Origin of the sequence: Kitasatospora sp. NPDC058184, assembly GCF_042883725.1 — a bacterium.
Taxonomy (GTDB): Bacteria; Actinomycetota; Actinomycetes; order Streptomycetales; family Streptomycetaceae; genus Kitasatospora.
On sequence record NZ_JBHVVE010000004.1, the window covers coordinates 1 to 113,186 of the forward strand.

Sequence of the window (113,186 nt, forward strand, 5' to 3'; positions counted from 1 at the left end):
CAACACGACCCACCCCCACAGACAGTCAACCCGCCCCGACCGGCAGACACTTACTGTCCCACGCCCAACCCAACCGACTTCGCCAGCAGAGTCGCCGGGTCGACTTCCTGTGCCCGTGCGGGCGGGGTGGGGACAGCGGGGTGGTGGCTTCCCGGCCCGGCCCGGGGCGGGGGTGCGGGGGTAGGTTCGGGGGGTGACGACGAATGCTGTGCCGACGGAGACTCCGGGCGCGAAGTTGATCCTGCTGACCACCACCCACCGGGTGGCTCCCGGCCTGCTGGCGTGGCCGGCGTGGGAGGCGTTGCGGTCGGCGGGGCGGGTGCTGGTGGGGGACGAGGGGCATCCGCAGGTGGCGGCGGTGCGGCAGGCCGGGGTGGTCGTGGAGGCGGTGCCGGCCGGGTCGGCGCCCGCGTTGGCGCGGCTGCTGACGGGGCAGCCCGCGGGGGCCGGGCCGACGGTGTGGCTGGGCAGCCCGGACGGGGACCCGGGGCTGACCGACGCGCTGGCGCGGCTGGCGGTGGAGCACGCCGGCGAGGTGCCGGAGATCGAGGTGCTGCCCGGCTCGTACGACCTGCCGGGGTCGCGGCTGCTGGACCTGGTGACGGTGATGGACCGGCTGCGCTCCCCGGGCGGTTGCCCCTGGGACGCCGAGCAGACGCACGAGAGTCTGGTGAAGTACCTGGTCGAGGAGGCGTACGAGCTGGTCGAGGCGATCGAGGCGGGGGACCGGGAGACGCTGCGCGAGGAGCTGGGCGACGTCCTGTTCCAGGTGTTCTTCCACTCCCGGATCGCCGAGGACCACCCGACGGAGCCGTTCACCGTCGACGACGTGGCCGGGGACATCGTCGAGAAGCTGATGTACCGGCACCCGCACGTGTTCGGGAACGTCGAGGTCGAGGGCGCCACCGAGGCGGAGGCGAACTGGGAGCAGCTGAAGGCGGCCGAGAAGGCGGACCGCGAGTCGGTGCTGGACGGCGTGCCGGCCGGGCTGCCCTCGCTGGCGTACGCGGCGAAGCTGGTGTCGCGGGTGCGCCGGGCGGGTTTCACGGGGGTGCCGGACGAGGCGTACGGGCTGCCGGCCGAGCTGACGGCCGATTCGGCGGGCCGGCTGCTGCTCGCGGTGGTGCAGCGGGCGCACGACGCGGGGGTGGACGTGGACGCCGCGCTGCGGTCGGCCGCGCGCGGTTACCGGGACGCGGTGCGCGCGGCCGAGGGCCTCGGTCCGGTCGGGGAGTAGGCGCTCAGGCCGCCGTGGCGGTGCGCTCGGGGCGCCGCTGCGGCGGGACGAGTTCGCCGATGGCCTCGCCGACGAGGAGGACGAGTTCGGCGAGCCGCTCCAGGTCGAGGTGGTCGGGCAGGTCCGCCAGCGAGATGATCCGCTCGCCGTCGGGGCCGGCCACGGCGAACAGGTCGATCGGCCCGAGGTGCTTCTCGGCGGTGTCCACGAGGGCGGCGACGTCGCTGGGGCGGCGGATGTCGCCGCAGACGCCGACGACGGGGCAGCCCGGCCGGTCGAGTTCGGCGGCGAGGTCCTCGGCGATGCCGGCGTACTGGTCGGCGATGAGCATTCCGGCGGTGCCGGCGGCGGCGAACCGGCGGGCGAGGCCCGCGCCCGACCCGCCGTCGAGGACCGCGATGACGACGACTGACCCGCTGACCCGCATGGTCTGCTCCTCCCTGTGGGCGACACCGCACCGGCGCCCACGCGTACTGCGGAGGATCGTAGGCACGTCCTGACCCTCCGCAACAGGGATTACCCCTCAGGTGACCAGGCTCACGCCCGCCCCGCGGCCAAGAGTCGGCCAAGAGCTGTCCACGGACCGGCCACGGACCGGCCATGGAGTGTTGGCGCGCCCGACGCGTCCGGTCGCGGAAGCGCGGCGGAGGAGTGGCGGGGAAGCGGCGCCCCGCCGGAGGGAGGGCGGGCCCGTCGCACCGGATACGGTCGGTCCATGCCAGCTCAGCCCGTCCCCGCCCGGCCCGCCGCCCCGTCGTCCGACGCCCCCGCCCCGCAGCTGTTCACCTGGGAGTTCGCCGCCGACCCGTACCCCGCCTACGCCTGGTTGCGCGAGCACTCCCCGGTGCACCGCACCACCCTGCCGAGCGGGGTGGAGGCCTGGCTGGTGACCAGGTACGCGGACGCCCGGCAGGCGCTCGCGGACAGCCGGCTGTCGAAGAACCCGGCGCACCACAGCGGGCAGGCGCACCGCACCGGCCGGGTGGGCATCCCGGGCGAGCGGCAGGCGGACCTGATGACCCACCTGCTGAACATCGACCCGCCGGACCACACCCGGTTGCGCCGGCTGGTGTCGAAGGCGTTCACCCCGCGCCGGGTGGCCGAGTTCGAGCCGCGGGTGCAGCAGCTCACCGACCGGCTGATCGACGGCTTCGCGCAGCGCGGTTCGGCGGACCTGATCCACGAGTTCGCCTTCCCGCTCCCCATCTACGCGATCTGCGACATGCTCGGGGTGCCGGCCGAGGACCAGGACGACTTCCGCGACTGGGCAGGGATGATGATCCGCCACGGCGGGGGCCAACGCGGCGGCGTGGGGCGGGCGGTGAAGCGGATGCGGGCGTACCTGCTGGAGCTGATCCACCGCAAGCGGGCGGACCTCGGGGACGACCTGATCTCGGGCCTGATCCGGGCCGGCGACCACGGTGAGCACCTGACCGAGAACGAGGCCGCGGCGATGGCCTTCATCCTCCTGTTCGCGGGTTTCGAGACCACCGTGAACCTGATCGGCAACGGCACCTACGCGCTGCTGCGCAATCCGGAGCAGCGCCGGCTGCTGCAGGAGTCGGTGGTGCGCGGGGAGAGCGCGCTGCTGGAGACCGGGATCGAGGAACTCCTGCGCTACGACGGGCCGGTGGAGCTGGCGACCTGGCGGTTCGCGACCCGTCCGCTGACCATCGGCGGGGTGGACATCCCGGTCGGCGACCCGGTGCTGGTGGTGCTGGCCGCGGCGGACCGCGACCCGGCCCGGTTCGCGGCGGAGAACACCCTGGACCTGGCCCGGAAGGACAACCCCCACCTGGGCTTCGGGCACGGCATCCACTACTGCATCGGCGCTCCGCTGGCGCGGCTCGAAGGGCGTGCCGCGCTGGCCACGCTGCTTTCCCGGCTGCCCGATCTGCGGCTCGCGGAAAGCCCGGAGAATCTGCGCTGGCGGGGTGGTCTGATCATGCGTGGCCTGCGCGAACTCCCGGTGGAATTCAGTCCGGAGAGCCGTTCCCCGCACGCCCCTCCGCACCCCGTTCCGGATGCCTCTTCGACGCCTCCGACCTGCTGAGATCGCGCTGACGGGACGTCGCCGATCGCCCGCCGACGGGGGTGTGAACACCCATCAATCCGGACATAACGCCGCTGTTGGTAGGCGATCGGACACGGGCCGTAATTGTTGTGTGATATCGGTGATATGAGCTTGTGATTGGTCTGATGATCTGTCTACTCTCCCTGGAGTTCGCAGCTGCGGACCTCGTACGCGGAACGCCGAATCCTGCCCGCCGCGTCACGGGAAACCGACCAGAACCCTGGGCAGGGGCGGGGGAACCAGGTTTGTTGCCGTCTCCCCACGGCTTGGGGTGAAGCCGCCCGAGCGGAATCGTTTCCGCGTACGGCGGCCGGGCCACCTCCCGGTCCGAACCCGACAGCTCACCTCGCAGGCGTACGGAGAGGGACCTCTTCATGCTGTTCGTTGGAACTGGCCGTCACCGTCGTCGCACCCAGGCCGAGAAGGCCATCGCCGTCGCCGGTGTGGCCGGCGTCGGACTCGCGATGCCGCTCCTCACCGCCACCGGCGCCTCCGCCGCCCCGGCCTCCACCTGGGACTCCGTCGCCCAGTGCGAGAGCGGCGGCAACTGGAGCATCAACACCGGCAACGGCTTCTACGGCGGCCTCCAGTTCACGTCCAGCACCTGGAAGGCGTACGGCGGCACCGCCTACGCGGCGCAGGCCAACCAGGCCAGCAAGGCCCAGCAGATCTCGGTCGCCGAGAAGGTGCTGGCCTCGCAGGGTCCGGGCGCCTGGCCGGTCTGCTCCCAGAAGGCCGGTCTGACCAAGGGCGGTGCCCCGGCCTCGGTCGACACCTCCTCGGACGCCAAGCCGCAGTCCGCCCCCAAGCAGCAGGCCCCGAAGCCCGCCGCCAAGCCCGCCGAGAAGCCGGTCGCGCAGAAGCCCGCCGCCCAGAAGCCGGCCCAGAAGCCCGCCGCGCAGCCGGTCCAGCAGGTCGCCCCGCAGCAGCAGGCGCAGCCGCAGACCCCGGGCTTCTCCGGCAAGGCCGGCTGGGACGCCGACGCCAAGGTGTACTGGTACCAGAACAACGGCGGCTGGTACTGGACCAGCCACCAGAGCGTCTACCAGCAGTACGCCGGCCAGGCCGCCGCCCAGCCGCAGTACGCCCCGCGCGCCGCGCAGCAGGCCCCGCAGGCCGCCGGCCACGACTACACCGTCCGTGCCGGTGACACCCTGTCGACCATCGCCGCCGCCCAGGGCGTGTCCGGCGGCTGGAGCGCGCTGTACGAGCAGAACCACTCCACCGTCGGCGGCGACCCGAACCTGATCATGCCCGGCCAGGTGCTGCACCTCGGCTGAGCCGCCCCGCCCGACGCCGGGACCGCCCGCGGCCGGCAGCACCCCGAGACCGGGGTGCCCGCCGGGGCGCCCGCCGCCGCGCCGGAGCGCTCGGCGTCGACGCCGCTCCACCCCGCCGTCCGAAGGGGGCCGGTCCTACCGGTCCCCTTCGTCCGCATTCGCCCGCTCCGGTGGGACAAGCTGGGACAAGCAGGTGAACTACCGGTGGGTAGCAGGGCCACACGGTGAGACGGGACCGAGGCCGACGCGGCCACGGCAGCCCGGGCGGTTAGGCTCTGGTCGTAACGACTCCGCAATCGTCCTGCTGGCAGCACCACCGTCAGACCGGACCCTGCTCTCGCAAGGAGATGCCTCGTGCCGTCCATCGATGTCGTCGTAGCCCGTGAGATCCTCGACTCCCGCGGCAACCCCACGGTCGAGGTCGAGGTCGGCCTCGACGACGGCAGCACGGGTCGTGCCGCTGTCCCGTCGGGTGCCTCCACCGGTGCCTTCGAGGCGCTGGAGCTGCGCGACGGCGACAAGAACCGCTACTTCGGCAAGGGCGTCGAGAAGGCCGTCCTGGCCGTCATCGAGCAGATCGGCCCGGAGCTGGTCGGCTACGACGCCACCGAGCAGCGCCTGATCGACCAGGCCATGCTGGACCTGGACGCCACCCCGGACAAGTCCTCGCTCGGCGCCAACGCCATCCTGGGCGTCTCGCTGGCCGTCGCGCACGCCGCCTCCGAGGCCAGCGACCTGCCGCTGTTCCGCTACCTGGGCGGCCCGAACGCGCACGTCCTGCCGGTCCCGATGATGAACATCCTCAACGGCGGGTCGCACGCGGACTCCAACGTCGACATCCAGGAGTTCATGATCGCCCCGATCGGCGCGGAGTCCTTCTCCGAGGCCGTCCGCTGGGGCGTCGAGGTCTACCACACGCTCAAGGGCGTGCTGAAGGAGCGCGGCCTGTCCACCGGTCTGGGCGACGAGGGCGGCTTCGCCCCGAACCTGGACTCCAACCGCGAGGCCCTGGACCTCATCGTCGAGGCCATCGAGAAGGCCGGCTACGTGCCCGGCCGTGACGTCGCGCTGGCCCTGGACGTCGCCTCCTCCGAGTTCTACGAGGACGGCGCCTACCGGTTCGAGGGCAAGGACCTCACCGCCGCCGAGCTCATCGAGTACTACGCCGAGCTGGTCGCCGCCTACCCGCTGGTCTCCATCGAGGACCCGCTGGACGAGTCGGACTGGGCCGGCTGGAAGGCCATGACCGACAAGCTGGGCGACAAGGTCCAGCTGGTCGGCGACGACCTGTTCGTCACCAACCCGGCCCGTCTGGCCCGCGGCATCGAGACCGGCACCGCCAACGCGCTGCTGGTGAAGGTGAACCAGATCGGTTCGCTGACCGAGACCCTGGACGCCGTCGAGCTGGCCCAGCGCAACGGCTACCGCTGCATGATGTCGCACCGCTCCGGCGAGACCGAGGACGTCACCATCGCCGACCTGGCCGTCGCCACCAACTGCGGCCAGATCAAGACCGGTGCCCCGGCCCGCTCCGAGCGCGTCGCCAAGTACAACCAGCTGCTGCGCATCGAGGAGATCCTCGACGACGCCGCCGAGTACGCCGGCCGCGGCGCCTTCCCGCGCTTCCGCCACGAGGGCTGAGCGCTCCCGGTAGCGCACGCCTGACCGGTGCCCCGCCGTTCACCCCGTAGGGTGGACGGCGGGGCACCGTCGCGACCAGGAGGGGATACGGGAGATGGCTGGCTGGAGGATCCCGGGCTTGGCGGCCCGGCCCCGGTTCACGAGCCGGGCGACCGTCCTCGTCCTGGTGCTCTGCTCGCTGGTGGCGATCCTCGCCTACCCGACGCGGCAGTTCATCTCCCAGCGCGCCGAGATCTCCGCCCAGCGGGCGAAGGCCGACCACGCGCGCCAGCAGGTCGAGCAGCTGCGCCGGGAGAAGGCCCGCTGGCAGGACCCGGAGTACGTCAAGGCGCAGGCCCGCGCCCGGCTGCACTACGCGGTGCCGGGGGAGACCCCGTACATCGCGGTGGACCCGGCCGGCCAGGCCTCCGCCAGGACCTCCTCGTCCGCGGGCGGGGCCGCCTCCGGGCCGAACGCGGCGCCCGGCGGCGCCGCCGGCCAGGCGAAGGCCGCCAAGCCCTGGTACGCCAGCATCTGGGACTCGGTGGACGCCGCCGACACCGCCGCGGCGGCCCCCGCCACCCCCCTTCCCCTCCCACCGTCCCCCGTTGGAGACACCTCCCCCCATGACCACTGAGAACCACCCCACCGTCTCCGACGCCGACGTCGCGGCCATCGCCGCCCAGCTCGGCCGGGTGCCGCGCGGCCTGCGCGGCGTGGCGCACCGCTGCCCCTGCGGCAACCCGGACGTCGTGGAGACGGCTCCCCGGCTGCCGGACGGCACGCCGTTCCCCACGCTCTACTACCTGACCTGCCCCAAGGCCGCCTCGCTGATCGGCACCCTGGAGGCGGAGGGCGTGATGAAGGACCAGAGCGCCCGGCTCGCCGAGGACCCGGAGCTGGCCGCCGCCTACCAGAAGGCGCACGAGGACTACATCGCCCGGCGCGACGCGATCGAGGTGCTGGAGGGCTTCCCGAGCGCCGGCGGCATGCCGGACCGGGTGAAGTGCCTGCACGTGCTGGTCGGCCACTCGCTGGCGGCCGGCGAGGGCGTCAACCCGCTCGGCGACGAGGCGATCGGCATGCTGGAGGACTGGTGGGCCAAGGGCCCGTGCGTCTCCCCGGCCGAGGTCGAGGCGGCCGGTGAGCGGGTCGCCCGCAACCGCGCCAAGGAGCAGGACCACGAGGCCGTGATCGCCGCCAAGCAGCAGAAGGCCGCCGAGCGCGCCGCGAAGAAGCGGGCCGCCGAGGACGCCGCGGCGGAGCGGGAGTCCGAGTGAGCGCGACCCGGGTGGCCGCGATCGACTGCGGCACCAACTCGATCCGCCTGCTGGTCGCCGACCTCGACCCGGAGACCGGGGAGATCACCGACCTGGACCGCCGGATGATCGTCAACCGGCTGGGCCAGGGCGTGGACCGGACCGGCCGGCTGCACCCGGACGCGCTGGCCCGCACCTTCGCGGCCTGCCGGGAGTACCAGGAGGTCATCTCCGGCTTCGGGGTCGGCCCCGAGCGGGTCCGCTTCGTCGCCACCAGCGCCTCCCGGGACGCCGAGAACAGCGACGAGTACGTCAAGGGCGTGCGCGACATCCTGGGCGTCGAGCCCGAGGTGGTGAGCGGCGAGGAGGAGGCGCGGCTGTCCTTCGTGGGCGCCACCAAGGAGCTGACCGGCGGTCAGTTCCCCGGCCCGTACCTGGTGTTCGACCTCGGCGGCGGCTCCACCGAGTTCGTGCTCGGCACGGACGACGTGCAGGCGGCGCGCTCGGTGGACATCGGCTGCGTGCGGCTCACCGAGCGGTACTTCGGCGACGCCGAGCTGCCCTCCGAGGCGCAGGTCGAGGCCGCCCGGGCGCACGTGCGGGCCGAGCTGGACCGGGCCGAGGAGGTCGTCCCGCTGACCGGCGCGGCCACCCTGGTGGGCCTGGCCGGGACGGTCACCACGGTGTCGGCGATCGCCCAGGGCCTGCCCGGCTACGACTCGGCGGCGATCCACCACTCGCGGATCAGCCGGGAGCGGGTCGCCGGGATCGCCCGGGAGCTGCTGGCCGCCACCCACGCCGAGCGCGCGGCCATCCCGTCGATGCACCCGGGCCGGGTGGACGTGATCGCGGCCGGGGCGCTGGAACTGCTGGAGATCATGGAGCGCACCGGCGCCGCCGAGGTGGTCGTGAGCGAGCACGACATCCTGGACGGAATCGCCTTCGGTATCGCCTCCTGACCCCGTGCGGGGCTTACCCGACCGGCCCCGGCACCCCTTTCGGGGGGCCGGGGCCGGGGCGCGCCCGAGCGCGGGTGGGAAAGTTCGTGAATTTCTTCACATGGGGATCCGGCCATTCGCCGCACCGGCCCGCCCACTACGTCCGAAATGTGGGACCGAAGGCCCGTCGGCCGGGTGGCCCATGGGATCGCAGGTCAGGCCTCGTTTGAGGTTTGAAAATCGAAATCACGTGCGGGAACCCGGGCGTTGTGCGGATCGTTGCTGCTCAGGCCGGTGGTGCTCCGCCGTGCGTTCGCGCGGGGCCGCCCAGGGGTGGGGGCCACCGCGCCGGGCCCGGTTTTGCGGCCGCGCAGTGTAGCACGGGGGGTCCGTCAACTTGTGACCGGGCTCACGAAGGCTGCTCCGGACGGTGCTGGATACTTTCGGATATGAGCACCACGGAGCGTCCTCGCATCCTCATTGTCGGCGGTGGTTACGTCGGCCTGTATGCCGCGATGCGCATCCTCAAGAAGATGCGTTACGGCGAAGCGACCGTCACGGTCGTCGACCCGCGGTCGTACATGACGTACCTGCCCTTCCTCCCCGAGGCGGCCGGCGGCAGTGTCGCGCCTCGCAACCTCATCGCGCCGCTGCGCAGCACCCTGAAGAAGGCGGAGGTGCTGACCGGGTCCGTCACCGGCATCGACCACGCCCGCAAGGTTGCCACCATCCAGCCCGCGGCCGGTGACAGCTACGAGCTGCCCTTCGAGTACCTGGTCGTCGCGACCGGCTCGGTCTCCCGCACCTTCCCGATCCCGGGTCTGGCGGAGAACGGCCTCGGCATGAAGACGGTCGAGGAGGCCATCGGCCTCCGCAACCACGTCATGGCCCAGCTCGACAAGGCCGAGTCCACCACGGACGAGGACATCCGCCGCAAGGCGCTGACCTTCGTGGTGATCGGTGGCGGCTTCGCCGGCATCGAGACCGTCGCCGAGGTCGAGGACATGGCCCGCGACGCGGCCAAGCTGTACAAGACCGTCAGCCGCGAGGACATGCGCTTCGTGGTGGTCGAGGCGGCCAACCGCATCCTCCCCGAGATGGGCCCGGACCTCGGTCTGTGGACCAAGGAGAAGCTCGAGGAGCGCAACATCGAGGTCTACATCGAGACCTCGATGGACTCCTGCGTCGACGGCCACGTCATGCTGAAGAACGGCATGGAGATGGACGCCTCCACCATCGTGTGGACGGCCGGCGTGAAGCCGAACCCGGTGCTGGCCAACTTCGGCCTGCCGCTGGGCCCGCGCGGCCACGTCGACACCGCGCCGACCCTCCAGGTCCAGGGCTTCGACTACGTCTGGTCCGCCGGCGACAACGCCCAGGTGCCGGACCTCGCCGCGGGCGAGGGCGCCTGGTGCCCGCCGAACGCCCAGCACGCCAGCCGTCAGGCCGTCGTCCTCGGCGACAACGTGATCTCCGGCATGCGCGGCTTCCCGCAGAAGGAGTACAAGCACAAGAACCTGGGTGCGGTCGCCGGTCTCGGCCTGCACAAGGGCGTGGCGATCCTCTTCGGCAAGTACAAGCTGAAGGGCCGTCCGGCCTGGTGGTTCCACCGCCTGTACCACGGTGCGATGGTGCCGACCTTCAACCGCAAGGTCCGCGTCTTCACCGACTGGACCCTCGCGATGTTCCTCAAGCGCGAGATGGTCGGCCTCGCCCAGATGGAGAAGCCGCAGCTTCCCATCCAGGAGGTCACTCCGCCCACCAAGCCCGTCGAGGCCGCCAAGCCGGCCGCCGACAAGGAACTCGCCAGCAAGTAAGCGACTGAGACCCCGGTGTGGGAGCACCGGGGTATGAGTCGGAGGCTCTCCGCCCGGCAGCGTTGCCGGACCACGACCTCCGTGGTGCTCAGCCGGCCGTGCGACCGGGCGGAGTACAGAAGTAGAAGGTCCCCTGCCGAACCCTCCGGCAGGGGACCTCTCTCGTTGCGGGACCGGTCAGTCGGTCTTGATGCTCTCCAGGATGTCCAGCTTGGACGCCCGGCGGGCCGGCCAGATCGCGGCCACCAGGCCGACCACCCCGGCCAGCGCCAGGAACAGCGCCAGCTGGCCGAACGGCAGGACCGTGGTCAGGCCGGAGAGGCTGGACTTCAGGGTGCCGTTGATCGCCCAGGCGATGAAGCAGCCGAGCAGCAGGCCGATGCCGGCGCCGAACAGCGAGATCACCACGGACTCCAGACGGACCATCCGCTTGATGCCGCCGCGGTCCAGGCCGATCGCCCGCAGCATCCCGATCTCGCGCTTGCGCTCGAAGACCGACATCGCCAGCGTGTTGACCACGCCCAGGATCGCGATCAGGACCGCCATCCCCAGCAGGCCGTACATCAGGTTCAGCGCGAAGGTGATGGTCTGGCTGAACTCGTCCCGGACGTCCTGCTTGGACTTCACCTCGATCACCGGGTTGGCGCCGGTGGCGTCCTTGAGGGCCTGCTTGAGGCCGTCGGTGGCGCCGTCCTTGCCCTTGACCAGGACGTCGGAGATGTACGGCTTCGGCTCGTGCTTGGCGATCTCGCTGTTGGCCAGCATGACCGGGCCGAGCATGCCGCCGGTCTTGTACACGCCGCCGACGGTGACCTTGCCGGTGGACTCGTCCGGGTAGGCCACGGTCAGCACCGAGCCGGTGGTGACGTTCAGCTTCTTGGCGGCGTCCTCGTCGAGCAGCAGCTGGCCCTGGCCGAAGCCGGCGGTGGAGCCGCTGGTCAGCTCGACGTCGGCGAGCTGGTCCAGGACGGCGGCGTCCAGGCCGTTGACCGTCCTGCTGGTGCCGTCGAGCTCCCAGTACGCGGTCGTCATCGCCGAGGAGGCGGCCACCCCGGGGGCCTTGGCGATCTGGGCGGGCACCTGCGCGGACAGGCTCATGCCGTTGGCGGCCCCGACGATGAAGTCGGCCTTCATCGAGCCGGTGACGGCCCGGTCGATGGTGTCGTTGACCGAGGCGCCGATCACGGTGAGCCCGGTGACCAGGGTCAGACCGATGGTCAGCGCGGCGGCGGTGGCCGCGGTGCGGCGCGGGTTGCGCACCGCGTTCCGCTGGGCGAGCCTGCCCGGGGTGCCGCCGAGCCGCAGCAGCGGGCCGACCAGCGCGACCACCGGACGGGAGAGCAGCGGCAGCAGGACGAACACGCCGATCAGGGCCAGGAAGGCGCCCAGGCCGACCGGCAGCCGGCCGCTGTCGTTGCCGGTGGAGGCGCCGTAGCCGATCAGGGCGAGGCCGCCGCCGGCGAGCACCGAGCCGATCGTGTTGCGGACCACCAGGCTCTTCTGGGAGACCGGCTGGTCGCCGCTGCTCATCGCGGCCACCGGGGCGATCCGGGAGGCGCGCATGGCGGGCAGCAGGGCCGACGTGACCGTCACCAGGACGCCGACCACGACCGTCACCACGACGGTGAGCGGCTTGATCACCAGCGAGCCGTTCGGCATGTTCTCGTTCATCGCGCCGATCAGCGACTGCATCCCGGCGCCGATCCCGATGCCGGCGGCCAGACCGGCCACCGCGGAGACGGTGCCGATCAGCAGCGCCTCGATCAGCACGGACCGGGTGACCTGCTTGCGGCTGGCACCGATGGCCCGCATCAGGGCCAGCTCCTTGGTGCGCTGGGCGACCAGCATGGTGAAGGTGTTGGCGATGATGAAGATGCCGACGAAGAGCGAGATGAAGGCGAAGACCAGGAGCATCGTGCGCATGCTGCTGGTGCTCCTGGTGATCATCTCCTGCTCGTCGGCCTTGAGCTTGGCGCCGGTCTCGATGTCGAACTGGTGGCCGGAGGGCACCACGGGCTGGGCCTGGGCGAGCAGTACGTCCTGGCTGGTGCCGGGCTTGGCGGTGAGCACGACGCTGCTGTAGCGGCCGGGCTCCAGCAGGGTCTGCTGGGCGGTGGCCCGGTCGAACAGGGTGAGCGAGCCGCCGGTGTTCACGACCGGGTCGTCGGTGGTGAAGATCCCGGTGAGCTTCGCCTCGATCACCGGTCCGTTGGCGGCGACCCGGACGGTGTCGCCGACCTTGTAGCCCGCCTTGTCGGCGGTCTTGCGGTCGAGCGCGACCTCCTTGGCGGCCTTCGGGCCCTGGCCCTCGGCCATCGGGTAGCGCGGGTCCTTGCCGTCCTGGCCGGGTGCGAAGTTGGCGCCCTTGGCGGCCCAGACCTGGCCGATCAGGTTGCCCTTCTTGTCGGCCACGCCGGTGAAGCCGCTGACCACGCCGCGGGCGCCGGCGGTGCCCGGCAGGGCGGCCAGCTGCTGGACGGTGGCGTCGGTGAGGGTGGCGGAGCCGCCCTCGCTCTTCTGCCGGGCGGAGGCGTTGGAGCCGGCCGCGCGGTCCACCACCTGGACCGAGACGTCCGAGTAGCTCTTGGAGTTGCTGTCCCGCATGGCCTTGCCGAAGGTGTCGGAGAAGACCATGGTGCCGGCCACGAAGGCGGTGCCGAGCATGACGGCCAGGGCCGTCATCAGCAGCCGGCCCTTGTGGGCCAGCACGTTGCGCAGTGCGGTGCGATACATGGGGTGTCCTGGGAAGGTCGGTGAGCGGGCTGCGACTGCTGCGCCGGACTAGCTGGTGCGGCCCTTGGCGTCGAAGCGGCGCATGCGGTCCAGGACGGTGTCGGCGGTGGGCTGGTGGAGCTCGTCGACGATGCGGCCGTCGGCGAGGAAGACGACGCGGTCGGCGTAGGAGGCGGCGACCGGGTCGTGGGTGACCATGACGACGGTCTGGCCGAGCTCGCGCACGGAGTTGCGCAGGAAGGAGAGGATCTCGGCGCCGGAGCGGGAGTCGAGGTTGCCGGTGGGCTCGTCGGCGAAGATGATGTCGGGCTTGCCGGCCAGGGCGCGGGCGCAGGCGACGCGCTGCTGCTGGCCGCCGGAGAGCTGGGAGGGGCGGTGGCTGAGGCGGCCGGAGAGGCCGACGGTGTCGACGACGCGGTCGAGCCAGGGCTTGTCGACCTTGCGGCCGGCGATGTCCATGGGGAGGGTGATGTTCTCCAGGGCCGTCAGCGTGGGGAGCAGGTTGAAGGCCTGGAAGATGAAGCCGATGTGGTCCCGGCGCAACTGGGTGAGCTGCTTGTCCTTGAGGCCGACGAGCTCGGTGTCGCCGATGGTGGAGGAGCCGGAGGTGACGGTGTCGAGGCCGGCCATGCAGTGCATGAGGGTGGACTTGCCGGAGCCGGAGGGGCCCATGATGGCGGTGAACTCGCCCTGGGGGAACACGACGCTGACGTTGTCGAGGGCGACGACGCGGGTCTCCCCCTCCCCGTAGACCTTGTTCAGGCCGGTGGCTCGGGCGGCCGCCAGGCCGGTGCGGACGGCGGTTGCGGTCGACGTGGTCACGGGGACTCCTAGTGCTCGCGGACTTGTACCTCCATGCTCCGCGACGTGATCATGGTTCTGCGTCGCTCCGCCGGACGGTTGGTCCTACCACCGCTGGGCGTAGGGGCGGGCGACCCCCTCCTCCTGCGGTATGACGTGAACCCTGAGGCGGACGGGTGGCCGGAACGGATATCCTTCGTGGCCGAATCCCGGACAGTTCGTCAGATGGCAAGGAAACATGACAACTTCCGGGGCTGGGAACATGCGAAAGGGTGATCCGGGAGACTAGGCTCAGGGGGTCCCACAGACGCCCGGATGGTGGAACGCAGACACGGGCAGCTTAAAACTGCTTGGCCGCGAGGCCGTGCCGGTTCGAGTCCGGCTCCGGGCACCGATCACCCGGCGGGGGCGCGACGGCGTCCCCGCCGGTCGTTGTTCACCGGATCCTCCTCGCGGCGTATCCCGAAATTTTTGCCAAGCCATTACCCTTGTGCATGGGCGGTGCAGTGCCGCCACGGAGGGAATGAGCAATGAGAAGCAGCAACCCGGTCTTCTCGCGGGAGGGGTCCTTCACCCGCGACTCCGGCTACGCGGGGTTCGGTACCGCGCAGGCCGGGACCCAGCACGGCCAGAACCAGTACGGCCAGAACCCCTACGCGGGTACGCCCTACGCCCAGCAGCAGCCGCAGGGCCAGCCCATGACCGACGAGCAGCTCTACGAGCTGTACAACGGGCCCTCGGCGGGCCCGGCGGCCACCGGGCGGATGACGCTGGACGACGTGGTCGCCCGCACCGCCATGACGCTGCTGACGCTGGTCGTCGCCGGCGCGGTGGCCTGGTTCGCGCTGCCGTTCGAGAACTTCGGCTTCGCGATCGCCGCCAGCCTGGTGGCCATGGTCGTCGGCCTGGTGGTCTCGTTCAAGCGCAGCGTCAGCCCGCCGCTGATCCTGACCTACGCGGCCCTCCAGGGCTTCGCGATGGGCGCCGTCTCGCACGCCTTCAACACCATGCTGAACGGCATCGTGATCCAGGCGGTGCTGGGTACGGCGGCGGTCTTCGGGGCGATGCTGTTCGCCTACAAGAGCGGCCGGATCCGGGTCACCGCCCGGTACCAGCGGATCGGCATCGCGATCGCCCTGGGCTTCGTGCTGCTGATGATGGTCAACATGATCGCGATGGCCTTCGGCGCCGACATGGGCCTGCGCTCCGGCCCGCTGGGCATCGTGGTCGGCTTGGTCGGCATCGGCCTGGGCGCCTTCTTCCTGTCGCTGGACTTCGCGGCGATCGAGGAGGCCATCGCCCAGGGCGCCCCGCAGCGGGAGTCCTGGCGGGCCGCCTTCGGGCTGACCCTGTCGCTGGTCTGGATCTACATGGAGATGCTGCGGCTGATCGCGATCCTGCGCGGCGACGACTGACGGTCCCTTCCTTCGTGAACCACTGCCGCCGGGCCCCGGAGCGACTCGCTCCGGGGCCCGGCGGCTTTTCGCCTAGGCTCGCTGCCATGCATGACGTAGAGCCCCACGACGTAGCGCCCCTGGACGTGGATCCCCTGGTCGAAGCCGTCGAGTCCCTGGCGGATCGTTTCCGCTCGCTGCCGCAGAGCAGGCTGCTGGGCGCCGTGCCCGGGTACGGGTCGCGGGCGGCGGCCGCGCTGGAGCTGGCCCGGCGGCTGGTCGCGCTGACGGCGGCGGTGGAGGGCGGCCCGCGGCGGGAGTTCCCGGACGCCGGGGCCTTCGCGGTGGGGGACCAGCTGGCCGTCGCCGGGCACGACCTGGCGGCCGCGCTCACGGGGCTGCGGGAGGACGCCCCGGTGGGGCTGCCGGAGGGGCCGGCGGCGGCGGCCGCGGTGCTGGCCCGGGCGGTGGCGGCGGCGCGGGAGACGGCGGCGCTCTGCGGCTGAGGCCCGGAGGAGTCCGGACACGCCGAAGGCCGGCCGGGTCGGTAACCCCGTGACCCGGCCGGCCTTCGGCGCGCTGCTGCTGGTGAGCCGGTGTCAGATGCTGGCGACCACCCGGTCGGCCAGCACGTAGACGGCCTCCTCGTCGGTGGAGAAGGTCAGCGAGTACGAGCCGGAGAAGCGCGAGCCGCCGAGCAGCCGGACGTGCTCACCGGCGCGGACCGCGTCGATCAGCCGGTAGGCGGCCTCCCGGTCGCCCGGGGCCACGCAGAGGGTGGTGCCGTCGGCGAAGGCGTACACGTCCAGGGTGCCCAGCGGGCCCGGGCGGACGTCGACCAGGGCGACGGCCTCCTCGGCGAGGGCGGCCAGCCGGCTGTCCGTCCACTCCCGGGACGGCGCCTGGCTGGGCACGAAGTCGGGGTGCGAGGGGTGGCGGCGCGGGTCGGGCGCGGCGACCGGGGCCTCCTCGACGGCCTGGTCGGCGTCCAGCAGCCCGGCCTCCAGGCCGGTGGCCAGCAGGTCGGCCTCGCGGCGGGCCCGGGCGTCCTTGGTCTCGCCGGCCGGGTGGCCGGGGCGCAGCGGCACGCCGCCCTCGCCGCCGGGCTCGGCCGGGGCGGAGCCGCCCTCGTTGATCAGGTCCTCCAGCGCGGAGCGCAGCGCCTCGCCGAACTCCGGGTCCATCGTCCCGGCGTTGTCGACGGCGTCCTGCGGGCCGGTGGGGCGGGGGAAGAAGAGCGGCCACTCCTCGGTGCCGGAGAAGGTGCCGGAGAACGGGGAGTCGAACAGCGGCGCGTCCTCGGCCGCGCGGGCCTCCTGCTCGGCCCAGAACGCCCGGGCCTCCGTGATCTCCCGCTCGCGGTCGGCGGCGAGCGCCTCGGTGACGGCCCGGCGTATCGCGGCCTCGTCCACGGGTGCGGGCGCGGACGGGGCCGCGGCCCGTGCGTCCAGCCGGCGGGAGAGCCCGCGGAGGTGGAGCAGCACGGCGGTCGACACGGCGATCAGGATCAGCAGCAGGATGGTGTAGACGGCGCTCACGGAACGTACTCCTAGCGAGGAGCGGAACGGGGTTACGTGTCCACACTGCCGCATGCGGGGCTGTTACCGCAGGGGCGAATGTCCAATTCATCCCGGACTTTCGCTCTTGTCCCCAAATTGTTAGGTAACACCGTTCTACGCAGTGGAGTTGATCCGCTCCGCAGTGTCGATTTCCGGGTCGAAAACGAACGAAATGAGGGCCGGATCGACCTCTCGGTGTGATCCGGCCCTCAATTACGCTGCGTCACTCCAAATGGGTGGTCCAGACCCTTCGGAGGGCGCCCGGAGGGTCAGCTGAGGCGCTCGATCACCATCGCCATGCCCTGGCCGCCGCCGACGCACATGGTCTCCAGGCCGAACTGCTTGTCGTGCCACTGCAGGGAGTTGATCAGCGTGGTGGTGATCCGGGCGCCGGTCATGCCGAAGGGGTGGCCGACCGCGATCGCGCCACCGTTGACGTTCAGCCGGTCCAGGTCGACGCCGAGGTCACGGTAGGACGGGATCACCTGGGCGGCGAAGGCCTCGTTGATCTCGACCAGGTCGATGTCACCGATGGTCAGGCCGGCCCGCTTGAGCGCCTGCTTGGAGGCCTCGACCGGGCCGTAGCCCATGATCTCGGGGGAGAGCGCGCTGACGCCGGTGGAGACCACCCGGGCGAGCGGGGTGATGCCCAGCTCGCGGGCCTTGGTGTCGGACATGATCACCAGCGCGGCCGCGCCGTCGTTCAGTGGGCAGCAGTTACCCGCGGTCACGGTGCCGTCGGGGCGGAACACCGGCTTCAGGCCGGCCACGCCCTCCAGGGTGACGCCGGCGCGCGGGCCGTCGTCCGTGCTGACCACGGTGCCGTCCGGGAGCGTCACCGGGGTGATCTCGCGCTCCCAGAAGCCGGCCTTGATGGCGGCCTCGGCGAGGTTCTGCGAGCGGACGCCGAACTCGTCCTGCTCGGCGCGGGTGATGCCCTTGAGCGCGGCCAGGTTCTCGGCGGTCTGGCCCATCGCGATGTAGGCGTCCGGCACCAGGCCGTCCTCGCGCGGGTCGTGCCACTCGCCGCCACCCTCTTCGGCGCGCTTCTTCGTACGGGCCTGGGCCTCGTCGAAGACCGGGTTCATGGTGCCCGGCAGGCCGTCCGAGGTGCCGTTGACGCTGCGCGAGACGGTCTCCACGCCGGCCGAGACGAAGACGTCGCCCTCACCCGCCCTGATCGCGTGCAGCGCCATCCGCGTGGTCTGGAGCGAGGAGGAGCAGTAGCGGGTGATGGTGGCGCCCGGCAGGTAGTCCATGCCCATCTGGACGGCCACGATGCGGGCCAGGTTGTGGCCCTGCTCGCCGCCGGGCAGGCCGCAGCCCAGCATCAGGTCGTCGATCTCGCGCGGGTCGAGCTGCGGGACCTTGGCCAGGGCGGCCTGGATGACGTGGGCGGTCAGGTCGTCCGGGCGGACGTCCTTGAGCGAGCCCTTGAAGGCCCGGCCGATCGGCGAACGGGTGGCGCTGACGATGACGGCTTCGGGCATGGCGGGCTCCTCGCTGGGTGACGGCGGACCTGACGTCCGGGAGGAAAGTTACCGCCTGGTAGATCAGGCGTCACCCGCCCCAGCGTGTGAGCTGGCCGACGTATTCCCGGGGCCCCCGTCGGGGGTCGTACCAGCCTCCTTCCCGCTCTCCGGGCCGGGCAGACCGATCCGCAGCCGGTGCCTCAACTGGGCCCAGCGGCGGCCCGTGCCCTCCGCCGGTACGGCCGCCACCTCGGTGCCCTCCCGACCGGCCGCCGTGGCGGCCGCGACCGCGACCGGCAGCACCGCGCCGCCCGGGACGGCCGTGGCAGGACGCTCCTCCTCCGGCCAGAGCCCGAGCGCGGCGCAGACCGAGGGCAGCACGGCCATCGCGGCGGTCGCGTAGCCCTGGGCGGAGGGGTGGTAGCGGTCGGCGGCGAACATCTCCGGGCGGGCGGCGAACTCCGGGCCCAGCAGTGAGCCCAGCGAGACCGTCCGGCCGCCCGCCTCCACCACCGCGATGGTCTGCGCGGCGGCCAGCTGCCGGCTCAGCCGGCGGGCCACCCAGCGCAGCGGCGGCCGCACCGGCTTGATCGTCCCGAGGTCCGGGCAGGTGCCCACGACCACCTCGCAGCCGTTGGCGCGCAGGGCGGCGACGGCCTCGCCGAGCTGGCGGACGGCCAGCTGGGCCGGGCTGTGCCGGGTCACGTCGTTGGCGCCGACCATGATGACGGCGACGTCCGGGTGGTGCGGCAGGGCCTGCTCCAGCTGGCCGGAGAGGTCGGCGGAGCGGCCGCCGGAGCGGGCCACGTTGACCAGCCGGACCGGGCGCTCGGCCACCGAGGCGAGGCCCGCGGCCAGCAGCGCGCCCGGGGTCTCGCCGGCCCGGGCCACGCCGAGGCCGGCGCCGGTGGAGTCGCCGAGGACGGCCAGCACGAGCGGGGCCTGCGGGTCGGCGGCGCGGTCGGCGAAGGCCTCCCCGTAGACGCCGTCCGCCTTGGGCGGGACGGTCTCCAGGACGCCGATGGCCTGGATGGCGAGTCTGCTCTCGGTCACCAGCAGGCCGACGACGCCCACCCCGAGCAGGCCGAGGCCGCCGCCGCCGTACGCCGCCGCGGTGGCGATCCGGCGGGCCACCCGGGCCCGCGAGTCCCGTGCCCCTGGCATCCGGTGCCCCCTTCACGTGCTCTCCTGCCGGCCCCTCCGGGGCCACGGCCATGCCTGCACAGCGCTCTTACCCGTGCGGAGGGCGGGAGTACCGGGGGTGCCGCTGGGGGTGGGCCATTGGGGGAGGGGTGCAGGAGGGGAGCCGCGGGGCGGGTGCCACGCCCTACGCTTTGCAGTACCGAACTCCGCAGTACCGAAATCGCATGCCCACAGACCGGGAGGATCCCCGTGCGGTACCACAACTCGATCATCGACCTCGTCGGCAACACGCCGCTGGTCAAGCTGAACAAGGTCACCGAGGGCATCAGCGCGACAGTGCTGGCCAAGGTCGAGTACTTCAACCCCGGCGGCTCGGTCAAGGACCGCATCGCGATGCGCATGATCGAGGCCGCCGAGGCCTCGGGCGCCCTCAAGCCGGGCGGCACCATCGTCGAGCCGACCTCCGGCAACACCGGTGTCGGCCTGGCGATCGTGGCCCAGCAGAAGGGCTACAAGTGCATCTTCGTCTGTCCTGACAAGGTCTCCACCGACAAGATCAACACCCTGCGCGCGTACGGCGCCGAGGTGGTCGTCTGTCCGACCGCCGTCGCCCCGGAGCACCCGGACTCCTACTACAACGTCTCCGACCGCCTGGTCCGGGAGACCCCGAACGCCTGGAAGCCGGACCAGTACTCCAACCCGGACAACCCGGCCTCGCACTACCACTCCACCGGCCCGGAGCTGTGGGAGCAGACCGACGGGAAGATCACCCACTTCGTGGCGGGCGTCGGCACCGGCGGCACCATCTCCGGCACCGGCAACTACCTGAAGGAGGCCTCCGGCGGCAGGGTCAAGGTGATCGGCGCCGACCCGGAGGGCTCGGTCTACTCGGGCGGCACCGGCCGGCCGTACCTGGTCGAGGGCGTCGGTGAGGACTTCTGGCCGACCGCCTACGACCGCGGTGTCGCGGACGAGATCGTCGCGGTCTCCGACAAGGACTCGTTCCAGATGACCCGCCGCCTGGCCAAGGAGGAGGGCCTGCTGGTCGGCGGCTCCTGCGGCATGGCCGTGGTGGCCGCGCTGGAGGTCGCCAAGAAGCTCGGTCCGGACGACGTCGTCGTGGTGCTGCTGCCGGACGGCGGCCGCGGCTACCTGTCGAAGATCTTCAACGACGACTGGATGGCCGACTACGGCTTCCTGCCCTCGGCCACCGACGAGGCGCACATCGGCGAGGTGCTGGCCCGCAAGGAGTCCCTCGCGCAGGGCGGCGTCCCGCAGTTCGTCCACATGCACCCCAACGAGACGGTCGCCGAGGCGGTCCGGGTGCTGCGCGAGTACGGCGTCTCGCAGATGCCGGTGGTCTCCCCGGGCGCCGGCCACCCGGACATCATGGCCGGCGAGGTGATCGGCTCGGTGGTGGAGAAGCTGCTGCTGGAGGGCATCTTCGCCAAGGACATCGAGCTCACCGACACGCTGGACAAGGTGATGTCCAAGCCGCTGCCGGTGGTCGGCTCGGGCGAGACGGTCACCAACCTGATGACCGTGCTGGAGAAGGCCGACGCGGCCGTCGTGCTGGTGGAGGGCAAGCCGCAGGGCATCGTCACCCGCCAGGACCTGCTGGGCTTCCTGACCGGCCGCGCCCAGCACTGACCCGGCGTCACCACCGCCCCCCGCGGATGGATGCGGAGGATTCGTCCACGGGGGAAGTGGTACACCGGCGTCACCTGTCCGCAGCACGTGGTTAACACGGCTCGGGCATCGTGGTGGTCAACGGCAGGACGCCGAGTGAGGCGACGGCAACCGTCCGGGAGCGGCTCCCCGGCGACCGCGGTCGGCTCCGGACACATCGGGTGGCCCTGACCCGGCCGCTGTGTCCTCCCGCCGCGGGAGGCGCCGTCGTCCCGCCCCTGACCGGCCCCGGCCGGTCGACAGGGTGCGGCGGCTCCCGCGGCAGCACCGCGCCGCACGGCGCGTGTCCCGCGGCTCCCGGGTGGGGGAGCCCAGGCGGGGAACGGTGGGGCCGGTCCTTCTCCGAGGGACCGGCCCCTTCCGTTCGCGCCGTCGCACGTTCCGTTCGCGCCGTTCACGCCGGGCGCGCGGGGTGCACTCCGAGCGGCCGCCCGTGCGCCGCGCCGGGCGCGCCCGTCCCGTACGCTCGCACGCATGACCAGCACTGAAACGACCGACCAGGATGCCCCGCGCTATGTCCGGGTGAAGATCGAGCTCATCGCGGAGATCACCGACGAGGGCGCGCTCAAGGCGGCCGCCCTGGAGGCCGTCACCGCCGACGAGTACCTCGACGACGAGGAGCGCGCCCAGTCCGTCGAGGCCATCGAGGTGGACCCGTCGGGTTCGCTCGCCCACTTCATCGACCCCGTCGCGCTGCTCGGCGACGTGCCCGGCGTGGAGCTCGCCTCGGCGACCTGGGAGTCGGCGCAGACCGAGTTCGACCCGGACGACGAGGAGTGGGACGAGTACGCGGTGGAAGGCTCCGCCGAGTAGGGCGGGGAACCGTCGGGTGACGGTCCTCACCGTCACCGCCCGTGAACGCCCGGTCCGCTCCGCGGGCCGGGCGTTTTGTCCCTGTTCGTCGGGAAGTTGGGTCATCTCATACGATCGCTTACCCTTCGGTGATGGAACCGTGAACGGGCGTATTGCGTTTCTGTATCCGTAATGCCCGGGATGATCAGCAGGGAGACGCGACGTGACGGCACGGGACGGTCAGGGACGGGCGGCCGGAAGCAGCTGGAGCCGACGCGGGGTCCTCGCGGGCCTGATCGGAGCGCCCGTCCTGCTGCTGACCGCCTGCAACGACAACAGCGCCAACAGTGCCAGCGGCGGTAGCGGCGGCTCCGGCGGCGCGAACGGCACCCCGGCCTCCGGCGGCACGGGCAGCAGCGCCCCCAAGACCTCGGCCGCGGTCATCACCGTCACCCCGGCCGACGGCGCCGCCTCCGCGAGCTTCAGCGAGCCGGTCAAGGTCGCCGTCGCCAACGGCACCCTGACCAGCGTCAAGGTCACCGACACCGCCGGCAAGGAGCTGGCCGGCCAGCTCTCCGCCGACGGCACCGGCTGGACCTCGGCCGCCGCCCCCGCCAGCGGTACCAAGTACACCGTCGCCGCCACCGCCCTCGACAAGGACAAGCTGGAGGCGGACTCCAACGCCGTCTTCACCACGGCGACCCCGGCCAACACCTTCGTCGGCTACTTCACCCCCGAGGACGGCTCGACGGTCGGCGTCGGCATGCCGGTCTCGATCAACTTCAGCAAGCCGGTCACCGACCGCAAGGCCGTCCAGCAGGCGATCACCGTGATAGCCGAGCCGGGCGTCGAGATCGTCGGCCACTGGTTCTCCAGCACCCGCCTCGACTTCCGGCCGCAGGAGTACTGGGCCAAGGGCACCAAGGTCACCCTCAAGCTCCGGCTCAAGGACGTCGAGGGCGCCAAGGGCGTGTACGGCACCCAGTCCAAGGACGTGAGCTTCACCATCGGCCGGGCCCAGACCAGCGTCGCCGACCTCGCCGCCAAGAAGCTCACCGTCACCACCGACGGCCAGGTCAGCGCGGTCTACAAGATCTCCGGTGGCTCGCCCGAGCACATGACCTGGGGCGGCAAGATGGTGATCTCCGAGCAGTACACCCAGACCCGGATGAACTCGCAGACCGTCAACCTGGGCAGCGAGTACGACATCGCGGACGTGCCGCACGCCCAGCGCCTCAGCACCTCGGGCACCTTCATCCACGGCAACTACTGGTCCTCGCCGTCGATCTTCGGCGGTCAGAACACCAGCCACGGCTGCATCGGCCTCCGGGACGCCCAGGGCGCCCAGGACAGCGGTACGGACGGCTTCAAGTTCTACAAGTCCTCGATGGTCGGCGACGTGGTCGAGGTCGTGAACTCCGGCGACAAGACGGTCGCCCCGGACAACGGCCTGAACGGCTGGAACATGGGCTGGGCCGCCTGGAAGGCCGGCAGCGCCGTCTGACCCGGCCCCGCACCCCGACCGGCTGGACCCCGGTCGGAAGACCCACCAGTCGGAAAAACTCCCCGGGCGGACCGAACCTCGCGGTCCGCCCGAGGAGTAGGACGGGTGTGAAACGCGAGCAGAGACAGCGGCAGGACGACGAGTTCAGCGAGTTCGTCGCCGGGAGCGGTCGGCAACTGCTGCGGCTGGCCGAGCTGTTGACCGGCGACCCGGACCGGGCCAAGGACATCGTGCAGTCGGCGCTGGAGCGCGCCTACCTGCACTGGCACCGGATCACCGGGGACGACCCCACCGCGTACGTCCGCCGGATCGTGGTCAACCAGCACCGCGACTGGTGGCGCCGACTGCGCAACCACGAGCTGCCCGTCGAGCACACCCCCGACCGGCCGCTCTCCGACGACCTCGCCGAGCGGCAGGCCGAACGCGCCCTGCTGCACCAGGCGCTGGGCACCCTCACCCGCCGGGAGCGGACGGTCGTCGTGCTGCGGTACTACGGGGACCTCAGCGAGGCCGCCGTCGCGGCCGAACTGGGCATCGCCCAGGGCACGGTGAAGAGCACGCTGCACCGGGCCATGTCGAAGCTGCGCGCACTGCCCGAACTCGCCGACCGTTCCGGCGTGACGGCGAGTCCCACGACGCACATCGAGGTGACGGTATGAGCTTCGAACACCGGCTCGGCGAACTGCTCAAGGACCAGGACCCGTACGCGACCGGGCCGGACCCGGTGCCGATCATCGCCGCCGCCCGACGGCGCCGGGCCAGGCGCAGAGCCGGGACCGCCGCGGCCGCGGTCGCGGTGGCGCTGGTCTGCGGGGCGACGGCGGTGACGGCCGGCAGCGCCCGGCACGTCGGGCAGGTCGCGGGCGAGGCGGGGGCGGCGTTCAGCCCCGTCGCCGTCCCGAGCCCCACGCCCACCGCCACGCCGAGCCCCACGGCCACCGCCACGCCGCTGCCGCTCTCGCCGGTACGGCAGGTCGGCCCGGGGCAGCGCATCGAGATGGCGGCCGGCGCCCGGATGTGGGTCAGCCCGTTCGAGAAGTGCGACAACTACCAGACGGACGGCTCCGACTCCGGCACGGACTGCCGGGACGTGCGCAGCGACAACCTGGAGCACGACAGACCCGCCCTCTACGCCCAGTCGCACGGCGACCGCGACCGCTTCATCGTCGCGAGCTTCTACCTGGGCCCGGTCGCCCCGGCGAGGATCGTCGCGTTCACGGGGGGCAGGGCGACCGTCGCCACCCTGGTCAGCACCGTCGGAATGCAGCGGTGGATCGGCTACTACGTGGTGCTGCCGCCGCTGCCGGAGGCGGATCCGGCCGCCCACCGGCGTCCGGTGAGCCCGGCGATCGCGGCGTACGACTCCGAGGGCAGGCTCCTGGCGGAGCTGCCGGGCACCACCGCCGACGGCGCCGACGAGCGGGCCCCGCAGCAGCTGTGACCCGGTCCGCCCGCAGGTCCGCCCGCAGGTCTGCTCACAGCTCCGCTCACCGCTTCGCGTAGTCCGCGAAGCCCTGCCAGTCGACGATCACGCAGGGCTCGTCACCGACGGTCCAGGCGTCGTGCCCGGGCGGGCAGAGCATGAAGTCGCCGGGGCCCACTTCGGCCTCCTGGCCGCCGTCCATGACGATCCTCATCCGGCCGGAGAGCACGTACCCGGCGTGGGCGGCCTGGCAGCTCTCGGTCCCGGCGATCGGCTTCACGTGCTTGGACCACTGCCAACCCGGTTCGAACACGGCCCGGCCCACCGGGCCGCCGTCCAGGTTGACCAGCCGCAGTTCCCCCGTGCCCTCCTCGAAGGGGCGGACTTCCTCGGGATCGTCGAAGTTCCGCTGGTAGAGACCGGACATGGCGCACTCCTCTCCCGCGAGGACCGCCCGGCCGCCAGTGGGTGGCCGGGCCGGCCCTGCTGGCCCTTCCAGTCTGCGCCCGGATCGGGGATCGGTCACGTTGGGTGGTCGATCCCGGGGCGGGGCCGGGCGGGCCGGGCGGTCCGAGGGGCGCCCCGGGGCCGGAGGTCAGTCCCGGGTGCGGGCCACGCCGATCGGGCAGGAGGCGCCGGTACCGCCGAGACCGCAGTAGCCGTTGGGGTTCTTGGCCTCCGACAGGTACTGCTGGTGGTACGGCTCGGCCGGGAAGAACGGGCCGGCCGGGGCGATCTCGGTGGTGACCGGGCCGTAGCCGAGCGCGGTCAGCGAGGGCTGGAAGGCGTCCCGGGTGGCCACCGCGGCCTCGGCCTGGGCGGGGGAGTGGGTGTAGACGGCGGAGCGGTACTGGGTGCCCACGTCGTTGCCCTGGCGGTTGCCCTGGGTCGGGTCGTGCGCCTCCCAGAAGGTCTTCAGCAGCCGCTCGTACGGGATCACCGCCGGGTCGTACACCACCCGGACCGCCTCGGTGTGCCCGGTCAGCCCGCTGCACACCTCCTCGTACGTCGGGTTCGGGGTGTGGCCGCCCTGGTAGCCGACCAGCGTCGTCCAGACGCCGGGCAGCCGCCAGAAGGCGCGCTCGGCGCCCCAGAAGCAGCCCAGCCCGAAGTCGGCCACCTCCAGCCCCTCCGGGTACGGGCCGGACAGCGGGTGCCCGAGCACGGTGTGCGGCTCGGTCAGGGTGAAGGCCGGGGTGGGCCGGCCGGGCAGCGCCTGGTCGGCGGGGACCAGCGAGGTCTTGTGGCGGTTGAACAGCACGGCCTGCTCCAGCGGGTCGGGAAACCTGGCGCAGTGTCCAACGCGGACGGCCGCCCCCGGATTCCGGGAGCGGCCGTCCGTTCCGCGCGGGGGCCGGGAAGGCCCGCCGCGCGGTTTTCGCATGGTGAACACGTGTGCGAGAGGTGGAGGTCGCGGCGGCCCCGGGGGTTCGGCGCACCGGGGTTCCGGCCCGCCGTGCCCCCGCTCCGACCTGCGGGTTCGTCCCGGTTCCCGGTTCGTGCGGGCTTGGCGGCATTCGCACACTAGGCTCGGACCCATGACCGAGCACCAGCTTCCTCAGGGCTTCGAGACTCTCGCCATCCACGCGGGTCAGGAAGCAGACCCCCAGACCGGGGCTGTCGTCACGCCGATCTACCAGGTGTCCACCTACAAGCAGGACGGGGTGGGCGGCCTGCGGGGCGGCTACGAGTACAGCCGCAGCGCCAACCCGACCCGCACCGCGCTGGAGGAGTGCCTCGCGGCACTGGAGGGCGGCGCCCGCGGCCTCGCCTTCGCCTCCGGCCTGGCCGCCGAGGACACCCTGCTGCGGACCATCCTCAAGCCGGGCGACCACATCGTCATCCCCAACGACGCCTACGGCGGCACCTTCCGGCTGTTCGCCAAGGTGCTGACCCGCTGGGGCGTCGAGTTCTCCGTCGCCAACACCCAGGACCTGGCCACCGTCCGCGAGGCGCTGCGCCCCAACACCCGCGCGGTGTGGGTGGAGACCCCGTCCAACCCGCTGCTGGGCATCACCGACCTCACCGCGCTCGCCGAGATCGCGCACGGCGCCGGCGCGCTGCTGGTGGTCGACAACACTTTCGCCAGCCCGTACCTCCAGCAGCCGATCGCGCTCGGCGCGGACGCGGTCGTGCACTCCACCACCAAGTACATGGGCGGCCACTCGGACGTGGTCGGCGGTGCGCTGGTGCTGGCCGAGGCGGGCCTCGGCGAGGAGGTCGCGTACCACCAGAACGCGATGGGTGCCGTCTCCGGCCCGTTCGACGCCTGGCTGGTGCTGCGCGGCATCAAGACGCTGGGTGTCCGGATGGACCGGCACAGCGCCAACGCGGAGAAGGTCGCCGAGCTGCTGGCGAGCCACCCGAAGGTCAGCCAGGTGCTCTACCCGGGCCTGCCCGAGCACCCCGGCCACGACATCGCGGCCAAGCAGATGAAGGCCTTCGGCGGCATGGTCTCGTTCCGGGTCGCCGGCGGCGAGGAGGCGGCCGTCGAGGTCTGCAACCGCGCGCAGCTGTTCACCCTCGGCGAGTCGCTCGGCGGCGTCGAGTCGCTGATCGAGCACCCGGGCCGGATGACCCACGCCTCGGTGGCCGGTTCGGCGCTGGAGGTGCCGTCCGACCTGGTGCGCGTCTCGGTCGGCATCGAGTCGATCGACGACCTGCTGGCCGACCTCAAGCAGGCGCTGGGCTGAGCCGGTTGAGGGGCCCGAGGCCCCTCACTGCCCCTGCTGGTCCGCCGTGTACGACTCCATCGCGAGGTTGAAGCGGGCCAGCAGGGCGCAGAACGCGCGCTGTTCCTCCGGCGGCCAGCCGGCCACCAGGCGGCGGGTCAACTCGGCCCGGCCGTCCCGGACTTCGGTGAGCCGGCCGACGCCGTGCGAAGTCAGCGCGAGCCGTACGGCACGGCGGTCGGCCGGGTCCTGCACCCGGCCGACCAGCCCGGCCGCGACCAGCGGGGCGACCTGGCGGGTCACCGTGGAGGAGTCCACGCCCAGCGCCTCGGCCAGCGCCTTGACATTGGCCGGCCCGTGCCGCTCCAGCCGGTCGAGCAGCAGGTAGGCGGCCCGGTCCAGCACCCCGACCCCGCCACCGCCGGAGGTCCGGACCTGTTCCATTCGGCGCGCGAACACCGCGAGCTGGTACTGGAGTTGGGTGTGCACGGGGTCGGTGCGGTCGGTGGCCTGGGGCGAGGTCGTCGTCATCGCGGCTCACGATCGTCGTGCGGTGAGAGAGACTCAGAAGCAGCAGCGTACGCGGGCCGGGCGGGCCCGGGAACAGGCCCGGCATGCCGGATTGCCTCTCCCCGTCCCCGTACCCTGGCGCCATGCACACCTGGCCGATCACCCTCGACGACGTCCGCGGCGCCCAGAAGATGCTCGCCGGGGTCGCCCGGGTGACCCCGATGGAGGGCAGCCGGCACCTCTCCGGGCTGATCGGCGCGCCGGTCCACCTGAAGTGCGAGAACCTCCAGCGCACCGGGTCCTTCAAGCTGCGCGGGGCGTACGTGCGGATCGCGGGACTCTCGCCGGTGCAGCGGGCCGGCGGGGTGGTGGCGGCGAGCGCGGGGAACCACGCCCAGGGGGTGGCGCTGGCGGCCGCGCTGCTGGGCGTGCGCTCCACGGTGTTCATGCCGGTCGCGGCGCCGCTGCCGAAGGTCGCGGCCACCCGGGAGTACGGCGCCGAGGTGCGGCTGCACGGGGCCACCGTGGACGAGGCCCTGCAGGCCGCGCAGCGGTACGCGGAGGCGACCGGCGCGGTGTTCATCCACCCCTTCGACCACTGGGACGTGGTCACCGGCCAGGCGACCGTCGGGCTGGAGATCCTGGAGCAGTGCCCGGAGGTGCGGACCATCCTGGTCGGGGTGGGCGGCGGCGGGCTGCTGGCCGGGATCGCGGCGGCGGTCAAGCCGCTGCGGCCGGACGTGCGGGTGGTCGGGGTGCAGGCGGCCGGCGCCGCCGCGTACCCGCCCTCGCTGGCGGCGGGGCGCCCGGTGTCGCTGGAGCACTTCGCCACCATGGCGGACGGGATCATGGTCGGGCGCCCCGGCGACATCCCGTTCGAGGTGGTCAACACGCTGGCGGACGGCGTCCGGACGGTCTCCGAGGACGCGCTGTCGCGGGCGCTGCTGCTCGGGCTGGAGCGGCTGAAGCTGGTGGTCGAGCCGGCCGGGGCGGCCCCGATCGCGGCGCTGCTGGAGCAGCCGGACTCCTTCGAGGGGCCGGTGGTGGCGGTGCTGTCCGGCGGCAACATCGACCCGCAGCTGATGCAGCGGGTGCTGCGGCACGGGCTGGCGGCGGCCGGGCGCTACCTGTCGCTGCGGGTGCGGCTGGCGGACAAGCCGGGCGCGCTGGCCGACCTGTTGGGCGTGCTGACCAGGGTGGACGCCAACGTGCTGGACGTGGCGCACGTGCGGACCGACCCGCGGCTGGGGCTGACCGAGGTCGAGGTGGACCTGCACCTGGAGACCAAGGGGCCGGAGCACTGCGCGCTGGTGGTCGGGGAGCTGCGGGACGCGGGGTACGTGGTGGTCGCCGGCTGAGCTCCCGCCCTTGACGCGATATATCGCGTGCTGGGAGACTCGCGATACATCGCGTTCGAGTCCCACGGGCCGAGAATCGAGTCGCCTGTGTGCCCAAATTCGGGGCAAAGTGGGACAGATCGCCCCATACGTCCGAGGAGATGAGGCAAGGCCATGGCGCCAGCCATCCAAGCCGAGAACCTGGTGAAGACCTTCGGCGACGTACGAGCCCTGGACGGCGTCAGCCTCGACGTCCCCGAGGGAACGGTGCTCGGGCTGCTCGGCCCGAACGGCGCCGGGAAGACCACCACCGTGCGGGTCCTCACCACCCTGCTCCGCCCCGACTCCGGCCGCGCGGTGGTCGCCGGGGTCGACGTGCTCAAGCACCCCAACCAGGTCCGCAGCCTGATCGGCCTGTCCGGCCAGTACGCGGCGGTCGACGAGTACCTGACCGGCTTCGAGAACCTCACCATGGTCGGCGAGCTGTACCAGATGAGCAACCGCGCCGCGAAGGCCCGCGCGCTGGAGCTGCTGGAGTGGTTCAGCCTCACCGAGGCCAAGGACCGCACCGCCAAGACCTACTCCGGCGGTATGCGCCGACGCCTGGACCTCGCCGCCGCGCTGGTCGTCCGCCCGCCGGTGATGTTCCTGGACGAGCCGACCACCGGCCTCGACCCGCGCAACCGGCTCGCGCTCTGGGAGGTCATCGAGACGCTGGTCGAGCAGGGCACCACGCTGCTGCTCACCACCCAGTACCTGGAGGAGGCCGACCGGCTCGCCCACGACATCGCGGTGGTCAACCACGGCCGGGTGATCGCCCGCGGCACCGCCGACCAGCTCAAGGCGCAGATCGGCGGCGAGCGGATCGTGGTCGTGGTGCACGAGCCCGGCCTGGTCGGCGACGCGGTCGCCGCGCTGTCCCGCTACGCGCTGAGCGAGCCGACGGTGGAGAAGAACACCCGCCGGATCACCGTGCCGGTCAGCGGCGGCGCCCGGGTGCTCGCCGACGCGATCCGCGAACTCGACTCCCGCGGGATCGAGATGGACGACATCGGGCTGCGCCGCCCGACCCTGGACGACGTCTTCCTCACCCTCACCGGCCACGTCGCCGAGGAGCGGCCCGAGGAGGAGGACGGCGCCGACGCCAAGGCGCGCGGCCGGGGCAGGGGGAAGGGCGGCCCGGACGGCCCGGGCGGCCCGGGGCCGGACAAGCGGGCCGTCGCGGCCGGGAAGGAGAGCTGAGATGACCACCGCCACCGAGCACGCCATCGGACCGGCGATACCCAGGCAGCGCCGGGGGATCGCCGCCTCCCTGCACGACTCCTGGGTGGTCGCCAAGCGCAACCTGCGCCGGATGACCCGCATCCCGGAGATCGTGGTCTTCGGGCTGATGCAGCCGGTCATGTTCGTGCTGCTGTTCTCGTACGTGATGGGCGGGGCGATCAAGATCCCCGGCACCGACTCCAGCTCGGACACGTACATCCAGTACCTGATGGCCGGAATCTTCGCCCAGACCGTCACCTTCGCCGTCGCCGGCGCCTCGGCGGGCATCGCGGAGGACATGAGCAAGGGGCTGGTGGACCGGTTCCGCTCGCTGCCGATGGCCCGCTCCGCGGTGCTCGTCGGCCGCACCCTCGCGGACCTGTGCCAGACCGCGTTCACCCTGGTCGTGCTGGCGGTGGTCGCGCTGCTGGTCGGCTGGCGGATCCACGAGGGCGTGCTCAAGGCGCTCGGTGCCTTCGGCCTGCTGCTCCTGCTCGGCTACGCCTTCTCCTGGATCGGCGCGCTGATCGGCCTGTCGGTGCGCAGCCCCGAGGCGGCCACCTCGGCCGGGCTGATCTGGCTGTTCCCGCTGACCTTCGTGTCCAACGCCTTCGTGCCGGTCACCTCGATGCCGGGCTGGCTCCAGGGGATCGCGTACTGGAACCCGTTCAGCGCCACCGTGCAGGCCTGCCGGGTGCTGTTCGGCAACCAGGTCGGGCCGGTGGACAGCGCCTGGCCGATGCAGCACGCGGCGCTGGTGTCGGTGCTGTGGTCGATCGTGATCACCGCGGTGTTCTCCTGGCTGGCGGTGCGCAAGTACCGCTCCTCCACCGCCTGACCGGGCCCCTGGGTTGATCGGGCCCCGGAGCTGATCGGGTCTTCGGGCTGATCGGGTCCCGTGCCCGGCCCCGCCCGGAACGCCGGAGGGCGGCCGCGGAAGTCCCTGACTCCCGCGGCCGCCCCCGTGTCGTGGCGCGGCCGGATCAGCCGGCGTGCGGCACGACCTTGACGATCTTCACCATGGCCGGCTTGCCGTTCGGCAGCTCGTAGGTGGCCTCGTCACCGATCCGCTTGCCGTCGATCGCGCGGCCCAGCGGGGACTGCGGCGAGTAGACGTCCAGCTCGTCCGAGCCCGCGACCTCGCGGGAGGCGAGCAGGAACTCCATGAGGTCGTCCTCGTCGCCGTCGAAGGCGACCGTGACGACCATGCCCGGGGCCACCATGCCCGAGTCGGCCGGCGCCTCGCCGACCTTGGCGCGCTCCAGCAGCTGGGTGAGCTGACGGATCCGCAGCTCGTACTTGCCCTGCTCCTCCTTCGCCGCGTGGTAGCCGGCGTTCTCCTTGAGGTCCCCCTCCTCGCGCGCCGCCTCGATCTTCTGGGCGATCTCGATGCGCCAGGGCCCGGTCAGGTGGTCCAGCTCGGCCTTGAGCTGGTCGTAGCCGGCCTGAGTGAGCCAGGTCACGTTCTCACTGGTCTGGGTCACGGGTGCTCCTCGTAGGTGCTGGGGCTGTGCTGAGGGTGTGAGTCGTCAGCAGGGGTCGGTGGTGATATCGGTCTCAACTACAAAGCAACGCCCGCTCCCGTACCATCCGGTGCGGAAGGGGCGAAACCACGAGCCTAACAAGTCCTGCTGACAAGCGGGAGGGGCGTTTGCGCGCCATTGACGGCGGCGTTACGCCGAGGTGTACAGCAACCGGGTGCGGGACCCTCTACGGATGCCCGTTCTCCGGATCGAATATGCGCGCCGCCCCGGTCGGGGTGCGCTGTCCGGCCCGGGCGCGCCGCCCGCCCGGGGCGCGTTGCGCGGTGCGGGTGCGCTACTTGGCGGGGGCGCGCTACTTGGCGGGGGTGCAGCCCAGCAGCTCGGCGGTGGTGCCGCGCGAGGTGGTGCGCAGGGTGACCACCGCGTCGTAGCTGGAGCCGGCCGCCGGGACGGGGAAGTCGGCCACCCCGACCACCCCGTGGTCGTCGCCCTGCGAGCGGACCGTGCAGCTGCCGGCCTGCCCGCTGCTCTTGCGCACGGTGAGGTGCAGCTGGACCTCGGAGTCGGAGAGCACCTCGAAGGTCGGCACCGAGCCGTTGATCTTCGACTCGCGCAGCATGTAGGAGCCGCCCAGCCAGGCGATCAGGCCCAGGCCCAGCACGCCGCAGACCGCGCCGATCACCTTCAGGCGGCGGTCCGAGTCGCGGTCGCCGCCACGGCCGTAGCGCCCCTCGGGCGGTGCGGTGGCGGTGGTGTCTGCACTCATCGGACTCCGTCCTCTCCTGGGGGAGGGGCCGCCCGGGGTGGTGCGGGGGAATGCGACGCTCCTCCAGTCCGTCACTATAGGAGGGGCACGCCCGCGGCCGGTCCGGCGGGGGCAGGGCTCGGCCGCGCCGGCGACGATCCGCGGCCCGGCCCCGCGGCGACGCGGTCCCGGAGTGAGCGGTTCGTACGGTGGGCAGACCCGGACTTCGCGGAACGCCCGACAAGTGTGGAAGGAACGCAAGGCGTTGACTGAGCAGTTGCGACTGATGGCGGTGCACGCCCACCCGGACGACGAGTCCAGCAAGGGCGCGGCCACCATGGCCATGTACGTCGAGCAGGGCGTGGACGTGCTGGTGGCCACCTGCACGGGGGGCGAGCGCGGGTCGGTCCTCAACCCCAAGCTCCAGGGGGACCCGTACATCGAGGAGAACATCCACGAGGTGCGCCGCAAGGAGATGGACGAGGCGCGGGCGATCCTCGGCGTCGACCAGGCCTGGCTGGGCTTCGTCGACTCCGGGCTGCCCGAGGGGGACCCGCTGCCCCCGCTGCCCGAGGGCTGCTTCGCCCTCCAGGACGTCGAGGCGGCGGCGGAGCCGCTGGTCCGGCTGATCCGCGAGTTCAAGCCGCAGGTCATCACGACCTACGACGAGAACGGCGGCTACCCGCACCCGGACCACATCATGACCCACAAGATCACCATGCTGGCCTTCGACGCCGCGGGTGACCCGGACGCCTACCCGGAGGCCGGCGAGCCCTGGCAGCCGCTGAAGCTGTACTACAACCACGGCTTCCCGATGGGCCGCATCCGGGCCCTGCACGAGTACCTCACCGAGCACGGCCACGAGTCGCCGTACGGCGAGTGGATCGAGGGCTGGGAGAAGAGCGGCCGCAAGGAGCGCGAGATCACCACCCGGGTCCGCTGCGGCGACTGGTTCGAGACCCGCGACCGCGCGCTGATCGCCCACGCGACCCAGATCGACCCGGACGGCCCGTGGTTCCGCGTCCCGCTGGAGGTCCAGCGCGAGGTCTGGCCCACCGAGGACTACGAGCTCGCCCGTACCCTGGTCGACGTCGACCTGCCGGAGGACGACCTGTTCGCCGGCCTGCGCACCCCCACGCTGGCGGCCGAGGCCGCCGACACGCGCGACTGAACCACCCCCCGATGGCCCGGCTCCCCGTGAGCCGGGCCACCATAGAGATATGAGCGCCTCCGTGAACCTCGTCAATCTCGCCGCTGACCTCGCCGTCGACGACGCCAAGGTCACCCCCGGCCTCCTCGGCTTCGTCGTCTTCGCCGCCCTCGGCGTCGCGACCTGGTTCCTGGCCAAGTCGATGAACCGGCAATTCAAGAAGGTCGACTTCGTCGAGGAGCCGGAGGGCCCGAAGGAGTGAGCCGTCGGCCGGTCCCCCGTGGGGGCCGGCCTTCTCCGGAACCGGCTGGGGCCCGTCTACGGTGAGAGCCGTCCGCGGGCCCGCCTTCGGTGAAGCGTCCGCGGGGTCCGTCTTCGGTGAAGCCGTCCTGGCGGGCCGTCAGGCTTCGTAGGATCCCGAACCATGACGTGGTCGTGGCACACCGTGGTGCGCAGGGCGGGGTACGGAACGGCGGCGGCGGGGGTGCTGGCGGCCGCGCTGGCCGGGTCGGGGGACCCGGGGCCGCTGATCGTCGGCTCCGGCGCGGTGGCGGTGGTGGCCGGGCTGTTCCCGGTGCTCTGGGCCCCGGGGCGGGTCGGCGCGGTGGGCCCCTCGGTGCTGGCCGCCTGCGCGGTGTCGCTGCTGGTGACGGCCGGCTACCGGGGGCCGGCGTCCGGCGGCATCGAGTTGTGGTGGCTGCTGGAGGCCGTCGCGCTGCTCGCGCCGGTCGTCCCCGCGGTGCGCAGGCTGTCCCCGGCCGCCGCCTTCGGCCACGGCACGCTGCTGGTGGCGGCGGTGGCGCTGCTGCCGCTGCGGATCGCCCTCTGGGCCGAGCCGCCGGCCCCGCCCGTGGTGACCGTCAAGCTCTGCCTGGGCTCGGCCCTGCTGGCCTGCGTGGTGGTCGGGGTCGGCCGCTACCTGCGCTCGATGGACACCCGCGCGCGGGCGGCGGTGGTGGCCGAGCGGCGGGCGCAGCGCCTGGACCTGGCCCGAGACCTGCACGACTTCGCCGCGCACGACGTCACCGGGGTCGTGGTGCTGGCCCAGGCCGCGCAGGTGCTGGCCCAGAAGGACCCGGGGCGGGTGGTCGAGCTGCTGGCGGGGATCGAGGCGGCCGGTCGGCAGGCACTGGTCACCATGGACCGGACGGTCCAGGTCTTCACGGCGGACGACGCCGATCCGGAGCCGCGCGGGTCCGGGGCGGTCGCGACGGCCGACCGGGGCGCGGGGCGGGCGGCGGCGGGGGGAGCCGGTGCGCGCAGTCTGCGCCGTGACCTGAGCGAACTGCCCGCGCTGGCCGAGCGGTTCACCCGCAGCGGTTCCGCGCGGGTGCGGCTGGAGGCCCCGGCGGAGGCCGAACTGGCGGCGGTGCCGGCGGCGATCAGCGGGCTCGGCTACCGGCTGGTGGTGGAGGCGCTGACGAACGTCCGACGGCACGCGCCCGGGGCCCGGGAGGTGGCGATCGAGGTCGGCCCGGACCGGTGCGGCGGGCGGCCGGCGTTGCGCGTCACGGTCACCGACGACGGGGCGCCGGACGGGGCCGGGGGCTCCGGCGGTGCGGACGGCGGCGTGGGTGGTGCGGGTGGCACGGGCGGCGCGGGCGGTGTCGGCGTCGGGCTCGGCGGGGCCGAGCGGGAGGGCGGCGGCTTCGGCCTCGCGGGCCTGCGGGAGCGGGTGGAGGCGGCCGGCGGCGAGCTGACGGTCGGGCCGGGGCCGGAGGGCGGCTGGCGGGTCGACGCGGTGCTGCCGACGGAGGGTGTGGCGGGCCTCGGGGGCTGACCGGGCGGGGTGGTTCCGTCGGGGCCGTCCGGAGGGCTGATTCGAGCCCGCTGACGGGTCCATCCAGGCCATTCGGCACATCCGGAGGCGCCGATTTCGGCGTTCTCGACGATCAAATGGGCCGATCGGCCGATGGCGACGCGCCTCGCGGGCGGGCAAGGATGTCGGTGCGGCGATCAGGGTGCGGGGTTCCCCTGGGCCGTCCCGATGCATGAACCCCGATCGGGGGATCAGTCTGTGATTCGCATTGCGATGTCCGCCGAGGATCTGGCTCGTGTACGAATTGCTGGAAATGTCGACCAGGAGATGGAGGCGGTGCTGGCACTGGAGGCGTGGCGGAGCGGCGGGGAATTCTTCCGCCCCTGGCAGCGGGCCGTCCGCGGGCAATTGGCGCGGCAGCCGGTGCTGGCCGAGCGGCTGCGGCGCCTTTCGGGAGCCAACGGTGGTTTCCGGGACGTACTGCGGGTGTGGGCGAATGGCCGGATCGTGTCGTCCGGTCGCGGCGCCGAATCGGTGGTCCAGCGGGCCGACGTCGCGGCGGCGGTCCGCGAGTTCCACCGGGTGGCGCTGCAGCCCTGCTGGGCGGACGTCCGGTCCCGGCTGGAGGCGGAGCGGGACGCCCGCCGCCAGATCGCCGGCCGCGGCGGGGTGGACGCGCTGCTCGGCACGCTGCACCCGCGGATCCGCTGGACCGCCCCGGTGCTGGAGATCCCCGCCGAGCGGGACGTCGAACTCACCCTCGACGGGCGGGGGTTGCGGCTGGCCCCGTCGCTCTTCCTGCAGGGCGCCGGGGTGGTGCTCCGGCCCCGGCACGGGGAGCCCGAGGAGGCTCCGACGCTGCTCTTCGCGATGCGTCCCGACCGGATCGGCCTCCCCGTGCCCGTGGGGGCGCGGGAGGCGGCGGAGAGCGCGGGCCGGGGCGGGGAGGAGTCGCTGGCCGCCCTGGTCGGCCGGACCAGGGCCGCGGCCCTGCAGGCCCTGCTGGACGGCTGTACCACCGGCGAGTTGGCGGGGCGGCTCGGAGTGACGGCCTCGGCGGTCAGCCAGCACACCGCCGTGCTGAGGGCGTCCGGGCTGATCGACACCCGGCGCTGCGGCAACGGCGTGCTGCACACCGTCACCCCGCTGGGTCGGGCACTGCTGCGCGGCGAGGCCCCGTCGGGCGGGGAGGGGCGGCCCCTCGGCGGCGCGGCCCCGCGGTGGATCGGGGACCGTCGGCGGGCGCTGCGATGAGCGGCCGGTGCGGCCGGCGGCGGCTGAGCGGGCGGGCCCGCTCAGCCGCGCTCGGTCAGGCCCGACTCCCAGGCCCAGGTGGCGATGCCCACCCGGTTGCGGGCCTTCAACTTGCGCTGGAGGTTGGCCAGGTGGGTCTTGACGGTGCTCAGCGAGATGAACAGCTCGGCGCCGATGTCGGAGTTGGTCAGCCCCTCGGCGACCAGGACGGCGATCTCCTCCTCGCGGCTGGTCAGCGGCTCGACGGGGGAGCGGTCGACCCGGCGCGGGCCGGTGAAACGGTGCAGCAGGCGGGTGGTGATCTGCGGGCTGATCAGCGAGTCGCCGACCACCGCCGAGCGGATCGCCTCGGCGAGCAGCGCGGGTCCCGAGTGCTTGAGCAGGAAGCCGCAGGCGCCGTTGCGCAGCGCGGTGTGCACGTACTCGTCGAGGTCGAAGGTGGTCACCACCACGACCTTCACCTCCGGGGTGATGCCGGCCAGCCGACGGGTGACCTCCAGTCCGTCCAGCTCCGGCATCCGGATGTCGACCAGCAGGACGTCCGGCCGCAGGGTGCGGACGGCCTCCAGGGCCTCCAGGCCGTCCGCGGCCTCGGCCACGACCTCCATGTCGGGCTGGGCCGCCAGGATGTGCCGGAACCCCTGGCGGACGCTCGCCTGGTCGTCGGCGATCACGACACGCGTCTTCATGGCGTCATGATCGCACGGGCTTTCGGCGCCCCCGAAGTGAAGGCCGGGATTCCGCCTGGTATGCGCCGGATTCAGTTTCCGCTTAACACCGTTGTCACATGACGGGGAGTCCGGGAAGGATGGTTCCTGTCGGAACGGGGAGTCGGAGCTTCGAAGGTTCCGGCGGAAACCGGAATTCGGTTCAGCGGATATTCGAAAGGGGGCGGACGGCGAAGTGGACGCGAAATACGAGTCGTATGCGATAGCCGACCCGGTGTGGTACGACGCCCTGGAGCGGTGTGACGACCGGGCCTCCCGGTTCACACCGGGCGGGGGCGCGCTGCCCGAGGGCTGGCGCGGCCGCACCCAGGGTGTGTGGGAGGTGCTGGCGCCTTCCGGCGCCCCGCAGCTGCCGGAACAGGGCTGGAAGGTCCACGTCAGCGCCACGCCCGAATCCGCCGAGGAGACGATCGAGACGGCCTGGCGGGTCTGCCGCCGGCTCGGGCTGCCCTGGAAGTACCTGCGCAGCCGGCTGGTGGTCGCGGTGACGAACGCCAAGTACGCCGACCGGTCCGCCAGCGGCAAGGTCGTCACCGTCTACCCGAGGACGGCCGAGGAACTGGAGACCGTCCTCGCCGAGCTGGAGGAGGCGTTGGGCGGCCGCCCCGGCCCGTACGTCCTGTCCGACCTGCGGTGGAACCAGGGCCCGGTGTCGGTGCGCTACGGGGGCTTCGCCCTGATGTGGTGCGAGCTGCCGGACGGCACCAGGGTGCCCGCGGTGAAGGACCCGGACGGCCGGCTGGTGCCGGACGCCAGGCGCCCGCGCTTCACCGTCCCGGAGTGGGCCTCCACCCCGGACTTCCTGGCCGCGCGGATCGCCGCGGCCGCCGACGACGCGGGAGCCGGCCTCGGCCGCTACCGGGTGGTCAAGGCGCTGCACTTCTCCAACGCCGGCGGGGTCTACCTCGCCGAGGACGAGGGCGGCCGACAGGTCGTCATCAAGGAGGCCCGCCCGCACGCCGGGCTGGACGCCTCGGAGACGGACGCGGTGGCCCGGCTGCTGGTCGAGCGGGACGCCCTGGAGCGGCTCGGCCACCTGCCGTTCGTGCCGGAGCTGTACGAGTACTTCACCAGCTGGGAGCACCACTACCTGGTGATGGAGTACATCCCCGGCGAGTCCTTCAGCGCCTGGCTGGGCCGGGAGTACCCGCTCACCCGGCACCGGCCGGACGCCCGGGCGCTGGCCGACTTCGCGGGGCTCGCGGTCACCCGGCTCGCGCTGGTCGAGGAGTGCGTCGCGGCGCTGCACCGGGAGGGGGTGGCCTTCGGGGACCTCCACCACCGCAACATCATGATCCGTCCGGACGGCACCGTCGCCCTGATCGACTTCGAACTCTCGACGCCGCTGGACACCCCGCGCCGACGCACCCTCGGGGCGCCCGGCTTCACCGACCCGGAGATCACCGACGCCCGCGAGGCCGACCTGTTCGCGCTCGGCTGCTGCCAGCTCGCCGCCTTCGTCGCGCTGACCACGCTCACCAGGCGCAACCCGGCCGTCGTCGGCGGGCTGCTGGACCTCGTCGCGGAGTGCTTCCCGACGGTGCCCGCCGGCTTCGCCGAACGGATGACGGGGCGGCTCGCCCTCTCCCCGGCACTGCGCCCCCACCTCGGGGCCCGGCCCGCGGCCGGCGCCCGGGCGGAGCTCACCGCCGTGGCCCTGCTGCGCGGCATCGACGCGGCGGCGACCCCGGAGCGGGAGGACCGCCTCCACCCCGGCGACGTGGCCGGGCTGCGCCCCGGCGGCGCGCTCGGGCTGGCGTACGGTTCCTCCGGCGTGCTCCTCGCCCGGCACCTGGCCGGGGCCGCACCGGGCGGGGAACAGCTGGACTGGCTCGCCGCCGCCGTGCGGCGCGCCCCCGCGGACACGCCCGTCGGGCTGTACGACGGGCTGGCCGGAGCCGGCTGGCTGTTCCACCGGCTCGGGCACCCGGACGCCGCGAACGTGGTGGACCGGCTGCTGGCCGGCCCGCCGCCCTCCTCGCTCGGCCTGTACGGCGGCCTGACGGGCGTCGCCCAGCTGCTGCTGGAGGCCGGAGCGACGGACGAGGCGCTCGCCCTGGCCGCCAAGGCCGCCGGGCGGATCGGCGAGGCCGGGCTGCTGGACCGCCCGGGTCTGCTGCGCGGCTGGTCCGGACCGGCGGTGCTGTTCGCCCGCTGCGCCCGCCTCACCGGCGACACGGCCTGGGCCGAGGCCGCCGAACGCGCCGTCCGCTGCGACCTGCGGCACGGCCGGCTGGTCGACGACATGCTGCAGACGTACAGCTCGGGCCGGCTGCTGCCGTACCTGGCGGAGGGCTCGGCCGGAGTGGCGCTCGCCGTCCTGGCCCTGCCCGCCGCGCAGGCCGAAGCCCTCGACGCCGAGCGGGTGCTGGAGGCCGCGGCCCGGGCCGGCGCGGTCCGCGTGGTCGTCCAGGGCGGGCTGTTCAACGGCCGCGCCGGGCTCGCCTACACCCTGTTCCAGGTCGCCGCCCGCCTGCCGCGCTGGCGGGCCGAGGCGGAGGAGCAACTCCGGCTGGTGGACCTCCACCTGGCCCCCCATCAGGACGGCAGCGTCCTGCACGGGGACCAGCTGATCCGGCTCTCCACCGACCTGGCCACCGGCTCCGCCGGCGCCCTGCTGGCGCTGGCCGCCGCCAAGAGCCCCGGGCAGTGCCTGCTCCCCGGCGCCCACCCCGTCCACGGGTGGACGCCGGAGCGGGCCGAGCCCGGTACCCCGTCCCGGCGAGACGACGAGGGGAGGTGACTGTGATGGCCAACATCCTGGCGCTTCAGGAGCTCGACGAGGAGATCGTCGTCGACGCCCCGTTCAGCTCGGTCAGTGCGTTCAGCTGCTGATGTCCGTGGCCTGGTGCCGCGTTCCGGCGAGACGGTGAGGAGGAGGTGATTGTGATGGCCGACATCCTGGCGCTTCAGGAGCTCGACGAGGAGATCGTCGTCGACGCCCCGTTCAGCTCGCTCAGCTACTGGAGCTGCTGATCCCGGCAGCCCGGTGCCGTGTACCGGCGAGGCGGTGAGGAGGAGGTGATTGTGATGGCCGACATTCTGGCGCTTCAGGAGCTCGACGAGGAGATCGTCGTCGACGCCCCGTTCAGTTCGTACAGCGCGTTCAACTGCTGACCCCTGTGGCCCGGTGCCGCGTTCCGGCGAGGCGGTGAGGAGGAGGTGATTGTGATGGCCGACATTCTGGCGCTTCAGGAGCTCGACGAGGAGATCGTCGTCGACGCCCCGTTCAGCTCGTACAGCGTGTTCAGCTGCTGACCCCCTGGGTCCGGCAGTACCGGGTGACAGAGAGGGGAAGGCCGCGGCACATGCGGCCTTCCCCGGCTCTGCATTCTGTTTACCGTTTTGGGGTGAGTTAACCGTGGCCGTGGCATCAGAACCGACTACCCGTCCGAGCGGACCGCTCGGCGCGCTGCGACTGTGCGTCGCCGAGGTACGGGCGTACCCGGGGCGGGTCATAGGTGTCGCGGTCGCCTGCGCGCTCACCGCCACCGGCGTGGGCGCCTGCCTGCTGCTGCTCGCGGCGGTCAGCGGCCCGTCCTACCCGGAGGGTTCGTCCGCCGCGGCGGCGGCCAAGGACGCGCAGAACCTGCTGGGCCTGCTGCTGACGATGCTGCTGATGTCGGCGGTGCTGGTGACGGGGTCGACGGTCGCGCTCTGGACCAACCAGCGGCTCGGGCAGTTCGCCGTGCTGCGCGCCCTCGGGGTGACGGCCGGCCGGCTGCGGGCCCTGGTCGTCGCGGACGTCGCGCTGGTCGCGCTGGCCCCCTCCGCCGTCGCCGCGGTGGCCGGGACGGTCCCGGTGGCCGGGTTCGGCCGGCGCCTGCTGATCGAGCGCGAGCTGTTCCCCGCCGCGGTCGACCTGCCCTCCGCCGGGCAGACCTGGGCGATCGCGGTCGGCGCCTGCCTCGGCACCTGCGCGGTCGCGGTGCTGGCCGCGCTGGCCAGCGTGCTGGCGGCCGGCCGGGTCCAGCCGATCGACCTCCTCAAGGACCAGTCGCTGGCCCTGGCCCCGCCCCGCCGCAACGTCGGCCGGCTGGTGGCGGGCATCGCCATGGTCCTGATGCTCTGCGGGCCGCTCGTGGCCCTGATGGTCGTGATGGACCTGCCGCCGGTGCTCCAGGGCGCGCTGGTGATGGGCCTGGCCACGGCCGTCATCCCCACGCTCGCGGTGCTCGCGCCCTGGTTCGTGCCGCTGCTCGTCGGCCCCTGCTGCGCGGTGCTGCTGCTGCTCGACCGCAAGGCCGGCCGGATCGCCGCCGCGGGGCTGCGGGCCGCGCCCGCCCGGACGGCCGCGATCGCGGTGCCCGTCCTGCTGGCGGTCGGCACCGTGGTCTGCCTGCTCGGTTCGGGGGCCACCATCGGGGCCGCCGTGCAGCAGCAGACCGAGCAGGCGCTGCGGGCCGACGCGGTGGTGACGGCCGAGCCGGGCCACCAGCTGCCCGCCCGGCCCGCCGGCCTGCCCGGCGGGACGGCCGTCGCGCCGATCGCGACCAAGGTGACCGCGCCGCCCAGCTTCTACGACGACAAGCCCAAGCCCACCCGCGCCTGGGGCGTCGACGGGGCGGCCCTGCGGAGCGCCCTGGACCTCGGCGAACAGCAGGGCCGGCTGGACGAGTTGGCTCCCGGCACGTTCGCCGCGGGCAGCACCGAGGCCACCGCGCGCCACTGGAAGCTCGGCCAGGACGTCACCTTCACGCTCGCCGACGGACAGCAGGCGCAGCTGCGGCTCGTCGCCGTCTACCAGCGGGACCTGGCCTTCCCCTCGTACGTCCTCCCCGTCGACCTCGCCCTCGAGCACACCCCGGCCCCGTACGCCGACCGGGTGCTGCTCCGCGGTGACCCGGGCGCCTGGGAGCTGCGGCCCGGCCAGCGGCTCGCCACGCGGGCCGACTACCTGGCCCACCTGCGGCCGCGCAACGTGCAGGACGACATGGCCTCCCGGCTGATCGTCGCCGTGGTGGGCGGGTACGCGCTGCTCGCCCTCGCCAACACCTGCGCCATCGCCCAGCGGGACCGCCGTTCCCAGCGCGCCCACCTGCGGGCCCTCGGCCTCGGCCGCGGGCAGCTGCTGCGCTGCGTGGTGTACGAGGTGCTGGCCTCGGCGCTGGTCGGGACGGTCCTGGCGGTGGCGACGGCCGGGATCTGCCTGGTGCCGCTGGCCCGGGCCGTCGGGCAGGGGGTGCTGCCCGCCCTGGACGTGCCGTGGACGGTCGGCGTCCTGGTCGGGGTGCTGGTCGCCACCGCCGTCCCGGCGGCGCTGGCGGCCCGTCCGCTGCGCGGCATCCGGCGACAGTTCGCGACGGGGTCGGCGTGAGCGCGGCGGCCGCCGGAGGGCTGGGGCGGTCGTTCTGGCTGCTCTACGGCGGCGAGTCCGCCTCGGCCCTGGGCACCGCCGCCTCGGTGATCGCCCTCCCGGTGGTCGCGCTGCGGGCCGGCGGTGACATCCGGCAGGCCGGACTGGCCGGTACGGCGCTCTCCGTCGGGGTGCTGCTGGCCCGGCTGCCGGCCGGCGTCCTCGCCGACCGCCGCGAGCGGCGGACGGTGCTGCTGACCGGCAACGCGGCCGGCGCACTCGTCCTGGCCGCGCTGGCCCTGTCGGCCTCCGGCGGCATGCCGCCGCTGTGGGCGGTGCTGGTCGCCGCCCTGCTGCTCGGCGCGGTGGGCAGCACCCTGGCACCCGTCGAGAACGTGGTGGTGCGGTGCTTCGTGCGGCCCGAGCACCTTCCCCGCGCGGTCGGCCTGCTGCAGAGCAGGACGGCCGTCGCGGCGATGGCCGGCCCGGTGGCCGGCGGTGCGCTGCTGGCCGTCCACCCGTCCTGGGTGTTCGCCGTCGACGCCGGCAGCTACCTGGCGGCCGTCTGCTGCGTGGCACTGCTGCCGAAGGGGAGGCGGGAGCGCCTCGGGGACGAGCCGGCCGCGCCCGGTGTCCGGGCCGCGCTGGCCGAAGGCGTCCGGTTCATCTGGCGGGTGCCCTTCCTGCGCTACGCGGTGGTCAACGCGGCCGTGCTCAACCTGGTGTTCAACGGGCTGCTGATCGTGGTGGTGGCCTCGGGCGGGGGCGCCGTGCACATCGGGGTGCTGACCGCGGCCCTGGGCACCGGCGGGCTGGCCGGATCGCTGCTCGCACCGGCGCTGGCCCGGCGGCTGCCGCCCGCCCGGGGCATCGCCCTCGGCACGGCCGTGGTCGCGCTCGCCCTGCCCGGCTTCACCCTGGCCCAGGGGCACTGGGCGGCGGTCCTTCCGCTGGCCCTCGCCGCGGCCGCCGGGCCGGTGGTCACCGTGCTGATCGCGGTCACCCAGATGGAGGTGACCCCGCCGGGTCTGCAGGGCCGGGTGCACAGCGGCATCGGCTTCCTCGCCCAACTGGTCGCGCCCGCCGGGCCGACCCTCGCGGGCCTGTGCGCCCACGCTTTCGGACTGACCGGCACGGTGGCCGGCGCGGCCGTGGTCGTGGTGGTCCTCGCCGTGGTCGGGCTGGCCGCCACCGCGGGCCGGACCGGTGGTGGGCCCGCCGCCGGTCCGACCGGGGCCGGGGGTGCCCCGGAACGACGGAACGACAACCCCGCGGAGGCCGTCCATGGCTGACCTCGACCACCGGGCCGCGCCGCCCGGGCCGGCGGCGCCGAACCCCGCGCCGGCGGACCCGCACCTCACGCCGGCGGACCCGTACCGCTGGCTGGAGGAGGCGGACGCCCCGCGCACCCGGGCCTGGCTCGCCGAGCAGCGGCGCCTGCTGGCCGCCCGCCCGCAGCGCTCCGACGAGCCCGCCTGGGCCGCCCTGCTCGACCGGGTGGAACGGGAGGCGCCCGACCGGACGCCCACCCCGCCCGCCGAGGCCGGCGGCCTGCTCTTCCGCCACGAACGCGGCCCGGACGGCGACGTCCTGACCGTCCGGCACCCCGACGGCACCCGCCGGACGCCCACCGAGGGCGTCATCGGCCCCGGTGACCGGATCGCCGGCTGGCAGCCCGAGCCGCACGGCCGGTTCATCGCCGTCCAACTGCACCGGGACGGAGCCGAGAACGGCGGCCTGCACCTGCTCCCCACCCGCCCGGGCGACCGGCCCCACCACCTGCCCGACGCGGCCCCGTACGCCACCCTCGCCTTCACCGGCGAGGCGCTGGTGTACACCGCCGGCACCCGCACCGAGCACACCCTGGCGGCCCGCCACCCGGACGGCGGCCCGGCCCGTCGGCTCGCCCTGCCGGTGCCCGGCCCGGTCCGGCTCACCCTCCACGGCGGTCCCGGCGGGAACCTGCTGCTGCGCACCCGCCCGCAGCCGTCCGGCCCGGCGCGCTGGTGGGCCACCCGGTGGACCGGCCGGGCGGTGCCCGACTGGCAGCCGCTCGACCTCGACGGGCGACGGGTCACCGCCCTGGACCTGAACGAGACGGTCTGCTTCCTCGCCGCCGACGAGCTGCTCGCGCTGGACCTGGACGAGCTGGCCCGGGGCGCCACCCGCGGGCCCGCCGTGGTCGCGCCGCCCGCCGTCGGTGAACCGCCCGCCGCCGGTGAACCGCCCGCCGCCGGTGAAGCGCAGGCGGGCCCGGTCACCGCCCTGCGGGTGCTCGGCCCCGGCCGGAGGCCCGGCCTGGCGCTGCTCCGCCGACTGGGGACCACCCACCGGCTCGACCTGCACCGGCCGGGCGGGGCGCCGGGCGGTATACCGGGTGGGGAACCCGGCGGGGCGCCGGTTGAGGTACCTGGCGACGGCGCCACCGCACTGCACTGGCCCGCCCGGCTGCGCCTCGGCGCCACCCCGTACGACCGGCACGGGCGGGTCGGCGGGTCGGTCTGGCTGCTCGCCGACGACCCCCGGTACGGCACCTGGACCAGGAGCCTGGACGGCTCCGGCCCGGTCGAACCCCCCGAGCGCCGCGCCGCGCTGCGCACCCTCACCGCCGTCGGCCGGGACGGCGCGCCCGTCCCGGTGACGGTCTGCGACCCCGGGCCGCAGGACTGCGGCCGCCCCGCGCCCACCCTGCTCACCGTCTACGGGGGCTTCGGCCTCCCGCTGGAACCCTCCTGGGACCCGGCCATGGAGGCCTGGCTGCGGGCCGGCGGCCGGATCGCCTGGGTGCACGCGCGCGGCGGCGGCGAGCTCGGCCCCGCCTGGGCGGCCGCCGGCCGGGGCCCCGGCAAGAGCGCCACCGTGGACGACTTCCGGGCCGCCGCCGCGATGCTGGTCGAACACGGCGAGGCCCCGGCCGGCGGGCTGGGCGCACTGGCCGCCAGCAACGGGGCGCTGGTGGTCGCCGCCGCGCTCACCCGGGAGCCCGGTCTGCTGTCCGCCGCGGTGTGCGTGGCCCCGCTCACCGACCTGGCCCGCTACCAGGTCGGCGGCCTCGGCCGGCTCTGGGCGGAGGAGTACGGCGATCCGGCCGACCCGCAGGCGCTGCGGGCGCTGCTCGACTACTCCCCGTACCACCGGCTGGTGCCCGGGACGGCCTACCCGGCGGTGCTTCTCGCCACCGGGGCGAACGACGCACGGGTGCCGCCCTGGCACGCCTGGAAGCTCTGCGCGGCGCTCGGACAGGCCTCCACCGGGGCGGCGCCGGTCCTGCTCGACCACCACGACAGCGGCGGCCACCAGGGCCGTCCGGCCGCGGCCGGACGGGAGCTCGCGGTCCGCTCCCTCGCCCTGCTGGCCGCCGGCACCGGCCTGGTGCCACCGGCCGACCTGCCCGCCGACCCGCCCGCCGGTCCGTGCGGAGCCCCGCCCGCCGACCCGCCCGGCCCCCGGCCCAGACCGCAGTCCTGACCTCAGCCCGTGTCCAACCGAGGAGAGCACCACCGATGACCGAGCCCCAGTCCCTCGCGGGAGGCCCGTCCCGTCCCGGAGGCCCCCGGGCCGCCGCGAACCACGCCCCGGCCGCCGCGTCGGCCGTCGACCTGACCAAGGTGCACGGGTCGGGCGACGCCCGGGTGGTGGCGCTGGAGCGGGTCTCGGTGTCCTTCCGGGAGGGGGAGTTCGCGGCGATCATGGGCCCGTCCGGCTCCGGCAAGTCCACCCTGCTCCAGTGCCTCGCCGGACTGGAGTCCTGCACCTCGGGCGCCGCCCGGATCGGCGACACGGACCTCACCCGGCTGAGCGACGGCCAGCTGACCAGGCTCCGCCGCGACCACGTGGGCTTCGTCTTCCAGGCCTTCCACCTGATCCCCACCCTGACGGTGTCGGAGAACATCGCCCTGCCGCTGACGCTGGCCGGCCGCACCCCCGACCGGCAGTGGCTGGACACCCTGGTCGAGGCGGCCGGCCTCGGCGCCCGGCTCGGCCACCGCCCGGCCCAGCTCTCCGGCGGCCAGCAGCAGCGCGTCGCCTGCGTCCGGGCGCTGGCCGGCCGGCCCCGGATCGTCTTCGCCGACGAACCGACCGGCAACCTGGACTCCCGCTCCGCCGCCGAGATCCTCGCGCTGCTGCGCCGGTGCGTCCGGGAACTCGGCCAGACCGTCGTGATGGTCACCCACGACCCGGTGGCGGCCTCGTACGCCGACCGCGTCGTCTTCCTCGCCGACGGCCGCATCGTCGACGAACTCCTCGGCCCGACCCCCGACCAGGTGCTCGGGCGGATGCGCACCTTCGACGCCAACCTCGGCATCAGCTACTGGTCCGGACCGGCCTGACCTGCCGCGCGCCGACCGCCGGATGCGGGAGGATGGGGGGCATGCCGAACCGTCTCGCGGACGCGACCTCGCCGTACCTGCTCCAGCACGCCGACAACCCCGTGGACTGGTGGCCCTGGGCGCCGGAGGCCTTCGATGAGGCGCGGCGCCGCGGTGTGCCCGTTCTGCTGTCGGTCGGTTACGCCGCGTGTCACTGGTGTCATGTCATGGCTCACGAGAGCTTCGAGGACGCCGGGCTCGCCGAGTACCTCAATGAGCGGTTCGTCCCGGTCAAGGTGGACCGGGAGGAGCGGCCGGACGTCGACGCCGTGTACATGGAGGCGGTGCAGGCCGCGACCGGGCAGGGCGGGTGGCCGATGACGGTGTTCCTCACGCCCGACAAGGAGCCGTTCTACTTCGGCACCTACTTCCCGCCGCAGCCCCGGCACGGGATGCCGTCCTTCCGGCAGGTGCTGGAGGGCGTGGAGGCCGCCTGGCGGGACCGGCGGGAGGAGGTCGGTGAGGTCGCCGGGCGGATCCGGGCCGACCTCGCCCAGCGGGCCGCCGTGTACTCGGCCGGTGCCCACAACCCGCCCGGCGAGGCGGATCTGCACCAGGCGCTGGTGGCCCTCAGCCGGGACTTCGACCAGAGCCGCGGCGGCTTCGGCGGCGCGCCGAAGTTCCCGCCGGCCATGGTGCTGGAGTTCCTGCTGCGCCACCACGCCCGGACCGGCTCGGAGGCGGCCCTGGAGATGGCCGTCCGCACCGGTGAGGCGATGGCCCGCGGCGGCATCCACGACCAGCTCGGCGGCGGCTTCGCCCGGTACGCGGTGGACGCCGGCTGGGTGGTGCCGCACTTCGAGAAGATGCTGTACGACAACGCCCTGCTGCTGCGCGCCTACCTGCACCTGTGGCGGGCCACCGGATCGGCCCTGGCCCGCCGGGTCGCGCTCTCCACGGCGGACTTCCTGCTGCGCGAACTCCGCACGCCCGAGGGCGCGTTCGCCTCCGCCCTGGACGCCGACAGCCTGGACGAGGAGACCGGGCAGTCCGCCGAGGGCGCGTACTACGTGTGGGAGCCCGGCCAGCTGGTCGACCTGCTCGGCCCCGCCGACGCGGCCACCGCCGCCCGGCTGTTCACCGTCACCGCCGAGGGCACCTTCGAACACGGCACCTCGGTGCTCCAACTCCTCGCCGACCCCGAGGACTTCGCCGAGTACGAGACGATCCGGGCGCGGCTGGCCGAGGCCCGGGCGGCCCGCCCCGCCCCGGCCCGGGACGACAAGGTGGTCGCCGCCTGGAACGGCCTGGCCGTCGCCGCGCTCGCCGAGACCGGCGCGCTGCTGGACCGCCCCGACCTGGTCGAGGCCGCCGAACGCGCCGCCGACCTGCTGCTGGCCGTCCACCTCACCCCCGACGGCCGGCTGCTGCGCACCTCCCGGGACGGCCGGGCCGGTGCCAACGCCGGCGTGCTGGAGGACTACGCGGACACCGCCGAGGGCTTCCTCGCGCTGTACGCCGTCACCGGCGACGCCTCCTGGCTCCAGCTGGCGGGCGGCCTGCTCGACACCGTGCTCAAGCACTTCACCGACGAGGCCTCCGGCGCGCTCTACGACACCGCCGACGACGCCGAGGAGCTGATCCGCCGCCCGCAGGACCCGACCGACAACGCCACCCCGTCCGGCTGGACGGCCGCCGCCGGCGCCCTGCTCACGTACGCCGCGTACACCGGCTCCGACCGGCACCGCACGGCCGCCGAACGGGCCCTCGGCGTGGTCGGCGCCCTCGCCGGCCGGGCACCGCGGTTCATCGGCTGGGGCCTCGCCGTCGCCGAGGCGCTGCTCGACGGGCCGCGCGAGGTCGCCGTGGTCGGCCCGGACGGCGACCCGGCCACCGCGGCGCTGCGACGGGCCGCGCTGCTCGGGACGGCGCCGGGAGCGGTGGTCGCGGTCGGCGCGCCCGGGGAGCCCGAGGTGCCGCTGCTGGCCGACCGGCCGCTGGTCGGCAGCGCCCCCGCGGCGTACGTCTGCCGGCACTTCGCCTGCGACGCCCCGACCACCGATCCGGCGGAACTGGCCGGGAAGCTGGGCACGGCGGTCGAGTAGCGGGCGCCCCGGCGAGGGCGGGCAAGCCGTCGACGGTGGGGCGGGCAGGGGTTCGACGGCGGCCGGATAATCGTTGGCGAGCGGGGTCCGGCCGGGGCCACCATGGGCCATGACCTGGACTTTCAGCACCTCCCTCGACGAGTTCCGCGACCAGGCGGGCGCCTTCCTGGCCGCCCGCCCCGCCGAGAACACCGTCCTGCTCACCATCGCGCACCGGCTGGCCGAGTCCGGCCTGACGGTGTTCGGCGAGCCGCCGGTCTTCGGCTGGTGGCGGGCCGAGCAGGGAGGTCCGGTCGCGGGCGCCTTCCTCCAGACGCCGCCGTTCGCCCCCCGGCTCTCCTTCATGCCGCCGGCCGCGGCCGCCGAACTGGCGACCGGCCTGGCCGCCGCCGGAGCCGGCTTCACCACGGTGACCGGGGTCGGCGGGGGAGCCGAAGCGGTCCGCGCCTTCGCCGCCGCCTGGACGGCGGCCACCGGCACCGAACAGTCCGTCCGCGTCGACGAACGGCTCTACCGGCTCGGCGAGTTGACCAACCCGCCGCGCCCGCCCGCAGGCCGCCACCGGCTGGCCGAACCGGCCGACCGCGAACTGGCGATCCGCTGGTACCAGGAGTTCCTGGCCGAGGTCGAGGTCGAACTCCCCCACATCCCAAGGGCGGTGGACGAGCGGACCGCGAACGGCTGCCTGCACCTGTGGGAGGACGACGGCCGCCCGGTCGCCCTGGCCGGCAGCAGCCCGGTGCTCGCCGGCATGTCCCGCATCGGCCCGGTCTACACCCCCGCCGAAAGCCGCGGCCACGGCTACGGCACCGCCGTCACCGCCGCCGTCTCGGCCCACCTCCTCGCCCACGGCGCCACCGAGGTCCTGCTCTACACCGACCTCGCCAACCCGACCAGCAACTCCATCTACCAGCAGCTCGGCTACCTGCCGGTGGAGGACTCCCTGATCGTGGACTTCCGTCCCCGGTAACGGAGTTACGCATCCCTGGTCAGATGCACACCCGCCACCCCGGCCACCTTCGTGCCGAAGGGATCGGTGGCGGCCGCCGCGGTGGCGGGCGCGGGCAGCCGGTCGGCGCCGAGGTACGTCTGCGCGCAGGTGAGAAGGTTGCCGCCGGCCGACTTCATGTCGCCGGCGAGCCCGTCCAGCAGCGACTTCCAGGCGGTGCCGCACCCCTGCAACGCCGCCCCGCTCTGCCACCCCGCCAGCCCCCCGGCCGCCTTGTCGCCCGGCTCCGCGAGCTTCGCCGTCTCCTCCGGAACCTTCCCGGCCACCGCCAGCGCGTTGTTCCCGGCGGCGGTCAACTCGCCTGGCTTGACAGTGAATCCCTTGCCGTCACCCATCGCTCTTCCCCCAATGCCGCTGTGGCAGACGTGGGTTATGGTAGCGGTGAGTATCGGGGGGAGCACTCATGGCTGATCCGGATCAGCGGGCCGGCGCGGGCCGGCTCGACTTCGCGAGCCTGAAGAACGCCAGACCGGGGGACCTCCACGCGGCCGGCGACGCGTACGACGCACTCCACAAGGCGTTCGCGCAGCACACCGCCGACTGGAAGCGCGGCACCACCGACCGGGTCCACGGGTCGGGCTGGAGCGGACCGGCCGCCGACGCCGCGATCCCCTCACTGGACGGCACGACCACCCAACTGCACGCCGCCGAAACCGAACTGGCCGCACTCGGCCAGACCCTGCGGGACTACGCCGACCTCTTCGGACTCGCCCAGTCGAAACTCCGGCAGGCCGTCGTCGACGCCGGTGCCAAGGGCCTGACCGTCAGCGACAACGGCACGGTGAGCTGGCCCGCGCCCACCGGCCCGGTGGACGCGAACTGGGAGACCAAGCAGAAGGCGGCGGCCGAGGAGATCGCCAAGCGGATCACCGCCGCCCTCACCGAGGCCGGCACGGCCGACCAGACCCTCGCCGGGCTGCTCAGGGGCTTCACCCAGCACGCCACCAGCAAGTCGGGCCTGACCCTCGCGGTCGCCGAGGCCGACCAGCGGACGGCGAACGAGTCGGGAGCCCCGTACCTGAGGGACATGCCGGCCGCGGGAGCGCCGCCCACCGAGGTCAACAGCTGGTGGAACGGCCTCGACCCGGCGGGCCGGCAGTGGTTCATCGACCACCACCCGGAGAAGGTCGGGAACCTGGACGGGATCCCGGCGGACGTGCGGGACCAGGTCAACCGGAGCTACCTGGACAAGCGGCTGAGCGAGCTCAAGGGCAAGCAGCGGACGAAGGAAGAAGAGGCGGAGTTCAAGAAGCTCCAGCCCATCCAGGAACGCCTCGCCCAGGACGACCAGGCGAAGGACGGTCGGCCGCACTCCTACCTGATCGGCATCGGGGCCGAGGGCCAGGGCCGGGCGATCCTCTCCTTCGGGAACCCCGACACCGCCACCGACATCTCCTCCTACGTGCCCGGGATCACCACCACTCCCGATTCGCTCGGCAAGGCGACGCCGGGGACCACGCCCGGCACCAATGAGGCGGAGAACGCGCTGAACGTCTGGCGGGAGGCCAACAAGAAGGTCAAGCCCGGTGGATCGGCGGCCTCCATCGTGTGGCTCGGCTACGACCCGCCGGACATCGGCGTCGGAGCGGCCACGCCCGCACAGGCGGCCAAGGGCGCGCCCGACTACGCGAGGTTCGTCACCGGGCTCCGGGCGACCAACGCGAGCGGCCAGTGTCCGCACATCACCTCGATCGGGCACAGCTACGGCTCGCTCCTCGTCGGGCTGGCCACGAAGGAGGCCTCCCACCAGGGGAACCTCACGCTGCCGGACGACGTGGTGATCATCGGCAGCCCCGGCGTCGGAGTGAAGCACGCCGCGGACCTGGGGATGCCCGCCGGCCACGTGTGGGCGGGCGCGGCCGGCAACGACCCGGTCACCCAGATCCCCTCGGCGGCGAACCAGGCGGTGCCCTGGCCCTTCAAGGGCGTGGCCGGGGCCGATCCGCACGACCTCTGGTACGGGAGGGACCCGGTGAGCGAGTCCTTCGGGGCCAAGCGCTTCACCGTCGACGGTTGGAGCAAGTCGGGGAGCGTCGTGGACTTCGGGATGCACACCAAGTACCTGGCCCCGGAGACCGGCGGCCCCTCGCTGGGCAACATCGGCTCGATCGTCGCGGGCCGGACCGACGACGTCCACCTGACCGAGGGACGATGAAGACCCGTTGGAAGGTGACCGCATTCGTCACCGCGCTCCTCGCCGTTCCGGCCGTTGTCCTGGTGGCGTCCGCCAACGGATACGGACCGTTGGCCCTGAGAGAGCGGATGGTTCTGCTGAGCCCGGGTGAGGCGAAGGGCCGGATCGACGCCGCCCTGCGCGCGACCATGGGGGCGGTCTCGCCGCCGCTCAGCTATGCGGGCGCCGACGTCGACCTGTACAGGCGATCGGACCACTGGGACCACGAGTCGAGTCTGGAAACGAACGTCACCGGGATCGTCCGCGTGCGGACGGTGGTCTCGCGGGCGAAGCTGCCGCTCCTGATGGAACAGGTGACCCCGGCGTGGCGGGCACTCGGGAGCCCGAACGTCGTCCGGGCGGACAACTCGGCGAAGTACCCGCGCCTGTTGGGGGCGGGGACCGTCGGCGGTGAGACCTCGCTGGCCGTCAACGCGGTCGGGTCCGAGGACTCCTCCTCCTCCTACACGGTGACCTTCGAGGCGGAGGTCTTCGGCGTGCTGTACCAGCCCGCCCGTGCGTACGCGCCGATGTCCCCGCTGGGCCGGACGCCGCACGACGCCGCGGGCTACGTGGTCGTCGACCCCGTCGACGACCCGTACTGGTCGCACTGACCCCCACCCCCCTCACTCCCAGTCCCACCGGATCCCCAGGAGGCACGGCCGTACCGCCGTCGCCACCAGGTGGACGCAGTGGTGCCCGTCGAGGGTGAGTTCCTCGGTCTCGTACGGGGCGGCGCCCGGTGAGTGCAGTGCGAAGCGGTGGCAGCGGACGGGGAGGGCGGCGGGGTGGAAGGTGACCTGGAGGACGTACTGGCCGGCGCCGGAGTTGAAGCCGCGGACGTATTCGCAGCTGGGGTCGGGGGAGGGGGCGTCGTCGAAGCCGTAGCCGAGCAGGTGGGTGTCGCCGGCGCGTAGGCGGCGGTCGAGGAGGAGTTCGGCGGCGAGCAGGTGGTGGGCCTGGTCGCGGCGGATGCGGCCGGGGCGGCAGTTCTCCTCGGCGCGGACGCCGACGCGGGTGATGTCGCTGCCCGGGTCGCCCTGGTAGAGGGCGAGGTAGCGGTCGATACCGTCGCGGTGGGCGCGCAGGGCGTGCTGGGAGTCGCGGCGGGCGAGTTGGCGGTCGGGGCCGACGCGGATGCGTTCGATGTGGGTGATGGTGTGCAGTCCGGTGTCGCGCGGGCCGGCGAGGGTGGCGAGCAGGTCGTCGACGGCGACGGCGGGGGAGATGAGGTCGCGGTAGGGGCGGACGGGCGGGCCGGCGGGGGCGGGGCCGGCGGCGCGGCGGGGGCCGAGCAGCCGGGTGAGGGAGTGCTCGGGCAGGTCGAGGACCTCTTCCAGGGCGGCGACGGCGCGCAGTGACTCGGTGCGTTCGGGGCGGCGGCGGCCCTGCTGCCAGTAACTGAGGCTGGTGAGGCCGACGGTGACGCCGCGCAGGGCGAGGTGGCGGCGGATGCGGTGGAGGGCGAGGCCCCGGGCGGAGATCGCGGTGCGCAGGGCGAGGTGGAAGGGGCCGGTGCGCAGGGCGGCGGCGAGGTCGGCTGGGTCGCTCTTGTGGATGGCGGCCTCCTGGGGGACGGGCGGACCGGCGTGCGGGCGGCTCGGGACGGAGCGGCGTTTGACCGTGAATATTCACATCGGTGCGGTGGTTTGTCACCGGTCCGGGCCTGCTGCGCGGTGGTTCTCCGGGCGCCGTTCACATCCGCGTCGGCCCGTTCACACCTCGGTCCGGGCCCCGCGGAGGGCCGTTGACCTGTCCCTGACGAGGCGCGATGCTCGGGGCGCGATCCGGACCGCGCCCCCACACAGCACCTCGCTCCACTCGTGCAAGGAGGCTTTCCCGCCATGCCAGTTCCACGAATACGGCTGCGCCGCGCGGTCTCGCTGCTCGCCCTCGGCGTGCTGGGCCCGGCGCTCACCGCCGCGGTGGCGGCGCCCGCGATCGCCGCCCCGGCCGGGCAGCCGGCCCCGTACCAGGCCCAGGCCCCGTACCAGGACCGGACCCAGACCCAGACGCAGGCCCAGGACCGGGCCGCGCACCAGGTCCGCCAGGCCGCCGCGCCCGGCAGCACGGCCGACCTGGCCGGCACCTTCAAGAAGCTCAACATCACCATGCAGCAGCAACAGCAGACCAACTGGTGCTGGGCGGCGAGCGGGAACACCATCGCCACCTGGTTCGGCTACAACTACAGCCAGAACCAGTTCTGCAACGCCGCGTTCGGCCGCTCCGCCAACTCCAGCTGCCCCAACAGCCAGGCCACGCTGGGCGACGTGCAGAACGGGCTGAACTGGGTCGGCATCAACCCGGGCTCGTACGTCAACGGGTACCTGAACTACGGCACCGTGCAGTCCGAGGTGAACGCGGACCGCCCGATCGAGACGCGCATCCAGTGGAGTTCGGGCGGCGGCCACATGCACGTCCTGTACGGCTACGACACGTCGAGCAACTGGGTCTACTGGGGCGATCCGTGGCCCTCCAACTACCGCTACAACTGGGCGGACTACGGGTACTACGTGAACAACAACACGTTCTCGTGGACCCACTCCCTGTACCGGATCGGCGCGTGAGGGCGGCCATGACCGAGACCAAGAGCCGCCGTCGGGCCGCCACCGCGACCGCCACCGCCCTGCTCGCCGCCGGCCTCGCGCTGGCGCTCGCCCCGGCCGCGTACGCGGACTCCCCGTCCGCCCCGGCCCCGGTGTCCGCCGCCGAGCTGGCGCAGGCCCGCGGCGCGGTCCAGGACCCGGCCGTCCTCGACAAGGTCGGCCACTTCTTCGCCCGCAAGGGCGTCCCGCCGACCCGGCAGCTGACCATCGGCGCCGCCGAGGAGGCCCGGGCGGCGGGCGAGGCCGCGCCGCGGCTGGTCGGCGACACCGTGCCGGTGTACGTCCTGGACCCCGGTTTCGTGGCCGGTACCCCCGGCGCACCGGTGGCGACGTCGGAGTTCACCGCCAGCAAGGTGGTCGCGGCGGACGGGCAGAGCGCCTCGGTCTGGACCGTCCGGCAGGGCGGCGGCTGGAAGGTGGTGAACATCGCCTCGGGCGGTGACGAGAGCGACTACGTGGCGAAGGCGGCGGGCAGCGGCGGTGGCACCGCCTTCCGCGAGCCGCAGGTCAACGCCTGGTACGTGCTGCGTGACGGCCGGGTGCTGCCGCTGGACGACGAGGCCCGGCGCTCGGTGGGCGCGGGCGGGGTCACGCTGGCCGCGTACCAGCAGCTGGTGCACCAGCGGTACGGGGACAAGCTGCCCGGCTCGGCGTACGACCGGGCGGGCAAGGGCGGCGGCTACGAGGCGGACGCCGCGCCGGAACTCGCGGCGGCGCCGCGGTCCGGGACGGCACCGCAGCCCGGGGAGGGCCCGCAACTCGCGGTCGCACCGCGACCCGCGGGCGGCGGTTCGGCACTGCCGGCCGTGACGGCGTCGGCCGCCCTGGGGGCCACCGCCCTGGTGGGCGCGGGTGCCGTGCTGCGGCGGAGGGGCGTCCGCCGCGGCTGACGGCGGGCGGGGTCGCGAGAGGTTCACAGAGGCGCCCGGCCGGGTTCTCCCGGCCGGGCGCCTTGCCGTGGTCACGTTCCGTGATGTGTCCTGGAAGTGCTGCTTCCGCACAAGGAATTGACGCAACGTTGATCTGTCGTTCGCCGCCTGGGGGCGGTTGGCCATGACTGACGGTAGATACGATGTGGCAATCGGTCAGTGCTGGCCGACGCGTGCCGAGAGCGGAGAAGAGGTGGGGCGGCGGGAGCCGACCACGAGCCCGGCACCGGGAAAGGGGACCGAGGTGGCCGACGCGGACGACAAGCAGATGAGCTCCCAGGTGTGGGGCTCGGCGGTGGTGGTGGGCTCTGCGCTGGCCGTGGTGGCGGCCTATCTGATCAAGGGTGCCCCACTGGTCCTGGCGGTCGCCGGGGTGGAGACCCTGCTGCTGATGGTCTACGTCGCCCGCCGCTGGCGCGCGATGCGCGGCGGCCCGGCCCCGGTGCGGCACCGTCCGCGCCGCGGCATCCCGGACGCCGCGCACTGCGAGCGCTGCCGCCGGGCCCGCGAGGCGCTGGACGCCCGGCAGGCGCGGGGCCGTGCGGTCGGCGCGGTGCGGTGGCCCGAGCCCGAGGCGCTCCCGGCGCCGGCCTGGCCGCCGCGCGAGCCCCACCGGGAGTCGCACGGGGAGCAGCACCACGCGCACGGCGGGCAGCAGCACCACGGGTACGGTGAGCAGCACCACGCGCACGGGCCGCTGCAGGATCCGGGCCCGCAGCCGGAGGCCGGCGCGGCCGACCACGCGGCCTACCCGCGCCGCCCGCAGCTCCGGGCCCCGTACGAGCGGCCCTGGACGGCGGAACGGGCGGCCGTCCGGTCCGTGGACCGTTCGACCGCCCGTCGGGGTGCGCCGGGATCGACCGGCCGTGCCGTACGCCACCAGTGATCACTCGACCGTGCCGTACGCCACCGGTGGCCGACCGGCCGTGGCGTACGGCACCGGTGTTCACCTGGTCATGCCGTACGGCACCGGTGGTCACCCGGTGGTGCTGTAGGCCACCAGCGAGACGCCGACGTACTGGACGATGAACGCCCCCAGGGTGAAGGCGTGGAACACCTCGTGGAACCCGAACCAGCGCGGTGAGGGGTTGGGCCGCTTGAGCCCGTACACCACGCCGCCGATGCTGTAGAGCACCCCGCCGACGATCATCAGCACCAGGACGGCGACCCCGCCGGCGCGCAGGAAGTCCGGCAGGAAGAAGGCGGCGGCCCAGCCCAGCGCGAGGTACACCGGTGTGTACAGCCAGCGCGGCGCGCCGACCCAGAACACCCGGAACGCGATCCCGGCCAGCGCGCCGCCCCAGGCCACCCAGAGCAGGACCTGCTGGTCGGCGCCCTTGAGCAGCAGCATGGTGAACGGCGTGTAGGTGCCCGCGATGATCAGGAAGATGTTCGCGTGGTCCAGCCGGCGCAGTACGGCGTCCCCGCGCGGCCCCCAGTTGAAGCGGTGGTACACCGCGCTGACCCCGAACAGCAGCCAGGCGCTGACCGAGTAGATCGCGCAGGCGATCTTGGCGGGCGTGGAGTCGGCCAGGCAGATCAGCACGATCCCGGCGGCCACCGTGGCGGGGAACATTCCGGCGTGCAGCCAGCCGCGCCACTTCGGCTTGCTCTCCGTGAGTGCACTCTCCGCGAGCGCAGCAGCAGTCATGCGCAGCATGCTACCCGTTACCTACGGCTCCGTAGGTTACTCGCGCGTAGGAAGTGGCGATCGTCACTCTTAGACGTTTTGGAGTATTTGGAGTGTGGCGCCGCGCACTCCGTCGCGGGGTCGGTCGGCATGTTACCGATGAGTAATCATACTGGCTGTAGTAAAGGGTGCGTCAATTTCGACGCTTCGCCGCGTTCCGGCCTTGAGTCCGGAGCTACGCTGCAAGCACCCTCAGACCCCCGCGACGCCATCTCCACGCCGAGATGGCGTGAAACGGAGCGATCGTGTCGTACGAGATCTCTGCTCTCAGCGCATCCGCGCCCACCCGCCACAAGCAGCTGCTCGCTTGGGTGAGCGAGATCGCCGAGCTCACCCAGCCGGACCGCATCGAGTGGTGCGACGGTTCCGACGAGGAGTACCAGCGCCTCGCGGACCTGCTGGTGGCGCAGGGCACCTTCAAGAAGCTCAACGAGGAGAAGCGCCCCAACTCCTACTACGCCGCCTCGGACCCGTCCGACGTGGCGCGCGTGGAGGACCGCACCTTCATCTGCTCCGAGCAGGAGAAGGACGCCGGACCGACCAACCACTGGAAGGCCCCCGCCGAGATGCGGGAGATCTTCCAGGGCGAGCAGGGCCTCTTCCGCGGCGCGATGAAGGGCCGCACGATGTACGTCGTGCCCTTCTCGATGGGCCCGGTCGGTTCCCCGCTGGCCGCGTACGGCGTCGAGATCACCGACTCCGCCTACGTCGCCGTCTCGATGCGCGTGATGACCCGCATGGGTCAGGCCGTGCTGGACCAGCTCGGCGAGGACGGCGACTTCGTCAAGGCCGTGCACACCGTCGGCGCCCCGCTCGCCGAGGGCCAGGCGGACGTGCCGTGGCCGTGCAACAGCACCAAGTTCATCTCGCACTTCCCCGAGACCAAGGAGATCTGGTCCTTCGGCTCGGGCTACGGCGGCAACGCCCTGCTCGGCAAGAAGTGCTACGCGCTGCGCATCGCCTCGACCATGGCCCGCGACGAGGGCTGGCTGGCCGAGCACATGCTCATCCTGAAGCTCACCCCGCCGAGCGGCGAGGTCAAGTACGTCGCGGCGGCCTTCCCCTCGGCCTGCGGCAAGACCAACCTGGCCATGCTCCAGCCGACCGTCCCGGGCTGGAAGGTCGAGACGATCGGCGACGACATCGCCTGGATGCGTTTCGGCGCCGACGGCCGCCTGTACGCCATCAACCCCGAGGCCGGCTTCTTCGGCGTCGCCCCCGGCACCGGCGTGGACACCAACGCCAACGCCATCGAGACCCTCTGGGGCAACACCGTCTTCACCAACGTCGCCCTCACCGACGACGGCGACGTGTGGTGGGAGGGCCTCACCGACGAGCCCCCGGCGCACCTGACCGACTGGCGCGGCAACGACTGGACCCCCGAGTCCGGCACCCCGGCCGCCCACCCGAACGCCCGCTTCGCCGTCCCGGCCGCGCAGTGCCCGACCATCGCCCCGGAGTGGGAGGACCAGGCGGGCGTGCCGATCTCGGCGATCCTGTTCGGCGGCCGCCGCGCCACCGCCGTCCCGCTGGTGACCGAGTCCTTCGACTGGCAGCACGGCGTCTTCCTGGGCGCCAACATCGCCTCCGAGAAGACCGCCGCCGCCGAGGGCACCGTCGGCGAGCTGCGCCGCGACCCGTTCGCGATGCTGCCGTTCTGCGGCTACAACATGGGCGACTACTTCGCCCACTGGCTGAAGGTCGGCGCCCAGGCGGACGCCGCCAAGCTGCCGAAGATCTACTACGTCAACTGGTTCCGCAAGGACGCCGAGGGCAAGTTCGTCTGGCCCGGCTACGGCGAGAACAGCCGCGTGCTCAAGTGGATCGTCGAGCGCCTGGAGGGCACCGGCGAGGGCGTCGAGACCCCGATCGGCGTGCTGCCGACCGTCGAGGGCTTCGACCTCGGCGACCTGGACCTCTCCAAGGAGGACCTCGACCTGCTCTTCACCGTGGACGCCGACATCTGGCGCCGGGAGGCCGCGCTCGTGCCGGCCCACCTGGAGACCTTCGGCGACCACACCCCGAAGGAGCTGTGGGACGAGTACCGGAACCTCGTCGCGCGCCTCGGCTGAGCCTGAGCCTCAGTCGCGGTAGCGGCGGGCGCGCGGCACGAACCGCGCGCCCCGCCGAGCGGCAGGACGGCCGGAGTTCCGCCGGGCGATTTTCCCCCGACCAAGGAGATCGCCCGGGCCGGAACTCCGGCCGTAGTGTTTTTCCGGGAGCCGTCCCAGGAGCCGTCCCGGGTGTCGTCGAGCCCGGTGGCTACGGCTGGACGTAGCCGCTCAGGAAGTCGCCGATCCGGGTCACCGCGTCGGTGATCTCCTCCGGCCGGGGCAGCGTGACCAGCCGGAAGTGGTCCGGCTCGGGCCAGTTGAAGCCGGTGCCCTGGACCAGCAGGATGCGCTGGGAGCGCAGCAGGTCGAGCACCATCCGGGCGTCGTCCTTGATCTTGTGGACCTTGGGGTCCAGCCGGGGGAAGGCGTACAGCGCGCCCTTGGGCTTGACGCAGCTGACCCCGGGGATGTCGTTGAGCAGCTTGTACGCGGCGTCGCGCGAGGCGTGCAGCCGGCCGCCGGGCAGCACCAGGTCGCGGATCGACTGCCGCCCGCCGAGCGCGGCGGCCACCGCGTGCTGGGCGGGCATGTTGGCGCAGAGCCGCATCGAGGCGAGCACGGTCAGGCCCTCGATGTAGCTGCGGGCCCGGTGCCGGTCGCCGGACAGCACCATCCAGCCGGAGCGGAAGCCCGCGACCCGGTACGCCTTGGACAGCCCGTTGAAGGTGACGCAGAAGAGGTCCGGGGCCAGGGTGGCCAGCGGGACGTGCTCGGCGTCGTCGTAGAGGATCTTGTCGTAGATCTCGTCCGCGTAGACCACCAGGTCGTGCCGGCGGGCGATCTCGGCGATGCCCTCCAGCACCTCGCGCGGGTAGACCGCGCCGGTCGGGTTGTTCGGGTTGATCACCACGATGGCCCTGGTGCGGTCGGTGACCTTGGCCTCGATGTCGGCGAGGTCCGGGTACCACTCGGACTGCTCGTCGCAGCGGTAGTGCACGGCGGTGCCGCCGGCCAGCGAGACCGAGGCGGTCCACAGCGGGTAGTCCGGGGCCGGGACGAGCACCTCGTCGCCGTCGTCCAGCAGCGCGGTCATGGCCAGCTGGATCAGTTCGGAGACGCCGTTGCCGAGGAAGACGTCGTCGACGGAGAGGCCGTGCAGCCCGCGGTCCTCGTAGTGCATGACCACCGCGCGGCGGGCGGAGAGCAGGCCCTTGGAGTCGCCGTAGCCGTGCGCGGTGGCGAGGTTGCGCAGGATGTCCTGGAGGATCTCCGGGGGCGCCTCGAAACCGAAGGTGGCCGGGTTGCCGGTGTTGAGCTTGAGGATGCGGTGGCCCTGTTCCTCCAGCCGCATCGCCTCGTCGAGTACCGGTCCGCGGATGTCGTAGCAGACATTGGCGAGCTTGCTGGACTGGATGACCTGCATGTCCGCCTACTTTAGGGGTACGGAGGGGCCGTGCGGCGGGTCTCCGTGGGGGTGCTTCGGAGGGTCGGAACGGCCCCCTTGGATCGGCAGGCGGGGGCGGCAGGCGGCCTTGTGAACCGGCAGTCGAATGTCCGGAATGCTCCTGTATGCGAGGGGCGCCGCCGCGCCGTTCCATGGAAGCGAGACGGACGGCACACGCCCGGCGCGGGAGGATGTGGCCGGTCGTGTCGGTCGTGTCGGTCGAGGAGGGGGTGCGTCGGTGGTCCCGGTCGTGGTCGTGGCGGTGCTGGTCGGTCTCCTGGCGGCTCCGCCGCTGCGCGGGCGGATCGCCCGCTTCGCGGTGCCGGAGGGCGAGCCCTGGTGCGAGGCCTGCCCGTCCTGCGGGCGCGCGGTGCGGCTGCTGCCGCCGACCGGGCGCTGCCCGGGCTGCCGGGAGCGGCTGGGCGCCGGCCCCTGGACGGTGGAGGCGGTCGCGGCGGCGGTCGCCGTCGCGGTGGCGTACGCGGCGGACCGCCTGGTGGTGGTGACCCTGGCCCTGGGCTGGGCGGCGGCGCTCGGCGTGGCGCTCGGCTTCGTCGACGCGCGGGTGCGCCGGCTGCCGTACGGGCTGACCGTGCCGCTGCTCGGCGGGGTGGCGGCGCTGCTGCTGGTCGCGGCGCAGGCCGAGCGGGACCCGGGTGCGCTGCTGCGCTGCCTGCTGGTCGCGCTGGCGGTCGGGGGCGTCCTCGAACTGGCCGTCTGGCTGGGCGCGTTGGGCCCCGGGGATTCTCCGCTCGGGCTCGCCCTGGGCGGGCTGCTCGGCTGGTTCGGCTGGTCGGTGGCGCTCGGCGGGCTGTTCGCCGCGATGGTGCTCGCCGGGCTGTGGGGCACCCTGCGGGCCGCCGCCGCGCTGGCCCGCCGCCGCCCGGTGCGCGGGCTCGACCTCCCGGTCGGCCCGTTCCTGCTGCTCGGCGCGCTCACCGCAGTCCTGGCGCGGTGAGCGGAGCCGTACCAGGCGACGACCGGGAGCCGCCCCGGCCTCCGGTCCACCCCGCTCCCGGCCCCCGGAGGACCCCGCCACCGCCCCTTCCGGACCCCGTCCCTAATAGAGGGGACAGGGGAAACGGAAGGGCCCGCCGTACCGGTCGGTACGACGGGCCCCGCCGCCGACGCGCAGGCCCCACCCTCAAGGAGCGGCGCGCCGGGGGAGTTGGGCTCTAGGGGGTCACGGCCTCCCGGCCGTCACGGCATCTTGTGGACGAACGGGCCGACCGTGTTGGAGAACGCGTTGCCGTTGTTGGCGTCCCAGTTGGTCGACCAGGTCATCGCGCCGCGGATGGTCGGCCACTTGGCCGGCGGCACGAAGCTGCCGCAGTTGTTACCGGTGGCCAGGCAGTCCAGCGCGTTGTTCACCACGGTCGGCGAGACGTAGCCGCCGCCCGCTGCCCGGCTGGAGGCCGGGACGCCGATGCCCACCTGGTCCGGCCGCAGGCCGCCCTGGATCTGGGTGCAGACCTGCGCGGTGATGAAGTCGATGGTGCCCTGGTTGTAGACCTTGCCGTCGCAGCCGTTCATGCCGCCCGAGTTGTAGAACTGGGTGTTGACGACGGTGAGGATGTCCTTGGTCTTCAGCGCCAGCTGGAAGTAGGCGCCGGAGGTGTTGTACATCCCGATGGTCTCGGGGGCCATGGTCAGGACGAAGCCGGGGCCGACCTTGGTCTGCAGGGCGTGCAGCGCGTCGCCGAGCGGGCCGGCCTGGACGCCGTTCTCCAGGTCGACGTCGATGCCGTCGAAGCCGTAGTCCTTGATGATCGCGTAGGCGCTGTTGGTGAAGTTGGCGCCGGCGGTGGCGTCCCCGACGGTGATCGCGCCGTTCTGGCCGCCGATGGAGAGGATGACCTTCTTGCCGGCCGCCTGCTTGGCCTTGACGTCGGCGCGGAACTGGGCGTCGGTGTAGCCGCCGAGGGCCTTGGACAGGCCCGGGTCCAGGGTGAAGCTGATCGCGCCGGTCCTGGTCGGCACGGCGTCGGCGAAGGACACCGCGATGATGTCGTACGCGCTCTGGACGTCGCTCAGCCGCTGCGCGGTCGAGCCGTTGTCGAAGTTCTGCCAGTAGCCGGTGACCGCGTGGGCGGGCAGGCCGGTGACCGGCGGGGTGGTGCTGGTCGGCGTGGCGGTGGGGGTCGCCGTCGGGGTCTGGGTGGGCGTCCCGGTGGGGGTCGGGGTCGCCGTCTGGGTGGGCGTCGCGGTGGCCGTGGGGGAGGCGGTGGCCGTCGGCGTCGGGGTCGGCGTGGGGGTCGCGGTCGGCGACGGGGTGCCGGTGCCGCCGGGGCCGACCAGTGCGACGTCGTCGGCGAGGTAGGCGCTCTGGCCGTACCAGCCGTGCAGGTAGACGGTGACGCTGGTGGCGTTCGCCCCGGTGGTGAAGGTGGTGGACAGCTGGTTCCAGCTGTTCTGGTTCGACCACACGGACGGGTCGGTGCCGCCGGTGCCGCGCGCGCCGAGGTAGACGTACGGGCCCTGGACCCACGCGCTCAGCGTGTAGCTGGTGTTGGGCAGCACGCTGATGGTCTGGGCGCACTCGGCGGTGTCGCCGGCGCCCGGGGTGGCCTGGAGCGCGCCGGTGCCGGAGTGGACCGGGGAGGACACCGTGGTCGCGGCGCCGGTGCAGGTCCAGCCGCCGAGCCCGCCGTCGAAGCCGCCGTTGGCGACCAGGTTGCCGACCGCCGCGCTGGCACCGCCGGCGAAGAGGGCGAGGCCGCCGCCGGCCAGGGCGAGGGCGGTGGCGCCGGCCGCGACGGCCGGGAGGGGGCTGCGCCGGCGCTTGTGCGAAGGCTGGTTCAGCGTACGGGCCATGGGGTGACGCTCCTGGGGGAGGAGCGGCCGCCGCGGTGGGGGGCGCGGCGGCCGCGTGTGGGGGAGGGGAGGTCCGAAGTGAGCCTGCGGGGCGGAGCAGGAGGATCGTTCCGTCCCGGATCAAAAGCTGGACTAGACCATTGCTGGTCGTCAAGCATCGGAAGAACGGCTTACGGTTCCGTTAAGGATTCGGAGACCGTTCCGTGTCCGCGCCCCGGAGGCCCCGCAGCGGCCCCGCGGACGCCCCGCCACCCGTCCGGAGGACCCCCGACACGCCCGTCGGGACAGACTTCGTACAGGACCGTGACCAGACCGCTACCTGCGGCTTTACTGTGCACCTGCGCGCCGGAGTAGGCTGCGCCGGGGGCGGAGACGCACCAGTTGCAACGAGCACGGAGGGGCCGGGAAACATGGGTCTGCGCGATGTCGCCGAACGGACGCCGGGGCTGCGCACCCTGCTCGGCGGGATGTACGGGCTCTACGGGCGACGGGTCGAGGTCCACCTCGCGAGCACCCCGCGCCACATCGGCGTGATCCTGGACGGCAACCGCCGCTGGGCCAAGGCGGCCGGCGGCTCCACCGCGTACGGCCACCAGCGCGGCGCCGACAAGATCAGCGAGTTCCTCGGCTGGTGCGACGAGACCCACGTCAAGGTCGTCACCCTCTGGATGCTCTCCACCGACAACCTGGACCGCCCGGCCGACGAGCTCGTCCCGCTGCTCGGCATCATCGAGGACGCCGTCACCGGCCTGGCCGCCGCCCGCCGCTGGCGGGTCAACCCGGTCGGCGCGCTGGACCTGCTGCCCCAGCACACCGCCGACGTGCTCAAGCGGGCCGCCGACCAGACCGCCGACATCGACGGGATAACGGTCAACGTCGCGGTCGGCTACGGCGGTCGGCACGAGATCGCCGACGCCGTCCGCTCGCTGCTCCAGGAGCAGGCCGGACGCGGCACCTCGATCGAGGAACTGGCCGAGGTCCTGACCGTCGAGCACATCGCCGAGCACCTGTACACCCGCAACCAGCCCGACCCGGACCTGATCATCCGCACCTCGGGCGAGCAGCGGCTGTCCGGCTTCCTGCTCTGGCAGAGCGCGCACAGCGAGTTCTACTTCTGCGAGGCGTACTGGCCGGCCTTCCGCAAGGTCGACTTCCTGCGCGCGCTGCGCGCCTACGAGCAGCGCCACCGGCGGCTGGGGCTGTAGTCCCGGATCGGCCGGTTCCGGCCCGGCGTCCCGGGGCCGGTGCCCCGCGTTCCCGGGGCCGGTGCCCCGCGCCCTCGGGGGCGGTGACCCCGTGTCCGGGGGCCGTCGTCCCAGGTCCGGCCGTCCGGAGGAAATGACCGCCGTAGGCCTGGCCTACCCGGCGCCCGGGCGAGGCCAAACGTTCACCGGCAATGATCCGTCAGTTCGCCGGGGGCGCGAATGCACCGTTCCCCGCCTGGGAATACTCCAGTCAGTCCGGTCCCGAGGCCACCGGGGCAGCGGGGGCCGGCTTGCCGCGGATGACGCAGGGTCATCCGCTCTGGAGGCCTAGTGGTCAGTTCCAAGAGCCGCCGGACACCAGACCGGCGCACGTACGTTCTCGACACCAGCGTGCTCCTGGCGGACCCGCTCGCCATGACCCGCTTCGAGGAGCACGAGGTCGTCCTCCCGGTGGTGGTCGTCACCGAGCTGGAGGCCAAGCGGCACCACCCGGAGCTGGGCTACTTCGCCCGCCAGGCGCTGCGGCTGCTCGACGACTACCGCATCCGGCACGGTCGGCTCGACGAGCCGATCCCGGTCGGCGAGCTCGGCGGCACCATCCGGGTCGAGCTCAACCACTCCGACGTGTCGATACTGCCGGTCGGCTACCGGGCCGGCGGCGGTGAGGCGGACACCCGGATCCTCGCGGTCGCCCGCAACCTCCAGGCCGAGGGCTACGACGTCACCGTCGTGTCCAAGGACCTGCCGCTGCGGATCAAGGCCAGTTCGGTGGGCCTGCTCGCCGAGGAGTACCGGGCCGAGCTGGCGATCACCTCGGGCTGGACGGGCATGACCGAGCTGCACGTCCCGGCCGATCAGGTGGACGCGCTCTTCTCGGTCGGCCACGACGCCGGGGTGGACGTCGACGGTGCCGCCGAGCTGCCGGTCCACACCGGACTGGTGCTGACCTCGGAGCGCGGCCGCGCGCTCGGCCGGGTCACCGGCGACGGCCGGGTGCGGCTGGTGCGCGGGGAGCGCGAGGCGTTCGGGCTGCGCGGGCGCAGCGCCGAGCAGCGGGTGGCGCTGGACCTGCTGCTCGACCCGGAGATCGGGATCGTCTCGATGGGCGGCCGGGCCGGCACCGGGAAGTCGGCGCTGGCGCTGTGCGCGGGGCTGGAAGCGGTGCTGGAGCGGAGGCAGCACCGCAAGGTGATGGTCTTCCGGCCGCTGTACGCGGTCGGCGGGCAGGAGCTGGGCTACCTGCCCGGTTCCGAGGCGGAGAAGATGGGCCCCTGGGCGCAGGCGGTCTTCGACACCCTCTCCGCCGTCACCACCCCGGACGTGATCGAGGAGGTCATCTCCCGCGGGATGCTGGAGGTGCTGCCGCTGACCCACATCCGGGGGCGCTCGCTGCACGACGCCTTCGTGATCGTGGACGAGGCGCAGTCGCTGGAGCGGAACGTCCTGCTGACGGTGCTGTCCCGGATCGGCCAGGGCTCGCGGGTGGTGCTCACCCACGACGTGGCGCAGCGGGACAACCTCCGGGTGGGCCGCTACGACGGCGTGGTGGCGGTGGTGGAGAAGCTGAAGGGTCATCCGCTCTTCGCCCACATCACGCTCACCCGCTCGGAGCGTTCGCCGATCGCGGCGCTGGTCACGGAGATGCTGGAGGACATCCACCCGTGATCCGCCCTCCGAGGGCATAGTCGGACAATACGGTCAACTCATGGCCGGGGGCCCGCTCCTGAGGGAGCGGGCCCCGTCCGTTTCATCACATCGAGTGCTTTCCGTCCGGGGAACTGCCGTGCGGTGAATGTGACATGCGCCACGCGGGCGGGAATTGCGTCGACCGTACCCGGTGCGGCATGGTGAGGGTTCTGTCAGGCCCCGCGTACGGCGCGGCAGGGCTTCCGGCCACCGGAGGTCAGGCCCCGGAAGGTCCACCAACTCCGGTCGGTGGACGCACAATTGAAGAACGTTGAGCCGTACGCCGCCCGATTCCAACGCCTGGTCGACTCACCTCGGCCGGACGCCGGGCCAGCACCTCCCGTGACCAGTGCACCGTGCGGAGGTCAGTGTCAAGGGGCATGTTGCGCCCGTACGGTCACGCGTGGGCGATGCTGGAAGGAATCCATGTGACTCGGATCTCGGTCCGGGGAGTCGCTGTGGCCTCCGCCACCGCCGTCACCGCTGTCGGTGCCGTCGTGGGCATGGCCTCGGGCAGCGAGGGCAAGACGACGCAGACGGTCGACGTCGCGGGCGCGACCCTGCTTGCCGAAGTCCCCTCTGGCGCCCAGGCGCAGACCATCAGTGACAACATCGGCCAGCAGGCATCCGCCCAGCAGGCCTCCGCCGACGCCGCCGCCAAGGCCGCCGCGGAGCAGAAGGCCGCCGAGGAGGCCGCGCGCCAGCAGGCCGCCGCGGACGCCCAGGCGAAGGCCGACGCCCAGGCCAAGGCCGACGCGGAGAAGGCCGCCAAGGCCGCGGACGACAAGCGCAAGGCCGACGAGGCCGCCGCGAACCGTTCCAAGTCCCGCTCCGCGATGAGCGCGGTGGAGGACAGCGCGCCGCCCGTCTCGGTCAGCCCCGGCTCGGTCCAGGACCTGGCCCGGCAGATCGTCGGCAACGACGCGCAGTTCCAGTGCTTCAGCCAGATCGTGAAGCGCGAGAGCGGCTGGGACTACACCGCGACCAACAAGAGCTCCGGTGCCTACGGTCTGGTCCAGGCGCTGCCCGGCACCAAGATGGCCTCGGCCGGTGCCGACTGGCGCACCAACCCGGCCACCCAGATCAAGTGGGGCGTCGGCTACATGAACTCCCGCTACGGCAGCCCCTGCGGTGCGTGGTCGTTCTGGCAGGCGCACAACTGGTACTAGGAAACGGCTGCCGCTCCGGCGGCGCGGTTCCACCCGGCCCCCGGCCGTTCGCCCTCCTCGGGCGAGCGACCGGGGGCCGTGGCGTTCTCCGGCCCGGCTGTTCTCTCCGGTTCGCGGCCGAGCGGTTCTCCGGCTTCGCGGCGAGGGGGCGGACCGCGCCGCCCGGGCGGCGCTGACCAGTGCGCCCTCGGGCGGTGCGGCCCCGGTTGCGGACGCGGGGCGCGGGGAGGGGTCCTGGTTGCTCCCCGCACCGGCCGGTCCGCCGGCGGTTGGCCGTGGGGCGACCTCGGCGGCTGGGTTCCGGGGTCTCGTCCCGACTCCTCCCCGGTGAACCGTGTCCGAAACCGCATGGAACCTTGCGTTTTGTCCGGTTCATCGGGATGGACGGTTCGAGTCGAACGGACCGGCGACCGGACTCGCCGCTCCTCCGGCGGGTAGCGTCATCCCTGACGGCCGCGGCAGGACCCGCGGCGTACCGCCGGACACGGCGGGTTCGGCAGGGGAGCGGTGGTAGCGAGGATGGCGCGGGGCGGAAAGGCCTTCAAGGCCGTGGCCAAGGGCATGGCCGTGGTGGCGAGCGCGGCCGCCGTGATCGAACGGCGCCGGCGTGCCGCGATGGCGGCCGACCCGCACGAACCGGCACTCCCGGCACTGGCCGAAGGGCCGGTACCGGCGCTCGTGGACGGGCACGTCCCGGCACTCGTCGAGGCGCCGGGCCCCGTCCCCGTCCCGCGGGCCGTTCCGGTGCCGCAGGCCGACCCGGCCCCGGCGGCCGAGCCGGTCCCGCCGTCCGCCGCGCCGGCCCCGACGGCTCCGGCGGCCCAACCGGCCCCGGCCGCCCCGGCCGCGCACGTCGGGCTCGGGCGGGAGTACCACCCCGGCCGCCCGGCCACACCCGCCGAGGCGGTGCCGTGGGGCCTGCGGGTGGCCGCCGAGTCGACCTGGCGGCTGCTGCTGCTCGGCGCCGCGCTCTACGTCGTCTTCTACGTGGTCGACATGCTGCGTCTGGTGGCCTTCTCGGTGCTGGCCTCGCTGCTGATCACCGCGCTGCTGGAGCCCTCGGTCTCCTGGCTGCGCCGGCACGGGGTGCCGCGCTCGCTGGCGGCGGGCGGGGTCTTCCTCAGCGGTCTGGCCGGGATCGGGCTGGTCGGCTGGTTCGTCGTCTGGCAGGTGTCGACCAACCTCTCGGACGTCACCACCCAGGTGAAGACCGGCGTCAACCAGCTGCGGGACTGGCTGGTCACCGGGCCGCTGCACCTGACCCAGCAGCAGATCACCGACTTCGCCAACCAGATCACCAAGGCCATCACCACCAACACCGATCAGCTCACCTCGGCCTCGATCACCGGCGCGCAGATCGCCGTCGAGGTGCTGACCGCGCTGCTGATGACCTTCTTCACCACCTTCTTCTTCCTCTACGACGGCGCGAAGATCTGGAACTGGGCGCTGCGCGGCCTGCCCCGGCACTCCCGGTTCGCGATGGCCGGGGCCGGCCCGAAGGCCTGGGCGACGCTCACCGCCTACGTGCGCGGCACGGTCTGCGTGGCCTTCATCGACGCGCTCTGCATCGGCATCGGCGTCGACCTGCTGGGCGTGCCGCTGGCGCTGCCGCTGGCCGTGATCATCTTCCTGGGCGCCTTCGTCCCGCTGGTCGGCGCGCTGATCACCGGCACCGTGGCGGTGCTGATCGCGCTGGTCACCCAGGGGCCGTGGACGGCGCTGATGGTGCTGGTGGTGCTGGTCGCGGTGATGCAGGTGGAGAGCCACATCCTCCAGCCGCTGATCCTCGGCCGGGCCGTCCGGGTCCACCCGCTCGGCGTCGTGCTCGGCGTCGCGGCCGGCGGCATCATCGGCGGCATCGGCGGCGCGGTGGTCGCCGTCCCGCTGATCGCCGTCACCAACACCGTGGTCGCCCACCTGCGCCGCCGCAACGAGGCCGGCCAGGCCGTCTTCACCGCGCTCGAAGCCGCCCGTGAGGCCGCCGAGCGCACGGCGGGGCGCGCGGCCGAACCCGCCGCCGAGCGCACCGCGGCCGCCCACCCCGCCCCGTCGGCCGCGCCCGCCACCGACTGACCCGCCGCCGTGCCGGGGCGACCGGCGCGGGAGAACGACGACGGGCCCCTCGCGGACATGGTGTCCGGGAGGGGCCCGTCGGGGTGCCGGGGTGCGTCAGGCGGTGACGTCCGCCAGGGCGGCCTCGGAGTCGAGGACGCCGGCCACGGCCTGGAGGACGGCGGCGATCTTCATCGAGGCCTGGACGACCTCGCGCTCGACGCCGGCCTTGCGCAGCACGGCCTCGTGCGAGTCGAGGCACTGGCCGCAGCCGTTGATGGCCGAGACCGCGAAGCACCAGAGCTCGAAGTCGACCTTCTCGACGCCCGGGGTGCCGATGATGTTCATCCGCAGACCGGCCCGCATCGTGCTGTACTCCTTGTCGGAGAGCAGGTGCAGCGTCCGGTAGTAGACGTTGTTCATCCCCATGATCGCGGCCGCGCCCTTGGCGGCGGTGTACGCCTCCGGGGAGAGGTTGGCCTTGGCCTCGGGCTCCAGCTCGCGCAGCAGGCCGGGGCTGCGGGTGGCCATCGCGCAGGACAGCACGGTGCCCCAGAGCTGCTGGGCGGGGAGGTCGGAGTTGCCGATGACCGAGCCCAGGTTGAGCTTGAGGTCCTTGGCGTAGTCCGGGAGGGCGGCCTTCAGGTCGTCGAGAGCCATGGGTCAGCCCGCCAGCAGGGCCTGGGCGTCGAGGGTGTCCTCGCCCTTGTTCCAGTTGCACGGGCACAGCTCGTCGGTCTGCAGGGCGTCCAGCACCCGCAGGACCTCCTTGGGGTTACGGCCGACGGAGCCGGCGGTGACCATGACGAACTGGATCTCGTTGTTCGGGTCGACGATGAAGACGGCGCGCTGGGCGGTGCCGTCCTCGCCCTCGACGCCGCAGGCGCGCATCAGCTCGTGCTTGATGTCGGCCAGCATCGGGAAGGGCAGGTCGCGCAGGTCCTTGTGGTCCTTGCGCCAGGCGTGGTGCACGAACTCGGAGTCGCCGGAGACGCCGAGGATCTGGGCGTCGCGGTCGGCGAACTCGTCGTTCAGCTTGCCGAACGCGGCGATCTCGGTCGGGCAGACGAAGGTGAAGTCCATCGGCCAGAAGAAGACGACCTTCCACTTGCCCTCGTAGGACTTGTGGTTGATGTCGGCGAAGGCGCTCGCGGCATCCAGGTCGACACAGGCCTTGAGGTCGAACTCGGGGAACTTGTCACCGATCGTGAGCACGTTCGCTTCTCCTGAAGTGAGATGAGGGGAGCTTTGTCCGGAATCCGGACACCGCTCACAGTTCCACATCGTGGACTGATCAGGGAAATAGCTACACTGGATGTGTCTGATCGGAGATTGTTATCAGTAACGAATCCCCCACGTCGCGGCCGGGTTCCCGCAGGAACGGCGGCACCAAGGCCGACCCGACTGTGTCGAGCGCCACAGTCCGCAGCCCGCGCACCCCGACCGTCGCCCAGCTGCGGGCCTTCGTCGCGGTGGCCGAGCACCGGCACTTCCGGGAGGCCGCCGCCGCCACCGGGACCAGCCAGCCCGCGCTGTCCGGGGCGGTCGCGGCGCTGGAGGAGTCGCTGGGCGCACAACTGGTCGAGCGTACGACGCGCAAGGTGATTGTCACCCCATTGGGGGAGCGCGTGCACCAGCACGCCCGCCGGGTGCTCGCCTCGCTGCAGGCCCTCACCGAGGAGGTCGAGGCCGCCCGCCGCCCGTTCACCGGGCCGTTGCACCTCGGCGTCATCCCGACCGTCGCGCCCTACCTGCTGCCCACCGTGCTGCGGCTGGTCCGCGACCGCTTCCCGGACCTGGAGCCGCACGTCCACGAGGAGCGCACCCCCTCGCTGCTGGAGGGCCTGGCCGCCGGGCGGCTGGACGTCCTGCTGCTCGCGCTGCCGGCCGGCGGGACCTCGCCGACCAGGGACATCCCGCTGTTCGACGAGGACTTCGTCCTGCTCACCCCGCCCGCCCACCCGCTCGCCGGGAGGATCGACGTACCGCGCGACGTGCTGCTCGACCTGGAGGTCCTGCTGCTGGAGGAGGGCCACTGCCTGCGCGACCAGGCGCTGGACATCTGCCGCGAGGTCGGCGCCGACCCGGCGGGCTCGACCACCCGGGCGGCCGGCCTGTCCACCCTGGTCCAGCTGGTCGCCGGCGGCCTCGGGGTGACCCTGCTGCCCGCCACCGCACTGGACGTCGAGGCCGGGCGCACCGACCGGCTGGCCGCCGTCCGCTTCGCCGCCCCGGCGCCCGGCCGCCGGATCGGGCTGGCCGTCCGGCCGGGCTCGGCCCGCAGCGCCGAGTACGAGCGCTTCGCGGCCGCGCTGCGCGAGGTGCTGGTCGAGCTGCCGGTCCGGATCGTGTCCTAGGGCCAGTCCCGGCTCAGAGCCCGTCCCGGTCCCCGTGCCAGCCCGGCTCGGGGCGGGCGGCCGGGGTGCCCAGGCAGAGCCCGACCGTCGTGGCGACCAGCAGCTCCAGCGCCTCCAGGGTGTCCGGGTCGGGCCGGTCGCCGGGGTTGCGCAGGGTCAGGTGGCGGGCCGTCAGGCCGTCGAAGCCGCCGAGGAAGTGGACGGCGATCCGGCGGGCGGGCAGTGCCAGGGTCAGGCCGTGGGCGGCCGCGAGGGCGTCGAGCATCTCGACGGCGGTGCCCTCGATGTCGTGCTGCATCTCCAGCATGATCTCCCGCATGTCCGGGTCGCGCAGCGCCAGCGCCCCGAACTCGCTCAGCAGCACGCAGTGCCCGTGCTCGCCGGTGGCGGCCTCCCAGAGCGCCTGCACCAGGGTGCGGACCTGCTCGCCGAACGCGCCGTCGCCCGGGGAGGCGGCGCGCACCTCGCCGACGAAGTCGGAGGTCAGCCGCTCGACGATCGCCCGGTAGAGGTCCTTCTTGGTGCCGAAGGTGTAGTGCACCGTCGCCTGCGCCACGCCCAGCTCGGCCGCGATCGCGCGGGTGCTGCCGGCCGCGATCCCCTCCCTGGTCATCAGGTCGATGGCGGCCTGGACCAGTTGCGGTCGGCGTTCGGAGGCGGGGACGTGTGCCATCCCGCCAGGGTAGCGCCATGGTCGGGCAACTGTGTCGCACGATCTTGTCGGCCAACTTTGTCACCCGACAAAGTTCGGTCTACGGTGGGACGCGACCTGCCCTGACCGACCCGAGGGACCGCCGATGGCCACGTACCTGTACCGACTGGGCCGCTTCTGCTTCCGGCGACGGCGGGCCGTCGTCGCCGTCTGGATCGCCCTGCTCATCGCCGTCGGCGGGGCCGCGGGCGCCTTCGCCGGCAAGACCACCGACGAGTTCAAGGTCCCGGGCACCGAGGCGCAGGCCACCCTGGACCGGATCAAGGACACCTTCCCGGCGCAGGGCCACGGCTCCGCGCAGGTCGTCTTCGCCGCCGGCGCCCCCGGCGGCATCGGGACGCCCGAGGCGGGCCGGGCGGTCGGCGAGGCCGTCGCCCGGATGGCCCAGGTGCCGGGCGTGGCCGCGGTGCCCGACCCGTACGCCACCGGCGCGCTCTCGCCGGACGGGAAGGTCGCGATCGCCCTGGTCTCCTTCGACCACAAGCTCGCCGACGTCACCGACGGGCAGCGCGAGGCGGTGAAGGCCGCCGCCGAGCCGGCCCGCGCGGCTGGGCTCGAAGTGGCCTTCGGCGGCGACGCCTACAACACCATGGCCCAGATCGAGGGCGCCAGTGAGGCGATCGGCCTGGTGGTGGCCGGGGTGGTCCTGGTGGTCACCCTCGGCACGCTGGTCGCCGCCGGGCTGCCGCTGCTGACCGCGCTGGTCGGCGTCGGCGTGACGATGGCCGGCCTGCTGGCGCTCACCGGCTCCTTCGAGATCATCACCACCGCGCCGGTGCTGGCCCTGATGGTCGGCCTCGCGGTCGGCATCGACTACGCGCTGTTCATCCTCTTCCGGTACCGCCGCCACCTGGACGAGGGCCTGGCGCCGGAGGAGTCCGCCGCCCGGGCCACCGCGACCGCCGGCAGCGCCGTCGTCTTCGCCGGTCTGACCGTGGTCGTCGCGCTCGCCGGGCTCTCCGTCGCGGGCGTCCCCTTCCTCACCGTGATGGGCCTGGCCGCCTCCGCGGCCGTCGTGGTGGCCGTCCTGGTCGCGATCACGCTGCTGCCCGCCGTGCTGGGCTTCACCGGCCGGGCCATCGACCGGCTGCCGGTCTGGAAGCGGGCCCTGGCCACCAACGGCCGCACCACCCTGGGCGAGCGCTGGGGCCGCTTCGTGGTCCGCCGCCCGCTGCCCGTCCTGCTGGTCGGGCTGGCCGGGCTGGGCGCCCTGGCGGTGCCCGCCGCGAGCCTGAACCTCGGCCTGCCGAGCGGCGGTTCGCAGGCCGCCGGGACGGACGCGCGCAAGGCGTACGACCTGGTGGGCGAGGCCTTCGGGCCGGGCTTCAACGCGCCGCTGGTGGTCGTGGTGGACGCCCACGGCGCGCCGCGGCCCGAGCAGGCGGTGCAGGGCGTGGCCGCGAAGCTCCAGACCCTCGACGGCGTGGCGACGCTGCTGCCGCCGACCGTCGACCAGGCGAGCGGCACCGCGCTGGTGACCGTCATCCCGCGGACCGGCCCGGACCACGAGGACACCAAGGCGCTGGTCAACGAGATCCGCGGCCAGAAGGCGGAGCTCAGGGCGGCGACCGGCGCGGACATCGCCGTCACCGGCACCACCGCCGCCAACATCGACGTCTCCACCAAGCTCGGCCAGGCGCTGCCGCCGTTCCTCGCGGTGATCGTCGGGATCGCGCTGGTGCTGCTGGCGCTGGCGTTCCGCTCGGTGCTCGTCCCGCTCAAGGCGGTGGCCGGCTTCCTGCTCAGCATCACCGCCTCGCTCGGCGCGGTGGTCGCGGTCTACCAGTGGGGCTGGCTGGACGGGCTGATCGACGTGCCCAAGGTCGGGCCGGTGGTGAGCTTCGTGCCGATCCTGCTGATCGGCGTGCTGTTCGGGCTGGCGATGGACTACGAGCTGTTCCTGGTCTCCGGGATGAAGGAGCAGCACGTGCACGGGGCGGCGCCGCGCGAGGCGGTCGTCGGCGGGGTGAAGAACGGGGCCCGGGTGGTCACGGCGGCCGCGCTGATCATGGTGGCGGTGTTCGGCTCGTTCGTCTTCGGCCACGACCCGATCGTCCAGCCGATCGGCTTCGCCCTCGCGGTGGGCGTGCTGGTGGACGCCTTCGTGGTGCGGATGGCGCTGGTGCCGGCCGCGATGGCGCTGTTCGGCCGGGCCGCCTGGTGGTTCCCGAAGCGGCTGGAGAAGGTCGTGCCGAAGGTCGACATGGAGGGCGAGCAGCTGATCGCCGAGCTGGAGAAGGGGCCGGCGCGGGAGCCCGCCCGGGTCTGAGACCCGGGGGCAGGTCCGGGCGTCCGGCGGGACCCGTTCCCGCCGGGCGCCGTCAGGTCTGGACGGGCAGCCGCTGCTCGAACCAGACCACCTTGCCGGTGCCCAGCCTGGTCGCGCCCCAGCGGTCCGCGCACCGGGCGACTATCTGCAGCCCGCGCCCGCGTTCGTCCTCCGGCCCGGTGCGGCGCGGGCGCGGCAGCAGCGGGCTGTCGTCGCCGACCTCGCAGCGCAGCCGGGTGGTGCGCACCAGGCTCAGGGTGACCGGCCGGGTCGCGTGCTGGACGGCGTTGGTCACCAGCTCGCTGACCATCAGCTCGGTCGCCTCGCTGAGCTCGTCCAGCCCCCAGCGGCGCAGCGTGTGCGCGGCCAGCCGGCGGGCCCGGCCCGGCGTCTCGTTGCGCGGCTGGAGGTACCAGTGCGCGACGTCCCCGGCCGGGATGCCGTCGAAGCAGGCGCCGAGCAGCGCGATGTCGTCGCCCCGGTCGCCGGGCGGCAGGATCCGCAGCGCCTCCTGGCACAGCTGCTCGGGGGACTGCCAGCGGGCGGCGGCGATCCGGGCGCGCAGCACCTCCAGGCCGTCGCTGATCGGGCGGGTGCGGGTCTCCACCAGGCCGTCGGTGAACAGCAGCAGCGCCGAGCCGGGCGGCGCGGGCAGTTCGACGGAGTTGAAGTCCACCCCGCCGACGCCGATCGGCGCCCCGGAGTCCAGCTCGACCAGCTCGGCGGTGCCGTCCGGGCGGACCAGCACCGGCGGGACGTGCCCGGCGTTGGCCATCACCACCCGGTTGGCGATCGGGTCGTACACCGCGTAGACGCAGGTGGCCAGGTGCTGTTCGCGGCCGAGCCGCTGGGCCTGCTCGTCCAGGTGGTAGAGCACCTCGTGCGGCGGCAGGTCGAGGGCGGCCAGGGTCTGGGCGCTGGTGCGCAGCTGGCCCATGATGGCGGCCGAGGTGAGCGAGTGGCCCATCACGTCGCCGACGATCAGGGCGACCCGGTTGCCGGGCAGCGGGACGGCGTCGTACCAGTCCCCGCCGACCTGCGCGCCGCGCTCACCGGGCAGGTAGCGCTGGGCGATCCGGACGCCGTGCGACTGCGGCAGGCGCAGCGGCAGCATGCTGCGCTGGAGCTCGTTGGCGATCTCCCACTCGCGGGCGTAGCGCAGCGCGGTGTCCACGGCCAGCCCGGCCTGGGTGGCGAGGTGCGCCGCGGTCGCGGTGTCCGCGGCGTCGAAGACCGGGCGGCCGGTGCGTTCGGGAGGGCGGCGGATCAGTATCAGCAGCCCGAGCACGGCCTTGCGGCCGCGCAGCGGCAGGGCGAGGACGGAGGTGCCGGCGGCCAGCCGGGCCACCCCGCGGGTGCCGTACAGCTCGCGCAGCAGCGTCTCGGCGCGCTCGGCGGAGGGGGTGCCGAGGACGGCGGGGTCGGCGGGGCGGCGGCTCAGCAGGGCGTGGGCGAGCGCCCCGCCGCGGGTCACCGGGGTGGCCGGGCCGCCGTCGGCGGTCGAGCGGGCGCCGTAGCGGGAGCGGCGCCGGTCGTCCATGCCGCTCGGGCGGCCGCGGCGGCCGATCCGGGTGCCGGTGCTGTGGTGTATCCGCAGCTCCTCCGGGAACCCGGGCTCGCGTTCGACGTTGGGCAGCGGGTCGCGCAGGTGGATGACGGCGGCGTCGGCGAGCGTCGGGACCAGCACCCGGCCGATGTTGCGCAGTGTCGCGGCGAGGTCGAGGGCGCTGTTGATCCGCCGGGTCGCCGAGTCGAGGTACGCCAGGCGGTCCGCCATCTCGGTGCGCTCCGGTCGTGCGCCCGTCCGTCGCGCGGCGGCCGGGGCCGCTGCCAGGGCCGGGACCGGGGCCGCCGTCAGGCCCGGGGCCGGCGGTGTCGGGCCCGCTGTCGCGGCCGGGACCTGGCGGCGCTGGCCCGGGACGGCGGGCGGCTGCTCCGCCTCGGTCTTGAGCTGGTCGCGCACGGCTGCCTGTCCTGGATTCGGTGTGGTCGGTGAGCTGTTCTGTTGCGTCGGCCACGGGTGCGGCCGGTCCTGTCCCGGTTCGATCAGCCGACGCGTCGACAGCACAGGAACAGCTGTTCCTCCGGCGGCAGCGAGGTACTGGCCGGTGCGTACGGATGCCCCGAGCACTCCTCGACGGCGAAGCCGGCCGAGACCAGAACCCGCTCCAGATCCTCCCTCAGATACCCACTGATCCGCAGCTCTCTGCCAAGGAACGGAAGCGGAACGTGATCCAGGTCCGCCTCGACCATACCGAGCGCCAGCAGTCCGGCCGGCCGCAGGAGTTCGCGCAGCTGCCCCAGCACGGTCGGGATCTCGTCCTGCGGCAGCAGGATCAGCGAGAAGAACGCGGTGATCGCGGCGAAGCGGCCCCGGCCCTCCGACCCCAGGTCGGGGGCGTTCCAGACCCGGTCCGCCCGCTCGGTGGCCAGATCGTACAGGTCGATCCGATGGAACACTGGCGCAAACCCGCCCGGGAAGACGGTCCGCCGGGCCAGCGTGAGCATCCCGTCGGAGAGGTCCGCGCCGGTCACCCGCAGACCGGCCGCGGCCAGCTGGCGGACGGTCGGGTCACCGGTGCCGCAGCCGACGTCCAGGACCCGGGCGCCCGGTTCGAGCTCGGCGACCAGCCGCCGGCCGCAGGCCAGCTGGCCGTCCTTGGCCGGGAAGGCCTCGCCGTACCCGGCGCCGATGGTGTCGAAGGCGACCGCCTGCAGCGCCCGGGCCGCCCGCCGCCGCCGTACCTCGGGCTCGTCGTCGCCGGCGTCCTCGCCGACGGGGAACGGGTCGGATATCTGTCCGGTCGTCACGTTGCGAGGCACCCTTCCACCCGTGGCCTCCGGTGGCTCCTCCGCGGCCCCGGGGGCCGCTGCCGGTGGCGGTACGTCACGCTCTCCGCACCACACGGACGGACTGCACCCCGACGCGTTTCCGGCCGACACTCGTGTGCGTACTGGCATCTGAGAATATGCGTGATCACTGCGCCATGGGGTCCGTTTCCGGCCAACTCGCCGTGCTTGGGCCGTTGTGGCCCGGGTTGCGGAAGCACGAGGGTGCGGACGGGGTTGTGCGCGCGGCCCCGCACGCCGGACGATGCGCCCGGGGAAGGTCGATGACCTGCGGTTTTGTCCATCCGCGGGCTGACTATCGGACGTTTATCGAACGTCAATCGGCGCGGTGCACAGTGGAGTCCAGCGCCGGGGAAGCGTTGAGGGCGCTCCCGCAGCCGGGGGGCTGCGGGGGCGCCGACGCGCGGAACGGGGGAGGTTGTCCGTGGGGGAGCGGAAGCCTTACGGCGCGGGGGGAGAGAAGGGCTCGGTGTGCTGCTGGGAGATGAGGTCCGCCACGGGGGAGGCCTCAGGCACACCGAGCCGTGTGAAGATCGCATGGGCCTCTTGGAGGCAGGCGAGTCCACGAGCCGGCTGGGCGAGCGCCAACAGGGCCTCGCCCAGTGCGGCGTTCGCCAGGCCCTGGCAGTAGGCGGAGTCCATCTCCTGCCCGAGCGCCAGTGACTCGCCGGCCGCCGAGGCCGCCTCGGCGTGCTGGTCGGCGACGAGCAGGGCGGAGGCCAAGCGGGCCAGGGTGTAGCCCTCCCACAGTGGGTTCCGCTGGGCCCGGTACAGCCGGTGCGCCTCCCGCAGGTGCGGGACGGCCTCGGCACCGGAGAGCACCACGCCCAGCTGGTAGAGGGTCTGGGCGAGCAGCGGGCCGTTCTTGGAGGCCCGGGCGGCGGCGACGCCTTCACCGGCGGACCGGATCGCCGTCTCGGTCATGCCGAGGCGGTGCTGCACCCGGGCGATGTTGCTGACGATCCGCGCTTCCCCGAACGCCGTGCCGACCTGCCGGTTGATGGCCAGGGCCTGTTCGAGGAAGGGCAGGGCCTCGGCCGGGCGGTTCCCCACGCTCAGGATCACGCCCAGCGTGTTGGCCGTGGCCAGTAGCAGGACCGACGGGTCGTCCGGAGCCTGGTGGTCGAGGCTGCGGCGCAGTGAGTGTTCGGCGTTCTGGAAGTCGCTGGTGACGGACTTCAGGGCGCCGAGGGCGAAATGGACCCGCGCGAGTGCGGCGGAGTCGCCGCGCTGCTCCGCCGCGTGGCCGAGGGTCTCCAGGATCGGCCGTACCTGAGGACCGTGGGTGGGGTCGGGGCCGAGACCGTACAGCAGGATCAGCAGGTCGATCGCCGCGTGCTGGGCGCTGCTGGGCCCGTTCGCCGCCGCGGCCATGGCGTTGAGCAGCAGGGCGCCCTCGGTCCGGAGCCAGTCCTGGGCGGAGCCGCTGGTCGGCAGGCCCATTCCCGGTGAGGAGGGCGTGGCCAGCAGCTCGGGCTCGGTGTCGTCCGGTTCGATGGTCCGGGCCGCGTTGCGGACGGTCGGGATCAACAGGTCGAGCAGCCGCGACACCGCCCGCTCCTGCTCCCCGGTGTCCCCGATCCGCTCGTTCTTCCGCTGGGCGTAGAGCCGAAGCAGGTCGTGGTAGCGGTAGCGGCCGGGGGTGAAGCACTCCAGCATGTTCGCCTCGACCAGCGCCTCGGCGAGGTCCTCGGCGGCGTACTCGTCCACCCCGAGCAGCGCCGCGGCGGCGGCCAGCGGGATATCGGGGGAGTCGATCAGGGCGAGCAGCCGAAAGGCGCGGGCCTCGTCCACGGACAGCTGTCCGTAGCCGAGCCCGATGGTGGTCTCCACAGCGAGGTTGCCGAGCTGGAGTTCGTCCAGCCGACGGCGTTGGTCGGCTAACCGACGGGCCAGGTCGGAGACGCTCCAGCGCGGGCGGCTGGCCAGCCGGGCGGCGGCGATGCGGACGGCCAACGGCAGGAAGCCGCAGGCGGTGACGACCTTCATGGCCGCCTCCGGCTCGGCGGCGACCCTTTGCTCCCCGACGATGGCCGAGAACAGCGCCAGCGCCTCCTCCGGGGTCAGTTCCTCGACGTCGAACAGCTGGGCGCCGGGGATGCCGGCCAGCCGGGACCGGCTGGTGGCGAGCACCGCGCAGCCGGAGACCCCGGGGATGAGCGGTCGGATCTGGTCGGCGTCGCGCGCGTTGTCGAGCAGGATCAGCATCCGTCGGCTGGCGAGCAGCGAACGGTAGAGGGCGGCGCGCTGTTCCAGCGAGTCGGGGCTCTCCGCGACGCCGAGGGCGTGCAGGAAGTCGCCCAGCACGACCACCGGGTCGGCGGGCGAGGAGCCGGCTCCGCGCAGGTCGACGTACAGCTGTCCGTCCGGGAACTCGGCGCGGACGCGGTGGGCGACGTGCACGGCGAGGGTGGTCTTGCCGACGCCGCCGATGCCCGCCAGTGAGGTCACCACCACGGCCTGGCCGGTGGCGTTCATCAGGACCGCGGAGAGGTCGCCCACCAGATTCAAACGGCCGCTGAAGTCGGAGACGTCAGCCGGGAGTTGGGCTGGAGCGGGGGGCGCGGCCGGGCCGTCCTCGCGAGCTGCGGGAGCGGGTACGGCCGGGAGGGTGAGCGCCGGATCGGCCGCGAGGATGCGATTGTGCATCGAGGACAGGCCGACGCCCGGTTCCACCCCGAGCTCCTCGATCAGGAGCTTGCGGGTGTCGGTGTAGACGCCGAGTGCCTCGGCCTGGCGACCGCAGCGGTACAGCGCCAGCATCAGCAGCTCTCGCAGACGCTCGCGCAGGGGGTGCTCGGTCGTCAGGTTGTTGAGCTCGACGACGATCTCGGCGTGCAGGCCGATGTCGAGGGCGGCGGCGCACAGCTCTTCGGCGGCGTCGACCTGGCGCTCGCCGAGCCGCAGCCGCTGGGTGTCGGCATAGGGGCCGGGGATGCCGGTGAGCGGGCGGCCGCTGAACAGGTCCAGCGCCTGGGTCAGCAGTCGGTGCGCCTCGTGCTTGTCGCCCGAGGTGCGGGCGGCCGCGGCGTCGGCGGAGAGCCGTTCGAAGATTGCCAGGTCGAGAGCCTCGCCGGGGATGCGCAGGGCGTAGCCGTCGGCGACCGAGACCAGGAGTTCGGCTGGTCTGCGGACCTCCCGGCGGGGCTCGATGACCGAGCGCAGGCGGGAGACGTACGTGCGGAGTGCGGCCACGGCCTGAGCCGGGGGCCGTTCGCCCCAGAGCGAATCGACCAGGTCCTGTGTGGTGACCGGGCGCCCGGAGTGCAGCAGAAGAGTGGTCAGAACGGCTTGTTGCTGGGGGGACCCGAGGGAGAGGGGCTTGCCGTCGAGCCAGGCCTGGACCGGACCGAGGACTTGGAAGCGCAGCGCAGGGGTCTGCGGCGTCTCCCGAAACTCCATGAAGTCCCCCGATGGCCTGTGGTGTTGATTCCGTGAAAGGGCGCTCGGCGGTCCGCCGCGGTGCTTCAGCTTAGGCGGACGCCCGACTCTGTCGGACGGCACCGCAAGCCGCACGATGTTTATCGGACATTTAATCAACCCTACGATACTGTCCCCGCGCCCGCGCCACGAAGGTCGGGCTGAACACATTTGATGACCGAAAGGCGGCCGCCCAATGGCCAACGACCAGAGCGAGACCCCGGTGCTGTCGACGCCCGAGAACGGGACGAAGACCGAGGCCCCGGCCGCCGCTGTGGAGGCGGGCAAGGCTGTCGAGGACGCGGTGGCCGTGTCCTCGAACCCGGCCGAGTACGCCGCGCCGACCGACGAGCAGAAGGACGCGTTCGAGAACGGCACGTTCGGCGACGAGGGCGAGTACCTGGACCAGCCGACCGAGCCGGCCACCGGCAAGCCGAGCAAGACGTACGAGCCGGAGAACATCATCATGGGCCACCCGTAAGCGGGTCGCGGCCCCGGTGCCCCCGCGCCCCCGTCCGGGCGTGGGGGCGCGGTCGGTTATGGGCACGCCAATTCCGCGTCGGTGTCGACCGGTGGCCGAAACGCACCAGTGGTGCACTCATGGTGACCGGCGATATCCGTAACGTGCCCGACGGTGGCCGGGGCACGTTCCGGAATTACCGATTCACCCGGGGGTATTGCGGTGGTCGGAATGCTGCCGTTTGTCTGCGTTTTGCCGAAATTGGCGGGGAAGATCGTATTCGGCCGAATCGCGGGTCTCGGGGGCGGGGGCGACGTGGTGCGGTTCCGCGGCCCATTCCCGGCCGCCGCCCTCGGGGCGCAGGTAGTGCTCGCCGCCGATGGTGTCCATGTAGATGCCGGTGCGTCCGGTCCTCCGGTCGAGGACGAGTTCACCCACGTGGGGCCGGTAGGCCGGGGCGTTGCGCTGTCGGGTGCTCACCGTGCTGCTCCTCGCTCTGGTCGGCGACTGGCCAGCATCTCTAGAGAAGCTAATATCTCTAGAGATGTCAACGGTCGTATCTCCTTACCGGCGACCGCGGGCACGCCTACGATTTGTCCCAGGCAGAGGGAGCGGCGATGACCGGCAGCAATGGCGACAAGCAGCCCAAGTACCAGCGGATCGCCGAAGCGCTGAAGGAGGCCATCGACACCGGCCGGTACCGCGCGGGCGACCGCCTGCCCGGCGAGAACGACCTCATGGACGAGTACGGCGTGGCCCGGATGACCGCCCGCCAGGCGCTGGGCGTGCTGCAGAGCGAGGGCATCGCCGAGGCGCGGCGCGGCGCCGGGGTCTTTGTCCGGGACTTCCGGCCGCTGCGCCGGCGCGGCATCCAGCGGCTGGCGCAGGGGCAGTGGGGGTCCGGCCGGTCGATATGGTCGGCGGACATCGACAACCGCAGCCTGGTGGTCGACCAGGTGTCCGTCACCGAGCGGGGCGCGCCCGAGCACGTGGCCCGGGTGCTCGGGGTCGACCCGGGCGCCCCGATGTGCGTGCGGCACCGCCGCTTCGTCCTGGACGGCAAGCCGGTGCTGCTCTCGACCTCCTACCTGCCCGCCGTGCTGGTCTCCGGCACCGCCATCACCCGCGAGGACACCGGCCCCGGCGGCACCTACGCCCGGCTCGCCGAGATCGGCGCCAAGCCCGTGCACTTCCGCGAGGAGGTCCGCTCCCGGATGCCCGGCGCCGACGAGTCCGCCCGCCTGGAGCTGTCCGCCGGCACCCCGGTCATCCTGATCTGCCGCACCGCCTTCGCCGACGAGGGCCAGGTCGTCGAGCTCAACGAGATGATCCTGGACGCCGCCTCCTACGTCCTGGAGTACGACTTCGACGCCTGAGCCGGGCGGGTCGGCCCGCGGTTGCTACTGGTAGTGGTAGCGGGCCTTGAGGATCTTCACCTCCTTCTCGTCCGCCCGGTACACCAGCCGGTGTTCGTCGTCGATCCGCCGCGACCAGTAGCCCGCCAGGTCGCCCTTCAGCGGCTCGGGCTTCCCGATGCCGTCGAAGGGGTCCCGCTGGATCTCGCCGATCAGGCGGGTGATCCGCTGGGCCATCTTCCGGTTCGACCCGAGCCAGAACAGGAAGTCCTCCCAGCCGTCGGGGTCGAAATGGACGCTCCTCACACCTCACCCGCCAGCGCTTCCAGTTCCTCCATGGTCCTGGTGACGCCGGAGTGGCCGGCCTTGTCGCGGGCGACGGCCTCCATGAGCCGCTGCGCGTTGGCGGGGGAGCGCAGGAGGTGGATCGTCTCCTGCCAGGAGTCGTAGTCCTCCGCGGACATCAGCACGGCGTCCCCGCCCTTGGAGGTGATCCTTATCGGCGCGTGGTCGTCGTTGACCTTCTTGATCAACGGGAAGAGCTGCGTGCGCGCCTCGCTCGCACTGATCGCCATGGGACGGCCTTCCACTCGGGTACCGGATGTCCGTACCGCAATGGTACGAGTCTCCGGTACCGGATGTCATGCGACAGGCGAACGAAGACCGCCCCGGGCGCGGGGCGGCCGGGGCGGTTCGGGGGCGTGCGGGCTGCTGCCGCGCGCGGGGTTACTCCTTGGAGCGGACGCGCAGGCTGGTGATCAGCGGGCCCTCGGTGGTCTCGCGGAAGAAGTCGTTGCCCTTGTCGTCGACGACGATGAAGGCCGGGAAGTCCTCGACCTCGATGCGCCAGACCGCCTCCATGCCGAGCTCGGCGTACTCCAGCACCTCGACCTTCTTGATGCAGTCCTGGGCGAGGCGGGCGGCCGGGCCGCCGATCGAGCCGAGGTAGAAGCCGCCGTGCTGGGCGCAGGCGTCGGTGACCTGCTTGCTGCGGTTGCCCTTGGCGAGCATGACCATCGAGCCGCCGGCCGCCTGGAACTGGTCGACGTAGGAGTCCATCCGGCCGGCCGTGGTGGGGCCGAAGGAGCCGGAGGCGTAGCCCTCGGGGGTCTTGGCCGGGCCCGCGTAGTAGACCGGGTGGTCCTGGAGGTACTTGGGCATGCCCTGGCCGGCGTCCAGGCGCTCCTTGATCTTGGCGTGGGCGATGTCGCGGGCGACCACCAGGGTGCCGGTGAGCGAGAGTCGGGTCTTCACCGGGTACTTGGAGAGTTCGGCGCGGATCGCGGACATCGGCTGGTCGAGGTCGACGCGCACCACGTCGTCGTCCAGGTGCTCGTCGGTGGTGTCCGGCAGGTACTTCGCCGGGTCGGTCTCCAGCTGCTCCAGGAAGACGCCCTCGGCGGTGATCTTGCCGAGCGCCTGGCGGTCGGCGGAGCAGGAGACCGCCATCGCGACCGGCAGCGAGGCGCCGTGGCGGGGCAGGCGGACCACGCGCACGTCGTGGCAGAAGTACTTGCCGCCGAACTGGGCGCCGATGCCGATCTTCTGGGTCAGCTCGGTGACCTTGGCCTCCAGCTCCAGGTCGCGGAAGCCGTGGCCGGTCTTGGCGTCGCCCGAGGTCGGCAGGTTGTCCAGGTAGTGCGCCGAGGCGTACTTGGCGGTCTTCAGCGCGAACTCGGCGCTGGTGCCGCCGATCACGATGGCCAGGTGGTACGGCGGGCAGGCCGCGGTGCCCAGCGAGCGGATCTTCTGCTCCAGGAACGAGAGCATGCTCGCCTCGTTCAGGATGGCCTTGGTCTCCTGGTACAGGTACGACTTGTTGGCGGAGCCGCCGCCCTTGGCCATGAACAGGAACTTGTACGCGTCGCCGTCGGTGGCGTACAGCTCGATCTGGGCCGGCAGGTTGTTGCCGGTGTTCTTCTCGTCCCACATGGTCACCGGGGCCATCTGGGAGTACCGCAGGTTGAGCTTGGTGTACGCGTCGTACACGCCGCGCGCGATGGCGGAGTCGTCGCCGCCGGAGGTCAGCACGTTCTGGCCGCGCTTGCCCATGACGATCGCGGTGCCGGTGTCCTGGCACATCGGGAGGATGCCGCCGGCCGAGATGTTGACGTTCTTCAGCAGGTCGAGCGCGACGAAGCGGTCGTTGGGGCTGGCCTCCGGGTCGTCCAGGATGCGGCGCAGCTGGGCGAGGTGGGCGGGGCGCAGGTAGTGCGAGATGTCGTGCATCGCCTCGGCCGTCAGCAGCCGCAGCGCCTCGGGCTCGACCTGGAGGAAGGTGCGACCGCCGGCCTCGAAGGTGGAGACGCCCTCGGAGGTGAGCTTGCGGTACGGGGTCGGGTCAGCGCCCAGGGGGAGCAGGTCGCTGTACTCGAAGTCTGGCGTGGGAGCCATCGGGGCGGTCCTTAGGGGTCCAGTGGTGCGGCTGCGTCGGCGAAGCACCATCCAGGGTAGGACCCGCCGGAAGTCGGCACGCGGACAGGGCAGCCTTGCGTGACCGGGCTCACTCGCGCAGGAGTGCGAGCGACTAGGCTGACCCCGTGGACAACTCGCCGTCGCACGACGATTCGGGGCAGCCGCCGGTGCCGGCGCCCGTACCGATGACCAAACCCGAACCCAAGTCAGAGAGCAGACCCGAACTCAGGCCCGAGGCCGGGGCCGCGGCGCGGCCGCACGCGCCGGCCGCGGAGGCGGAGCTGCGCGTCTCCGACGCCGACCGCGAGAAGGTCGCGGAGCTGCTGCGCGACGCCTACGCCGAGGGGCGCCTGGACGCGGACGAGCACGCCGAGCGGATCGAGGCCGCGTACGCCTCGAAGACCTTCGGCGACCTCGCGCCGCTGACCCGGGACCTGCCGGCCCGCCCGCTGTCCTTCGAGAAGCAGCCGTTGAGCGCCCCGCAGGGGCCGCCGCCGCAGCAGCCGGCGCGCCAGGAGGCCCCGACGGTGGTGGCGATCTTCGGCGGCGCGTCCCGCAAGGGCCGCTGGCGGGTGGGCTCGCACCTGAGCGCCTTCACCGCGTTCGGTGGTGTGGACATCGACCTGAGCGACGCCGTGTTCGAGTCCCCCGAGGTGGAGATCACGGTGACGGCGATCTTCGGCGGGGTCCAGATCCGGGTCCCGGAGAACGTGAGCCTCCAGGGGTCCGGCATCGGCATCTTCGGCGGTTTCGACGTCCGCGAGCAGACCGCGGCGGACCCGTACGCTCCGGTTGTCCGGGTCAAGGGCCTTGCGCTGTTCGGCGGTTGCGAGGCCAAGCCGCGCCGCGGCAAGAAGCTGAAGGAGTGGGTGCGCCGTCAACTCGGCACCGACTGACCGTCGTTGACCTGCACAGTGCCCGGCCGGGAGCCAACTCCCGGCCGGGCACTCGGCGTTGCGGCCAGTGCTCTGCGTAGTCGATTGCGTGCAGTGTGCATGAATCGCGGCCGAGCGGGGTAGTTCCTTCCGCACATCGCTTCTTGGACGGCTGCGCACCGGAGGCGGCCGAGCGGCCGTGCCGGGGTTGGACAGCGGGGGCTCGCAGCCGGCGGGGGAGCGAGGGGTCCCCGTGTCCGAGAGCCTCGTCAGGAGTACGGCCGTGCTGCATCCGATCGAGTCCCGCACCACCTCGCCAGTCGCCGCCGCGCAGGTCCTGGAGCGCCGCCCCGGCGTCCGGCCGCAGCCGCAGCCCCCGGGCGGCCCGGCGGGTTCCCCCGCGGGCGAGGACAATCCCTGGCACACCGGTGCCGCGTGTCGGCGGGACGAGGTGGGGCTGTTCTTCGCGCCCTCCAAGGAGCCGACGGCGGCCCGGCTGTCGCGCGAGGAGCAGGCCAAGCAGGTCTGCGCCCGCTGCCCGGTGCTGCTGGAGTGCCGCGAGCACGCGCTGGCCCAGCCGGAGCCGTACGGGGTCTGGGGCGGGCTGACGGCCGCCGAGCGGCGGGTGGTGCTGGCCCGGCGCCGCCGCCGGGACGCGGAGCTGCGCGAGGCGGCCCGGGTGACGGCGGCCGGTCGGCGCCGGATAGCCGGGTGAGGGCGGGCCCGAGAGCGGGAGGACGGTGCGCCGCGGCCCCGGCGGAGGGGGATTCCGCCGGGGCCGCGAAGCGCGTCGCCGCGGGGCCCGGTAGGCGGTAGCCCGGCGGACCGGGCTACCGCCTACCCGGGCTCAGTTGGCGCGGTCGAAGTCGATCGCGCTGTACGCCCGCAGCTTCGAGAGCTTGTGGGTGGAGTTGATCTCGCGGATGGTGCCGCTCTTGGAGCGCATCACCAGCGAGCTGGTGGTGGCGGTCTCCGAGCGGTAGTGCACGCCGCGCAGCAGCTCGCCGTCGGTGATGCCGGTGGCGACGAAGAACACGTTCTCGCCGCTGACCAGGTCGTCCGTGGTGAGCACCCGGTCCAGGTCGTGGCCGGCGTCCAGGGCCTTCTGCCGCTCGGCGTCGTCCTTGGGCCACAGCCGGCCCTGGATCACGCCGCCCATGCACTTCATCGCGCAGGCCGCGATGATGCCCTCCGGGGTGCCGCCGACGCCCATCAGCAGGTCGACGCCGGTGCCCTCGCGGGCGGCCATGATGGCGCCGGCCACGTCGCCGTCCGAGATGAACTTGATCCGGGCGCCCGCCTCGCGGATCTCCCGGACCAGGCCGTCGTGGCGCGGGCGGTCGAGCACCACGACGGTGACGTCCTCGACGGCGCTGCCCTTGGCCTTGGCGACCCGGCGGATGTTGACCGCCGCCGGGGCGGTGATGTCGACGAACTCGGCCGCCTCCGGCCCGGCCACCAGCTTGTCCATGTAGAACACGGCGCTGGGGTCGAACATGGTGCCGCGGTCGGCGACGGCCAGCACGGCCACCGCGTTGTTCATGCCCTTGGCGGTCAGCGTGGTGCCGTCCACCGGGTCGACCGCGACGTCGCACTCGGCGCCGGTGCCGTCGCCGACCCGCTCGCCGTTGTAGAGCATCGGGGCTTCGTCCTTCTCGCCTTCGCCGATGACGACGACGCCGTTCATCGAGACGGTCGAGACGAGGGTGCGCATCGCCTTCACGGCGGCGCCGTCCGCGCCGTTCTTGTCACCCCGGCCGACCCACCGGCCGGCGGCCATCGCGGCCGCCTCGGTGACCCGGACGAGTTCGAGCGCGAGGTTCCGGTCCGGAGCCTCGGGCGCGACCTCCAGGGCACTGGGAAGCTGGTGCGGGTACTGCGTGGACATCGTCGTTACCTCTCTGTACGCGACGACCAGTGAGCGCCCGACTACTGCCAGGTCGAACGCCGTGGTGAGGGTATTGCGATCGTATCTGCCCACGAGATGACTGTCTGTGGCGCGGGTCGCTGCTCTGTGGCGGAAAACGCCTGTTCATCCCGTTTCACCCGGACGTGAATACCCCTGGTGACCGCCCCGGGATGTGGATGAGTCACCATGTGGGGGTGGCAGCAGACAACAAGGGCATGAGGGGCCGGCAGACCGTACGGGACATGGTCCTGTCGATGCTGGTGGTCGGTTTCGTCGTCTGGATCGGGTACCTGTTCCTCCCGCACGACGCCAACGGCGACCCGGTGCACGAGGTCGCGTACAAGGTGGAGACCTCCACCGCCAGGCGTGCGGCGCCGTACCCGGTGCTCTCCCCGGAGGGGCTGTCCGACAAGTGGCGGGCCACCTCGGTCAGCTACAAGCCGGCCGACCAGAACAACGGCAGGGGCAATGCCTGGCACCTGGGCTTCGTGACCCCCTCCGGCCAGTACGCGGCGGTCGAGCAGAGCGACGTGCCGCGCGACTCCCTGCTGGCCGCCTACGTGACGGGCGCCAAGCCGGACGGCACCGCCGAGGTGGCCGGCCGCGCCTGGGAGCGCGTGCAGGGCGAGAAGGCCCGCGCGCTGACCGTGCAGACCGGCCCCGGGACCACCCTGCTCACCGGCACCGCCTCCTACGAGGAGCTGGCCGAACTGGCGCAGGCGCTCAAGTAGCCCGCCCCCGCTCCACCCTGCCCGGCACGCGCCGGAGCACCCTGGACGACGCCGAAGGGCCCCGCACCGGACGAACCGGTGCGGGGCCCTTGCGCGCGGGGCGGATCAGACGGTGGTGACGACCTCGTCGTAGGCCAGGCGCGGCGAACGCGGGAACCAGGCGTCGTCGCCCGGCTTGCCGATGTTGACCACGGCCAGCACCGAGTGCTCGCCGTCGCCGAAGAACTCCTTGTTGATGCCCTCGGCGTCGTAGCCGGTCATCGGGCCGGCGGCCAGGCCGGCGGCGCGCACGCCGATGATGAAGTACGCGGCCTGCAGGGCGCCGTTCAGCGTGGCGGACTGCTCACGGACGCTGCGCTCCGAGAAGAAGACGTCCTTGGCCTGCGGGAAGTGCGGGAACTGGGTCGGCAGCTCCTCGTGGAACTCGTTGTCCGCGGCGAGGACGGCGACCAGCGGGGCGGCGGCGGTCTTGGCCTTGTTGCCGTCCGCGAGGTGCTGGACGAGGCGCTCGCGGCCCTCGGCCGAGCGGACCAGGACGACGCGCAGCGGCTGCTGGTTGAAGGCGGTCGGGCCGTACTTGACCAGCTCGTAGATGGCCTGGACCTGCTCCTCGGTGACCGGCTCGTCGGTGAAGGTGTTCGCGGTGCGGGCCTCGCGGAACAGCAGGTCCTGGGCGGCGGCGTCGAGTACCAGGGCGTCGGTGGTCATGCTTCTGCACCTCATGCGAAAGGGGGTTCGTCGGTATGATCGGCCGCAGCCGGTCACTTCATCCAACATAGGTGAAGTTTCAACGATTCCCCAAGCGAATGTGACCTGCCTCACTCCCCGCCCGGGCCCGCGCCCTCCTCGGCGGCCAGGGCGGCGTCCAGCCGGGCCCGGGCGCCGTCCAGCCAGCGCTGGCACACCTTCGCCAGCTGCTCGCCGCGCTCCCACAGGGCCAGCGACTCCTCCAGCGACGTCCCGCCGTTCTCCAGCTGCCGGACGACGTCCAGCAGCGCGTCCCGGGCGTGCTCGTAGCCCAGCGCGTCGTCCGGGTTCGGCGCCGCCGCGTCCTGCTGCTCCTGCTGCTCTGCCATGCGTGCCAGCGTAGGGGGTGCGGGTGACAGCGTCAGCCCGCGTCGGCCGCCGTGACGTCGAAGCCGCCGCCCGCCACCCGGGCGTGCAGCCCCTCGCCGGGCGCGACCTGCGCCGGGTCGGTCACCACCGTGCCGTCCGCCCGCTGGAGCACCGCGTAGCCGCGCTCCAGGGTGGCCGCCGGGGAGAGCGCCACCACCCGGGCCAGGGTGTGGCCGAGGTCGCTCTGCGCGTGGTCCAGCCGGTGCCGCAGGGTGCGCCGGGCCCGCTCCAGCAGGCCGTCCACCTCCTGCCCGCGCCCGTCCAGCATCCGGTGCGGGGCGGCCAGCGCCGGGCGGCTGCGCACCCCGTCCAGCCCGTGCTGCTCGCGGTCGACCCGGGACAGCACGTGCCGGCGGGCGCGGTCGCGCAGCTGACGGACCTTGGCCAGTTCCTCGCCGACGTCCGGAACCACCCGTTTGGCCGCATCGGTCGGGGTGGAGGCGCGCAGGTCGGCCACGAAGTCCAGCAGCGGCTGGTCCGGCTCGTGCCCGATCGCGCTCACCACCGGCGTACGGGCGGCCGCGACCAGCCGCACCAGCCCCTCGTCCGAGAACGGCAGCAGGTCCTCCACGCTGCCGCCGCCCCGGGCCACGATGATCACGTCCACCTCGGGGTGCTCGTCCAGCTCCCGCACCGCCGCGCTCACCCGCTCCACCGCGCTGACCCCCTGCACCGGGACGTTGCGCACCTCGAAGCGGACAGCCGGCCAGCGCCGCCGGGCGTTCTCCAGCACGTCCCGCTCGGCGGCCGAGTCGCGCCCGGTGACCAGCCCGACGCACTGCGGCAGGAACGGCAGCGGCCGCTTGCGCTCGGCCGCGAACAGGCCCTCCCCGGCGAGCCGCCGCTTCAGCTGCTCCAGCCGGGCCAGCAGCTCGCCGAGGCCCACCGGGCGGATCTCCGAGGCGCGCAGCGACAGCTGCCCGCGCGCCGCGTACCACTCCGGCTTGGCGTGCACGACGACCCGCGCGCCCTCCTGCACCACCTCCGCGACCTGGTCGAACACCGAGCGGAAGCAGGTCACCGTGAGCGACACGTCGGCCTGCGGGTCGCGCAGGGTCAGGAACACCACGCCCGCGCCGGGGCGCCGGCTGAGCTGGGTGATCTGCCCCTCCACCCAGACCGCGCCGAGCCGGTCGACCCAGCCGCCGATCAGCGCGGAGACCTTGCCGACCGGGAGCGGCGCTTCGGGGGAGCTGGTGTTGGCCATGCGTACGAGGCTAGCGGCGCGGGCCGACACGGCCGAGACCGCGTCGCCGCGGGCCGGCCCGGCCGGGACCGCGCCCGGCCCCGCGCGGCCCGACGGCGGTCACCGGGGAAGCCGGGGCGGCCGGCGCCCGTCGGCCCCGCCGCGGGCGGCGCCCTGGACGGCGAGCACCACCAGGCCGACCGCCAGCCAGACCAGCCCGACGATCTGCGCGGTGGTCGAGGCCTCGTACACCACCGCCCCGATCACCGCGATCCCCAGCGCGGGGACGACCATGTGCCGCAGCCACCGCCGCGAGCCGTGCCGCACCGCGTACCAGCCGATCACCGAGGCGTGCAGCAGCGCGAAGGCGGTCAGCGCGCCCACGTTGACCACCGAGGTGAGCTGGTCCAGCCCGTCGTCCCGGTCGGCCGCCCAGACCGCCGCCGCCATCGTGATCACCGCGGCCGCCAGCAGCGCCCGGCGCGGCACCGCGCTGCCCGGGTCGACCGAGCCGAGCAGCCGCGGCAGCCGGCCCTCCCGGCCCATCGCGAAGACCAGCCGCCCGGCCGCGGCCTGCCCGGCCAGGGCCGCGAAGGCCGCGCCGATCGCCTTGCTGGCCGCCACCAGCACGTGCAGCCAGTGCCCGACGCCGCTCTCCACGGTGTCGTAGAAGGCCGATCCCTGCGCCGCCGGGTCGGCGGCCAGCTGCTGCGGGCCCAGCGGCTCCAGCAGTGCCGCCAGGTAGGTCTGGGCGACGAACAGCACCCCGGCCAGCGCCAGGCACCAGAGCACCGCCCGGGCCACCGCCGCCGAGGCGCCGACCGCCTCCTCCACGAAGGTGGCGATGGCGTCGAAGCCCAGGTAGGAGAGCACCGCGACGGACACCGCGGAGACCACCGCGGTCATCGAGAAGGCCCCGACGGCGGTGAACGGGGTGTCCCAGCCGCGCTGGGCCCCGCCCTGGGCCAGCGCCACCACGGCCGCGGCCACGAACACCGCCAGCACCGCGATCTCCATCGCGAGCACCGCGAAGCCGACCACCGCCGCCGTCCGCACCCCGACCAGGTTGAGCGCGGTGGTCACCACCACCGCGAGCGCCGTCCAGACCCAGCGCGAGACGTCCGGGACCAGGGAGTTCAGCGCGATCCCGGAGAACAGGTAGGCCACGGCGGGGATCAGGAGGTAGTCGAGCATCGCCATCCACCCGGCGATGAAGCCCGGTCCCTCGCCCAGCCCGGCCCGGGCGTAGGCGAACACCGAGCCGGTCTGCGGCACCGCGCGCACCATCTGGGCGTACGAGAAGGCGGTGAAGCCCATCGCCACCGTCGCGGCCAGGTACACCGTGGCGACGGCGCCGTGGCTCTTGGCGTCCAGCACGCCGAAGACGCCGACCGGGGCCATCGGGGCGATGAACAGCAGTCCGTAGACCATCAGATCGCGGACGCCCAGGCTGCGGCGCAGGCCGCTCGGCGTCACCTGCTCGCTCACAGAGCTCATAGACACCATATTTTGAGCGCTATTGACCGGGTCTGCACGGAATGTGTCCGCCGTCGGCGCGGCTTCGCGCCGGGGGCCCGGCGGGCGGGCGCCGCTCGCGGCCGCCCGTACGATGGAGCCATGTCCAAGACCGCGCAGCGCCGTGTCCTGCTCGCCGCCCCCCGGGGCTACTGCGCGGGAGTCGACCGCGCCGTGATCGCCGTGGAGAAGGCCCTGGAGCAGTACGGGGCGCCCATCTACGTCCGCAAGCAGATCGTCCACAACAAGTACGTGGTGCAGACCCTGGAGAAGAAGGGCGCGATCTTCGTCGACGAGACGGAGGAGGTGCCCGAGGGCTCGATCGTCGTCTTCTCCGCGCACGGCGTCGCCCCGGCCGTCCACGACGAGGCGCGGGCCGGCCGGCTGGCCACCATCGACGCGACCTGCCCGCTGGTCACCAAGGTGCACAAGGAGGCCGTGCGCTTCGCCGACGAGGGCTTCGACATCCTGCTGGTGGGCCACGAGGGCCACGAGGAGGTCATCGGCACCATGGGCGAGGCCCCGGACCGGATCCACCTGGTGGACGGTGCCGAGGACGTCGCCAACGTGCAGGTCAGGGACGAGTCCAAGGTCGTCTGGCTGTCCCAGACCACCCTGTCCGTGGACGAGACCATGGCCACCGTCGGCGAGCTGAAGAAGCGCTTCCCGGGGCTGGTCAGCCCGCCCAGCGACGACATCTGCTACGCCACCCAGAACCGCCAGGTCGCGGTCAAGCAGCTGGCCCCGGAGACCGACCTGCTGATCGTGGTCGGCTCCAAGAACTCCTCCAACTCCGTCCGCCTGGTCGAGGTCGGCCTGGAGTACGGCGCCAAGGCCGCCCACCTGGTGGACTTCGCCGAGGAGATCCGCGAGGAGTGGCTGGAGGGCGTCACCACGGTCGGCCTGACCAGCGGCGCCTCGGTGCCGGAGATCCTGGTCGACGGCGTGCTGGAGTTCCTGGCCACGCGCGGTTACGACACGGTCGAGACGGTCAAGACCGCCGAGGAGCACCTGACCTTCTCGCTGCCCAAGGAACTGCGCCGTGACCTGCGCGCCGAGGCGGCGGGCAAGCTCTGACCCCACCCGGAAGGCCCGGCACCCCGCGCGGGGTACCGGGCCTTCCGCTGTGCGCGCCCGGGCGCGCTCTCGTAGCTTTGTGCACAGGCTGTGGACAAGGCACCGGCCGCGGACGCCCGTCCGCGGCCGACGGCGGAGGGCGGACGTGATGACGGCGGTATTCGGCGTGGACATCGGCGGCTCGGGGATCAAGGGCGCGCCCGTCGACCTCGCCCGGGGCGTGCTCGCCGAGGAGCGCCGGAAGGTGCTCACCCCGCAGCCGTCCGCCCCCGAGGCCGTGGTCGCCGCCGTCTGCGAGGTGGTCCGCCACTTCGACCACCAGGGCCCGGTCGGGCTGACCTTCCCCGGCGTGGTCGTCGACGGTCACACCAGGACGGCCGCCAACGTGGACAAGGGCTGGATCGGCCTGGACGCGGCGGGCCTCTTCGGCCAGGCGCTCGGCATGCCCGCGACCGTCCTGAACGACGCGGACGCGGCCGGGCTGGCCGAGCTGACCCACGGCGCCGGGCGGGGCGAGTCGGGCGTGGTCCTGGTGCTCACCTTCGGCACCGGCATCGGCAGCGCCCTGTTCGTGGACGGGACGCTGGTGCCCAACACCGAGCTGGGCCACCTGGAGCTGCGCGGCAAGGACGCCGAGCGCCGGGCCTCCTCGGCCGCCAAGGAGCGGCACGGGCTGGACTGGGAGCAGTGGGCCGGGCGGGTCGACGAGTACCTGGACCTGGTGGAGATGCTCTTCTCGCCAGGGCTGATCGTGATCGGCGGCGGGGTGAGCCGCAAGCACGAGAAGTTCCTGCCGCTGCTGAAGGACCGCCGGGCACGGGTGGTGCCGGCGGAGCTGCGCAACGACGCGGGCATCGTCGGGGCCGCCATGGCGGCGGCCCGGGCCGGGGGCTGAGGAGCCGGGATCGGGCCGGGGACTGAGGGGCCGGGGTCGGGGCTGGGGGGGCTGAGGGGCGAGGGGCGCTCCTGCGGCGCCGCCGCTCAGCGGGAGCGGCCTCAGCGGGAGCGCTGGATCCGGCGCTGGGCGACGAACCGGGCGAGCACGATCAGCGCGGCCAGCCCGGTGCCGGAGAACAGCCAGCCGGCCCGCAGCGCCAGCCCGGTCGCCAGCGAGACCACCTGGGCGGTGACGCCCGGGGAGCCCACCGGTTCGAGCAGCAGCAGCGCGAGGGCGAAGGCGATCGGCCCGCTGATCGGTGCGGCCAGCAGGTCGGCGTAGCGCACCCGGACGGCGAGCTGGAAGCAGACCACCAGGTAGCCGAGGCCGAACAGCCAGCCCAGGCCGTCGAACAGCAGCCGGTCCACGCCCGCCACCGCGAGCGTCGCCAGGACGGCGACCAGCCCGGTGCCGATGGCCGTCAGCCGGGTCGGCCGGCCGGTGCGCCGCCGCCCGTACAGCGGCTCGTCGCCGCGCCCGCGCAGCGGCAGGCGCAGGCGCGGCCGGGGGGTGGCCGGGCGCGCGGCCGGGCGCCCGGCGGACGGGCCGGCCGAAGGGCGCGGGCGGGAGCCGGGGGCGGGTCCGGAGGGGGCTCCGGCGGTCTCGGGAGCCCGGCCTGGACCGGGGACGGCGGCTGCGGCCGCGCCGGTCGGCGGACGGCGTCTGGGCCCTGGCGGCTGGGTACGGATGCTCTGCTCCACCCGCCCAACGTACGGTCCGATCATCGCCACACTGTGTAATGGACCGTTCAGGTCTTGTCCCGTGTCTCCGGACGGAGTACTGATGTGATCGTCACTCAGGTCGTCACGCAGGTCGGCTGACCTGCCCGATCGAGTCGGCGCACGACGACCACCGGATCCGTTCACGGGTCTCTCCACGGGGGAACAGCATGACCGATTTCACCTTCGAACGGCTCGACCACGTCCAGCTCGACATCCCGGCCGGCGCCGAGGACGAGTGCCGCGCCTTCTGGTCCGGAGTGCTCGGCATGACCGAGCTGGCGAAGCCGCCGGTGCTGGCCGCCCGCGGCGGCTGCTGGTTCCGCGGCGGCGGGGTCGAGGTGCACCTGGGCGTGGCCCCGGACTTCCGCCCGTCCCGCAAGGGGCACCCGGGCATCCTGGTCCGTTCGCTGGACGCCCTCGCCGACCGCCTCGCCGCGCACGGCCACCCGGTGACCTGGGACGACAACCTGCCCGGCCACCGGCGCTTCCACACCGCCGACAAGCTGGGCAACCGGCTGGAGTTCCTGGAGCCCCGGGCGGCGCCGACCGAGGAGTGAGGCGGAGCGGGGGCTGCCCGTAGACTTGGGGGTCGGCCCGTACGGTGCCGACCCAACTCCTCCAAGCCCACGGGACTGCGCTTCATGTCGCTCACGATCGGAATCGTCGGCCTGCCGAACGTCGGCAAGTCGACCCTGTTCAACGCCCTGACCAAGAACGACGTGCTGGCGGCCAACTACCCGTTCGCCACCATCGAGCCGAACGTCGGCGTGGTGGGCGTCCCGGACGCTCGGCTGGCCAAGCTCGCCGAGATCTTCGGCTCCCAGCGCATCCTCCCGGCCACCGTCGACTTCGTCGACATCGCCGGCATCGTGCGCGGCGCCAGCGAGGGCGAGGGCCTGGGCAACAAGTTCCTCGCCAACATCCGCGAGTCCGACGCGATCTGCCAGGTCGTGCGCGCCTTCACCGACCCGGACGTGGTGCACGTGGACGGCAAGGTGTCGCCCAAGGACGACATCGAGACCATCCACACCGAGCTGATCCTGGCCGACCTCCAGACCATCGAGAAGGTCCTGCCGCGGCTCCAGAAGGAGGCGCGCCTCAAGAAGGACACCGCCCCCGTGCTGGCCGCCGCCGAGGCCGCGCAGGCGATCCTGGAGACCGGCAAGACCCTCTTCGAGGCCGGCTTCGACACCGCCCCGATCCGCGACCTCCACCTGCTGACCGCCAAGCCCTTCCTCTACGTCTTCAACGTGGACGAGGCCGAGCTGGCCGACGAGGACTTCAAGGACGCCCAGCGCGAGCTGGTCGCCCCGGCCGAGGCGATCTTCCTGAACGCCAAGATCGAGTCCGAGCTGATCGAGCTGGACGACGCCGAGGCCCTGGAGCTGCTCCAGTCCATGGGCCAGGAGGAGCCCGGCCTCGCCACCCTCGCCCGGGTCGGCTTCAACACCCTCGGCCTCCAGACCTACCTGACGGCCGGCCCCAAGGAAACCCGCGCCTGGACCATCAAGAAGGGCGCCACCGCCCCCGAGGCCGCCGGAGTCATCCACACCGACTTCCAGAAGGGCTTCATCAAGGCCGAGGTGATCTCCTTCGCCGACCTGGTCGAGACCGGCTCCATCGCCGAGGCCCGCGCCAAGGGCAAGGCCCGCATCGAGGGCAAGGAGTACGTCATGCAGGACGGCGACGTCGTGGAGTTCCGCTTCAACGTCTGACCGGGTAGCGCAACTCCCGTACAAGGGGTCGGACTTCCAGGGGAAGTCCGACCCCTTCGGCATGTGCCCGTCCGGCTCGACGATGCCCCCGAGTGGTACGCTTTTTCGTACCACTTGCGGAAGGGGTTCCCATCATGTCCATCACCGCGAGCGAGGCCCGCCGGGACCTCTTCCCGTTGATCAAGAAGGTCAACGAGGACCACGACGCCATCGAGATCGTCTCCAGGCACGGGAATGCCGTACTCGTCTCGGCCGAGGACTACGCGGCCCTGCGCGAAGGCTCGTACCTGCTGCGCTCACCCGCCAACGCCCGGCGGCTGCTCAAGGCCTATGAGAACGCCCTCGGCGGCGCGGGGCTTTCCGAGCGGGAGCTGATCGACCCGGATGCGGCGGGTCCCGAGAAGGGTGCCTCGTGAGGCTCGTCTTCGAGGAGACCGGCTGGGAGGACTACACCTCCTGGCTCAAGAACGACCGCAAGATGCTCGTCCGGATCAACAAGCTCATCGAGGACGTCCTGCGTGACCCGTTCACCGGCATCGGCAAGCCCGAGTCGCTGAAGTACCACTTGCCCGGTGCCTGGTCGCGGCGGATCGACGACGAGCACCGCCTCGTCTACTTGGTGACGGACCGGGAGGTCATCGTTCTGGCCGCCCGCTACCACTACTGATGGCCGGCGTCGAGTTCGAGTCGCCGTGCTGATTCTGTGCTGACTTGGGTCGCCGGGATCAGCATCTTTGCAGGTCACAGCCGCATGGTGAGCATTCCGCTGCAACGTCTGACGGCCGGCCGCCGCCGCGTACCCGGACCGCCCGGGCCCCGCGTTCGTACGGGGTCCGGGCGGTGCGGTGTTTCCGGGGTCAGCCGACGGTGACGGTGAGGAGGCCGTCGGGGGCGGCGGTGACGGTGACGGTGGTGAGGGTGTCGGCGTGGGCGTCCGGGTGGTGGGGGAGGGCGCGCGGGCCGACGCCGACGACGCGGACGCCGGCGGCCTTGGCGGCGGCGATGCCGGCGCCGGAGTCCTCGAAGGCGAGGCAGTCGGCGGGGGCGAAGCCGAGGTCGGCGGCGCCCTTGAGGAAGCCCTCGGGGTCGGGCTTGCTGGCGCCGACGGACTCGGCGGTGACCAGGACGGACGGCATCGGGAGCCCGGCGGCGGTCATCCGGATCCGGGCGAGCGGCAGGTCGGCGGAGGTGACCAGGGCGTGCGGGAGGCCGGTCAGTGAGGCGAGGAAGGCGGCGGCGCCGGGCACCGGGACGACGCCCTCGGTGTCGGCGCGCTCCTCGGCGAGGATCCGCTCGTTGTCGGCCAGGTTGAGCTCGGCCGGGCGGTCGGGCAGCAGGAGGGCCATGGTCGCGTGGCCCTGGCGGCCGTGGGCGACGGCGAGCACCTCGGCGGGGTCCAGGCCGTTCCGCTCGGCCCAGCGGCTGAAGCAGCGCTCGACCACGGCGTCGGAGTTGACGAGGGTGCCGTCCATGTCCAGGAGGAGGGCGCGGGCGGTCAGCCGGACGGGGGCAGCGGTCATGGGGCGGCTCCTCGGGGAGTGTGGCGACGGGAGAGCCGGAGAATGCGAGCTCTTTGTTTCTCGATGATACAAAAGATCATCCGAGTAGGTGGGCATTGACCGCCCGGGCCTCCTCGGCCAGCTCCGACAGCTCCACCACCTCGACCCCGGCCGCCGTCAGCAGCGCGGTGCCCTGGCAGTCGGTGACGAACAGGTCCGGCTCGCGCCAGGCGACCACCACCCGCGGCACGCCCGCCGCGAGGAGCAGCCGGGCGCACGGCATCGGCCGCGAGGCGCGCTGCCCGCAGGGCTCCAGCGAGCTGTAGACGGTCGCCCCGCGCAGCCGGGGGTCGCCGGCCGGGAGCTTGGCCAGGGCGGCCTCCTCGGCGTGGTCGTGCGGGTCCGCCTCCCGGCTGTAGCCCTCCGCCAGCACCGTGCCGTCGGCGCCGACGATCACCGCGCCGACCGAGAAGGCCGTCTCGGACGGCGGGCAGCGGCGGGAGAGCTCGACGGCCCGGCGCAGGTGGTCGAGGTCGGTGGAGGCGGACTGGGTCACGGCGCGGGCTCCTTCGGGGCGTACCTGAGCAGGACGACGTCGCCCACGGTACGTGCCTCCAGCAGCCGCATCCGCCGACCCGGACCGCCCGGGAACGCGGCCGGGCGGACGAACCGGGGCGCGTCGGCCTGGCCGACCAGCAGCGGGGCGACGGCCAGCTGGAGCTCGTCCGCCAGGCCCTGGGCCAGGAACTGGGTGTGCACGCCCCCGCCGCCCTCGACCATCAGTCGGCGCACCCCGCGGGCGCCCAGGTCGTCCAGCACCGCGCCGAGGTCCACCGCGTCGCCCAGCGTGACCACCTCGGCCAGCCCGTCCAGCCGGGGGCGCAGCACCGCCGCCCCGGCCTCCGTGGTGTAGGCGAGCCGGGCGCCGCCGGTGTGCCAGAACCGCAGGCCGGCGTCGAGTTCGCCGCTCGCGCTGAGCGTCACCTTCAGCGGGTACTCGGGCCGGCCGGCCGCCAGCCGGGCGGCCCGGCGTCCGGGATCGTTGACCAGCAGCCGGGGATTGTCGGCGCGCAGCGTGTTGCCGCCGACCAGGACGGCGTCGGCGGCGGCGCGCTCCTCGTCGACCCGGTCGAAGTCGGCGGCGTTGGAGAGCAGCAGCCGGTCGGGGGAGGCGTCGTCGAGGTGGCCGTCGAGCGAGACGGCGGCGCTCAGCAGGACGTAGGGGCGCGGGCCGGGCATGGGCGGGGACCGTTCTGTCGGGGGCGCCTCCACGGTACGGCGGCCGGGTGCGGCCCCGGCCCACGGCGACCGAAATGCGAGACGGATCTTCTCGCCATCCGGGACGACGAGTAGCGTCGGAGGTGTCGCGGAGCACCGCGGCCGACCGCGCCCAGGGGGGACCTCATGACCGGACCGCAGCCCGCCGCCGTCTACACCCACGGCCACCAGGAGGCCGTGCTGCGCTCGCACCGCTCCCGCACCGCCGCCGACTCGGCCGGCTACCTGCTGCCCGAACTGCGGCCCGGCCAGGCCCTGTTGGACGTCGGCTGCGGTCCCGGCACGATCACCGCGGACCTGGCCGCGCTGGTCGGCCCGCAGGGGCGGGTGGTCGCGGTGGACGCCTCCGCCGAGGTGCTGGAGCAGGCCGCCGGACACGTCGCCGGGCGGGGGCTGTCCAACGTCGCCTTCGAGTGCGCCGACGTGCACCGGCTGCCCTACCGGGACGGCGAGTTCGACGTGGTGCACGCCCACCAGGTGCTCCAGCACGTGGCCGACCCGGTGGCCGCGCTGCGCGAGCTGCGGAGGGTGACGGCGCCGGGCGGCGTGGTCGCGGTCCGCGATGTCGACTACGCCTCGATGACCTGGTTCCCGGAGGCGCCCGCGCTGGACCGGTGGCTGGAGCTGTACCGGCGGACCGCCCGCGCCAACGGCGGCGAGCCGGACGCCGGCCGGCGGCTGCTGTCCTGGGCCCGCGCCGCCGGCTTCACCGAGATCACCGCGAGCTCCTCCACCTGGACGTTCGCGACGCCCGAGCAGCGCGCCTGGTGGGGCGGGATGTGGGCGGACCGGGTGACGGGCACCGCGCTGGGCCGGACGGCGGTCGGGCTGGGCTTCGCGGAGCAGGACGAGCCGGAGCGGATCGCGGACGGCTGGCGGGAGTGGAGCGCCGCCGGGGACGGCTGGTTCTCGATGCTGCACGGGGAGGTGCTGGCCCGCGGCTGAGCGGGCGGAGGGCGGCCCGGAAAGGTCGGGCAGGTGTTCGGAAAGATCGGGTAAAGTCGCGCGACCGTTCAGATCGGGCCCGTGAGGGTCCGTTCGGGTCCGAGCCGTGGCGCGGAGCCATGGTGCCGAGCGCCGAGCCGATGCCCGCCCCGGTGGGTTGGGGGAGTCCACGTGTCCAAGCCTGAGTCCGAGCCGCCCGTCCCGGGGCCGGAGCCGGAGCCGTCCGCGGCCACGGGAACCGACGCGGGTACGGGCGCGGATGCTGGCGCGGGTGGTACGGACGCGACGGAGGCGCCGACGGCCGGTCAGGACCCCCGGGTGGACTTCCGCAAGGCCGCCGCCGAGCCAGCGGGGCCGGTCGAGCCCACGAACCCGGCCGAGCCCACGAACCCGGCCGAGCCCGCGAGCGCCGCCGAGCCGGCGGGCCCCACCGCCCCCACCGCCCCCGCCGACCCCTGGGCCGCCCCCGACCTCTCCGCCGGCCCGTCCGCCGCCCCGGCCCCGGCCCCGCAGGCCGTCCCGCCGTCGGCCGCCCCGCCCCAGCCGCCGCACCCGCTGCCCGCCGGCGGCTGGGCCTCCGTCACCCCCGCCGCCCAGTCCGGCTTCCAGCCCGGCCACCCGTACGCCCCGGCCCCCGGCCAGGGCCCGGCCGGCGCGCCCGGCCCCGGGTTCGTCGGCCCCGGGTTCGTCCCCGGCCCCGCCCCCACCAACGGCTTCGCCGTCGGCTCCCTGGTCACCGGCCTGCTCCTGGTGGCCCCGGTGGCCCTGGTGTTCGGCGTCCTCGCGCTGGTCCAGATCAACCGCCGCAAGGAGCGCGGCTCCGGCATGGCGGTGACCGGCCTGGTGCTCGGCACGATCGGCACGGTGCTGATGGCCCTGCTGCTCGGCGCGGCCGACTTCAGCTCGGCGCGGGCCGGCCGCTCCGGCCTGCCCCCGAAGGCGCCGGCCGGCTCGGTGCACTGGTCCGACCTCAAGGCCGGCGACTGCTACGACTCCCCCCAGGGCGGGTCGACGGCGGACGGGGGCGGCGACGAGACGGTGTACTGGGTGCACCGGGTGGCCTGCACCGAGCCGCACCACGGCGAGGTGGCGGGCACCGCCGACCTCCTGCTCGGCGCCGGCGCCTACCCGGGCGAGCGCGCGGCCCGCGAGTCGGCCGGCCGGCTGTGCCGCCAGGTGCTGAGCGGCTACGCGCTCGACCAGTGGGCCGTCCCTGACGGCATGGAGGACGTCTACCTCTACCCGACCGAGAAGAACTGGGCGTCCGGCTCGCGGTACGTGACCTGCGCCTACGAGGACCGCGAGGACCGGCACCGGGGCACCGTCCGCACCGACCGCAGCCACCTGACCGCGCCCCAGCTGGCCTATCTGGAGGCCGCCCGGACCTTCAACGACGACTACCTGGACCAGCCGGAGCGGGAGGTCGCCGAGGCCGAGGCCGACTACCGGGCCTGGGCGCGCCGGGTGGCCTCCGCCTCCCGGACCCAGGCGGCGGTGCTGGCCAGGACGGGGGTGGCCTGGCCGGCCGACGTCCAGCCGAGGATCGCCAAGCTGGCCGAGGCCAAGTCGCAGGCGGCCGCCGCCTGGGACGCCGCGGCCTCCGGCACCGACCTGGCGGGCGACCTCCGCAAGGCCAGGGCGCTGGAGGCCAGGACGACGCCGACGGCCCTGGAGATCCGCCGCGGGCTGGACCTGTCGACCGGGGAGCAGGCGCCCGACCTGCGGGTCTGAGCCGTCCGGAGGCGCGGTTACCGGCCGTTGACCGGGCCCGTACCTGCCGGTAACCCGCCGGCCGTACGGTCGTGGGCACGTCCCCGGCCCGACCCCCACGCGAGCCGGGGACCAGCCCGTCCGCCCCGGGGCGGGCCGGCCCGCGGGAGCCCCCGGTACTCTCCGGCCATGGGTACCCACCGGGTGATGCGGCAGGACGACAACGGCAACCGCTTCCTGGTCGCCAAGGACCTCGACCGGGCGGAGGCCCGGCGGCTGGCCGCCGAGTTCGAGGCCCGCGGCCACAAGCAGCTGTACTGGGTCGAGGAGGACGGGGAGGCATCCCGGCCCGAACCGGCGGACGGGACGGTCCGCAACGCCTGAGCCCTCCGCGACGCCTGAGCCCTCCGCGACGCCTGAGCCCTCCGTGGCGCCTGAGCCCTCCGCGAACGCCCGGGCCCGACCGCAGACCGTAGGGTCGGGCCCATGGACGCGACCCACGACCCCGCCCCCGACGCCCCCGCCGCTCCGCCCCGGATCGTGGTCGGCGGTGCGCTGGTCCACCGCGGCCGGGTGCTCGCCGCCCGGCGCAGCGCGCCCGAGGCGGTGGTCGGCCGGTGGGAGTTCCCCGGCGGGAAGGCCGAGCCGGGGGAGACCGAGGCGCAGGCGCTGGAGCGGGAGCTGCTGGAGGAGCTCGGCGTCCGGGCGCGTGCGCTGGTCCGGCTGCCGGGCGCGTGGGCCGTGCGCCCCGGCCTGGAGCTGCGCTTCTGGGCCGCCGAATTGCTGTCCGGCGAGCCGCGCGCACTGCAGGACCACGACGCGCTGCGTTGGCTGGGCCCGGACGAGCTGGACGCCGTGGACTGGATCGACCACGACCGTGACGTGCTGCCGTACGTCGCCCGGCTGCTCGCGGGCGCCCCGGCGGGCGCCGCCGACAGCGCGTCGGCGGTGGGCGACGCGCAGTCCGCCGGGTAGGTCAATCGGACAAGACGACCCGGGGGCCGGGATAGCCTGGATGCTGCTGGGTATGTCACTTTTCGGCACTATTCGTCACCATCGGTGAGCCGTCCCCAGCCGGCGACGCCGATCCCGACCAGAGCCGGAGGCCCCGTCGGTGTCGAGTACCGGGAACGGCGGCGGGGGAGAGCGGCGGGCAGGCTCCGCGGGGAGCGCCGCCGCCCGCGCCCGACTGCGCCGCGCCGCCCGTCCGGCCGCCCCCCAGTCGCCGGCCGCCCGCCGCCGGGGCACCGTCGAGGCCCCCGACACCGCGCGGCCCGACACCGTACGGCCCGACCAGCCGGCGCCGACCCTGGCGGTGGCCGAGCCGGGTACCCGGGGCGGCCTGCGCGGACGCCCCGCCCGGCCCTTCCCCGGCGGTCCGGCCGATGCCACGGGCACCCCCGGCACGCCCGCCGGCGGCAGCCTGCTGGACATGCTCAAGGTCGCCATCGCGATCCTGGACACCGCGGGCCGGGTGGTGCTCTGGAGCCCCGCCGCGGAGGAGCTGCTCGGCTGGCCGAACGAGCTGCTGGTCGGCCGCCGGATCGACGAGCTGATCCCCGACCGGGAGCAGGTCGCCCGGATCCGGGGCGCGATCCAGGACACCCTGCGGCACGGCCGCTGGGCCGGCTACGCCGAGCTGCGCGACCGGGACGGCGCCCCGGTCGCCGTGGACGCCCGGATCTCCCTCCTGGTGGACGGCGACGGCACCCCGTTCCTCCAGGTCAACATGGCCGAGGCGGCCGCCGTCCAGGCCGTCGAACGGGACCTCGCGGTGCGCGACGCGCTGTTCGAGCAGTCCCCGCTGGGCATCGCCATCATGGACACCGGCCTGCGCTACACGGCCGTCAACCGGACCCTCGCCGAGATGAACGGCGTCGCCCCGGACGACCACGTCGGCCGCACCACCGGCGAGACCCTGCCGGAGCGGGCCGCCGACGAGATCACCGCCATCCAGCGCCAGGTGCTGGCCACCGGCGAGCCGGTCATCGACGTCACCCTGGCCTCCCCGGTCACCACCCGGGCCGGCTACCGCTCGATCTCCTACAGCCGGATGACGGACCGCTCCGGCCGGGTGCTCGGCATCTCCGGCACCGTGATGGACGTGACCGAGCGCTACCGGGCGGTCGCCAAGGTCGAGCACGCCCGGCGCCGGCTCTCGCTGCTCAACGAGTTCGGCTCCCGGGTCGGCGACCTGCTGGACGCCTCCCGGATCGCCCAGGAGCTGGCCGGCTCGGTCGTCCCCCGGCTGACCGACCACTCGGCGGTGGTCCTGCTCCAGGCCGTCGCGCACGGTGACGACCTGCCCCGGCACGGCCACGACCGGCGCACCTCGCTGCTCCAGCTCGGCACCGCCTCCGTCCAGGACGGCCCCGAGGTGGACGTGATGCTGCGCCGCGGCGCCCGGATCACCTTCGCCGAGGAGTCGGTCTGCGGCCGGGTGCTGCGCACCGGCGTGCCCGAGCTGCTGTCCGGCGCCGACCAACTGGACGACGTCACCTACCCCGGAGACCCGAAGATGCAGGCCGCCCGGGACCTGGGCGTGCACTCGATGCTGGTCGTGCCGCTGCGCGCCCGCGGCATCGTGATCGGCCTGCTGCTGGTCAGCCGGGCCGGCTACCGCGAGGGCTTCGACCGGGACGACCTGGCCTTCACCGTCGAACTGGCCGACCGGGCCGGCAGCTCGCTGGACAACGCCCGCCTCTACGCCCGCGAGCGCACCGCCGCGCTCACCCTCCAGCGCACCCTGCTCCCGCAGCAGGTCCCGCAGCCCACCGGCGTCGAGGTCGCCTACCGGTACGTGCCCGGCAGCAGCGGCACCGAGGTCGGCGGCGACTGGTTCGACGTCATCCCGCTGCCCGGCGACCGCACCGCGCTGGTGGTCGGCGACGTGATGGGCCACGGCCTGCGGGCCGCCGCCACGATGGGACGGCTGCGCACCGCCGTCCGGGTGCTGGCCGCCCTCGACCTGCCGCCGGACGTCCTGCTGCGGCACGTCCACGAGCTGGCCGACGACCTCGCCCAGGGCCCGGACGAGGCGCTGCTGGCCACCTGCGTCTACGCGGTCTTCGACCCGGCGACGGCCCGGCTCACCGTCGCGAAGGCCGGGCACATCCCGCCGGTGCTGGTGGTGCCGGGCGAGGACGCCGCGGAGCCGACCCGCACCGGCGGCCCGCTGCCCGGCGGCGCCGGCCGCATCCTCGACCTGCCCTCCGGTGCCCCGCTCGGGGTGGGCGGAGTCCCGTTCGAGTCGGTCGAACTGAAGATCCCCGAGGGCAGTCTGCTGGCGCTGTGCACCGACGGCCTGGTCGAGTCCCGGGACAAGGACCTGGACGTCGGCCTCGGCCGGCTGGTCACCGTGCTCCAGGGGCCGCACGCCTCCATCCAGGCCGCCTGCGAGGCGGTGCTGGACACCATGGAGCAGGGCCGGGAGCCGGACGACGTCGCGCTGCTGCTGGCCCGGCTCGGCCACGGCCAGGCCGGCACCCCGACGGCGGGCTGGACCCTGCCAGCCGAGCCCACCGCCGTCTCCCGGGCCCGCCGGCTGGTCCGCGCCACCCTCGTCGAGTGGGGCGTCGAGGAGCTCACCGACACCGCCGAACTGCTGGTCAGCGAGCTGGTCACGAACGCCGTCCGGTACGCCAGCGCCCCCATCGGGGTGCGGCTGACGCTCGGTGAGACGCTGCTGGTCGAGATCTCCGACCCGCTGCCCGATCCGCCCCGGGAGCGGCACGCGGCCGAGGCCGACGAGGGCGGGCGCGGTCTGGAGCTGGTCCACCGGCTGGCACTGCGCTGGGGCGCCCGGGCCGAGGGCATCGGCAAGGTGGTCTGGTTCGAGCAGGCGCTGCCGGGTAGTGAGCCCGATGGATCGTGAGCGGAACGAACAGCAGGGGAGCGGGGTCGCATATGCCATCGGGCGCTCAGGGGGAGCGCGCGCTCCGGAAGGGGGCGCGAGCGTGGCATTGTGGTTGCGCGGGCGGTAGGACAAAAACCTTCGCCCGATCTGATGTTGTGATGTTGAGGGCGTGTGAACGTACCCCTCGATGATGAATACTCGGTCTTCTCGACATCCGGACGGTCGCGGGTTGGAGGGGTCGGTCCGTTGAACAGCACTCCGGCGCGGAGCGTGTCGCCGAGCAGCAGCGGTCATGCCGCTGTACCCGGGCAGGCCGGTTCCGCGCACCTGTCCGTACCGGACGGCGCGGTCGGCGGGCGCGGCCACCACCCCGTCGCCGAGGACCGCGCCTGGGGCGCCGGCGACCCCGGCTCGATCTACGACTACATCCGGGTCGCCACCTTCGCGATCGGCCCCGACGGGCGGATCAGCCAGTGGAGCGAGCGCGCCGCCGAGTTCTTCGGCATCCCGGCCGCCGAGGCCGTCGGCGCCGACCCGGTCACCACCTTCGTCCCCCGCGAGCTCTGGCAGCGCGGCCGGGCCCGGCTGGAGCGCACCCTGGCGGGCGAGGAGTGGGTCGGCACCACCCCGTACCGGGACGCCGACGGCGGCGAGGGCCTCGCCGAGCTCTACCTGATGCCCGACAGCGCCCTGCCCACCGCGGGCGCCACCTGCCTGGCCGTCGACCTCGGGCGGCTGCGCCGGATCGAGACCGACCTGGCCGCCTCCGAGGCCGTCTTCGGGCAGACGCCCACCGGTTTCGTGCTGTTCGACGACCGGCTGCGGCTGCAGCGGGTCAACGACGCCTTCGCCTCCGGGATGGGACTGGTCCCCACCGACCTGGAGGGCCTCACCCCGCACGACCTCTTCCCGCCGTCCGAGGCCGACCGGCTCACCGCCGCCCTGCGCAAGGTCGTGGCCACCGGCGAGCCCGTCTTCGACCTGCGCTTCCACGGCGCCGTCCCGACCCGCGAGGGCAACCGGCTCTGGGCCGTCTCGCTGTACCGCCTGAACGGCTCCGCCGGGCAGACCATGGGCGTCGCCGGGCAGGTCTCCGACGTCACCAGCCGGCACGTCGCCGAGCGCGAGGCCGACGGGGTGCGCCGCAACCTGGCCCTGCTCAACGAGGCCAGCGCGCACATCGGCTCCACGCTCGACCTGGAGACCACCGCCAAGGAACTGCTGGACGTCGTCGTCCCGCCGTTCTGCGACCTCGCGACCGTCGACCTCTACACCGCGCTGCTCTCCGGCGAGACCGTGCCCAGCGCCGGCCGGCTCGGCGACACCGTGCTCACCGACGGCAGCGGCGAACTGCGCCGGGTCGCCGTCTCCAGCGTGGTCGGCGGCGCCTCCTCGGTGCTCGGCTCGGTCACCGGCCTGCCGATCGCCGAGGCCGGCGGCACCCTCTGCTACCCGCGCCGCTCCCCGCACGCCCGGGCGCTGCGCACCGGCCGCAGCGTCGTCCCCGAGCCCGGGCGCGACCCGCTGCTGCGCTCCACCCTGATCGTCCCGCTGGTCGCCCGCGACCAGGTGCTCGGCCTCGTCCAGCTCTCCCGGGCGATCGGCAGCGAGCCCTTCGACGCCCGCGACGTCGCGATCGCCGAGGAACTGGTCGCCCGCGCCGCCGTCTGCATCGACAACGCCCGGCTCTACCGGCGCGAGCACGAGCGGGCGCTGATCCTCCAGCGCAGCCTGCTGCCCCCGGGCAACCCGGCCGCCAGCGGCCTGGAGATCGCCTGCCGCTACCTGCCCAGCAACAACAACACCGAGGTCGGCGGCGACTGGTTCGACGTCATCCCGCTGCCCGGCAACCGCACCGCGCTGGTCATCGGCGACGTGATGGGCCGCGGACTGCGCGCCGCCGTCGCGATGGGCCAGCTGCGCACCGCCGTCCGCACCCTGGCGATGCTCGACCTCGACCCCGCCGAGGTGCTCGGCGCCCTGGACGAGATCGCCCGCGGCCTCGGCGACGACTCGGTGCCGGCCGGCCCGCCCACCCCGTACGGGCGGCTCACCTCGACGGCCGACGAGGAGGCCCGCGAGGTCTACCTGGCGACCTGCGTCTACGCGGTCTACGACGCCGTCACCCGCCGCTGCGTCTTCGCCAACGCCGGCCACCTGCCGCCCGTCCTGCTCAGCCCCGGCGAGAGCTCCCGGATGCTCGACGTGCCGCCCGGCCTGCCGCTCGGCGTCGGCGGCGAGCCCTTCGAGGAGGTCGAGCTGACCCTCCCGGACGGCGCCGTGCTCGCGCTCTACACCGACGGCCTGGTGGAGAGCCGCAAGCACCAGCTGGACGAGGGACTGCGGGCCTTCCGCTCCGCGCTCTCCGACGGGGGCAAGGGGCTGGAGGACCTCTGCGACCACGTGCTCGGCGAGCTCAACCCGCACCACGGCGAGGACGACATCGCCCTGCTGATGGCCAAGGTGCACGCCTTCCCCGAGGACGCCGTCGGCAACTGGTTCCTGCCGCCCGAGCCCACCTCGGTGGCCAAGGCCCGCGAGCTGGCGTGCAGCTGGCTGCTCGCCCGGGGGCTGGACGAGCTGGTCGACACCACCGAACTGCTGGTCAGCGAGCTGGTCACCAACGCGCTCAAGCACGGGCGGGGCGAGATCCGGCTGCGGCTGCTGCGCGAGCGCGGCCTGGTCTGCGAGGTCTGGGACGACGGCTACGCGCAGCCCCGGCAGCGGCGCGCGCAGGAGACCGACGAGGGTGGGCGGGGCCTGCAGCTGGTCAGCCTGCTGGCCGAGCGCTGGGGCAGCCGGCGCACGCCCAAGGGCAAGATCGTCTGGTTCGAGCTCGGCCTCTAGCCGCCGGATCGGTGGGCCGGACGGGTGCAGTCGCCCGGCCGCCCGCCGTGTCGGCACGGGCCGGGCGCCCGGGGCGGCGTTCGATGGCCGCCATGCGCGTCCGCCAGCTCACCGCCGCAGCCGCCGCGCTGCTGCTCGCCGCCGGTCTCGGCGGCTGCTCCGACGACCCGGGCCCCGCCCGCACCCCCGCCGCCGTGCCCGCCCCGGCCGAGCCCACGGCCACCACCGGGGACGTCGGGCCGGTCGACCGCGCCGCCGTCCGGGACGGCGGCACGCTGCGCTGGGCCCTCGACCGCGTCCCGGCCACGCTGAACGTCTACCAGGGCGCGGCGACCGCCGACTCGGCGCTGCTCGCCCACGCGCTGTACCCCTCGCTGTTCCGGCCCGACGAGCACGGCCGGCTCGCCCCCGACCCGGACTACCTGGAGGGCGCCGAGTCCACCCCGCCCGGGCAGTCGCCGCAGGTGGTGACGTACCGGCTGAACCCGCGCGCCGTCTGGAGCGACGGCACCCCGGTCTCGGCCGCCGACCTCGACGCCCAGCGGACCGCGCTGTCCGGCCTGGACCCCGCGTACCGGGGCGGGCGGGCGGCCGGGTACGACGCCGTCGAGTCGGTCGCCCCGGGTGCCGACCCGCACGAGGTGCGGGTGACCTTCCGGCGGCCGTACGCGGAGTGGCGCTCGCTGTTCGGGCCGCTCTACCCGGCCGCCGAGACGGCCACCCCGGCCGACTTCGACCGGGCGCTGACCGGCGGCGACCGGCCGAGCGCCGGGCCGTACACCCTCTCCCGGTACGACGCCGAGGGCGGGACGGTCACCGTGGTGCGCAACCCGCTCTGGTGGGGCGAGCCGGCGAAGGCCGACCGGATCGACTTCCTCGCCTCGCCGCCCGAGCAGCGGCTGGACGCGCTGGACCAGGACCGGCTGGACGTCGCCCCGCTCACCGCGGCGGTGGACCGGGCGGTGCCCGCCCCGGCCGCCGATGCCTCCTCCGCTCCCGCCTCCGCCTCACCCTCCGTCGCGCCGCCGCCCGAGGCCGCGCCCGAGTCGGCGGCGCTGGCGCTGCGGCGGGCCGAGTCGCTGCCCGGCGTCACCGTGCACCGGGCCGCCGCGGCCTCGCTCACCCAGCTCACCCTCAACGCCGAGCGCGCCCCGCTGACCGACCCGCTGGTGCGCCGGGCCCTCACCCGGGCCGTCGACCGGCAGCGGATCGCCGCCGCCGCGCTCACCCCGCTCGGCCTGCCCGCCGCACCGCTGGGCAGCCACCTGCTCGCCGGCGACCAGGAGGGCTACCGGGACAACAGCGGCGCGGTCGACCAGGCGGACCCGGGCCTGCTGCTGGACGAGGCGGGCTGGATGCGGCCCACCGGCGGGGGCGTCCGGAGCAGGGGCGGCAAGCCGCTCTCCCTCTCGCTGCTGCTCCCGGCCGGTTCGGCGACCGCCAAGCGCACCGCCGACGCGCTCACCGCCGGCCTCGGGGACGCCGGGATCGCGGTGCGACAGGTGCCCGTGCCCGCCGAGTCCTTCGTCGGGGAGCACCTGGCGGCCGGGGACTACGACCTCGCGCTCTTCTCCCGGCCGGTCGGCGCCAGCCCGGCGAGCGAACAGCGCCCCGCCTACGCCAAGCCCCGGCCGGACCCCGACGGCGTGCCGGACCCGGGCGGCAACTTCGGCCGCGGCGGCACCGAGGAGATCGACCGGCTGTTCGACCGGGCGGCCGCCGAACCGGACCCGGCGGCCCGGCTCGACCTGCTCCAGGAGGCGGACGTACGGATCTGGCAGCTCGGGCACTCGGTGCCGCTCTACCAGCGGCCGGAGCTGGTCGGGGTCCGGACCGGGGTGGTCGGCGCCGGCGCGTACGGCTTCGGGTGGCCGCGCTTCCAGGACGTGGGCTGGGGCGGGTAGGGCTTCCCCGGCGGGGCGGCGCACGGCGTCGGCGGACGCCTCCCGGAGACCGCTCCGGGGGCGTCCGCCCGGTGCGTGGGCCGGGCCGTCGGAGCACGAACGGAAGGGGGCCGGAGCCCGGTCGCCGGGTGGGCGCCGTGTGATCCGCCTGTGATCTTGATCCCCTGCGACCTGCTCGTTTCTGCTCACCTGGGCGCTTCCCCGTACGATAGGAGGAAGCCGAGGCATGTCGATATGCCCGGCGGGTGGACCGGTAGTAGCAGGCGGAACGGGTGGCAGCGGCCGAAAGGGCCGCAAGTGCGCGTCTCGCGGCCGGGCGCCGTAACCCACGATTCCGGGAGAATCCGCTAGGCATGCCCACGCGCAACGACATCCGTAACGTCGCCATCGTCGCCCACGTCGACCACGGCAAGACCACGCTGGTCGACGCCATGCTCAAGCAGGCCGGCGCCTTCGCAGCCCACCAGCAGCTCGATGACCGGATGATGGACTCCAACGACCTGGAGCGCGAGAAGGGCATCACCATTCTCGCGAAGAACACCGCGGTCAAGTACCACCCCAAGGATGGTGGCGCGCCGATCACCATCAACATCATCGACACCCCGGGCCACGCCGACTTCGGTGGCGAGGTCGAGCGCGGTCTGTCGATGGTGGACGCGGTCGTCCTCCTGGTCGACGCCTCCGAAGGCCCGCTGCCGCAGACCCGGTTCGTGCTCCGCAAGGCGCTCACCGCCCGCCTGCCCGTCATCCTCTGCATCAACAAGACCGACCGTCCGGACTCCCGGATCGACGAGGTCATCAACGAGACCTACGACCTGTTCCTGGACCTGGACGCGGACGAGGACCAGATCGAGTTCCCGATCGTCTACGCCTGCGCCCGTGACGGCGTCGCCTCGCTGACCAAGCCGGAGAACGGCACCGTCCCGGCCGACAGCACCAGCCTGGAGCCGTTCTTCTCCACCCTGCTGGAGCACGTCCCGGCCCCCGGCTACGACGAGGACGCCCCGCTCCAGGCCCACGTCACCAACCTGGACGCCGACAACTTCCTCGGCCGCATCGCGCTGCTCCGCGTCGAGCAGGGCGAGCTGCGCAAGGGCCAGACCGTGGCCTGGATCAAGCGTGACGGCTCGATCCAGAACGTCCGCATCTCCGAGCTGCTGATGACCGAGGCGCTCACCCGCAAGCCGGCCGAGGTGGCCGGCCCCGGTGACATCTGCGCCGTCGCCGGCATCGGCGAGATCATGATCGGCGAGACCCTGGCCGACCCGGAGAACCCGATCGCGCTGCCGCTGATCACGGTGGACGAGCCGGCCATCTCGATGACCATCGGCACCAACACCTCGCCGC

General features: G+C 73.4%; 98 protein-coding genes, 1 tRNA gene, 1 pseudogene and 1 riboswitch (1 of these 101 running past the window's edge). Of the genes and pseudogenes, 65 read left to right on the forward strand and 35 right to left on the reverse strand.

Annotated features, from left to right (window positions below; translation table 11 throughout):
* The first annotated feature begins 193 nt into the window (after window positions 1-193).
* Window positions 194-1,237, forward strand: coding sequence for a MazG family protein (locus ACFVXH_RS08640; RefSeq protein WP_241852759.1), 1,044 nt, complete (start codon window positions 194-196; stop codon window positions 1,235-1,237).
* 4 nt (window positions 1,238-1,241) lie between these two features.
* On the opposite strand, the gene ACFVXH_RS08645 is transcribed toward ACFVXH_RS08640, so the two are convergent.
* Window positions 1,242-1,664: an SDR family NAD(P)-dependent oxidoreductase gene (locus tag ACFVXH_RS08645; protein ID WP_049651970.1), complete on the reverse strand. Its 423-nt coding sequence runs from the start codon at window positions 1,662-1,664 to the stop codon at window positions 1,242-1,244.
* Window positions 1,665-1,952: 288 nt separating this feature from the next.
* On the opposite strand from ACFVXH_RS08645, the gene ACFVXH_RS08650 reads away from it, so the two are divergent.
* From ACFVXH_RS08650 to ACFVXH_RS08680, 7 genes are all read left to right on the forward strand, one after another.
* Window positions 1,953-3,290, forward strand: coding sequence for a cytochrome P450 (locus tag ACFVXH_RS08650; RefSeq protein ID WP_074001296.1), 1,338 nt, complete (start codon window positions 1,953-1,955; stop codon window positions 3,288-3,290).
* 221 nt (window positions 3,291-3,511) lie between these two features.
* Window positions 3,512-3,680, forward strand: a riboswitch (cyclic di-AMP (ydaO/yuaA leader).
* Between the two features lie 5 nt (window positions 3,681-3,685).
* Complete coding sequence (locus ACFVXH_RS08655) at window positions 3,686-4,591, forward strand: transglycosylase family protein (RefSeq protein WP_074001297.1); 906 nt, start codon at window positions 3,686-3,688, stop codon at window positions 4,589-4,591.
* Between the two features lie 354 nt (window positions 4,592-4,945).
* Window positions 4,946-6,232, forward strand: a complete 1,287-nt coding sequence (gene eno / locus ACFVXH_RS08660) for a phosphopyruvate hydratase (RefSeq protein WP_049651968.1) — start codon at window positions 4,946-4,948, stop codon at window positions 6,230-6,232.
* A 94-nt stretch (window positions 6,233-6,326) separates the two neighbouring features.
* Complete coding sequence (locus ACFVXH_RS08665; protein ID WP_079271918.1) at window positions 6,327-6,848, forward strand: septum formation initiator family protein; 522 nt, start codon at window positions 6,327-6,329, stop codon at window positions 6,846-6,848.
* Window positions 6,820-7,491 (forward strand): DUF501 domain-containing protein, encoded by a 672-nt coding sequence (locus tag ACFVXH_RS08670; RefSeq protein WP_079271855.1) that lies wholly within the window; start codon window positions 6,820-6,822, stop codon window positions 7,489-7,491. Before ACFVXH_RS08665 ends, ACFVXH_RS08670 begins: the two co-directional genes overlap by 29 nt.
* A complete protein-coding gene (locus ACFVXH_RS08675) occupies window positions 7,488-8,429 on the forward strand; it encodes a Ppx/GppA phosphatase family protein (RefSeq protein ID WP_074001299.1) in 942 nt (313 codons plus the stop codon). Before ACFVXH_RS08670 ends, ACFVXH_RS08675 begins: the two co-directional genes overlap by 4 nt.
* Before the next feature lie 428 nt (window positions 8,430-8,857).
* The gene (locus ACFVXH_RS08680) at window positions 8,858-10,225 is read left to right on the forward strand and encodes an NAD(P)/FAD-dependent oxidoreductase (RefSeq protein ID WP_049651966.1); all 1,368 of its coding nucleotides are present in this window, start codon (window positions 8,858-8,860) and stop codon (window positions 10,223-10,225) included.
* Window positions 10,226-10,402: 177 nt separating this feature from the next.
* Here ACFVXH_RS08680 and ACFVXH_RS08685 read toward each other — a convergent pair whose 3' ends face one another.
* Together ACFVXH_RS08685 and ACFVXH_RS08690 are read right to left on the reverse strand one after the other, a co-directional pair.
* Window positions 10,403-12,958 carry an ABC transporter permease gene (locus ACFVXH_RS08685; RefSeq protein WP_387821677.1) on the reverse strand — a complete coding sequence of 852 codons (2,556 nt, stop codon included), beginning with the start codon at window positions 12,956-12,958 and terminating at the stop codon, window positions 10,403-10,405.
* A 48-nt stretch (window positions 12,959-13,006) separates the two neighbouring features.
* Entirely contained in the window at window positions 13,007-13,780 is a 774-nt protein-coding gene (locus ACFVXH_RS08690) for an ABC transporter ATP-binding protein (RefSeq protein WP_049651964.1), read from the reverse strand.
* A gap of 288 nt (window positions 13,781-14,068) precedes the next feature.
* On the opposite strand from ACFVXH_RS08690, the gene ACFVXH_RS08695 reads away from it, so the two are divergent.
* The 3 genes from ACFVXH_RS08695 (at window position 14,069) to ACFVXH_RS08705 (ending at window position 15,659) form a co-directional block, all read left to right on the forward strand.
* A tRNA-Leu gene (locus tag ACFVXH_RS08695) sits at window positions 14,069-14,150 on the forward strand.
* A gap of 139 nt (window positions 14,151-14,289) precedes the next feature.
* Entirely contained in the window at window positions 14,290-15,174 is an 885-nt protein-coding gene (locus tag ACFVXH_RS08700; protein WP_074001301.1) for a Bax inhibitor-1/YccA family protein, read from the forward strand.
* An 86-nt stretch (window positions 15,175-15,260) separates the two neighbouring features.
* On the forward strand, window positions 15,261-15,659 hold the full coding sequence (locus ACFVXH_RS08705) for a hypothetical protein (protein ID WP_387821681.1): 399 nt from the start codon (window positions 15,261-15,263) through the stop codon (window positions 15,657-15,659).
* 93 nt (window positions 15,660-15,752) lie between these two features.
* Here the strand turns inward: ACFVXH_RS08705 and ACFVXH_RS08710 are convergent, their stop codons facing one another.
* From ACFVXH_RS08710 to ACFVXH_RS08720, 3 genes are all read right to left on the reverse strand, one after another.
* Window positions 15,753-16,691 (reverse strand): hypothetical protein, encoded by a 939-nt coding sequence (locus ACFVXH_RS08710; protein WP_049656499.1) that lies wholly within the window; start codon window positions 16,689-16,691, stop codon window positions 15,753-15,755.
* Between the two features lie 290 nt (window positions 16,692-16,981).
* Entirely contained in the window at window positions 16,982-18,202 is a 1,221-nt protein-coding gene (locus tag ACFVXH_RS08715; RefSeq protein WP_049656496.1) for an acetyl-CoA C-acetyltransferase, read from the reverse strand.
* A gap of 63 nt (window positions 18,203-18,265) precedes the next feature.
* A complete protein-coding gene (locus tag ACFVXH_RS08720) occupies window positions 18,266-19,348 on the reverse strand; it encodes an SGNH/GDSL hydrolase family protein (RefSeq protein WP_387821684.1) in 1,083 nt (360 codons plus the stop codon).
* 228 nt (window positions 19,349-19,576) lie between these two features.
* Here ACFVXH_RS08720 and ACFVXH_RS08725 point away from each other — a divergent pair, with 228 nt between their 5' ends.
* From ACFVXH_RS08725 to ACFVXH_RS08745, 5 genes are all read left to right on the forward strand, one after another.
* Window positions 19,577-20,977, forward strand: a complete 1,401-nt coding sequence (locus ACFVXH_RS08725; RefSeq protein WP_074001305.1) for a cystathionine beta-synthase — start codon at window positions 19,577-19,579, stop codon at window positions 20,975-20,977.
* A 513-nt stretch (window positions 20,978-21,490) separates the two neighbouring features.
* Window positions 21,491-21,829, forward strand: a complete 339-nt coding sequence (locus ACFVXH_RS08730) for a hypothetical protein (protein ID WP_063780291.1) — start codon at window positions 21,491-21,493, stop codon at window positions 21,827-21,829.
* A 202-nt stretch (window positions 21,830-22,031) separates the two neighbouring features.
* On the forward strand, window positions 22,032-23,312 hold the full coding sequence (locus ACFVXH_RS08735) for an Ig-like domain-containing protein (RefSeq protein ID WP_259316724.1): 1,281 nt from the start codon (window positions 22,032-22,034) through the stop codon (window positions 23,310-23,312).
* Between the two features lie 107 nt (window positions 23,313-23,419).
* On the forward strand, window positions 23,420-23,971 hold the full coding sequence (locus ACFVXH_RS08740) for a SigE family RNA polymerase sigma factor (protein WP_053112304.1): 552 nt from the start codon (window positions 23,420-23,422) through the stop codon (window positions 23,969-23,971).
* Complete coding sequence (locus ACFVXH_RS08745; RefSeq protein ID WP_387821690.1) at window positions 23,968-24,753, forward strand: hypothetical protein; 786 nt, start codon at window positions 23,968-23,970, stop codon at window positions 24,751-24,753. The genes ACFVXH_RS08740 and ACFVXH_RS08745 overlap by 4 nt, the downstream gene beginning before the upstream one ends.
* A 46-nt stretch (window positions 24,754-24,799) precedes the next feature.
* Here the strand turns inward: ACFVXH_RS08745 and ACFVXH_RS08750 are convergent, their stop codons facing one another.
* Together ACFVXH_RS08750 and msrA are read right to left on the reverse strand one after the other, a co-directional pair.
* The gene (locus ACFVXH_RS08750) at window positions 24,800-25,162 is read right to left on the reverse strand and encodes a cupin domain-containing protein (protein WP_049654704.1); all 363 of its coding nucleotides are present in this window, start codon (window positions 25,160-25,162) and stop codon (window positions 24,800-24,802) included.
* 168 nt (window positions 25,163-25,330) lie between these two features.
* Entirely contained in the window at window positions 25,331-25,996 is a 666-nt protein-coding gene (gene msrA, locus ACFVXH_RS08755) for a peptide-methionine (S)-S-oxide reductase MsrA (protein WP_049654705.1), read from the reverse strand.
* A gap of 277 nt (window positions 25,997-26,273) precedes the next feature.
* Here msrA and ACFVXH_RS08760 point away from each other — a divergent pair, with 277 nt between their 5' ends.
* On the forward strand, window positions 26,274-27,428 hold the full coding sequence (locus ACFVXH_RS08760) for a cystathionine gamma-synthase (RefSeq protein WP_049654707.1): 1,155 nt from the start codon (window positions 26,274-26,276) through the stop codon (window positions 27,426-27,428).
* Window positions 27,429-27,452: 24 nt separating this feature from the next.
* Here the strand turns inward: ACFVXH_RS08760 and ACFVXH_RS08765 are convergent, their stop codons facing one another.
* Complete coding sequence (locus ACFVXH_RS08765; RefSeq protein ID WP_049654708.1) at window positions 27,453-27,938, reverse strand: MarR family winged helix-turn-helix transcriptional regulator; 486 nt, start codon at window positions 27,936-27,938, stop codon at window positions 27,453-27,455.
* Between the two features lie 122 nt (window positions 27,939-28,060).
* On the opposite strand from ACFVXH_RS08765, the gene ilvA reads away from it, so the two are divergent.
* The 3 genes from ilvA to ACFVXH_RS08780 all read left to right on the forward strand — a co-directional run bounded on the left by ilvA (window position 28,061) and on the right by ACFVXH_RS08780 (window position 31,355).
* On the forward strand, window positions 28,061-29,275 hold the full coding sequence (gene ilvA / locus ACFVXH_RS08770; RefSeq protein ID WP_074001308.1) for a threonine ammonia-lyase: 1,215 nt from the start codon (window positions 28,061-28,063) through the stop codon (window positions 29,273-29,275).
* A 153-nt stretch (window positions 29,276-29,428) separates the two neighbouring features.
* Window positions 29,429-30,496, forward strand: a complete 1,068-nt coding sequence (locus tag ACFVXH_RS08775) for an ATP-binding cassette domain-containing protein (protein WP_079271856.1) — start codon at window positions 29,429-29,431, stop codon at window positions 30,494-30,496.
* Between the two features lies 1 nt (window position 30,497).
* Entirely contained in the window at window positions 30,498-31,355 is an 858-nt protein-coding gene (locus ACFVXH_RS08780) for an ABC transporter permease (RefSeq protein WP_049654712.1), read from the forward strand.
* A gap of 145 nt (window positions 31,356-31,500) precedes the next feature.
* Here ACFVXH_RS08780 and greA read toward each other — a convergent pair whose 3' ends face one another.
* Both greA and ACFVXH_RS08790 read right to left on the reverse strand, forming a co-directional pair.
* Window positions 31,501-32,001 carry a transcription elongation factor GreA gene (greA, locus tag ACFVXH_RS08785; protein ID WP_049654713.1) on the reverse strand — a complete coding sequence of 167 codons (501 nt, stop codon included), beginning with the start codon at window positions 31,999-32,001 and terminating at the stop codon, window positions 31,501-31,503.
* Between the two features lie 352 nt (window positions 32,002-32,353).
* Window positions 32,354-32,767 (reverse strand): DUF4307 domain-containing protein, encoded by a 414-nt coding sequence (locus ACFVXH_RS08790; protein ID WP_049654714.1) that lies wholly within the window; start codon window positions 32,765-32,767, stop codon window positions 32,354-32,356.
* A 244-nt stretch (window positions 32,768-33,011) separates the two neighbouring features.
* Here ACFVXH_RS08790 and mca point away from each other — a divergent pair, with 244 nt between their 5' ends.
* The 4 genes from mca (at window position 33,012) to ACFVXH_RS08810 (ending at window position 36,909) form a co-directional block, all read left to right on the forward strand.
* Complete coding sequence (mca, locus tag ACFVXH_RS08795; RefSeq protein WP_049654715.1) at window positions 33,012-33,917, forward strand: mycothiol conjugate amidase Mca; 906 nt, start codon at window positions 33,012-33,014, stop codon at window positions 33,915-33,917.
* Between the two features lie 49 nt (window positions 33,918-33,966).
* Window positions 33,967-34,158 (forward strand): hypothetical protein, encoded by a 192-nt coding sequence (locus tag ACFVXH_RS08800; protein ID WP_049654716.1) that lies wholly within the window; start codon window positions 33,967-33,969, stop codon window positions 34,156-34,158.
* Between the two features lie 162 nt (window positions 34,159-34,320).
* The gene (locus tag ACFVXH_RS08805) at window positions 34,321-35,676 is read left to right on the forward strand and encodes a sensor histidine kinase (RefSeq protein WP_375874183.1); all 1,356 of its coding nucleotides are present in this window, start codon (window positions 34,321-34,323) and stop codon (window positions 35,674-35,676) included.
* Between the two features lie 315 nt (window positions 35,677-35,991).
* Window positions 35,992-36,909, forward strand: a complete 918-nt coding sequence (locus ACFVXH_RS08810) for an ArsR/SmtB family transcription factor (RefSeq protein ID WP_380743408.1) — start codon at window positions 35,992-35,994, stop codon at window positions 36,907-36,909.
* Between the two features lie 41 nt (window positions 36,910-36,950).
* Here the strand turns inward: ACFVXH_RS08810 and ACFVXH_RS08815 are convergent, their stop codons facing one another.
* On the reverse strand, window positions 36,951-37,598 hold the full coding sequence (locus ACFVXH_RS08815; RefSeq protein ID WP_049659617.1) for a response regulator transcription factor: 648 nt from the start codon (window positions 37,596-37,598) through the stop codon (window positions 36,951-36,953).
* A gap of 214 nt (window positions 37,599-37,812) precedes the next feature.
* Between ACFVXH_RS08815 and lanKC the strand changes: the two genes are divergently transcribed.
* The 9 genes from lanKC (at window position 37,813) to ACFVXH_RS08860 (ending at window position 50,318) form a co-directional block, all read left to right on the forward strand.
* Window positions 37,813-40,380 (forward strand): class III lanthionine synthetase LanKC, encoded by a 2,568-nt coding sequence (gene lanKC, locus ACFVXH_RS08820; protein WP_387821699.1) that lies wholly within the window; start codon window positions 37,813-37,815, stop codon window positions 40,378-40,380.
* A 2-nt stretch (window positions 40,381-40,382) separates the two neighbouring features.
* On the forward strand, window positions 40,383-40,472 hold the full coding sequence (locus ACFVXH_RS08825) for a class III lanthipeptide (protein WP_220450056.1): 90 nt from the start codon (window positions 40,383-40,385) through the stop codon (window positions 40,470-40,472).
* Window positions 40,473-40,523: 51 nt separating this feature from the next.
* Window positions 40,524-40,613: a class III lanthipeptide gene (locus ACFVXH_RS08830; RefSeq protein WP_198959315.1), complete on the forward strand. Its 90-nt coding sequence runs from the start codon at window positions 40,524-40,526 to the stop codon at window positions 40,611-40,613.
* A gap of 391 nt (window positions 40,614-41,004) precedes the next feature.
* The gene (locus tag ACFVXH_RS08835; RefSeq protein ID WP_387821701.1) at window positions 41,005-42,954 is read left to right on the forward strand and encodes an FtsX-like permease family protein; all 1,950 of its coding nucleotides are present in this window, start codon (window positions 41,005-41,007) and stop codon (window positions 42,952-42,954) included.
* A complete protein-coding gene (locus tag ACFVXH_RS08840; protein ID WP_387821703.1) occupies window positions 42,951-44,225 on the forward strand; it encodes an MFS transporter in 1,275 nt (424 codons plus the stop codon). Before ACFVXH_RS08835 ends, ACFVXH_RS08840 begins: the two co-directional genes overlap by 4 nt.
* Window positions 44,218-46,401, forward strand: coding sequence for a prolyl oligopeptidase family serine peptidase (locus tag ACFVXH_RS08845; RefSeq protein ID WP_387821705.1), 2,184 nt, complete (start codon window positions 44,218-44,220; stop codon window positions 46,399-46,401). The genes ACFVXH_RS08840 and ACFVXH_RS08845 overlap by 8 nt, the downstream gene beginning before the upstream one ends.
* A gap of 35 nt (window positions 46,402-46,436) precedes the next feature.
* Window positions 46,437-47,264, forward strand: coding sequence for an ABC transporter ATP-binding protein (locus ACFVXH_RS08850; protein WP_079271858.1), 828 nt, complete (start codon window positions 46,437-46,439; stop codon window positions 47,262-47,264).
* Between the two features lie 41 nt (window positions 47,265-47,305).
* On the forward strand, window positions 47,306-49,348 hold the full coding sequence (locus ACFVXH_RS08855) for a thioredoxin domain-containing protein (RefSeq protein WP_387821708.1): 2,043 nt from the start codon (window positions 47,306-47,308) through the stop codon (window positions 49,346-49,348).
* Between the two features lie 109 nt (window positions 49,349-49,457).
* Entirely contained in the window at window positions 49,458-50,318 is an 861-nt protein-coding gene (locus ACFVXH_RS08860; RefSeq protein ID WP_387821711.1) for a GNAT family N-acetyltransferase, read from the forward strand.
* Between the two features lie 5 nt (window positions 50,319-50,323).
* On the opposite strand, the gene ACFVXH_RS08865 is transcribed toward ACFVXH_RS08860, so the two are convergent.
* Window positions 50,324-50,692 (reverse strand): hypothetical protein, encoded by a 369-nt coding sequence (locus ACFVXH_RS08865; protein WP_387821713.1) that lies wholly within the window; start codon window positions 50,690-50,692, stop codon window positions 50,324-50,326.
* Window positions 50,693-50,760: 68 nt separating this feature from the next.
* Here ACFVXH_RS08865 and ACFVXH_RS08870 point away from each other — a divergent pair, with 68 nt between their 5' ends.
* The gene (locus ACFVXH_RS08870; protein WP_387821716.1) at window positions 50,761-52,512 is read left to right on the forward strand and encodes an alpha/beta hydrolase; all 1,752 of its coding nucleotides are present in this window, start codon (window positions 50,761-50,763) and stop codon (window positions 52,510-52,512) included.
* Between the two features lie 107 nt (window positions 52,513-52,619).
* Window positions 52,620-53,144 carry a hypothetical protein gene (locus ACFVXH_RS08875; protein ID WP_387821719.1) on the forward strand — a complete coding sequence of 175 codons (525 nt, stop codon included), beginning with the start codon at window positions 52,620-52,622 and terminating at the stop codon, window positions 53,142-53,144.
* A gap of 12 nt (window positions 53,145-53,156) precedes the next feature.
* Here the strand turns inward: ACFVXH_RS08875 and ACFVXH_RS08880 are convergent, their stop codons facing one another.
* A complete protein-coding gene (locus ACFVXH_RS08880) occupies window positions 53,157-54,089 on the reverse strand; it encodes a hypothetical protein (RefSeq protein ID WP_049658495.1) in 933 nt (310 codons plus the stop codon).
* Between the two features lie 285 nt (window positions 54,090-54,374).
* Here ACFVXH_RS08880 and ACFVXH_RS08885 point away from each other — a divergent pair, with 285 nt between their 5' ends.
* From ACFVXH_RS08885 to ACFVXH_RS08895, 3 genes are all read left to right on the forward strand, one after another.
* Complete coding sequence (locus tag ACFVXH_RS08885) at window positions 54,375-55,097, forward strand: papain-like cysteine protease family protein (RefSeq protein ID WP_387821722.1); 723 nt, start codon at window positions 54,375-54,377, stop codon at window positions 55,095-55,097.
* A gap of 8 nt (window positions 55,098-55,105) precedes the next feature.
* Window positions 55,106-56,026 carry a hypothetical protein gene (locus tag ACFVXH_RS08890; protein ID WP_387821724.1) on the forward strand — a complete coding sequence of 307 codons (921 nt, stop codon included), beginning with the start codon at window positions 55,106-55,108 and terminating at the stop codon, window positions 56,024-56,026.
* 283 nt (window positions 56,027-56,309) lie between these two features.
* A complete protein-coding gene (locus tag ACFVXH_RS08895) occupies window positions 56,310-56,951 on the forward strand; it encodes a hypothetical protein (protein WP_074001321.1) in 642 nt (213 codons plus the stop codon).
* A gap of 90 nt (window positions 56,952-57,041) precedes the next feature.
* On the opposite strand, the gene ACFVXH_RS08900 is transcribed toward ACFVXH_RS08895, so the two are convergent.
* Window positions 57,042-57,716 carry a hemolysin III family protein gene (locus ACFVXH_RS08900; protein ID WP_049659028.1) on the reverse strand — a complete coding sequence of 225 codons (675 nt, stop codon included), beginning with the start codon at window positions 57,714-57,716 and terminating at the stop codon, window positions 57,042-57,044.
* Window positions 57,717-58,000: 284 nt separating this feature from the next.
* Between ACFVXH_RS08900 and ACFVXH_RS08905 the strand changes: the two genes are divergently transcribed.
* On the forward strand, window positions 58,001-59,827 hold the full coding sequence (locus ACFVXH_RS08905) for a phosphoenolpyruvate carboxykinase (GTP) (RefSeq protein ID WP_387821728.1): 1,827 nt from the start codon (window positions 58,001-58,003) through the stop codon (window positions 59,825-59,827).
* Window positions 59,828-60,017: 190 nt separating this feature from the next.
* Here ACFVXH_RS08905 and ACFVXH_RS08910 read toward each other — a convergent pair whose 3' ends face one another.
* Window positions 60,018-61,232 carry a pyridoxal phosphate-dependent aminotransferase gene (locus tag ACFVXH_RS08910; RefSeq protein WP_074001322.1) on the reverse strand — a complete coding sequence of 405 codons (1,215 nt, stop codon included), beginning with the start codon at window positions 61,230-61,232 and terminating at the stop codon, window positions 60,018-60,020.
* Window positions 61,233-61,491: 259 nt separating this feature from the next.
* Between ACFVXH_RS08910 and ACFVXH_RS08915 the strand changes: the two genes are divergently transcribed.
* On the forward strand, window positions 61,492-62,211 hold the full coding sequence (locus tag ACFVXH_RS08915; RefSeq protein WP_387821732.1) for a prepilin peptidase: 720 nt from the start codon (window positions 61,492-61,494) through the stop codon (window positions 62,209-62,211).
* A 242-nt stretch (window positions 62,212-62,453) separates the two neighbouring features.
* On the opposite strand, the gene ACFVXH_RS08920 is transcribed toward ACFVXH_RS08915, so the two are convergent.
* Complete coding sequence (locus ACFVXH_RS08920) at window positions 62,454-64,067, reverse strand: chitinase (protein ID WP_387821735.1); 1,614 nt, start codon at window positions 64,065-64,067, stop codon at window positions 62,454-62,456.
* A 410-nt stretch (window positions 64,068-64,477) separates the two neighbouring features.
* On the opposite strand from ACFVXH_RS08920, the gene ACFVXH_RS08925 reads away from it, so the two are divergent.
* The 4 genes from ACFVXH_RS08925 (at window position 64,478) to ACFVXH_RS08940 (ending at window position 70,200) form a co-directional block, all read left to right on the forward strand.
* Entirely contained in the window at window positions 64,478-65,272 is a 795-nt protein-coding gene (locus tag ACFVXH_RS08925) for an isoprenyl transferase (RefSeq protein ID WP_181970663.1), read from the forward strand.
* A 330-nt stretch (window positions 65,273-65,602) separates the two neighbouring features.
* Window positions 65,603-66,937, forward strand: a complete 1,335-nt coding sequence (locus ACFVXH_RS08930) for a PhoH family protein (protein ID WP_049657856.1) — start codon at window positions 65,603-65,605, stop codon at window positions 66,935-66,937.
* 431 nt (window positions 66,938-67,368) lie between these two features.
* Window positions 67,369-68,127, forward strand: a complete 759-nt coding sequence (locus ACFVXH_RS08935; protein ID WP_181970664.1) for a transglycosylase SLT domain-containing protein — start codon at window positions 67,369-67,371, stop codon at window positions 68,125-68,127.
* A gap of 519 nt (window positions 68,128-68,646) precedes the next feature.
* Window positions 68,647-70,200, forward strand: a complete 1,554-nt coding sequence (locus ACFVXH_RS08940; protein WP_387821738.1) for an AI-2E family transporter — start codon at window positions 68,647-68,649, stop codon at window positions 70,198-70,200.
* Between the two features lie 96 nt (window positions 70,201-70,296).
* Here ACFVXH_RS08940 and ACFVXH_RS08945 read toward each other — a convergent pair whose 3' ends face one another.
* Together ACFVXH_RS08945 and ACFVXH_RS08950 are read right to left on the reverse strand one after the other, a co-directional pair.
* A complete protein-coding gene (locus tag ACFVXH_RS08945) occupies window positions 70,297-70,839 on the reverse strand; it encodes an alkyl hydroperoxide reductase (RefSeq protein WP_049659817.1) in 543 nt (180 codons plus the stop codon).
* A gap of 3 nt (window positions 70,840-70,842) precedes the next feature.
* Window positions 70,843-71,394, reverse strand: coding sequence for a peroxiredoxin (locus ACFVXH_RS08950; RefSeq protein ID WP_049659815.1), 552 nt, complete (start codon window positions 71,392-71,394; stop codon window positions 70,843-70,845).
* Between the two features lie 191 nt (window positions 71,395-71,585).
* Between ACFVXH_RS08950 and ACFVXH_RS08955 the strand changes: the two genes are divergently transcribed.
* The gene (locus tag ACFVXH_RS08955) at window positions 71,586-72,536 is read left to right on the forward strand and encodes a LysR substrate-binding domain-containing protein (protein WP_387821742.1); all 951 of its coding nucleotides are present in this window, start codon (window positions 71,586-71,588) and stop codon (window positions 72,534-72,536) included.
* A 13-nt stretch (window positions 72,537-72,549) separates the two neighbouring features.
* Here ACFVXH_RS08955 and ACFVXH_RS08960 read toward each other — a convergent pair whose 3' ends face one another.
* A complete protein-coding gene (locus tag ACFVXH_RS08960; protein ID WP_074001327.1) occupies window positions 72,550-73,209 on the reverse strand; it encodes a TetR/AcrR family transcriptional regulator in 660 nt (219 codons plus the stop codon).
* 124 nt (window positions 73,210-73,333) lie between these two features.
* On the opposite strand from ACFVXH_RS08960, the gene ACFVXH_RS08965 reads away from it, so the two are divergent.
* Window positions 73,334-75,517: an MMPL family transporter gene (locus tag ACFVXH_RS08965; RefSeq protein ID WP_387821745.1), complete on the forward strand. Its 2,184-nt coding sequence runs from the start codon at window positions 73,334-73,336 to the stop codon at window positions 75,515-75,517.
* Window positions 75,518-75,569: 52 nt separating this feature from the next.
* Here the strand turns inward: ACFVXH_RS08965 and ACFVXH_RS08970 are convergent, their stop codons facing one another.
* The 3 genes from ACFVXH_RS08970 to ACFVXH_RS08980 all read right to left on the reverse strand — a co-directional run bounded on the left by ACFVXH_RS08970 (window position 75,570) and on the right by ACFVXH_RS08980 (window position 81,769).
* Window positions 75,570-77,480, reverse strand: coding sequence for an ATP-binding SpoIIE family protein phosphatase (locus ACFVXH_RS08970; RefSeq protein WP_107418672.1), 1,911 nt, complete (start codon window positions 77,478-77,480; stop codon window positions 75,570-75,572).
* An 83-nt stretch (window positions 77,481-77,563) separates the two neighbouring features.
* Window positions 77,564-78,235 (reverse strand): class I SAM-dependent methyltransferase, encoded by a 672-nt coding sequence (locus ACFVXH_RS08975; RefSeq protein WP_380737674.1) that lies wholly within the window; start codon window positions 78,233-78,235, stop codon window positions 77,564-77,566.
* Window positions 78,236-78,808: 573 nt separating this feature from the next.
* Window positions 78,809-81,769, reverse strand: coding sequence for a BTAD domain-containing putative transcriptional regulator (locus ACFVXH_RS08980; protein ID WP_074001329.1), 2,961 nt, complete (start codon window positions 81,767-81,769; stop codon window positions 78,809-78,811).
* A gap of 214 nt (window positions 81,770-81,983) precedes the next feature.
* On the opposite strand from ACFVXH_RS08980, the gene ACFVXH_RS08985 reads away from it, so the two are divergent.
* The gene (locus ACFVXH_RS08985) at window positions 81,984-82,268 is read left to right on the forward strand and encodes a hypothetical protein (protein ID WP_074001330.1); all 285 of its coding nucleotides are present in this window, start codon (window positions 81,984-81,986) and stop codon (window positions 82,266-82,268) included.
* 183 nt (window positions 82,269-82,451) lie between these two features.
* Here the strand turns inward: ACFVXH_RS08985 and ACFVXH_RS08990 are convergent, their stop codons facing one another.
* Window positions 82,452-82,727 carry a hypothetical protein gene (locus ACFVXH_RS08990; protein WP_074001331.1) on the reverse strand — a complete coding sequence of 92 codons (276 nt, stop codon included), beginning with the start codon at window positions 82,725-82,727 and terminating at the stop codon, window positions 82,452-82,454.
* A 137-nt stretch (window positions 82,728-82,864) separates the two neighbouring features.
* Here ACFVXH_RS08990 and ACFVXH_RS08995 point away from each other — a divergent pair, with 137 nt between their 5' ends.
* Complete coding sequence (locus ACFVXH_RS08995; RefSeq protein ID WP_049651716.1) at window positions 82,865-83,623, forward strand: GntR family transcriptional regulator; 759 nt, start codon at window positions 82,865-82,867, stop codon at window positions 83,621-83,623.
* 24 nt (window positions 83,624-83,647) lie between these two features.
* Here the strand turns inward: ACFVXH_RS08995 and ACFVXH_RS09000 are convergent, their stop codons facing one another.
* The 3 genes from ACFVXH_RS09000 to ACFVXH_RS09010 all read right to left on the reverse strand — a co-directional run bounded on the left by ACFVXH_RS09000 (window position 83,648) and on the right by ACFVXH_RS09010 (window position 85,996).
* On the reverse strand, window positions 83,648-83,908 hold the full coding sequence (locus tag ACFVXH_RS09000) for a Txe/YoeB family addiction module toxin (protein ID WP_049651717.1): 261 nt from the start codon (window positions 83,906-83,908) through the stop codon (window positions 83,648-83,650).
* Window positions 83,905-84,177: a type II toxin-antitoxin system Phd/YefM family antitoxin gene (locus ACFVXH_RS09005; RefSeq protein ID WP_387821751.1), complete on the reverse strand. Its 273-nt coding sequence runs from the start codon at window positions 84,175-84,177 to the stop codon at window positions 83,905-83,907. Before ACFVXH_RS09005 ends, ACFVXH_RS09000 begins: the two co-directional genes overlap by 4 nt.
* A 151-nt stretch (window positions 84,178-84,328) precedes the next feature.
* Window positions 84,329-85,996, reverse strand: a complete 1,668-nt coding sequence (locus tag ACFVXH_RS09010; protein ID WP_049651719.1) for a fumarate hydratase — start codon at window positions 85,994-85,996, stop codon at window positions 84,329-84,331.
* A 146-nt stretch (window positions 85,997-86,142) separates the two neighbouring features.
* On the opposite strand from ACFVXH_RS09010, the gene ACFVXH_RS09015 reads away from it, so the two are divergent.
* Both ACFVXH_RS09015 and ACFVXH_RS09020 read left to right on the forward strand, forming a co-directional pair.
* Window positions 86,143-86,913 carry a DUF1707 domain-containing protein gene (locus ACFVXH_RS09015; protein ID WP_234348375.1) on the forward strand — a complete coding sequence of 257 codons (771 nt, stop codon included), beginning with the start codon at window positions 86,143-86,145 and terminating at the stop codon, window positions 86,911-86,913.
* 316 nt (window positions 86,914-87,229) lie between these two features.
* Window positions 87,230-87,607 (forward strand): WhiB family transcriptional regulator, encoded by a 378-nt coding sequence (locus ACFVXH_RS09020; RefSeq protein WP_049651731.1) that lies wholly within the window; start codon window positions 87,230-87,232, stop codon window positions 87,605-87,607.
* Window positions 87,608-87,739: 132 nt separating this feature from the next.
* Here the strand turns inward: ACFVXH_RS09020 and glpX are convergent, their stop codons facing one another.
* Complete coding sequence (gene glpX / locus ACFVXH_RS09025; RefSeq protein ID WP_049651720.1) at window positions 87,740-88,780, reverse strand: class II fructose-bisphosphatase; 1,041 nt, start codon at window positions 88,778-88,780, stop codon at window positions 87,740-87,742.
* A 215-nt stretch (window positions 88,781-88,995) separates the two neighbouring features.
* Between glpX and ACFVXH_RS09030 the strand changes: the two genes are divergently transcribed.
* Complete coding sequence (locus ACFVXH_RS09030) at window positions 88,996-89,532, forward strand: DUF4245 domain-containing protein (RefSeq protein WP_310593165.1); 537 nt, start codon at window positions 88,996-88,998, stop codon at window positions 89,530-89,532.
* A gap of 105 nt (window positions 89,533-89,637) precedes the next feature.
* Here ACFVXH_RS09030 and ACFVXH_RS09035 read toward each other — a convergent pair whose 3' ends face one another.
* The 4 genes from ACFVXH_RS09035 to ACFVXH_RS09050 form a co-directional block, all read right to left on the reverse strand.
* The gene (locus ACFVXH_RS09035) at window positions 89,638-90,240 is read right to left on the reverse strand and encodes a malonic semialdehyde reductase (protein WP_049651722.1); all 603 of its coding nucleotides are present in this window, start codon (window positions 90,238-90,240) and stop codon (window positions 89,638-89,640) included.
* Window positions 90,241-90,350: 110 nt separating this feature from the next.
* Entirely contained in the window at window positions 90,351-90,608 is a 258-nt protein-coding gene (locus tag ACFVXH_RS09040) for an exodeoxyribonuclease VII small subunit (protein ID WP_049651723.1), read from the reverse strand.
* Between the two features lie 32 nt (window positions 90,609-90,640).
* Window positions 90,641-91,855 carry an exodeoxyribonuclease VII large subunit gene (gene xseA / locus ACFVXH_RS09045; protein WP_049651724.1) on the reverse strand — a complete coding sequence of 405 codons (1,215 nt, stop codon included), beginning with the start codon at window positions 91,853-91,855 and terminating at the stop codon, window positions 90,641-90,643.
* A gap of 99 nt (window positions 91,856-91,954) precedes the next feature.
* Window positions 91,955-93,331 carry an APC family permease gene (locus ACFVXH_RS09050; protein WP_387821759.1) on the reverse strand — a complete coding sequence of 459 codons (1,377 nt, stop codon included), beginning with the start codon at window positions 93,329-93,331 and terminating at the stop codon, window positions 91,955-91,957.
* Between the two features lie 120 nt (window positions 93,332-93,451).
* On the opposite strand from ACFVXH_RS09050, the gene ACFVXH_RS09055 reads away from it, so the two are divergent.
* Both ACFVXH_RS09055 and ppgK read left to right on the forward strand, forming a co-directional pair.
* Window positions 93,452-94,426 carry a 4-hydroxy-3-methylbut-2-enyl diphosphate reductase gene (locus ACFVXH_RS09055; RefSeq protein ID WP_049651726.1) on the forward strand — a complete coding sequence of 325 codons (975 nt, stop codon included), beginning with the start codon at window positions 93,452-93,454 and terminating at the stop codon, window positions 94,424-94,426.
* A 148-nt stretch (window positions 94,427-94,574) separates the two neighbouring features.
* Window positions 94,575-95,321, forward strand: a complete 747-nt coding sequence (gene ppgK, locus ACFVXH_RS09060) for a polyphosphate--glucose phosphotransferase (protein WP_387821762.1) — start codon at window positions 94,575-94,577, stop codon at window positions 95,319-95,321.
* Window positions 95,322-95,422: 101 nt separating this feature from the next.
* Here ppgK and ACFVXH_RS09065 read toward each other — a convergent pair whose 3' ends face one another.
* On the reverse strand, window positions 95,423-96,064 hold the full coding sequence (locus tag ACFVXH_RS09065; RefSeq protein WP_387821765.1) for a DUF6542 domain-containing protein: 642 nt from the start codon (window positions 96,062-96,064) through the stop codon (window positions 95,423-95,425).
* A gap of 188 nt (window positions 96,065-96,252) precedes the next feature.
* Between ACFVXH_RS09065 and ACFVXH_RS09070 the strand changes: the two genes are divergently transcribed.
* The 4 genes from ACFVXH_RS09070 (at window position 96,253) to ACFVXH_RS09085 (ending at window position 98,467) form a co-directional block, all read left to right on the forward strand.
* Complete coding sequence (locus ACFVXH_RS09070; protein ID WP_387821768.1) at window positions 96,253-96,642, forward strand: VOC family protein; 390 nt, start codon at window positions 96,253-96,255, stop codon at window positions 96,640-96,642.
* Window positions 96,643-96,726: 84 nt separating this feature from the next.
* A complete protein-coding gene (gene ychF, locus ACFVXH_RS09075; RefSeq protein WP_049658400.1) occupies window positions 96,727-97,800 on the forward strand; it encodes a redox-regulated ATPase YchF in 1,074 nt (357 codons plus the stop codon).
* A gap of 134 nt (window positions 97,801-97,934) precedes the next feature.
* Window positions 97,935-98,216: a type II toxin-antitoxin system Phd/YefM family antitoxin gene (locus tag ACFVXH_RS09080; RefSeq protein ID WP_049658401.1), complete on the forward strand. Its 282-nt coding sequence runs from the start codon at window positions 97,935-97,937 to the stop codon at window positions 98,214-98,216.
* A complete protein-coding gene (locus ACFVXH_RS09085) occupies window positions 98,213-98,467 on the forward strand; it encodes a Txe/YoeB family addiction module toxin (protein WP_387821773.1) in 255 nt (84 codons plus the stop codon). The genes ACFVXH_RS09080 and ACFVXH_RS09085 overlap by 4 nt, the downstream gene beginning before the upstream one ends.
* 190 nt (window positions 98,468-98,657) lie before the next feature.
* Here the strand turns inward: ACFVXH_RS09085 and ACFVXH_RS09090 are convergent, their stop codons facing one another.
* Together ACFVXH_RS09090 and ACFVXH_RS09095 are read right to left on the reverse strand one after the other, a co-directional pair.
* Window positions 98,658-99,320 carry an HAD-IA family hydrolase gene (locus ACFVXH_RS09090; protein WP_074001343.1) on the reverse strand — a complete coding sequence of 221 codons (663 nt, stop codon included), beginning with the start codon at window positions 99,318-99,320 and terminating at the stop codon, window positions 98,658-98,660.
* 76 nt (window positions 99,321-99,396) lie between these two features.
* Window positions 99,397-100,538, reverse strand: a pseudogene (locus ACFVXH_RS09095) (dihydrofolate reductase family protein).
* A 165-nt stretch (window positions 100,539-100,703) separates the two neighbouring features.
* On the opposite strand from ACFVXH_RS09095, the gene ACFVXH_RS09100 reads away from it, so the two are divergent.
* The 8 genes from ACFVXH_RS09100 to typA form a co-directional block, all read left to right on the forward strand.
* Window positions 100,704-101,522, forward strand: coding sequence for a methyltransferase domain-containing protein (locus ACFVXH_RS09100; RefSeq protein ID WP_387821776.1), 819 nt, complete (start codon window positions 100,704-100,706; stop codon window positions 101,520-101,522).
* Window positions 101,523-101,693: 171 nt separating this feature from the next.
* The gene (locus ACFVXH_RS09105; RefSeq protein ID WP_387821778.1) at window positions 101,694-103,253 is read left to right on the forward strand and encodes a DUF4190 domain-containing protein; all 1,560 of its coding nucleotides are present in this window, start codon (window positions 101,694-101,696) and stop codon (window positions 103,251-103,253) included.
* Between the two features lie 168 nt (window positions 103,254-103,421).
* Window positions 103,422-103,616 (forward strand): SPOR domain-containing protein, encoded by a 195-nt coding sequence (locus ACFVXH_RS09110; protein ID WP_380743713.1) that lies wholly within the window; start codon window positions 103,422-103,424, stop codon window positions 103,614-103,616.
* 102 nt (window positions 103,617-103,718) lie between these two features.
* Window positions 103,719-104,207, forward strand: coding sequence for an NUDIX domain-containing protein (locus ACFVXH_RS09115; RefSeq protein WP_387821781.1), 489 nt, complete (start codon window positions 103,719-103,721; stop codon window positions 104,205-104,207).
* 139 nt (window positions 104,208-104,346) lie between these two features.
* Window positions 104,347-107,106, forward strand: coding sequence for a SpoIIE family protein phosphatase (locus ACFVXH_RS09120; protein ID WP_387821784.1), 2,760 nt, complete (start codon window positions 104,347-104,349; stop codon window positions 107,104-107,106).
* Between the two features lie 228 nt (window positions 107,107-107,334).
* Window positions 107,335-109,935 carry a SpoIIE family protein phosphatase gene (locus ACFVXH_RS09125; RefSeq protein ID WP_387821787.1) on the forward strand — a complete coding sequence of 867 codons (2,601 nt, stop codon included), beginning with the start codon at window positions 107,335-107,337 and terminating at the stop codon, window positions 109,933-109,935.
* Between the two features lie 92 nt (window positions 109,936-110,027).
* The gene (locus tag ACFVXH_RS09130; protein ID WP_387821790.1) at window positions 110,028-111,839 is read left to right on the forward strand and encodes an ABC transporter family substrate-binding protein; all 1,812 of its coding nucleotides are present in this window, start codon (window positions 110,028-110,030) and stop codon (window positions 111,837-111,839) included.
* A 353-nt stretch (window positions 111,840-112,192) separates the two neighbouring features.
* Window positions 112,193-113,186, forward strand: the 5' portion of a protein-coding gene (gene typA, locus ACFVXH_RS09135) for a translational GTPase TypA (RefSeq protein WP_117489405.1). Its footprint extends 911 nt past the window's final position; the window shows 994 of its 1,905 coding nt (coding positions 1-994); its start codon is at window positions 112,193-112,195; its stop codon lies beyond the right edge, outside the window.

What these genes read in the sequence shown, in the direction of transcription:
- ACFVXH_RS08645 (WP_049651970.1), bottom strand. Translation starts at nt 1,664, where the DNA reads ATGCGGGTCAGCGGGTCAGTCGTCGTCATCGCGGTCCTCGACGGCGGG.
- ACFVXH_RS08650 (WP_074001296.1), top strand. Translation starts at nt 1,953, where the DNA reads ATGCCAGCTCAGCCCGTCCCCGCCCGGCCCGCCGCCCCGTCGTCCGAC.
- ACFVXH_RS08655 (WP_074001297.1), top strand. Translation starts at nt 3,686, where the DNA reads ATGCTGTTCGTTGGAACTGGCCGTCACCGTCGTCGCACCCAGGCCGAG.
- ACFVXH_RS08665 (WP_079271918.1), top strand. Translation starts at nt 6,327, where the DNA reads ATGGCTGGCTGGAGGATCCCGGGCTTGGCGGCCCGGCCCCGGTTCACG.
- ACFVXH_RS08680 (WP_049651966.1), top strand. Translation starts at nt 8,858, where the DNA reads ATGAGCACCACGGAGCGTCCTCGCATCCTCATTGTCGGCGGTGGTTAC.
- ACFVXH_RS08685 (WP_387821677.1), bottom strand. Translation starts at nt 12,958, where the DNA reads ATGTATCGCACCGCACTGCGCAACGTGCTGGCCCACAAGGGCCGGCTG.
- ACFVXH_RS08700 (WP_074001301.1), top strand. Translation starts at nt 14,290, where the DNA reads ATGAGAAGCAGCAACCCGGTCTTCTCGCGGGAGGGGTCCTTCACCCGC.
- ACFVXH_RS08705 (WP_387821681.1), top strand. Translation starts at nt 15,261, where the DNA reads ATGCATGACGTAGAGCCCCACGACGTAGCGCCCCTGGACGTGGATCCC.
- ACFVXH_RS08715 (WP_049656496.1), bottom strand. Translation starts at nt 18,202, where the DNA reads ATGCCCGAAGCCGTCATCGTCAGCGCCACCCGTTCGCCGATCGGCCGG.
- ACFVXH_RS08720 (WP_387821684.1), bottom strand. Translation starts at nt 19,348, where the DNA reads ATGCCAGGGGCACGGGACTCGCGGGCCCGGGTGGCCCGCCGGATCGCC.
- ACFVXH_RS08730 (WP_063780291.1), top strand. Translation starts at nt 21,491, where the DNA reads ATGACCAGCACTGAAACGACCGACCAGGATGCCCCGCGCTATGTCCGG.
- ACFVXH_RS08745 (WP_387821690.1), top strand. Translation starts at nt 23,968, where the DNA reads ATGAGCTTCGAACACCGGCTCGGCGAACTGCTCAAGGACCAGGACCCG.
- ACFVXH_RS08750 (WP_049654704.1), bottom strand. Translation starts at nt 25,162, where the DNA reads ATGTCCGGTCTCTACCAGCGGAACTTCGACGATCCCGAGGAAGTCCGC.
- ACFVXH_RS08760 (WP_049654707.1), top strand. Translation starts at nt 26,274, where the DNA reads ATGACCGAGCACCAGCTTCCTCAGGGCTTCGAGACTCTCGCCATCCAC.
- ACFVXH_RS08765 (WP_049654708.1), bottom strand. Translation starts at nt 27,938, where the DNA reads ATGACGACGACCTCGCCCCAGGCCACCGACCGCACCGACCCCGTGCAC.
- ilvA (WP_074001308.1), top strand. Translation starts at nt 28,061, where the DNA reads ATGCACACCTGGCCGATCACCCTCGACGACGTCCGCGGCGCCCAGAAG.
- ACFVXH_RS08775 (WP_079271856.1), top strand. Translation starts at nt 29,429, where the DNA reads ATGGCGCCAGCCATCCAAGCCGAGAACCTGGTGAAGACCTTCGGCGAC.
- ACFVXH_RS08780 (WP_049654712.1), top strand. Translation starts at nt 30,498, where the DNA reads ATGACCACCGCCACCGAGCACGCCATCGGACCGGCGATACCCAGGCAG.
- ACFVXH_RS08790 (WP_049654714.1), bottom strand. Translation starts at nt 32,767, where the DNA reads ATGAGTGCAGACACCACCGCCACCGCACCGCCCGAGGGGCGCTACGGC.
- ACFVXH_RS08800 (WP_049654716.1), top strand. Translation starts at nt 33,967, where the DNA reads ATGAGCGCCTCCGTGAACCTCGTCAATCTCGCCGCTGACCTCGCCGTC.
- ACFVXH_RS08805 (WP_375874183.1), top strand. Translation starts at nt 34,321, where the DNA reads ATGACGTGGTCGTGGCACACCGTGGTGCGCAGGGCGGGGTACGGAACG.
- ACFVXH_RS08815 (WP_049659617.1), bottom strand. Translation starts at nt 37,598, where the DNA reads ATGAAGACGCGTGTCGTGATCGCCGACGACCAGGCGAGCGTCCGCCAG.
- ACFVXH_RS08845 (WP_387821705.1), top strand. Translation starts at nt 44,218, where the DNA reads ATGGCTGACCTCGACCACCGGGCCGCGCCGCCCGGGCCGGCGGCGCCG.
- ACFVXH_RS08850 (WP_079271858.1), top strand. Translation starts at nt 46,437, where the DNA reads ATGACCGAGCCCCAGTCCCTCGCGGGAGGCCCGTCCCGTCCCGGAGGC.
- ACFVXH_RS08855 (WP_387821708.1), top strand. Translation starts at nt 47,306, where the DNA reads ATGCCGAACCGTCTCGCGGACGCGACCTCGCCGTACCTGCTCCAGCAC.
- ACFVXH_RS08860 (WP_387821711.1), top strand. Translation starts at nt 49,458, where the DNA reads ATGACCTGGACTTTCAGCACCTCCCTCGACGAGTTCCGCGACCAGGCG.
- ACFVXH_RS08865 (WP_387821713.1), bottom strand. Translation starts at nt 50,692, where the DNA reads ATGGGTGACGGCAAGGGATTCACTGTCAAGCCAGGCGAGTTGACCGCC.
- ACFVXH_RS08870 (WP_387821716.1), top strand. Translation starts at nt 50,761, where the DNA reads ATGGCTGATCCGGATCAGCGGGCCGGCGCGGGCCGGCTCGACTTCGCG.
- ACFVXH_RS08875 (WP_387821719.1), top strand. Translation starts at nt 52,620, where the DNA reads ATGGTTCTGCTGAGCCCGGGTGAGGCGAAGGGCCGGATCGACGCCGCC.
- ACFVXH_RS08885 (WP_387821722.1), top strand. Translation starts at nt 54,375, where the DNA reads ATGCCAGTTCCACGAATACGGCTGCGCCGCGCGGTCTCGCTGCTCGCC.
- ACFVXH_RS08890 (WP_387821724.1), top strand. Translation starts at nt 55,106, where the DNA reads ATGACCGAGACCAAGAGCCGCCGTCGGGCCGCCACCGCGACCGCCACC.
- ACFVXH_RS08900 (WP_049659028.1), bottom strand. Translation starts at nt 57,716, where the DNA reads ATGACTGCTGCTGCGCTCGCGGAGAGTGCACTCACGGAGAGCAAGCCG.
- ACFVXH_RS08910 (WP_074001322.1), bottom strand. Translation starts at nt 61,232, where the DNA reads ATGCAGGTCATCCAGTCCAGCAAGCTCGCCAATGTCTGCTACGACATC.
- ACFVXH_RS08920 (WP_387821735.1), bottom strand. Translation starts at nt 64,067, where the DNA reads ATGGCCCGTACGCTGAACCAGCCTTCGCACAAGCGCCGGCGCAGCCCC.
- ACFVXH_RS08925 (WP_181970663.1), top strand. Translation starts at nt 64,478, where the DNA reads ATGGGTCTGCGCGATGTCGCCGAACGGACGCCGGGGCTGCGCACCCTG.
- ACFVXH_RS08935 (WP_181970664.1), top strand. Translation starts at nt 67,369, where the DNA reads ATGCTGGAAGGAATCCATGTGACTCGGATCTCGGTCCGGGGAGTCGCT.
- ACFVXH_RS08940 (WP_387821738.1), top strand. Translation starts at nt 68,647, where the DNA reads ATGGCGCGGGGCGGAAAGGCCTTCAAGGCCGTGGCCAAGGGCATGGCC.
- ACFVXH_RS08945 (WP_049659817.1), bottom strand. Translation starts at nt 70,839, where the DNA reads ATGGCTCTCGACGACCTGAAGGCCGCCCTCCCGGACTACGCCAAGGAC.
- ACFVXH_RS08960 (WP_074001327.1), bottom strand. Translation starts at nt 73,209, where the DNA reads ATGGCACACGTCCCCGCCTCCGAACGCCGACCGCAACTGGTCCAGGCC.
- ACFVXH_RS08965 (WP_387821745.1), top strand. Translation starts at nt 73,334, where the DNA reads ATGGCCACGTACCTGTACCGACTGGGCCGCTTCTGCTTCCGGCGACGG.
- ACFVXH_RS08980 (WP_074001329.1), bottom strand. Translation starts at nt 81,769, where the DNA reads ATGGAGTTTCGGGAGACGCCGCAGACCCCTGCGCTGCGCTTCCAAGTC.
- ACFVXH_RS08985 (WP_074001330.1), top strand. Translation starts at nt 81,984, where the DNA reads ATGGCCAACGACCAGAGCGAGACCCCGGTGCTGTCGACGCCCGAGAAC.
- ACFVXH_RS08995 (WP_049651716.1), top strand. Translation starts at nt 82,865, where the DNA reads ATGACCGGCAGCAATGGCGACAAGCAGCCCAAGTACCAGCGGATCGCC.
- ACFVXH_RS09005 (WP_387821751.1), bottom strand. Translation starts at nt 84,177, where the DNA reads ATGGCGATCAGTGCGAGCGAGGCGCGCACGCAGCTCTTCCCGTTGATC.
- ACFVXH_RS09010 (WP_049651719.1), bottom strand. Translation starts at nt 85,996, where the DNA reads ATGGCTCCCACGCCAGACTTCGAGTACAGCGACCTGCTCCCCCTGGGC.
- glpX (WP_049651720.1), bottom strand. Translation starts at nt 88,780, where the DNA reads ATGTCCACGCAGTACCCGCACCAGCTTCCCAGTGCCCTGGAGGTCGCG.
- ACFVXH_RS09035 (WP_049651722.1), bottom strand. Translation starts at nt 90,240, where the DNA reads ATGACCACCGACGCCCTGGTACTCGACGCCGCCGCCCAGGACCTGCTG.
- ACFVXH_RS09040 (WP_049651723.1), bottom strand. Translation starts at nt 90,608, where the DNA reads ATGGCAGAGCAGCAGGAGCAGCAGGACGCGGCGGCGCCGAACCCGGAC.
- xseA (WP_049651724.1), bottom strand. Translation starts at nt 91,855, where the DNA reads ATGGCCAACACCAGCTCCCCCGAAGCGCCGCTCCCGGTCGGCAAGGTC.
- ACFVXH_RS09050 (WP_387821759.1), bottom strand. Translation starts at nt 93,331, where the DNA reads ATGAGCTCTGTGAGCGAGCAGGTGACGCCGAGCGGCCTGCGCCGCAGC.
- ACFVXH_RS09055 (WP_049651726.1), top strand. Translation starts at nt 93,452, where the DNA reads ATGTCCAAGACCGCGCAGCGCCGTGTCCTGCTCGCCGCCCCCCGGGGC.
- ppgK (WP_387821762.1), top strand. Translation starts at nt 94,575, where the DNA reads ATGACGGCGGTATTCGGCGTGGACATCGGCGGCTCGGGGATCAAGGGC.
- ACFVXH_RS09070 (WP_387821768.1), top strand. Translation starts at nt 96,253, where the DNA reads ATGACCGATTTCACCTTCGAACGGCTCGACCACGTCCAGCTCGACATC.
- ychF (WP_049658400.1), top strand. Translation starts at nt 96,727, where the DNA reads ATGTCGCTCACGATCGGAATCGTCGGCCTGCCGAACGTCGGCAAGTCG.
- ACFVXH_RS09080 (WP_049658401.1), top strand. Translation starts at nt 97,935, where the DNA reads ATGTCCATCACCGCGAGCGAGGCCCGCCGGGACCTCTTCCCGTTGATC.
- ACFVXH_RS09090 (WP_074001343.1), bottom strand. Translation starts at nt 99,320, where the DNA reads ATGACCGCTGCCCCCGTCCGGCTGACCGCCCGCGCCCTCCTCCTGGAC.
- ACFVXH_RS09100 (WP_387821776.1), top strand. Translation starts at nt 100,704, where the DNA reads ATGACCGGACCGCAGCCCGCCGCCGTCTACACCCACGGCCACCAGGAG.
- ACFVXH_RS09110 (WP_380743713.1), top strand. Translation starts at nt 103,422, where the DNA reads ATGGGTACCCACCGGGTGATGCGGCAGGACGACAACGGCAACCGCTTC.
- ACFVXH_RS09115 (WP_387821781.1), top strand. Translation starts at nt 103,719, where the DNA reads ATGGACGCGACCCACGACCCCGCCCCCGACGCCCCCGCCGCTCCGCCC.
- ACFVXH_RS09130 (WP_387821790.1), top strand. Translation starts at nt 110,028, where the DNA reads ATGCGCGTCCGCCAGCTCACCGCCGCAGCCGCCGCGCTGCTGCTCGCC.